This window comes from Pseudomonas gingeri (genome assembly GCF_013386115.1).
In the GTDB taxonomy this organism is placed as follows: domain Bacteria; phylum Pseudomonadota; class Gammaproteobacteria; order Pseudomonadales; family Pseudomonadaceae; genus Aquipseudomonas; species Aquipseudomonas gingeri.
This window is the reverse complement of sequence record NZ_JACAOR010000002.1, coordinates 559,726-675,068: the sequence shown is the minus strand read 5'-3', so window position 1 is coordinate 675,068 and position 115,343 is coordinate 559,726. Positions and strand designations below refer to the sequence as shown.

At 64.3% G+C, this 115,343-nt stretch carries 93 protein-coding genes and 1 tRNA gene (2 of these 94 only partly in view); 67 read left to right on the top strand and 27 right to left on the bottom strand.

The window, feature by feature from the left end:
• The 3 genes in view from HX881_RS07725 to HX881_RS07715 are tightly spaced (at most 14 nt apart) and all read right to left on the bottom strand, a layout consistent with a single transcriptional unit that may run on beyond the window.
• Nucleotides 1-1,319 carry the 5' portion of an amino acid adenylation domain-containing protein gene (locus HX881_RS07725; protein WP_177083805.1) on the bottom strand. 2,116 nt of this gene lie to the left of the window's left edge, so the window shows 1,319 of its 3,435 coding nt (coding positions 1-1,319); it begins with the start codon at nt 1,317-1,319; the stop codon falls past the left edge of the window.
• Nucleotides 1,320-1,333: 14 nt separating this feature from the next.
• Nucleotides 1,334-2,263 (bottom strand): diiron oxygenase, encoded by a 930-nt coding sequence (locus HX881_RS07720; RefSeq protein WP_177083803.1) that lies wholly within the window; start codon nt 2,261-2,263, stop codon nt 1,334-1,336.
• Nucleotides 2,260-3,036, bottom strand: a complete 777-nt coding sequence (locus HX881_RS07715; protein ID WP_177083801.1) for a DUF3050 domain-containing protein — start codon at nt 3,034-3,036, stop codon at nt 2,260-2,262. The genes HX881_RS07720 and HX881_RS07715 overlap by 4 nt, the downstream gene beginning before the upstream one ends.
• A 145-nt stretch (nt 3,037-3,181) precedes the next feature.
• On the opposite strand from HX881_RS07715, the gene HX881_RS07710 reads away from it, so the two are divergent.
• Nucleotides 3,182-3,394 (top strand): hypothetical protein, encoded by a 213-nt coding sequence (locus tag HX881_RS07710; protein WP_146049261.1) that lies wholly within the window; start codon nt 3,182-3,184, stop codon nt 3,392-3,394.
• A 408-nt stretch (nt 3,395-3,802) separates the two neighbouring features.
• Here HX881_RS07710 and HX881_RS07705 read toward each other — a convergent pair whose 3' ends face one another.
• Entirely contained in the window at nt 3,803-4,486 is a 684-nt protein-coding gene (locus tag HX881_RS07705; protein ID WP_042934767.1) for a GntR family transcriptional regulator, read from the bottom strand.
• A 469-nt stretch (nt 4,487-4,955) separates the two neighbouring features.
• Here HX881_RS07705 and HX881_RS07700 point away from each other — a divergent pair, with 469 nt between their 5' ends.
• Genes HX881_RS07700 through HX881_RS07685 form a run of 4 tightly spaced genes read left to right on the top strand, consistent with a single transcriptional unit; the run spans nt 4,956 to nt 8,661 of the window.
• Nucleotides 4,956-5,852 carry a TauD/TfdA dioxygenase family protein gene (locus tag HX881_RS07700; protein ID WP_177066437.1) on the top strand — a complete coding sequence of 299 codons (897 nt, stop codon included), beginning with the start codon at nt 4,956-4,958 and terminating at the stop codon, nt 5,850-5,852.
• A gap of 25 nt (nt 5,853-5,877) precedes the next feature.
• Entirely contained in the window at nt 5,878-6,915 is a 1,038-nt protein-coding gene (locus tag HX881_RS07695; protein WP_177083799.1) for an ABC transporter substrate-binding protein, read from the top strand.
• A 5-nt stretch (nt 6,916-6,920) separates the two neighbouring features.
• Nucleotides 6,921-7,775: an ABC transporter ATP-binding protein gene (locus HX881_RS07690; RefSeq protein WP_177083797.1), complete on the top strand. Its 855-nt coding sequence runs from the start codon at nt 6,921-6,923 to the stop codon at nt 7,773-7,775.
• 19 nt (nt 7,776-7,794) lie between these two features.
• Nucleotides 7,795-8,661, top strand: a complete 867-nt coding sequence (locus HX881_RS07685; RefSeq protein ID WP_177083795.1) for an ABC transporter permease — start codon at nt 7,795-7,797, stop codon at nt 8,659-8,661.
• Between the two features lie 112 nt (nt 8,662-8,773).
• On the opposite strand, the gene HX881_RS07680 is transcribed toward HX881_RS07685, so the two are convergent.
• Together HX881_RS07680 and HX881_RS07675 are read right to left on the bottom strand one after the other, a co-directional pair.
• A complete protein-coding gene (locus HX881_RS07680) occupies nt 8,774-9,487 on the bottom strand; it encodes a DUF3142 domain-containing protein (RefSeq protein ID WP_177083793.1) in 714 nt (237 codons plus the stop codon).
• A gap of 6 nt (nt 9,488-9,493) precedes the next feature.
• On the bottom strand, nt 9,494-11,671 hold the full coding sequence (locus HX881_RS07675; protein WP_177083791.1) for a PA5441 family protein: 2,178 nt from the start codon (nt 11,669-11,671) through the stop codon (nt 9,494-9,496).
• 213 nt (nt 11,672-11,884) lie between these two features.
• Here HX881_RS07675 and HX881_RS07670 point away from each other — a divergent pair, with 213 nt between their 5' ends.
• Genes HX881_RS07670 through HX881_RS07655 form a run of 4 tightly spaced genes read left to right on the top strand, consistent with a single transcriptional unit; the run spans nt 11,885 to nt 16,606 of the window.
• On the top strand, nt 11,885-12,667 hold the full coding sequence (locus HX881_RS07670) for an efflux RND transporter periplasmic adaptor subunit (RefSeq protein WP_017124787.1): 783 nt from the start codon (nt 11,885-11,887) through the stop codon (nt 12,665-12,667).
• Entirely contained in the window at nt 12,664-13,986 is a 1,323-nt protein-coding gene (locus HX881_RS07665) for an efflux RND transporter periplasmic adaptor subunit (protein ID WP_177083790.1), read from the top strand. The genes HX881_RS07670 and HX881_RS07665 overlap by 4 nt, the downstream gene beginning before the upstream one ends.
• Nucleotides 13,986-16,082 carry a site-2 protease family protein gene (locus HX881_RS07660; protein WP_177083788.1) on the top strand — a complete coding sequence of 699 codons (2,097 nt, stop codon included), beginning with the start codon at nt 13,986-13,988 and terminating at the stop codon, nt 16,080-16,082. The genes HX881_RS07665 and HX881_RS07660 overlap by 1 nt, the downstream gene beginning before the upstream one ends.
• A gap of 29 nt (nt 16,083-16,111) precedes the next feature.
• Complete coding sequence (locus HX881_RS07655) at nt 16,112-16,606, top strand: GNAT family N-acetyltransferase (protein WP_177083786.1); 495 nt, start codon at nt 16,112-16,114, stop codon at nt 16,604-16,606.
• Here the strand turns inward: HX881_RS07655 and HX881_RS07650 are convergent.
• Entirely contained in the window at nt 16,599-16,910 is a 312-nt protein-coding gene (locus HX881_RS07650) for a DUF6916 family protein (RefSeq protein WP_017124782.1), read from the bottom strand. The genes HX881_RS07655 and HX881_RS07650 overlap by 8 nt on opposite strands.
• 134 nt (nt 16,911-17,044) lie before the next feature.
• Nucleotides 17,045-17,635 carry a phage tail protein gene (locus tag HX881_RS07645; protein WP_177083784.1) on the bottom strand — a complete coding sequence of 197 codons (591 nt, stop codon included), beginning with the start codon at nt 17,633-17,635 and terminating at the stop codon, nt 17,045-17,047.
• 222 nt (nt 17,636-17,857) lie between these two features.
• Between HX881_RS07645 and HX881_RS07640 the strand changes: the two genes are divergently transcribed.
• From HX881_RS07640 to HX881_RS07610, 7 genes are all read left to right on the top strand, one after another.
• On the top strand, nt 17,858-19,444 hold the full coding sequence (locus tag HX881_RS07640; RefSeq protein WP_177083782.1) for a glycosyltransferase family 39 protein: 1,587 nt from the start codon (nt 17,858-17,860) through the stop codon (nt 19,442-19,444).
• A gap of 166 nt (nt 19,445-19,610) precedes the next feature.
• A complete protein-coding gene (locus HX881_RS07635; RefSeq protein WP_177083780.1) occupies nt 19,611-20,456 on the top strand; it encodes a sulfotransferase family protein in 846 nt (281 codons plus the stop codon).
• Between the two features lie 144 nt (nt 20,457-20,600).
• Nucleotides 20,601-26,552 carry an Ig-like domain-containing protein gene (locus HX881_RS07630; protein WP_425503464.1) on the top strand — a complete coding sequence of 1,984 codons (5,952 nt, stop codon included), beginning with the start codon at nt 20,601-20,603 and terminating at the stop codon, nt 26,550-26,552.
• Nucleotides 26,553-26,630: 78 nt separating this feature from the next.
• Nucleotides 26,631-28,145 carry a TolC family protein gene (locus tag HX881_RS07625; RefSeq protein WP_177083776.1) on the top strand — a complete coding sequence of 505 codons (1,515 nt, stop codon included), beginning with the start codon at nt 26,631-26,633 and terminating at the stop codon, nt 28,143-28,145.
• Nucleotides 28,129-28,728 (top strand): adenylyl-sulfate kinase, encoded by a 600-nt coding sequence (gene cysC / locus HX881_RS07620; protein WP_177083774.1) that lies wholly within the window; start codon nt 28,129-28,131, stop codon nt 28,726-28,728. The genes HX881_RS07625 and cysC overlap by 17 nt, the downstream gene beginning before the upstream one ends.
• Nucleotides 28,725-29,513 carry an aspartyl/asparaginyl beta-hydroxylase domain-containing protein gene (locus HX881_RS07615; protein WP_177083834.1) on the top strand — a complete coding sequence of 263 codons (789 nt, stop codon included), beginning with the start codon at nt 28,725-28,727 and terminating at the stop codon, nt 29,511-29,513. The genes cysC and HX881_RS07615 overlap by 4 nt, the downstream gene beginning before the upstream one ends.
• Nucleotides 29,501-30,433 (top strand): sulfotransferase family protein, encoded by a 933-nt coding sequence (locus HX881_RS07610; RefSeq protein WP_177083772.1) that lies wholly within the window; start codon nt 29,501-29,503, stop codon nt 30,431-30,433. Before HX881_RS07615 ends, HX881_RS07610 begins: the two co-directional genes overlap by 13 nt.
• 4 nt (nt 30,434-30,437) lie before the next feature.
• On the opposite strand, the gene HX881_RS07605 is transcribed toward HX881_RS07610, so the two are convergent.
• Together HX881_RS07605 and HX881_RS32735 are read right to left on the bottom strand one after the other, a co-directional pair.
• A complete protein-coding gene (locus tag HX881_RS07605) occupies nt 30,438-31,199 on the bottom strand; it encodes a slipin family protein (RefSeq protein ID WP_017124773.1) in 762 nt (253 codons plus the stop codon).
• A gap of 2 nt (nt 31,200-31,201) precedes the next feature.
• Nucleotides 31,202-31,687 (bottom strand): NfeD family protein, encoded by a 486-nt coding sequence (locus HX881_RS32735; protein ID WP_246356474.1) that lies wholly within the window; start codon nt 31,685-31,687, stop codon nt 31,202-31,204.
• Between the two features lie 216 nt (nt 31,688-31,903).
• On the opposite strand from HX881_RS32735, the gene HX881_RS07595 reads away from it, so the two are divergent.
• The 10 genes from HX881_RS07595 (at nt 31,904) to HX881_RS07550 (ending at nt 41,308) form a co-directional block, all read left to right on the top strand.
• Nucleotides 31,904-32,365, top strand: coding sequence for an aminoacyl-tRNA deacylase (locus HX881_RS07595; protein WP_177083768.1), 462 nt, complete (start codon nt 31,904-31,906; stop codon nt 32,363-32,365).
• 181 nt (nt 32,366-32,546) lie between these two features.
• On the top strand, nt 32,547-32,792 hold the full coding sequence (locus HX881_RS07590) for a DUF2789 domain-containing protein (RefSeq protein ID WP_017124770.1): 246 nt from the start codon (nt 32,547-32,549) through the stop codon (nt 32,790-32,792).
• A gap of 198 nt (nt 32,793-32,990) precedes the next feature.
• Nucleotides 32,991-33,404 (top strand): MarR family winged helix-turn-helix transcriptional regulator, encoded by a 414-nt coding sequence (locus HX881_RS07585; protein ID WP_042934778.1) that lies wholly within the window; start codon nt 32,991-32,993, stop codon nt 33,402-33,404.
• Nucleotides 33,401-35,485 (top strand): FUSC family protein, encoded by a 2,085-nt coding sequence (locus HX881_RS07580; RefSeq protein ID WP_042934752.1) that lies wholly within the window; start codon nt 33,401-33,403, stop codon nt 35,483-35,485. The genes HX881_RS07585 and HX881_RS07580 overlap by 4 nt, the downstream gene beginning before the upstream one ends.
• Entirely contained in the window at nt 35,482-35,691 is a 210-nt protein-coding gene (locus HX881_RS07575) for a DUF1656 domain-containing protein (RefSeq protein WP_017124767.1), read from the top strand. Before HX881_RS07580 ends, HX881_RS07575 begins: the two co-directional genes overlap by 4 nt.
• Entirely contained in the window at nt 35,688-36,587 is a 900-nt protein-coding gene (locus tag HX881_RS07570) for an efflux RND transporter periplasmic adaptor subunit (RefSeq protein WP_177083765.1), read from the top strand. Before HX881_RS07575 ends, HX881_RS07570 begins: the two co-directional genes overlap by 4 nt.
• The gene (locus HX881_RS07565; protein WP_017124765.1) at nt 36,584-38,020 is read left to right on the top strand and encodes an efflux transporter outer membrane subunit; all 1,437 of its coding nucleotides are present in this window, start codon (nt 36,584-36,586) and stop codon (nt 38,018-38,020) included. Before HX881_RS07570 ends, HX881_RS07565 begins: the two co-directional genes overlap by 4 nt.
• 68 nt (nt 38,021-38,088) lie before the next feature.
• On the top strand, nt 38,089-38,739 hold the full coding sequence (locus HX881_RS07560; protein ID WP_177083763.1) for a hypothetical protein: 651 nt from the start codon (nt 38,089-38,091) through the stop codon (nt 38,737-38,739).
• A gap of 165 nt (nt 38,740-38,904) precedes the next feature.
• Entirely contained in the window at nt 38,905-39,540 is a 636-nt protein-coding gene (locus tag HX881_RS07555) for a hypothetical protein (protein ID WP_042934750.1), read from the top strand.
• Between the two features lie 256 nt (nt 39,541-39,796).
• Nucleotides 39,797-41,308: a YdgA family protein gene (locus tag HX881_RS07550; RefSeq protein WP_177083761.1), complete on the top strand. Its 1,512-nt coding sequence runs from the start codon at nt 39,797-39,799 to the stop codon at nt 41,306-41,308.
• 106 nt (nt 41,309-41,414) lie between these two features.
• Here HX881_RS07550 and HX881_RS07545 read toward each other — a convergent pair whose 3' ends face one another.
• Nucleotides 41,415-42,134: a response regulator transcription factor gene (locus tag HX881_RS07545; protein ID WP_177083759.1), complete on the bottom strand. Its 720-nt coding sequence runs from the start codon at nt 42,132-42,134 to the stop codon at nt 41,415-41,417.
• Between the two features lie 196 nt (nt 42,135-42,330).
• Here HX881_RS07545 and HX881_RS07540 point away from each other — a divergent pair, with 196 nt between their 5' ends.
• The 8 genes from HX881_RS07540 (at nt 42,331) to HX881_RS07505 (ending at nt 58,152) form a co-directional block, all read left to right on the top strand.
• The gene (locus HX881_RS07540) at nt 42,331-42,600 is read left to right on the top strand and encodes a hypothetical protein (protein WP_177083757.1); all 270 of its coding nucleotides are present in this window, start codon (nt 42,331-42,333) and stop codon (nt 42,598-42,600) included.
• A gap of 306 nt (nt 42,601-42,906) precedes the next feature.
• Nucleotides 42,907-43,920, top strand: a complete 1,014-nt coding sequence (locus tag HX881_RS07535) for a FecR family protein (RefSeq protein ID WP_177083755.1) — start codon at nt 42,907-42,909, stop codon at nt 43,918-43,920.
• Between the two features lie 35 nt (nt 43,921-43,955).
• Entirely contained in the window at nt 43,956-46,271 is a 2,316-nt protein-coding gene (locus HX881_RS07530) for a CHASE2 domain-containing protein (protein ID WP_177083753.1), read from the top strand.
• Between the two features lie 169 nt (nt 46,272-46,440).
• Nucleotides 46,441-48,924 (top strand): poly-beta-1,6 N-acetyl-D-glucosamine export porin PgaA, encoded by a 2,484-nt coding sequence (gene pgaA, locus HX881_RS07525; RefSeq protein ID WP_177083751.1) that lies wholly within the window; start codon nt 46,441-46,443, stop codon nt 48,922-48,924.
• A gap of 12 nt (nt 48,925-48,936) precedes the next feature.
• Nucleotides 48,937-50,934 carry a poly-beta-1,6-N-acetyl-D-glucosamine N-deacetylase PgaB gene (gene pgaB / locus HX881_RS07520; protein WP_177083744.1) on the top strand — a complete coding sequence of 666 codons (1,998 nt, stop codon included), beginning with the start codon at nt 48,937-48,939 and terminating at the stop codon, nt 50,932-50,934.
• Nucleotides 50,935-50,937: 3 nt separating this feature from the next.
• A complete protein-coding gene (pgaC, locus tag HX881_RS07515) occupies nt 50,938-52,290 on the top strand; it encodes a poly-beta-1,6-N-acetyl-D-glucosamine synthase (RefSeq protein ID WP_177083743.1) in 1,353 nt (450 codons plus the stop codon).
• Entirely contained in the window at nt 52,287-52,799 is a 513-nt protein-coding gene (gene pgaD / locus HX881_RS07510; RefSeq protein ID WP_017124755.1) for a poly-beta-1,6-N-acetyl-D-glucosamine biosynthesis protein PgaD, read from the top strand. Before pgaC ends, pgaD begins: the two co-directional genes overlap by 4 nt.
• 106 nt (nt 52,800-52,905) lie before the next feature.
• Nucleotides 52,906-58,152 carry a dermonecrotic toxin domain-containing protein gene (locus HX881_RS07505; protein WP_177083742.1) on the top strand — a complete coding sequence of 1,749 codons (5,247 nt, stop codon included), beginning with the start codon at nt 52,906-52,908 and terminating at the stop codon, nt 58,150-58,152.
• Nucleotides 58,153-58,244: 92 nt separating this feature from the next.
• On the opposite strand, the gene HX881_RS07500 is transcribed toward HX881_RS07505, so the two are convergent.
• Nucleotides 58,245-58,321 (bottom strand) — tRNA-Arg (locus tag HX881_RS07500).
• Between the two features lie 253 nt (nt 58,322-58,574).
• Here HX881_RS07500 and HX881_RS07495 point away from each other — a divergent pair.
• From HX881_RS07495 to HX881_RS07480, 4 genes are all read left to right on the top strand, one after another.
• The gene (locus tag HX881_RS07495) at nt 58,575-58,889 is read left to right on the top strand and encodes a RebB family R body protein (RefSeq protein WP_017124753.1); all 315 of its coding nucleotides are present in this window, start codon (nt 58,575-58,577) and stop codon (nt 58,887-58,889) included.
• Between the two features lie 313 nt (nt 58,890-59,202).
• Nucleotides 59,203-60,645 carry an NADP-dependent succinate-semialdehyde dehydrogenase gene (gene gabD, locus HX881_RS07490; RefSeq protein WP_177083741.1) on the top strand — a complete coding sequence of 481 codons (1,443 nt, stop codon included), beginning with the start codon at nt 59,203-59,205 and terminating at the stop codon, nt 60,643-60,645.
• Nucleotides 60,646-60,828: 183 nt separating this feature from the next.
• Nucleotides 60,829-62,109 carry a 4-aminobutyrate--2-oxoglutarate transaminase gene (gene gabT, locus HX881_RS07485; protein ID WP_177083740.1) on the top strand — a complete coding sequence of 427 codons (1,281 nt, stop codon included), beginning with the start codon at nt 60,829-60,831 and terminating at the stop codon, nt 62,107-62,109.
• A gap of 132 nt (nt 62,110-62,241) precedes the next feature.
• On the top strand, nt 62,242-63,453 hold the full coding sequence (locus tag HX881_RS07480; protein ID WP_177083739.1) for a response regulator: 1,212 nt from the start codon (nt 62,242-62,244) through the stop codon (nt 63,451-63,453).
• A gap of 19 nt (nt 63,454-63,472) precedes the next feature.
• On the opposite strand, the gene HX881_RS07475 is transcribed toward HX881_RS07480, so the two are convergent.
• Together HX881_RS07475 and desA are read right to left on the bottom strand one after the other, a co-directional pair.
• Nucleotides 63,473-64,462 (bottom strand): GGDEF domain-containing protein, encoded by a 990-nt coding sequence (locus HX881_RS07475; RefSeq protein ID WP_017124749.1) that lies wholly within the window; start codon nt 64,460-64,462, stop codon nt 63,473-63,475.
• Between the two features lie 149 nt (nt 64,463-64,611).
• Nucleotides 64,612-65,796, bottom strand: coding sequence for a delta-9 fatty acid desaturase DesA (desA, locus tag HX881_RS07470; RefSeq protein WP_017124748.1), 1,185 nt, complete (start codon nt 65,794-65,796; stop codon nt 64,612-64,614).
• 167 nt (nt 65,797-65,963) lie between these two features.
• Between desA and dibA the strand changes: the two genes are divergently transcribed.
• From dibA to HX881_RS07440, 6 genes are all read left to right on the top strand, one after another.
• Nucleotides 65,964-67,883: a phosphodiesterase DibA gene (gene dibA / locus HX881_RS07465; RefSeq protein WP_017124747.1), complete on the top strand. Its 1,920-nt coding sequence runs from the start codon at nt 65,964-65,966 to the stop codon at nt 67,881-67,883.
• Between the two features lie 360 nt (nt 67,884-68,243).
• Nucleotides 68,244-68,426, top strand: coding sequence for a sulfur starvation response protein OscA (gene oscA / locus HX881_RS07460; RefSeq protein WP_007945260.1), 183 nt, complete (start codon nt 68,244-68,246; stop codon nt 68,424-68,426).
• Nucleotides 68,427-68,584: 158 nt separating this feature from the next.
• Entirely contained in the window at nt 68,585-69,595 is a 1,011-nt protein-coding gene (locus HX881_RS07455) for a sulfate ABC transporter substrate-binding protein (protein ID WP_017124746.1), read from the top strand.
• An 82-nt stretch (nt 69,596-69,677) separates the two neighbouring features.
• The gene (gene cysT, locus HX881_RS07450) at nt 69,678-70,496 is read left to right on the top strand and encodes a sulfate ABC transporter permease subunit CysT (protein ID WP_017124745.1); all 819 of its coding nucleotides are present in this window, start codon (nt 69,678-69,680) and stop codon (nt 70,494-70,496) included.
• 12 nt (nt 70,497-70,508) lie between these two features.
• On the top strand, nt 70,509-71,381 hold the full coding sequence (gene cysW, locus HX881_RS07445) for a sulfate ABC transporter permease subunit CysW (protein ID WP_177063531.1): 873 nt from the start codon (nt 70,509-70,511) through the stop codon (nt 71,379-71,381).
• Nucleotides 71,382-71,384: 3 nt separating this feature from the next.
• Entirely contained in the window at nt 71,385-72,374 is a 990-nt protein-coding gene (locus tag HX881_RS07440; RefSeq protein ID WP_017124743.1) for a sulfate/molybdate ABC transporter ATP-binding protein, read from the top strand.
• A gap of 170 nt (nt 72,375-72,544) precedes the next feature.
• Here the strand turns inward: HX881_RS07440 and HX881_RS07435 are convergent, their stop codons facing one another.
• Entirely contained in the window at nt 72,545-73,069 is a 525-nt protein-coding gene (locus HX881_RS07435) for an Mpo1 family 2-hydroxy fatty acid dioxygenase (protein ID WP_017124742.1), read from the bottom strand.
• Between the two features lie 86 nt (nt 73,070-73,155).
• Here HX881_RS07435 and HX881_RS07430 point away from each other — a divergent pair, with 86 nt between their 5' ends.
• Entirely contained in the window at nt 73,156-73,842 is a 687-nt protein-coding gene (locus tag HX881_RS07430; protein ID WP_017124741.1) for a Crp/Fnr family transcriptional regulator, read from the top strand.
• 43 nt (nt 73,843-73,885) lie between these two features.
• On the opposite strand, the gene HX881_RS07425 is transcribed toward HX881_RS07430, so the two are convergent.
• The gene (locus HX881_RS07425; protein ID WP_017124740.1) at nt 73,886-74,890 is read right to left on the bottom strand and encodes an AraC family transcriptional regulator; all 1,005 of its coding nucleotides are present in this window, start codon (nt 74,888-74,890) and stop codon (nt 73,886-73,888) included.
• A gap of 96 nt (nt 74,891-74,986) precedes the next feature.
• Here HX881_RS07425 and HX881_RS07420 point away from each other — a divergent pair, with 96 nt between their 5' ends.
• Nucleotides 74,987-76,060: a fatty acid desaturase gene (locus HX881_RS07420; RefSeq protein WP_177083737.1), complete on the top strand. Its 1,074-nt coding sequence runs from the start codon at nt 74,987-74,989 to the stop codon at nt 76,058-76,060.
• A 122-nt stretch (nt 76,061-76,182) separates the two neighbouring features.
• Here the strand turns inward: HX881_RS07420 and HX881_RS07415 are convergent, their stop codons facing one another.
• Genes HX881_RS07415 through HX881_RS07405 form a run of 3 tightly spaced genes read right to left on the bottom strand, consistent with a single transcriptional unit; the run spans nt 76,183 to nt 80,217 of the window.
• Nucleotides 76,183-77,793, bottom strand: coding sequence for an arylsulfatase (locus HX881_RS07415; protein WP_177083735.1), 1,611 nt, complete (start codon nt 77,791-77,793; stop codon nt 76,183-76,185).
• Nucleotides 77,794-77,806: 13 nt separating this feature from the next.
• Nucleotides 77,807-78,622 (bottom strand): ABC transporter ATP-binding protein, encoded by an 816-nt coding sequence (locus HX881_RS07410; RefSeq protein ID WP_177083733.1) that lies wholly within the window; start codon nt 78,620-78,622, stop codon nt 77,807-77,809.
• On the bottom strand, nt 78,619-80,217 hold the full coding sequence (locus HX881_RS07405; RefSeq protein ID WP_103032480.1) for an ABC transporter permease: 1,599 nt from the start codon (nt 80,215-80,217) through the stop codon (nt 78,619-78,621). The genes HX881_RS07410 and HX881_RS07405 overlap by 4 nt, the downstream gene beginning before the upstream one ends.
• A 323-nt stretch (nt 80,218-80,540) precedes the next feature.
• On the opposite strand from HX881_RS07405, the gene HX881_RS07400 reads away from it, so the two are divergent.
• The gene (locus HX881_RS07400) at nt 80,541-81,566 is read left to right on the top strand and encodes an ABC transporter substrate-binding protein (RefSeq protein ID WP_177083731.1); all 1,026 of its coding nucleotides are present in this window, start codon (nt 80,541-80,543) and stop codon (nt 81,564-81,566) included.
• Nucleotides 81,567-81,601: 35 nt separating this feature from the next.
• Here the strand turns inward: HX881_RS07400 and HX881_RS07395 are convergent, their stop codons facing one another.
• On the bottom strand, nt 81,602-82,522 hold the full coding sequence (locus HX881_RS07395) for a LysR family transcriptional regulator (RefSeq protein WP_177083729.1): 921 nt from the start codon (nt 82,520-82,522) through the stop codon (nt 81,602-81,604).
• Between the two features lie 183 nt (nt 82,523-82,705).
• On the opposite strand from HX881_RS07395, the gene HX881_RS07390 reads away from it, so the two are divergent.
• Complete coding sequence (locus HX881_RS07390) at nt 82,706-83,611, top strand: TauD/TfdA dioxygenase family protein (protein ID WP_042934737.1); 906 nt, start codon at nt 82,706-82,708, stop codon at nt 83,609-83,611.
• Nucleotides 83,612-83,671: 60 nt separating this feature from the next.
• Here the strand turns inward: HX881_RS07390 and HX881_RS07385 are convergent, their stop codons facing one another.
• Nucleotides 83,672-85,276 (bottom strand): alkaline phosphatase family protein, encoded by a 1,605-nt coding sequence (locus HX881_RS07385; protein WP_177083727.1) that lies wholly within the window; start codon nt 85,274-85,276, stop codon nt 83,672-83,674.
• Between the two features lie 210 nt (nt 85,277-85,486).
• Nucleotides 85,487-86,434, bottom strand: a complete 948-nt coding sequence (locus HX881_RS07380; RefSeq protein WP_017124732.1) for a LysR family transcriptional regulator — start codon at nt 86,432-86,434, stop codon at nt 85,487-85,489.
• Nucleotides 86,435-86,587: 153 nt separating this feature from the next.
• Between HX881_RS07380 and HX881_RS07375 the strand changes: the two genes are divergently transcribed.
• The 8 genes from HX881_RS07375 (at nt 86,588) to HX881_RS07340 (ending at nt 95,245) form a co-directional block, all read left to right on the top strand.
• Nucleotides 86,588-88,960, top strand: a complete 2,373-nt coding sequence (locus tag HX881_RS07375; protein ID WP_177083725.1) for a TonB-dependent receptor — start codon at nt 86,588-86,590, stop codon at nt 88,958-88,960.
• Between the two features lie 209 nt (nt 88,961-89,169).
• Nucleotides 89,170-89,493, top strand: a complete 324-nt coding sequence (locus tag HX881_RS07370) for a hypothetical protein (protein ID WP_177083723.1) — start codon at nt 89,170-89,172, stop codon at nt 89,491-89,493.
• A 487-nt stretch (nt 89,494-89,980) separates the two neighbouring features.
• Nucleotides 89,981-90,799, top strand: coding sequence for an energy transducer TonB (locus tag HX881_RS07365; RefSeq protein ID WP_177083721.1), 819 nt, complete (start codon nt 89,981-89,983; stop codon nt 90,797-90,799).
• 43 nt (nt 90,800-90,842) lie between these two features.
• On the top strand, nt 90,843-91,568 hold the full coding sequence (locus tag HX881_RS07360; RefSeq protein WP_177083719.1) for a MotA/TolQ/ExbB proton channel family protein: 726 nt from the start codon (nt 90,843-90,845) through the stop codon (nt 91,566-91,568).
• 1 nt (nt 91,569) lies between these two features.
• Nucleotides 91,570-91,971, top strand: coding sequence for an ExbD/TolR family protein (locus HX881_RS07355; RefSeq protein WP_017124728.1), 402 nt, complete (start codon nt 91,570-91,572; stop codon nt 91,969-91,971).
• A gap of 635 nt (nt 91,972-92,606) precedes the next feature.
• Nucleotides 92,607-93,188, top strand: coding sequence for an alpha/beta hydrolase (locus HX881_RS07350; RefSeq protein ID WP_177083717.1), 582 nt, complete (start codon nt 92,607-92,609; stop codon nt 93,186-93,188).
• A 56-nt stretch (nt 93,189-93,244) separates the two neighbouring features.
• Nucleotides 93,245-94,141 carry a sigma 54-interacting transcriptional regulator gene (locus HX881_RS07345; RefSeq protein ID WP_177083715.1) on the top strand — a complete coding sequence of 299 codons (897 nt, stop codon included), beginning with the start codon at nt 93,245-93,247 and terminating at the stop codon, nt 94,139-94,141.
• A 321-nt stretch (nt 94,142-94,462) separates the two neighbouring features.
• Nucleotides 94,463-95,245 (top strand): MetQ/NlpA family ABC transporter substrate-binding protein, encoded by a 783-nt coding sequence (locus HX881_RS07340; RefSeq protein WP_177083713.1) that lies wholly within the window; start codon nt 94,463-94,465, stop codon nt 95,243-95,245.
• Between the two features lie 466 nt (nt 95,246-95,711).
• On the opposite strand, the gene HX881_RS07335 is transcribed toward HX881_RS07340, so the two are convergent.
• The gene (locus HX881_RS07335) at nt 95,712-96,872 is read right to left on the bottom strand and encodes an AAA family ATPase (protein WP_177083711.1); all 1,161 of its coding nucleotides are present in this window, start codon (nt 96,870-96,872) and stop codon (nt 95,712-95,714) included.
• Nucleotides 96,873-97,023: 151 nt separating this feature from the next.
• Between HX881_RS07335 and HX881_RS07330 the strand changes: the two genes are divergently transcribed.
• Genes HX881_RS07330 through HX881_RS07320 form a run of 3 tightly spaced genes read left to right on the top strand, consistent with a single transcriptional unit; the run spans nt 97,024 to nt 102,253 of the window.
• A complete protein-coding gene (locus HX881_RS07330; protein WP_177083709.1) occupies nt 97,024-98,124 on the top strand; it encodes an efflux RND transporter periplasmic adaptor subunit in 1,101 nt (366 codons plus the stop codon).
• The gene (locus HX881_RS07325) at nt 98,121-99,203 is read left to right on the top strand and encodes an efflux RND transporter periplasmic adaptor subunit (RefSeq protein WP_177083707.1); all 1,083 of its coding nucleotides are present in this window, start codon (nt 98,121-98,123) and stop codon (nt 99,201-99,203) included. The genes HX881_RS07330 and HX881_RS07325 overlap by 4 nt, the downstream gene beginning before the upstream one ends.
• Nucleotides 99,200-102,253, top strand: a complete 3,054-nt coding sequence (locus tag HX881_RS07320) for an efflux RND transporter permease subunit (RefSeq protein ID WP_177083705.1) — start codon at nt 99,200-99,202, stop codon at nt 102,251-102,253. The genes HX881_RS07325 and HX881_RS07320 overlap by 4 nt, the downstream gene beginning before the upstream one ends.
• A gap of 145 nt (nt 102,254-102,398) precedes the next feature.
• Here the strand turns inward: HX881_RS07320 and mgrA are convergent, their stop codons facing one another.
• Together mgrA and HX881_RS07310 are read right to left on the bottom strand one after the other, a co-directional pair.
• Nucleotides 102,399-103,436: an L-glyceraldehyde 3-phosphate reductase gene (mgrA, locus tag HX881_RS07315; protein ID WP_103032814.1), complete on the bottom strand. Its 1,038-nt coding sequence runs from the start codon at nt 103,434-103,436 to the stop codon at nt 102,399-102,401.
• A 447-nt stretch (nt 103,437-103,883) separates the two neighbouring features.
• Complete coding sequence (locus HX881_RS07310) at nt 103,884-104,774, bottom strand: LysR family transcriptional regulator (protein ID WP_177083703.1); 891 nt, start codon at nt 104,772-104,774, stop codon at nt 103,884-103,886.
• Nucleotides 104,775-104,901: 127 nt separating this feature from the next.
• On the opposite strand from HX881_RS07310, the gene HX881_RS07305 reads away from it, so the two are divergent.
• The 3 genes from HX881_RS07305 (at nt 104,902) to HX881_RS07295 (ending at nt 107,031) form a co-directional block, all read left to right on the top strand.
• On the top strand, nt 104,902-105,642 hold the full coding sequence (locus HX881_RS07305) for an SDR family oxidoreductase (protein ID WP_177083701.1): 741 nt from the start codon (nt 104,902-104,904) through the stop codon (nt 105,640-105,642).
• A 106-nt stretch (nt 105,643-105,748) separates the two neighbouring features.
• On the top strand, nt 105,749-106,645 hold the full coding sequence (locus HX881_RS07300; RefSeq protein WP_177083699.1) for an SDR family oxidoreductase: 897 nt from the start codon (nt 105,749-105,751) through the stop codon (nt 106,643-106,645).
• 128 nt (nt 106,646-106,773) lie between these two features.
• Nucleotides 106,774-107,031, top strand: coding sequence for a hypothetical protein (locus HX881_RS07295; protein ID WP_017125364.1), 258 nt, complete (start codon nt 106,774-106,776; stop codon nt 107,029-107,031).
• A gap of 176 nt (nt 107,032-107,207) precedes the next feature.
• Here the strand turns inward: HX881_RS07295 and betT are convergent, their stop codons facing one another.
• Both betT and epsC read right to left on the bottom strand, forming a co-directional pair.
• Nucleotides 107,208-109,169: a choline transporter BetT gene (gene betT / locus HX881_RS07290; protein WP_177083832.1), complete on the bottom strand. Its 1,962-nt coding sequence runs from the start codon at nt 109,167-109,169 to the stop codon at nt 107,208-107,210.
• Between the two features lie 458 nt (nt 109,170-109,627).
• The gene (gene epsC / locus HX881_RS07285; protein WP_177083697.1) at nt 109,628-110,557 is read right to left on the bottom strand and encodes a serine O-acetyltransferase EpsC; all 930 of its coding nucleotides are present in this window, start codon (nt 110,555-110,557) and stop codon (nt 109,628-109,630) included.
• Nucleotides 110,558-110,747: 190 nt separating this feature from the next.
• Here epsC and HX881_RS07280 point away from each other — a divergent pair, with 190 nt between their 5' ends.
• From HX881_RS07280 to HX881_RS07260, 5 genes are all read left to right on the top strand, one after another.
• Nucleotides 110,748-111,743 carry a D-cysteine desulfhydrase gene (locus HX881_RS07280; protein WP_017125361.1) on the top strand — a complete coding sequence of 332 codons (996 nt, stop codon included), beginning with the start codon at nt 110,748-110,750 and terminating at the stop codon, nt 111,741-111,743.
• 307 nt (nt 111,744-112,050) lie between these two features.
• Nucleotides 112,051-112,845, top strand: a complete 795-nt coding sequence (gene tcyJ, locus HX881_RS07275; protein WP_177083695.1) for a cystine ABC transporter substrate-binding protein — start codon at nt 112,051-112,053, stop codon at nt 112,843-112,845.
• Nucleotides 112,845-113,510 (top strand): cystine ABC transporter permease, encoded by a 666-nt coding sequence (gene tcyL, locus HX881_RS07270; RefSeq protein ID WP_017125359.1) that lies wholly within the window; start codon nt 112,845-112,847, stop codon nt 113,508-113,510. Before tcyJ ends, tcyL begins: the two co-directional genes overlap by 1 nt.
• A 3-nt stretch (nt 113,511-113,513) precedes the next feature.
• Nucleotides 113,514-114,263 carry an L-cystine ABC transporter ATP-binding protein TcyN gene (tcyN, locus tag HX881_RS07265; protein ID WP_103032815.1) on the top strand — a complete coding sequence of 250 codons (750 nt, stop codon included), beginning with the start codon at nt 113,514-113,516 and terminating at the stop codon, nt 114,261-114,263.
• 489 nt (nt 114,264-114,752) lie between these two features.
• On the top strand, nt 114,753-115,343 hold the 5' portion of the coding sequence (locus HX881_RS07260) for a hypothetical protein (protein WP_177083693.1). 165 nt of this gene lie beyond the right edge of the window; the window shows 591 of its 756 coding nt (coding positions 1-591); it begins with the start codon at nt 114,753-114,755; its stop codon lies beyond the right edge, outside the window.

Genomic DNA, 115,343 nt, shown 5'->3' with positions numbered 1-115,343 from the left:
CTCAGCCCCAGCGGCGGATCGAGGGGCAGGATGCCGAGCAGCATGGGCGGCAGGAAGGCATGGCTGATGCGCTGTCGGCGGATCAGCGCAGCCAGTTGCAAGGGATCACGTCGCTGGTCGTCGCTGGCGACCACCAGTTCGGCGCCCTGGACCAGGCTGGGGAAGATATCGATCAGCGAGGCGTCGAAGCTCAGGGCCGAGAACTGCAGGACCCGGCTGTGTTCGCTGAGCTGCACCTGCTCGGCGTACCAGGCGGTGAAATGTGCCAGATTGGCCTGGCTGAGCAGCACCCCCTTGGGCTGGCCGCTGGTGCCCGAGGTGTAGAGCGCGATGCAGGGCGCGTCAGGGGGCGATGCCTGGCGCAACAGGGACGAGCCGTCCGGGGCCGCGTGGTCGATCTGCACCGCGCTGATATCCAGGGAGGGCAGGTGATCGTCGAGGGGATGGCGCCCCGCGTGCAGCAGCAGGACCGCCCCGGCGTCCTCCAGGATGGATTGCTGGCGCTGGACTGGATGAGCCGGGTCCAGCGGCAGATAGATCGCACCACAGCCGAGGATGGCCAGGAGCGCCGCGTACAGGGCCGCGGTCTTGTCCAGGCAGACACCGACCACCGGCGCCTCGTTGGGTGTATCCCGCCCGGCGAGCGCCGTCAGCAGGCACTCCTGGATGGCCAGGCCGTGGGCGTGCAACTGGCGATAATTTGCTGAGTCGCCATTGAAGGTCAGGGCCGGGCGCGCGGCGAACCGGCGCAGGCTGTCTTCGATACGGCGGAGCACCGGCACCGTCGCCAGGGCCAGCAGATCGGGGCGGGCGGTGTGGTTGAAGCGATGTTCGAAGGCCAGCGACTCCAACATCGACAGGGGATGTTGCGCGTCGCATGGCAAGGCCGCCACGGGCGGGATGTCGAGGAAGCAGTCGCTGTCGCGGGCAAAGCGGCTGACCAGCAGCGTGCACAACTCGAGCAAGGCCTCGCTCGCCGCCAGTCGCAGCGCCTGGCCGTTGCCGGAACCATCCTGGTCGACCGCTTGGCGCTCGATCAGGCGGCCGTCCTGCCAGCAGCGCAGGGCCAGTGCCGGCAGGCCGGCGCTGGTCAACGGGCCGTACTCCAGGCGCAAGCCCAGGCGGACGGCACCGTCGATATGGGCGGGCAGCGCCAGGCTGCCATCCTCGATCAGCAGGTCCGTTGCCGGCGGCAGGCCCGCGGCGACGGCCTGGGGGTTATCCAGACGCCGGACAGGATGACCCTGCTGCTCCAGCTCCTGCATCAGCTCATCGAGCACCTGGCTGCTTCCGACGAGCAGAATCTCGAGACGTCTCATGATGATCTCCTTGGCTAGAGCAGGTAGTCGCCCAGGGCGTCGCGGACGGCGGGCGAATCCAGCAGCGAGCTGTTGCGCAGGAACCGCACGATATTGAGGACCAGCGGATGGTGGCGGTTGATCGGATAGGCCAGGCCCAGGGCTTCGCGCCTGAGCGCCTGGCGGACCGGCTCGTCGACCGGCAGGTGCTCGATCACGGTGAAATCGAAGGTCTTCTGGAGGTCGTTGGTCAGGTAATGAACGATGAACACCGGCAGGATCCCGGCGATCAATTCGTGATCGGCCTCGCTTGCGTCCTGCCAGTAGAGCCGCACCAGGCGCGTCCAGAACACGGCGTGCCGGCCTTCGTCGAGCAGGTGGTCGGCCATCAGCCCCTTGACCGAGGCCTTGACCGTGTCGTCCTTGGCAAAGGCCGCGACATCGTTGGTCACGGTGTTTTCCGCGATCGCCACGCAGATCAGCTCGACAGCGCCCTGCAGGTGTTCCGGCGCCATGCCCAGGGCCGCCGGTATGGCGCGGCTCAACTCGATCTCGTCGGGCAGGGCAATCGGCTCGACGCCGGTCAGGGCGATGGTCTGCTGCAGGAAGTCCATGGCCGCCAGGGCGTGATAGTCCTCGTCCACCACCACGGTCATGGCGTCATAGCGACAGGCGAACGGAAAGCGGATCGCAAAGCGGTCCTTGGCGATGCGGCGGGCGGTGCGGTCGACGATCTCGGTCTCGAAAATCACCACATCGTTGATGAACTTGTACAGGCTCTGGATCAGTACGAAGTCGCGCTGCCCGGGGCACCCGGCAAGAAACGCCGCCGTGTTGACGAGCGGCTGGCGGCTGAGGGGATAGATCAGCCGATCATCGTTCTCCAGCAGGCGCCGCGGACGGGTACGGATGCTCGCGCGGCTTTCCCAGGCCTCGGCGCAGGAGCTGTAGTCGCCGGCGTTCATACGGCGACCCCGCGAGTTGCGGTGCGCAGTTTCTGTCGGACGTCGTCCCAGAGCGCGAGGCGGCTTTCCACGGCCAGCAGGGCGGCGGCACAGGCTTCGTGCTCGCGTTGCGGATCAGCATCCACCAGGCGCTCCAGCAGGCGCGCGGCAGCCGGGCCGTGGTCGCCGGCATCCACCTCGATATGCCGGTGCAGGTAGTAGTGCAGGGTCGGCACCTGGGTGCGGTCGATGCCCCACTGTTCGAGCAGCCGCTGGAACATCCCCGGGACCAGGCTTTCCCGGCCATGCAGGAAGACCGCGGCAACGCAATGCGGCGCCGCGTTCAAGGCGATATCGAGGGTCTGCCGGACAAAGCGGGCGGCGCCCGGGTCGACACCGGCCTGTTGCAGGGCATCGTCGACGGCGACACCCTCGCGCAGCCGCTGGATAAAACCTTCGATGACCCGCGTATCGGCACCGATCTCGCGCATGGCCTCCAGATACAGCTCGAAATGGCTGCAATGGCCTTCTCCGTGGCGCGTGTCCGACTCCTCGCCGAGCACGATCTCGTTGATCATTCGGGCTGCCCGTGGGTCCCTGGGGGGCAGCCAGGGCAGATCGACGCTGGTCAGTTCCTGTTGCAAGCGCTTGGTCAGCGACATGAAGTCCCATACCGCGAAGACATGCACTTCCATAAAGCGCCTGAGTAATGGCAGTGAATGTATTTCGCGGAAAACAGAATGTTCGCTCAGTTGGGTTTTTCGGTGTTCCAGATATTCTTTACAAGTATTCATTAGCCACCTTTTCGGTTGGTAAATGGAGTAACGGCAAACACCGCCTCGCGGTTGTTTGTCATGTTGTGTCGTGGCCGTCGATAAATGACGGACGAGCGAAGTCCTTGATCAGGAGTTCGCAAACTCAAGAGCTTGAACCAACGGCATGCCTGCCATTGTCATCGTGTCTGCTGGTTATGTCAGCGTGTTCTGTCTGGCTCTGCCGGGGCGGCGTCTCCACACTGTGGGCCATCGCCGGCGGGCGCATTCTCGCGGTTATTCAAAACTAGTACAGAAAACAAATGCCGATCAAGTTGTTTTTAAAATAATAAAAACTTCCTTTTTACCAGGGTTGAACAATGCCGATAAAACAATTTGAAGTTGTTTTATTTGGATGAGAGCGGCTCTTCCGCTCGATAATGAGCAGAATAAGGGTATTGAGTGAATGCCTCACTCGAGCACTCTTGAACGGGATGGCCGGTTGTTTGATAGACGAGGTCGAGGCACGGTTCTTCCGGCCCCAGGCCTGTGGCAAAGCTCTCCTTCAGATCTGTCTCTTGTCCGGGCCTCACGCGCGAGTTGCGCCGCGTTCCGCTCGTGCTGCCTGGATTGACCAGAGTGTGCCCAAATGCACGGCTCGACTATCGCCAGGGGATGTGAAGCGCGTCCGACGCTTCGAACAGGCTCGGTTATCCCGCCCTGAGCCAAGGCGGTACGGCTACGTTCAGCAGCGGGCTACGGGGGCGTTGTGCTCAAGACGCGGGCATGGCGTGTGTCGACGGGTTGTTCAAGACTTGCCCAGGTAGCGCTGGATGACCTCGATACCGCGTTGCAAGTGGTGGCGCAAGTGCTCCACGCACACATCGACCTGGCCGTCACGGGCGGCCTGGAGCAGCTCCCGGTGATCGTCCTGGGACAGTTTGCCCAGGCCCATGGCCGAGAGGTTGAAACGCAGGAAGCGTTCCTCCTCCACCAGGCCCTGGTCGATCAGGGCCAGCAGTTTGTGGTTGGGTGCCTTGCGGTAGAGGCTCATGTGGAACAGACGGTTGAGCCGGCCGACCTGGGTGTAGTCGGTCTCCGTTTCCAGCTGGTCGATATAGGCAGCGCTTTCGGCGAAGTCGTCCTCGGTGAGCAGGGGCACCGACAGGCGCAGGGCTTCCGATTCCAGCAGGATGCGCAGGTTGTAGTTTTCGGTCGAGGTATCGTCGATCAGCGGCGCGACCACGGCGCCCTTGTGCTGGACGACGTGCAGCAGCCCCTGCGACTCGAGTTGACGCAAGGCCTCGCGGACCGGCATGCGACTGACGCCGAACAGCGTTGCCAACTCCTGTTGGCGCACCGCCATGCCGCAAGGCAGTCGCCCATCCAGAATGGCGCCACGCAAGGATTCCTCGATTACCGCCCGCGCGAGGTGGGCGGGAATCGGACCGTTGACGAGGATGCTGCTCAAAGGGTTCGGTTTTTCTGCCACGCTGAAACTACCTGCTGCTCGAGAACAGAATTCAAATTGGATCCAATGGCACGCTAGGAGCTGCCCGGGTGCTTGTCAAACCGGCCCGTGCTCATGATCGAGATCGAGCCTGCTCAACTGCGGTGATCGCAAGGTGCCATTTTCTTCCAGGGCCCCCCGCTTAACCATCAATCGTTTCCTAAATGAACGTAGGGGGCGGTCATTTTTGTGAGTACGTATTACTTGTCATCGATGGGGTGGTTTTGCACACGGATCTGAAACGGCGGGGGCCGGTGATGCCGTTGTCCTCTTGTCCGTCCTATGCATATTCCGAAATAGTATTTAAATTATTTTTCTTATGACTATATGGTCGTCCTCCTGCGTACCCACCGACCAATCGGTGCGCCGCACGAACTGAACGAACACGGGACCACCGTGAGTTTCTGATCGAGGCGCGCACTGAAAGCGTGCTCTGCGTGGGAGTGAATGTATGTCTTCGGCTTCAGCGGTTTCCCCGGCGTCCGTGGTGGCGTCCCAATCCTTCGAGATTCGTCCCTTCGTCGGCGCGGTCGGTGCCGAAATCGTCGGCCTGGACTTGCGCCAGCCAGTCAATGAAGAGGATTTCGCCCGCATCCATCGCGCGCACCTGGACTATCACGTGGTGGTCTTTCGCGACCAGCGCATCAGTCCCGAGCAACAGATCGCCTTCAGTCGTCGTTTCGGCGTGTTGCAGATTCACGTTCTTAAACAATTTCTCCTGGCCGGCCACCCGGAAATCCTGATCGTCTCCAACATCATCGAGAACGGTCAGAATATCGGCCTGGGCGACGCCGGAAAGTTCTGGCACTCGGACCTTTCCTATAAGGAACTGCCGAGCCTGGGCTCGATGCTGCACGCCCAGGAGTTGCCGGCCGAAGGCGGCGACACCCTGTTCGCCGACCAGCACAAGGCCTGGGACACCCTGCCCGAGGCCCTGCGCCAGGCGGTTGAAGGCCGTTCGGCGGCGCACTCGTACACGGCCCGCTACAGCGAAAGCAAATTCGAAGGCAACTGGCGGCCGACCCTCACCCCGGAACAACTGGCCCAGGTCGCCGAAGTGGTGCACCCCATCGTCCGCACCCACCCGGAAACCGGGCGCAAGGCACTGTTCGTCAGCGAGGGTTTCACCACCCGGATCGTCGGCCTGCCGGAAGACGAAAGCCGCCAGTTGTTGAGCGAGCTGTACGCCCACAGCGTGCGCCCGGAAAACGTCTACCGCCATCAATGGCAGCCCCACGACCTGGTGTTCTGGGACAACCGTTCGCTGGTGCACCTGGCCGCCGGTTGCCCGAGCCACCTGCGGCGCAAGCTCTACCGCACCACCATCCAGGGCGATGCCCCGTTCTGACCTGATCGCTTCAAGGAGCATCCCCATGCCTGCACCCTTTGCGCTATTGCCGAAACTCGGCCGCCTCACCACGTCCATCGGCCTGGGCTTGAGCCTGTTGGCCGGCAGCCTGCTGGCACCGGCCACCGCCCAGGCGGAAGGCCAGATCCGCGTCGCCGAACAGTTCGGCATTGTCTACCTGCTGCTCAACGTGGTGCGCGACCAGCACCTGATCGAGAAATACGGCCAGGCCGAAGGCATCGATATCAAGGTCGACTGGACCCAGCTGTCCGGTGGCGCCGCGATCAATGACGCCCTGCTGTCCGGCTCGGTGGATATCGCCGGTGCCGGCGTCGGCCCGCTGCTGACCATCTGGGACCGCACCTACGGCAAGCAGAACGTCAAGGCCGTGGCTTCCCTGGGCAACTTCCCGTACTACCTGGTGAGCAACAATCCGAAGGTCAAGACCATTGCCGACTTCACCGACCAGGACCGCATCGCCTTGCCGGCGGTGGGGGTGTCCGTGCAGTCGCGCTTCCTGCAATACGCGGCGGCCAGGCAGTGGGGCGACAAGGAGTTCAATCGCCTGGACAAGTACACCGTCGCCGTCCCCCATCCGGATGCCACGGCCGCGTTGATCGCCGGCGGCACCGAGCTGACCGGGCACTTCTCCAATCCGCCGTTCCAGGAACAGGCGCTGGAAAACCCCAACGTCCACGTGGTGCTCAACAGCTACGACCTGCTCGGGCCGAACTCGCCGACCGTGCTGTTCGCCACCGAGAAATTCCGCAACGACAACCCGAAAACCTACAAGGCCTTCGTCGACGCCCTGGCCGAAGCGGCCGACTTCGCGCAGAAGGACAAAGGCGCGGCGGCGGACACCTATCTACGGGTGACCAAGGCCAAGATCGACCGCGCGGCCCTGCTGAAAATCATCGACAACCCGCAGTTCGAATTCAGCGTGACGCCGAAGAACACCTACCCGCTGGCTGAGTTCCTCTACCGTGTGGGCGCCATCAAGCACAAGCCGGAATCGTGGAAGGACTACTTCTTCGAGGACGCCAAGCTGCTGCAGGGGAGCTGATCGACATGAATGCCCCCTTGCAAGGCCACACGGCCAGCAACCCGACCGTCGCCGCTTCAGCGTTGCTGGCGGTCGACCAGGTCAGCCTGGAATACCGCACCCCGGCGCGAGTGGTGCGGGCGACGCACCAGGTCAGTTTCGAGGTCGACCGCGAGGACCGTTTTGTCCTGCTCGGGCCTTCCGGGTGTGGCAAGTCGACCCTGCTCAAGGCCGTGGCCGGGTTTATCCGTCCCTGCGAAGGCGAGATCCGCCTGCAGGGCCAGGTAGTCAATGAGCCGGGTCCGGACCGGATCGTGGTGTTCCAGGAATTCGACCAGTTGCCGCCCTGGAAAACCGTGAAGCAGAACGTCATGTTTCCGCTGCTGGCGTCCGGCACCCTCAAGCGCCGGGAAGCCGAAGAGCGGGCGTTGCATTACCTGGACAAGGTCGGCCTGGCCGCCTTTGCCGATGCCTACCCGCACACCTTGTCCGGTGGCATGAAAGCCCGGGTGGCGATTGCCCGGGCCCTGGCGATGCAGCCCAAGGTCCTGCTGATGGACGAACCCTTCGCCGCCCTCGATGCCCTGACCCGACGCAAGATGCAGGAAGAACTGCTGCAGCTCTGGGAGGAGGTGCGCTTCACGTTGCTGTTCGTCACCCACTCGATCGAAGAAGCGCTGGTGGTGGGCAACCGCATCCTCCTGCTGTCGCCCCATCCGGGGCGGGTGCGGGCGGAAATCCACAGCCATCAGTACGACTTGCACAGCCTCGGTGGCGCCGCGTTCCAGGCGTCGGCACGACGGATCCACCGGCTGCTGTTCGACGAAACCCCGCAGGCTGAAACCGAACTGGATTTCGCCGATATCCGCATCGCCTATTGAGCGGCTGGAGCAATGCCCGATGAGCCTTTCATCCCCTGTGCGTAAAGAATACGAAGTGACCCTGGAGCCGCTGCTCGCCGTCCCGCTGGAGCGCGAATTGCCGCTGGCGCAACGGCTGTGGCAGCAGGGCTGGTTGCGCAAGAGCCTGATCCTGATCCTGCTGGCGATTCTCTGGGAAGTCGTGGCGCGTTATCAGAACAACGACCTGCTGCTGCCGAGCTTCCTGCAGACGGCCAGTGCATTGTACGACGGCCTGCTCAGCGGCGAGCTGCTGGGCAAGGTCGGGATCTCCCTGGTGGTGCTGCTCAAGGGCTATGTGCTGGGGATTGTCCTGGCATTCGCCTTGACCACCCTGGCGGTGTCGACCCAGTTCGGCCGTGACCTGCTCAGCACCCTGACCTCGATGTTCAACCCGCTGCCGGCGATTGCCCTGCTGCCGCTGGCGTTGTTGTGGTTCGGGCTGGGGCAGAACAGCCTGATCTTCGTGCTGGTGCACTCGGTGCTGTGGGCATTGGCGCTGAACACCTATGCCGGCTTTCTCGGCGTCTCGGAAACCCTGCGCATGGCAGGCCGCAACTACGGCCTGAAGGGGTTGCGCTTCGTGCTGTTCATCCTTATTCCCGCGGCGCTGCCGTCGATTCTCGCCGGGCTGAAGATCGGCTGGGCATTCGCCTGGCGCACCCTGATCGCGGCGGAACTGGTGTTCGGCGCCACCAGCGGCAAGGGCGGACTGGGCTGGTACATCTTCCAGAACCGCAACGAGCTGTATACCGACAAGGTCTTCGCCGGCCTGGCCGTGGTGATCCTGATCGGCCTGCTGGTGGAGAACCTGGTGTTCGACACCCTGGAGCGGGTGACGGTGAAACGCTGGGGTATGCAGCGGTAAGCGGTGTTGTTCGGGCTGACGCTTTCGCGGCCAAGCCCGCTCCCACAGTGGTTGGCATGGTCTTGTGGGAGCGGGCTTGGCCGCTAAGGCGCAGGCCCAGGTGCCGCCTGCCTCAGCGATTCTGCAAAAACACCACATACCCGCGAAACCACTCGCTGCCCTTCAGGTAGCCCGGCTCCTGCCACTCGCCGCCCTGGATCAGGCCGATCTTGAACGGCAGCCCCAACCGGTTCATCCGGGGCAGGTAGGCGGCGTAGTCGGGAATGCTGTGGCGACCCTGATAGGTCTGCACCACCACTTCATCCACCACGCCCTTGAGCTGGGCGATGGCCGCCGGATCGGCGTTGCTGCTCCAGTCCATCAGCCCGGTGATGCTCAGGCGCAGCTCCGGCGGCAGGCGCTGGCGCAGGTCGCGCAGGAAGGCGGTGTATTCGTCGAGATAACGGGTGCGGGCGTCGAAGTCGATCTGGATGCCCACCACCGGATTGCCCGCCTGTTGCCAGCGTTTCACCTGGCCGAGCAACTGGCGATAGACCGGCTCCGGCCAGCGCAGGGTGTGGGCGCGGTAGACCACCCAGACTTCGCCCCGGGTCAGGCGCGGGATCGCGATGCCCTGGGCGATGAAGCTGACCCCGCGCTGTGGGGCGCGGCGTGACTGGCTGATCTGTCCCTGCAGGATATACAGGCTACGGGCCTGGGCCAGCACCGGCTGCGGGGCGACGCCGCTCCACAGCCAGAAGGCGTCATGGTCCCGCGCATCGACCGCCGCCAGCCCACTGCCGGCGCCCAGCCAGCCGGCCAGCAACAGCCAGCGCCAGCGGCTCATCGCGGCTTACCAGTAATACTGCGCCGACTTGCCCCACTGGGTGTCGGCGAAGCCGCTCTTCAATTGCTTGAACCAGGCCTTGCGTTGCGCCGGCTCGACTTCCTTCCCACCGCAACTGTTGTAGCCGGCCGGGGCGTAGCAGTTGATCGCCCGGAACAGCGCGTAGCCCTTGTCCGCATGGGACGCCTTGGGGTTGGCGATCACACTCTGGTAGCCGTCGAGGCGCGAGTACAGCGGGCCCTTGAACAGCGACGGAGTGCCGCCCAGCTCGTCCTTGTTGCGCTGGCTGTCCAGCGGCATGCCGTCGAGGCTGTTGCGCAGGATGAATTCACCCAGGCAGTTCAGCGCCACCGGGGCGTTCTGGTCGGCTTGCAGGGTCGCGACGGTTTCGCCGATGGCCGGGCACGCGTAGCCCGATTCGGCCTTGGCGCCCGTCCAGCGGAACAGCCGCAGCGACTGCCCGCCGCTGTAGGTGTAGCCGATGCTGGTGCCCAGGCGGCTGTCGGCCGGTTCGGCGGGCAGTTGCTTGAGGTCTTCGGCGAAGTCCGGGTAATGGCCCAGGCGCAGGTCCTTGTAGAGCAGCACGAACAGGGCCGTGTCACGCTCGGTGGCATCCGCGCCCTGGTTGACCTGCTGGCGCAGCAGCCCGGCATCGGCGATATGGCGCAGGAGGATGGCGCGGACCTGGGGCGTCTTGATCGGCGAATCGGCGGCGAAGACGTTGGCCACCCGCTGGCTGCGCTCGTAGTTGTTGGCCAGGGCCAGCTCGAGGGTTTCCCGTTGCAGCGGCTGCTTCACCTGCGCCAGCAGCTGCAACCACAGCGCCTCGGCGCCGTTCCAGTCCTGCCGGGCTTCCAGCGCCAGGCCACGCAGTGCCTGTTGGCTGAAGGCGACATAGTCGAGCTTCGCCGGGATCTCGGTGGGCAGGCTCTTGAGGGCCAGTTCCGGGTTCTTTTCCACATACAGGTGGAACGCCGCCAGCAGGTAGTCATGCAGCGCCGGTTGCGCGGCGAAAGTCGCTTTCTGCGCCTGCAAGGTCTCCAGGGTCAGCCGTGGCGAGCGGTTGTCGTCATTCGGCGGCCGCATGCCCAGCAAGTCGTTGACCGCCTGGAACAGCGGCTGGTTGACCTTGCCGGTACCGAACAGCAGCTTGTTGTCGATTTCCTGCACCAGGTCATCCGAGGAGACATTGCGCAACGCATCTTCGGGCTGGCTCAGTTGCCAGAGGTATTCGGCCGCCTGCTTGTCGGAATCGCCTGCCAGCCAGTAGACCCGGCGCAGCAGGCCGCGGGCGGAAACCGCATACGGGCCCTGCGGGTAGCTTTTCAGGTAGGCGTTGAAACCGTCTTCGGCCTGTTTCAACTGCGCCGGGTCGGCCTCGCCCTCGGTGGGCATGCCGTCGGCATCGAAGGTGTTCTGCTGGGCAATGTTCAGGGCGGTGCGCGCCTGCATGTACAGCGCGGTTTCCTTCAGCCACGGCTGGCTGCTCTGGCTCAAGGTGGCGAACCCGCCGGCCGCCTCGCTGAAACGCCCGCTGTAGAAGTCGCTGGCGGCGCGCAGGTAGGCGGCAAACGCCTGGGCCGGGGCGGAAGCGAGGGTGCCGGGCACCAGCGCCGCCTGCTGCGCCGGGTCCCAGGTGCAGGCCGCGAGCATCTGCACCCGCGAGTTGGCCAGGGCCTGGCGCTCGGCGGCGGACAGTTCGCCAGTGCCGACCAGGGCGTTGATAAAGGCGCTGGCGCTGTCGTCCGAGTTGCTGCGGCAGCGGCTGCCTTCGCCCGAGAGGAAGGCGTCGCCGGCAGGCGTCTCGCTTTCACGCTTGATCCCGAGCTTCTCCAGGGTTTCTTCCAGGCTGGCGGTGGTGGAGTCGTCCGGCTCGTCGGTGACATCCGGCGAGTTGGCCGGGTCCAGGCGCGTATTGGGGAACGGCACCGGGCCGTAGCCTTCGGCGAGGTCGTCCTCGCTCAGTTCGTTGGGCGTCAGCGCCACGCTGCCCTGGTCGGCCAGCAACAGGCGCAGGTTGACCCGGCTGTCGTTGCTCGGATTGAGGAAGGCCAGGTTGCTGCAACGGTCGAGGTCGTACTGGACCATCGACCAGCGCGGGTAGCAGAAATTATCGGAACTGGCCTGGGCCATGGAGGAGAAGGCGACGCCCAGCGCCAGGGATGACAGAAGACCGATACGCATGAATTGTCCTTAATCCTGTAACGTGCGGCGCCAAGGGCCGGAGGGGACGCCATCATACCGAACCCCGGCATCTGCACCTATGCTTGTTCAGGCTGGGGCGTCGCAGGCTGTGACCTGCCGCACATCGATGGTGTTGATCAGGATGATGGCAATTTGCTTGACGCTTGACCTGACTGTCGTAGACTCGCGATTGTCCGACAAGGAGTCACTGTTATGCAGCGTTTGTGGGGTTGGGTTTTCGGATTGTCCTGTGTGGCGTGCCTGACTCAGGCGCAAGCGGCCAGCGAGGGTGATCCGCTGTTGGACAATGCCGCGCCGGGAGCCCATGCGACCTCGGCCAGCGAGGCCCGTGGCGTGTTGCGCGCGCGGGACCAGGCGATGCTCGCCAGTGAATTGTCGGGGCGGATCATCGAGCTGCCCTTCAGCGAAGGCGAGACCTTCAACAAGGGCGATACCCTGGCACGCTTCGACTGCTCGGCCTACCAGGCCCAGCTCAATGCGGCCCAGGCCGCCGGTCGAGGCGCCAATGAAGAACTGGCCCACAACCGCCAGCTCGCTTCGCTCAACTCGGTGGGCCGCTTCGAGGTGGCCCGCGCCGAAGCCAAGGTCGCCGAAACCCAGGCCCAGGCCCAGGTCTACCAGGTCCAGGTCAAGCGTTGCAGCGTGATCGCGCCTTATGACGGGCAAATCGTGCAGCGCAAGGTCCAGCGCTACGAAAGTGTCTCGGCCGGTGCGCCGATGCTGGAGATCGTCGACAACCGTACCCTGGAAATCCACCTGCTGGTGCCCTCGCGCTGGATGGGCAAGCTCAAGCCCGGACAGACCTTCAGTTTTGTCCCCGATGAAACCGGCCAGCCGCTGACCGCGACCATCAAGCGCCTCGGTGCGCGTATCGATGAAGGCAGCCAGACCCTGTTGCTGGTGGCCAGCCTGCCCAAGGCCGACGGGTTGCTGGCGGGCATGAGCGGCACGGCGCATTTCGCGGAGCTCAAGTGAACGCGCCGGTCGCGGGGGCGGCGGAGCGGGTCTTTGCCCAGTTCCTCGATCTTGAACGCCTGACCCGCGCGTCCCGGACCACCGAGCAACTGGCCTACAGCCTGGTCAACGACGGCCAGGCGCTGTTCGGCTTCCGCCATGCCGCGTTGTTGATCGCCGGCAAAGTGCGGGCGGTGACCGGGGTCAGCTCGGTGGAACCAAATGCGCCGTTTGTCGCCTTTGTCGAACAGGCCGTGGCGCAGATTTTCAAGCTGGAACGGGCCAAGCCCGCGACCGTGGTCCCGATGGACGCCTTCAGTGCCTCGGTCCGCGAGGACTGGCAGAGCCTGTCCGCGACGCAGGTGTTCTGGTTGCCGTTGCTCGATCACAAAGGCGAGGTCTTCGGCGGCATCTGGTTCGCCCGCGATAATCCCTGGAACCCTTCCGAGCAGGTCCTGCTGGCCCAGTTGGGCGACACCTACAGCCATGCCTGGCTGGCGTTGCAGCCGCGTCGACCCTGGCGTTTGCGGTTGACGCGCAAGCGCCAGGTCCTGCTGGTGGCGCTGGCGTTGCTGAGCCTGCTGATTCCGGTGCGCCAATCGGTGCTGGCGCCGGCGGAAGTCGTGCCGCTGGCCGGCCGGGTGGTGGCGGCACCGCTGGACGGCGTGGTGGCCGAGTTCCTGGTCAAACCCAACCAGGCGGTGAAGACCGGCGACCTGCTGGTGCGTTTCGAAAGTACCACCCTCAAGGCCCAGGCCGATGTGGCCCAGCGCACCCTGGGGGTGGCCGAAGCTGAATTGAAGGCCAATGCCCAGCGTGCCTTCGCCGATGCCGAGTCGAGTTCGAAGATCGACTTGCTGGCCGCGCGGGTCGAGCAGAAGCGTGCCGAACGTGATTACGCCGCCGAACTGCTCAAGCGTAGCGAAGTGCGCGCCGAGCGCGATGGCATCGCGGTCTTCGCCGACGCCGAGCGCTGGACCGGCAAGCCGGTGCAGACCGGCGAGCGGCTCATGGAAATCGCCGACCCGAGCCAGGCCGAGCTGCGCATCGAACTGGCGGTGGGCGACGCCATTGCCCTGGAGCCGGACGCCGAGGTGGCACTGTTCCTCGACAGCGACCCGTTGCAGCGCCACTCGGCCAGACTGGAACGGGTGGCCTATGAGGCGCAATCGACGGCGGCCGGGCAACTGGCCTATCGGCTCGACGCCGGGTTTACCGACTCGCCGCCACCGCGCATTGGCCTGCGCGGCACCGCGAAAATCTTCGGCCAGCGCGCGCCGCTGGCCTTGTACCTGTTGCGCCGGCCGCTGGCCGGGCTGCGCCAGAGCGTCGGCCTGTAATGAACCTGCCCAGCCTGCGGGCGGACCTGCAACTGACGCCCGCGTCGACGGCGCTGGACGGCTCGCCACGCTGGACCCTGGCCGATCCGGTGCGCGGGCGCTACTTCAAGCTCGGTGCCCAGGCCATCCGCCTGCTGCGTCATTGGTCGCTGGGCGATCCGGCGCAAGTGTTGCAGGCCGCCAACCGTGAGCCGGGCCTGCCCCTGGGCGAGACCGAGGTGGAAGAGCTGCTGGCCTTTCTCCGGGCTCATGACCTGATTGCCGCGCTCGATCCCGAACAGCGCGCCAGTTATGCCTGGAAGGCCGCCTCCGCACGCCAGAGCCTGTGGCAGATGGCACTGCACCAATACCTGTTTTTTCGCATCCCGCTATGGCGTCCGGATGCCTTTCTCAATCGCGCCTGGCCCTGGCTGCAGCGTTTCGGCCCGAACCTGCTGCGCTACGGCCTGCCGCTGACCCTCGGGCTCGGCGTGTTCCTGGTATCGCGGGACTGGGAGCGCTTTCTCTCGACCTTCCCGCACCTGTTCAGCCTCGGCGGGGCCCTGGCCTTTGGCGTGGCGCTGTTCTTCGCCAAGCTCTGCCATGAATTCGGCCATGCCTTCATGGCCAAGCGTGCCGGTTGTCGGGTACAGAGCATGGGGGTGGCGTTCATGGTCCTGCTGCCGCTGTTCTACACCGATGTCAGCGATGCCTGGCGGGTCAACGACCGCAAGGCGCGGCTGCTGATCGGTGCCGGCGGGGTCATGGCCGAACTGGTGCTGGCCTGTATCGCCCTGCTGGCGTGGTCGCTGCTGCCTGACGGGCCGGCGCGCACGGCGGCGTTCATGCTTGCCAGCGCCACCTGGCTGACCACCCTGGCGGTCAACCTCAACCCGTTCATGCGCTTCGATGGTTATTTTCTGCTCAGCGACCTGTGGGAAGTCGACAACCTCCAGGGCCGGGCTTTTGCCCTGTGCCGCTGGCGCTTGCGCGAAACCCTGTTCGGCTACGACGAGCCGGCGCCCGAGCCCTGGTCACCGGCCATGCAGCGGCGTTTGCTGTGGTGGGGCTTCCTCTCCTGGCTGTGGCGCGCGGCGTTGTTTTTCGGTATCGCCCTGGCGGTCTATCACCTGTTCTTCAAACTGCTGGGTATCTTCCTGATGCTGGTGGAACTGGGCTGGTTCATCTTTCTGCCGATTTTCAAGGAAACCCGTGAATGGTGGTCGCGGCGCGAGCAGGCGCATACCCCGCGGGTGCTGCTCAGCGGCCTGGGGCTGCTGGCGCTGCTGTTGCTGGTGGCGGTGCCGTGGCGCAGCAGCGTGGAGGTGCCGGCGATGCTCGAGGCCGGCCGGGTCACCGCGTTGCATGCGCCGGTGGCGGCACGGGTCAAGCAGGTCAATGTGCACGATGGCCAGGTGGTCGAGCAGGGCGCGGTACTGGTGGAGCTGGAATCGCCGGACGTCGATTCGCGGCTGATCATCGTCCGTCGTGAAATCGACATCCTGCAATTGCAGATGCGTCGCCAGGCCGGGCGCAGCGAAACGGCAGCGGACGTCGGCGTGCTCGAACAGCGTCTGGCGGAGTCGGTGGCCGAGTACCGCGGTCTGCTGGCCCGGCGCGAGCGCCTGTTGCTGCGGGCGCCCCAGGCCGGCCAGGTGCGCGACCTGATGCGGCAACTGGTCGCCGGGCGCTGGGTCTCGATCAAGGAGCCGCTGTTGCGCATCGTCGAGGAAGGCACCCGCCTGCGTGGTTACCTGGCCGAAGAAGACCTGTGGCGCGTGGCACCGGGGGCCAGTGGGCGCTTTGTCGCCGACGATCCGATGCGCCCGGCCTGGCCGGTGGAACTGCTGGATGTCGACGCCAATGGCGTGGCGGCCATCGACCAGGAGGCACTGACCTCCGATCACCATGGCCCGATTGCCGTGCGGCGCGATGAAAATCGTCGTCCGGAGCCGGTGCAGGCGCAATACGGGGTGCGCCTGAAGTTGCTGGAGGAAGTGCCGACGCCGAGCCATCCGCTACGCGGCGTGGCCGTGCTGCAAGGGCGCAACGAGTCCTTGCTGGGCACGGCCTGGCGGCGCATGGCCGCGCTGGGTGTGCGGGAGAGTGGTTTCTAGTCATTACAACGGTTCAGGGAGTACAGCCGATGTTGAACAGTTCGTCCGCCGCAGGCTTGTCCATGCGGCCATCGCGGGCCACCGACGGGCCTTTTCTGCAAAGCCTCTACCAGTCGGCGCGACCCGAGTTGCAGTGGATCGATGCCGAGCCCGAGCTGATCGAGCAGGTGATCGCCCATCAGTTCCAGGTGCAGGAACAGGGGATCGGCGAGCACTTCCCCGATGCCATGCATTATGTGGTGGAAAAGCTCGACACCCCGATTGGCGTGCTCAGTGCCGATTTCGGTCCCAACGAAATCCGCGTGCTCTACCTGGCATTCATTCCGGGGGCCCGTGGCAAGGGTTTCGGGCGTACCGTGCTGCAAGGGGTGCAGAAGGCCGCCGAGCAGGTGCGCTGCCCGGTGGCGACGGTGGTCTGGGCCAGTAATCCCCAGGCGCGCCAGCATTACCTGGCGCTGGGGTTCCGGGTCGAGGAAAGTTCACCGGCCGCCGAGCGGCTGGTGTGGTATCCGGGCGTCAGTTGAAGACGATATTGAAGTAGCCCAGGGCCGGATCACGGCCCAGCGGCGGCTCGCGGGAGACGAACACCGCATCGAGACGCCCCACTTGTGGCAACTCCAGGGCGCACAGGCCGTCGACGAAGTCCGTCGGCCCGAGGCTGCGCAGCATCACGTTGAAAGGCACGCGCGAACTCTCCGGCAGTTGCGATTGCGGGCGCAGCCGGATCGACTCGACCTGCACCGGCAGCAGGCTGCCGTCGGGCAGGTGCAGGGGGCAGGGCTGGTCCACCAGTGGCTGGAAATGTTCGTTGGAAACCTGTTGCAGCATCGATGTTCTCCATAAGACACGGTCGGTGGGGACCCTTGTGGGAGCCGGCTTGCTGGCGATGAAGCCGACAAGTCTTGCATCGACCTTACGGACGCCATCGTTGGCAAACCCGCCCCCACAAGTTTTGTAGCCGATCAGTTACGTGACGGGAAGATTCCTTCCAGGGCGATGCTGAAGTTCACCACCAGGAACGGGTTCATCGTCCCCAGCGGCAGGTTGCCACCCGGTATGGTCAGGTTGCCGGCGATGGTGCTGGCGGCACCTTTCAGGGCGACTGGCGATGAACCTTGAGCGTCGGAAAAGATACCCGCCGAGGGTGGGCCCGACGGAGCGGATGCGCCGATGTAGGAGTTGGTGGCGGTCGGGGCGGTGACCGCGTTGCTCGGGGCACTCGCCAGGTTGATCGTGGTGTTGACGGTCAGGCTGGCGGTCGGAACCACCTGGGTGGGCAGGTTGCTGCTCAGGATCGACACATTTTCCGTGCCGCTGACTTCGCCCATGACCCGTGGCGTCAGGCCCGGCCCGTTACCCTGGCAGACCGGCAGCCGGCTTTGCAGGTTGGGCAGGCCGAAGGTCTGCTGGCCATTGCCGCCATAGGTCGTGCCCATCACCGCGAACAGTGCCTGGTATTGCGAGAGGGCCAGCAGTTGCCCGCTGCAGAGCGCCCAGCCCCTGGGGGCGAAGTTGAAGCCGAACATCTGGATGGTGCCGAGAAATACTTCCATGGATCCTTTTCCTTCAGCCGTGTTGGGAGAGGTGCGGTACCCGTTGTGCCCGGGCTTTTTGTGCACCGCCCCAAAGCGTAGACGCTGGCTTGGCACCTGCCGGTTTTTTTGCGGGGTAGAGGTCGCGATTGGAACAGTCGGGCAAGCCGATGACGTTCTAGCCTACAATCACCGGGTCATGCTTCCCGAGTGGGGGCAGTGGTTGATTTCCAGAGGGTGGTGATGGGCGTTCCGAGTAATGATGAAGCGACAACGCGACTTTACGGTCGGTCTGTCACGCACCCGCAACCTCTTGTACAGCTGCTTCGCGAACCCTGGCTGGTACCGCTCCTGGTGCTGGCCGTGGCGTTGCGCCTGCACCAACTGACGGCGGCGGCGATCTGGGGCGACGAAGGCTCCAGCCTGCTGCTGGCCCAGTACCCGCTGTCCGGCCTGTGGGTGCATGCGGCCCACGATGTCCATCCGCCGCTGTACTTTGCGCTGCTGCATGGCTGGATCGGCCTGTTCGGCGACTCCATCCTGTCGATCCGCCTGATGAGCGCGCTGCCCGGGGTGATCACGGTCTTCCTCGGCACCTGGCTGACCTGGCTGATCGCCGGTCGTCGGGCGACGCTCCTGGCCTGCCTGCTGCTGGCGCTGCTGCCCACGGCGGTGCGCTACAGCCAGGAAATACGCATGTATTCGCTGATGGGCGTATGGCTGCTGGGGGCGACGGTGGCGCTGGTGTACTGGGTCCGCGCACCCGAGCGCAAGCGCTACCTGGTGATCTATGCGCTGCTGATGGCGGCCGGGTTCTACACCCACTACTTTTCCGCGCTGTGCGTGCTGTCGCACTGGCTCTATCTGCTGGTGATCCGCCGTCAGCCCGGCAGTGCGCACCGCTATATCGCCCGCCGCGAGTGGTGGCTGGCCAACGTGGCGATCGTCGTGCTGTTCCTGCCGTGGCTGCCGGGCCTGATCGACCTGGTGCTGCACATGGATGACCTCAAGGTCGGCGGCGACGTCGGCTGGGAACCGGCGGTGACCTGGCGTTCGCTGCCCTCGATGATCTGGCAACTGATGGCCCAGGACGACGGTGAAACCATGCCGCTGTGGCTGTTCGTCAGCCTGCCGGCCTTCATGGCGGTGGTGCTGGGGTACATGGCCTGGAGCGATCGCAGCCGCTATCACTTCGACACGATGCTGGTGATCTACAGTGCGCTGCCGCTGGTGCTGGTCTTCGCGGTCTCGTTTGTCTCGCCGGTGTTCATCGAACGCTACCTGACCGTGCCGGCGCTGGCCCTGCCGATTATCCTGGCGCTGTTCATCGACCGGCTGGCGCGGCGTTTCAAGGTCCTGGCCGGGCTGTTGCTGGTGACGATCCTGGTGGTGGAGGGCGTGGGCCTGAAGAACAACTACACCGTGGACGCCGACGACCAGTTCAGCAATATGGTCGAGTACATGGACCAGCACCGGGCCGTGGGCGACCAGGTGGTCCTGGGCGACATGTTCTGGTACCTGACCTGGTGGTACTACGACAAGAGTGCGACGGCGCCCCGCCTCTATACCCGACCCACCGCCCAGGGTGTGTCGACCCGGCCCAACAGCTACGGCTTCGGCACCCTGGTCGATGAAAATGCCGGGGTCTATCTCGATCATCTGGAGGACCTGCCGGCGGGTAACGGCCGCGTCTGGCTGGTGATGAGCCGGGTGGCGCCGGACGAGTTCCCGACGATTCCGACCGGCTGGCGGAAAATCGACCAGCACGCGGGGGGCGACACCCAGGCGGTTTTATATGAGACCTGTCATCCCCCATGTAGCGGACACTAACCACCAGAGGCCTGATATAGAGCCATCAGACAGTGGAAAAGGCCCATGAACACCCGTGTTTATGGGCCTTTTCCGACTTAAAGTCCCTACGATTGATGTCAAAATACTACTAGTCCGCAACAATTCCTTACGCTACGCTTTGTCCTACAAATGGACTTACGTCACGGTGAATGGATTGCGCAGTTTTCACTTTATCTCCGGATTACCGCGCTCAGGGTCCACCCTGCTCTCCGCCATTCTCCTGCAGAACCCCCGTTTTCATGCCGGCATGACCAGTCCGGTCGGGTCGCTGTTCGCCAGCGTGCTGGGCCAATGCAGTGCCGGCAGCGAGTTCGGTTCGGTGATCGACACCGACATGCGCCGTCGCTTGCTCGCCGGGCTGTTCGATTCCTACTACGCCGACAAGAGCGACAAGTCGGTGATCTTCGACACCAATCGCCAGTGGTCCGCGCGCCTGCCCGCGCTGATGGACCTGTTCCCCCAGTCCAAGGTCATCGCCTGTGTGCGCAATGTCGCCTGGGTCATGGACAGCATCGAACGCCTGTATCGCGCCAATCCGTTCGAGAACACCAAGCTGTTCAACGATGACGGCGAACGCAACACCGTCTACAGCCGGGTCGAGACCCTGGCCCAGCGCAATCGCCTGGTGGGCTTCGCCTGGGCCGCGCTCAAGGAAGCCTATTACGGCGAACACGCCGACTCCCTGCTGGTGATCGACTACGACCTGCTGAGCCAGGCGCCGGACATGGTCATGCGGCTGGTCTACGACTTTATCGGCGAACCCTGGTTCGAGCACGATTTCGACAACCTGGCCTACGATGCCCCGGAGTTCGACCATTCACTGGGCATGGCCGGGCTGCACAAGGTCAAGCGCAAGGTCGCCTTGCAGTCGCGGCGCACCATCCTGCCGCCGGACCTGTTCGAACAGTACTCCAAGCTGTCCTTCTGGCTTGATGGAAGCGCCAGTACAGCCAATGTCATTCGCGTGAAAAACACGGCCGCGATCAATTGATCGCGGCTTTCATTTGAGTCCAAGAACGTTCGATCCCTGGTGAGCAGCATGTGGTGGAGCAAACAGAAGTCGCGGGCGGTAAAGCGGACAATCCAAGGCGCCAAGTCCCTGGGCACACCCATGATCATGTCGCTGGAGCCGCGCATGCTGTTCGACGGCGCGGTCGCGGCCACCGTGGCTACGGCGGCGGACAGTCATCCGACGGCGGACGCGGCCAAGGCGCCGACCGCTGACCAGGCGCCGGCCAGCAAGGACACCCACGCCCAGGCGGATGCCACCCCGACGCCCGCGCCTGCTGCCGTTCCCGGCCAGACCGTGGTGTTCGTCGACTCGCGCGTCAAGGACTTCGACAGCCTGCTCAAGGGCATCGCCCCCGGTACTCAGGTGGTGATGCTCGACGGCAGCAAGGACGGCCTGCAACAGATCGCCGATTACCTGGATACCCACCAGGGTGTGAGTTCCGTGCAACTGATCGCCCATGGCAATGCCGGCGACCTGTGGCTGGGCAACACCTACCTGTCGGCCGACAACGTCGCGGCCCGGGCCGATGTGCTGGCCGAAATCGGCAAGGACATGAATGCCGGCGGCGATATCCTGATCTATGCCTGCTACACGGCCGAAGGGCAGCGCGGCGTCAGTTTCGTCGACTCCCTGGCCGAACTCACCGGGCGCGATGTCGCGGCCTCGACCAATCGTACCGGGGTCGGCGGCGACTGGACCCTGGAGATTGCCACCGGCAGCATCGAAAGTGTCAATGTGCTGTCGCAGCAATCCATGTCCGCCTACCAGTGGGGCCTGGCGACCTGGACCGCGACCAACGGCAACGATTCGGGCGTCGGCTCCCTGCGCGCTGCGCTGGCGTCGTCGCAGAACGGCGATATCGTCACCTTCAACAGCGCCATGACCGTGGTGCTGAACAGTCAGCTGGTGGTCACCAAGAACATCACCCTCGACGGTGACCTGAACAATGACGGCGCCGCCGATGTGACCCTGGACGGGCAGTACAGGACCAGTGTGATCCAGGTCAACAGCGGCACCACCGTGACCTTCGACGGCCTTGTGATCACCCGCGGCCTGATCGCCGGAAACGGCGGCAATGGCGGCAGCGGCACCAGCGCGGCCAATTCGCTGGGGGCGGGGATCAGCAACTTCGGCGACCTGACGCTGAAGAATGTCAGCGTGACGGCGAACGCGGCCTCGGGCGGCGGTGGCGGTGGCGGTGTCACCGGTGGCGCGGTCGGTGGCGCCGGTGGTGGCGGCGGTGCATTGGGCAACGGCATCGGCGGGCATGGCGGCAGCACCGGCAGCGGCACTGGCAACTATGCCGGCAGCGCTGGCTCGGCCAACCAGGGCGGCACGGGAGGCGGTTATAACCTGGTGGTGATGGGCGGCAAGGGCGGCTCGGGCAGCGCCGGCGCCGGCTCGACCAACCCCTATGGCTACTCCAACGGCAGTGCCGGCGGCACAGCGGCCGTCGGCGGAATATCGATCGGTGGCGGTGGTGGCGGTGCCGGCTGGAACGCCATTGGCGGCAAGGGCGGTGGCGCGGCGGGCGGTATCTACAACGCCACTGGCGCCAAATTGACCATCGTCGGCAACTCGGCGATTACCGGTAACATCGGTGCCGGCGGCGGTGGTGGCGGTGGCGGTTCCCTGAACAGCGGCAGCACCGCCAATGGCGGCGACGGCGGCCTGGGCGTCGGTGCGATCTGGAACAAGGGTACGGTGCTGATCACCGCAGCCAACTTCGCGAGCCTGGGCGGCAGCGCCAACTCGGGCGCCAGCGGCAACGGCGGCCTGGCCAGTGCCGGCACGGCCGGTAACAAGCCGACGGCAGTCAATGGCCTGTTCAACGATGTCGGTGGTACGTCGGACAATGCCTATGTCCCGGCGCCAACCGCGACCATCGTGGTCGCGACCCCTGCCCAGCATATCGGCAGCACTTCGCAGGTAACCATTACCTTCAGCGAAGCGGTGAACGGTTTCACCCTGGCCGACCTGACGGTTGCCAACGGCAGCCTCAGCAATTTGCTCACCAGCGATAGTGGCAAGACCTGGACCGCGACCTTCACCCCTGACGCGAACGTTGCCAGCAGCTCCGGCCAGATCATCCTGGACAACACCGGTGTCACCAGCCAGTCGCTGGGTCTGGCCGGCGTCGGCACCACCGCGTCCAACAGCTACACCGTCGACACCGCGCGCCCGACTGCGACCATCCAGGTCGACAGTCCGGCATTGAACGTCGGTGGCTCGTCCCAGGTGCACATCACCTTCAGCGAGGCGGTGAGCGGTTTCAGCCTGTCGGACATGACGGCGTCCAACGGGACCCTGAGCAACCTGAGTACCAGCGACAATATCCACTGGACCGCAACCCTGACACCGGCTACCGGCAACAACAGCAGCGGCAACGTCATCACCCTGGACAACACGCTCTATACCGATACCGCAACCAACGCCGGCAGTGGCACGAGCACGTCCAACGCCTATGTGATCGATACCGTGCGGCCGACGGCAAGCATCGTTGTGTCCAACACCGCGCTGAACATCGGCGGTTCGTCCCAGGTGACCATCACTTTCAGCGAAACGGTCAACGACCTGAGTCTGGCCGACCTGACGGCGTCCAACGGCAGCCTGAGCAACCTGGTCCAGGTCGATGGCACCCACTGGACGGCAGTTCTCACACCGACCGCCGGGGTCAGCCACAGCGGTGATTTCATCACCCTGAACAACACCGCGATCAGCGATGGAGCGGGCAACGCCGGCAGCGGCAGCACCAACTCCAACACCTACGCCGTCGACACCCAGCGGCCCACCGCGAGCATCGTGTTCGGCAACACCAACCTGGGCATCGGCCAGACCTCGCCGGTAACCATCACCTTCAGCGAAGCGGTGACCGGGTTCACCCTGGCCGACCTGACGGTGAGCAACGGCGTCCTGAGCAACCTGACCACCAGCGACAACATTACCTGGACCGCGACCTTCACCCCGACCGCGGCTATCGTCAGCGCGAGCAACCACATCACCCTGGACAATACCGGGGTCCAGGATGCGGCGGGCAACGCCGGCAGCGGCACCAGCACCTCCAACAACGTCGCCATCGATGGCGTGCGCCCGACCGCCACCGTGGTGATCGCCAACGACTCGCTGAAGATCGGCGATACTTCGCTGGTGACCATTACCTTCTCGGAAGCCGTGGTCGGATTCAGCAACGCCGACTTGAGCATCGCCAACGGCACGCTGAGCGCGGTGAACAGCCTCGACGGTGGCATCACCTGGACCGCGACCTTCACCCCGAGCGCGAGCACGACCGATACCACCAACCTCATCACCCTGGACAATACCGCCTACAGCGACACCAGCGGCAATATCGGCACCGGCTCCACCGTTTCCAACAACTACAGCATCGACACCCAGCGGCCGACCGCGACCATCGTCGTCGCCGATCCGGTGCTCACCGCCGGGGAAACCTCGCTGGTGACCATCACCTTCAGCGAAGCGGTGACCGGTTTCACCCTGGCCGACCTGAGTACCAGCCATGGCAGCCTGAGCGGCTTGAGCAGCGCCGACGGCATTACCTGGACCGCGACCTTCACGCCAGGCACGAACACCAACAGCGCGACCAACGCCATCACCCTGGCCAATACCGGTATCGCCGACCTCGCCGGCAACGCGGGCACAGGCAGCACCAACTCGGCCAACTTCACCATCGACACCGTGCTGCCCACGGCGAGCATCGTGGTGGCTAGCCCGGCGTTGAATATCGGTGGCACGTCCCTGGTGACGATCACCTTCAACGAGGCGGTCACCGGCTTCAGCAATGCCGACCTGACCATTACCAACGGTACCCTGAGCGCGGTGAGCACCAACGATGGTGGCATCACCTGGACCGCCACCTTCACGCCGAGCACCAATCTCACCGACGCCACCAACCAGATCACCCTGGACAACAGCGGGGTCCAGGCAGTGGTTTCGGGCAATGTCGGCATCGGCTCCTCCGCGTCGAACAACTTTGCCATCGACACCCAGCGTCCGACCGCCACAGTCGTGGTGACGACCGACCACCTGGGCATCGGCGGTACGTCCGTGGTGACCATCACCTTCAGCGAGGCCGTGACCGGGCTCAGCCTGGCCGACCTGACCACCGACAACGGCACCCTGAGCAACCTGAGCACCAGCGACAACATCACCTATACCGCGACCCTTACGCCGGTGGCGGGCATCACTCAGAACAACAATCACATCGTCCTGGACAACACCGGCGTGGTCGACATCGCCGGCAACAGCGGTTCCGGAACCAGCGAATCCAACAGCTACGCCATCGACAGCCAGCGGCCGACCGCGACCATCGTGATGGCCGATCCGGTGCTCACGGCGGGCGAAACCTCGCAGGTGACCATCACCTTCAGCGAGGCGGTGACCGGTTTCGACAACAGCGACCTGACCGTGCCCAATGGCACGTTGAGCGCGCTGACCAGCAGCGATGGTGGCATCACCTGGACCGCGACCTTCACCCCGACCAGCAACATCAACGACACCACCAACCTCATCAGCCTGAACAACGCCGGCTACACGGACCTGGCGGGCAACGCTGGCACCGGCTCCACCTCCTCGGCCAACTTCACCATCGATACGGTACGGCCGACCGCGACCATCGTCGTGGCGGACAACGCCCTCAAGGTCGGCGAGACTTCATTGGTGACCATCACCTTCAGTGAAGCGGTCAGCGGTTTCGACGCCACCGACCTGAGCGTGGCCAGTGGCACCTTGAGCAACCTCACCAGCGGCGACGGCGGTATTACCTGGACGGCGACACTGACCCCGACCAGCAATATCACCGATACCAGCAACGTTATCGTCCTGAATAACAGCGGCGTGGCGAACGCCTCGGGCAACACCGGCCTGGGTACCACCAGTTCCAACAACTACAGCGTCGACACCCAGTCGCCGACCGCGACCATTTCGGTGGCCAACGACCACATCGGCATCGGTCAGACCACCACGGTGACCATCACCTTCAGCGAGGTGGTCAGCGGCTTCGATCTGTCGGACCTGAGCGTGGCCAACGGCACCCTGTCCAACCTGGCCAGCAGCGATGGCGGCAAGACCTGGACCGCGACCCTGACCCCGACCGTGGGCGTCACCGACGCGACCAACCTGATCGTGCTCGATACCAGCCTGGTCAGCGATGGTGCCGGCAACACGGGCGCGGGGATCGCCATCTCCAACAACTTCGGGGTCGACGCCGACCTGCCGACGGCCACCATCGTGGTCGCCAACCCGAACCTGACCGCCGGCCAGACCACCACCGTGACCTTCACCTTCAGCGAGAAAGTCACCGGTTTCGACCTGTCGGACCTGAGCGTGGCCAACGGTGTGCTGTCCAACCTGGCCTCCAGCGACGGCGGCAAGACCTGGACCGCGACCCTGACCCCGACGGCGAACATCACCGACCCGAGCAATTTCATCACCCTCGACACCAGCCTGGTCACCGACCTGGCGGGCAACGCCGGCACGGGTTACGCCAACTCCAACAACTACGGGATCACCACGGTGTCCCTGGGCGGCGACCCGCAGTTCCGGATCACCGATCCGGCACCGCCACCGGACCTGCCGAACGTACCGTTGCAACCGGTCGTCTTTGGTCCACCGAATGGCAACCTCGGCTCGCCCATCGGCTTCCCGCCGCTGTTCGAACAGCGCGATGTCGGCGGTGGCCTGCCACCGATCGGCAATATCTTCATCAGGAACGGTGCCCTGGCCCCGAGCTTCATCGCCCAGGTGTTCAGCACCGACAGCGGTGGCGACGGCAGTGGCAGCGGCTTCCTCGGCTTTGGCGGCGGCGATGGCGGGGTGTTTGGCAGCAGCACCCTGTCAGGGTTGTTCAACCGCGAGTCGAACAGCGACAGCGCGGGCTTCAAGGCCTTCGAGCGCCAGGGCAGCAAGAGCCTGGGCGATCCGTCCCAGGGCCTGCGCGGGATTTTCGGTGCGCCGACCCTCGGCCAGCAATTGCAGCAGCTCAAAGATTCCGAGCAGAAACAGCTGCATGAACTAGCCTGGGCTCTGGAACAGGTCGGCGTCAGCGAAATGCCGGCCTGAACAATTAACTGAGATCTGCGCCGACCGTTGTCGGCGCCTATAAAAATAGAGAGCGGTAGTCAGGGGCGGTGCCAGGGAATGAGAAGAAGTCAGAAGTTGTTCAGCGTCAGCTTGCTGGCGCTGGTAGTCAGCGGTTGTGCCGTCACCAGCCAGCCGATCGATCGCAGTGTCAGTGAACAACGCGCCAAAACCGATCTGCAGACCATGTACAAGGACCAGGAACCTCTCAGCGGCCCGCTGACCCTGCACGAAGCCATGGCCCGTGCGGTGAAATACAACCTCGAGGGGCGCCTGAAGATCATGGAAGAGGCCCTGGCCAAGCGCCAGCTGGACCTCGCCAGCTTCGACATGCTGCCGCGCATGGCGCTCTCGGCCGGTTATGTCGGGCGTAACAATGTCAGCGCCTCCAGTAGCCGGAGTGTGAGTACCGGCGATACGTCCTTGGTACCTTCGACCTCCCAGGACCGCGACCGTCGTGTCGCCGACCTGACCATGGTCTGGAACGTGCTCGACTTCGGCGTCAGCTATATCAGCGCCAAGCAGCAGGGTGACCAGCGCCTGATCGTCCAGGAACGTCGGCGCAAGGTGATCAACACCATCGTCCAGGACGTGCGCTCGGCCTATTGGCGGGCAGTGGCGGCCGAACGCCTGCTCAAGCAGATCGACAGCCTGATGGCGCGGGTCGAGGCGGCGCAGGGCAACAGCCAGAAGATGAGCGAACAGCGCATCGGCGACCCGATCCAGGCCCTGAGTTACCAGCGTTCGCTGATCGAGGCGACCCGCCAGTTGGAAGAACAGCGCAAGGCGCTGTCCCTGGCCAAGACCGAGCTGGCGACCCTGATCAACCTGCCCCTCGGCACCGACCTGACCCTGGCGACGCCGGACGACTACGCGATTCCGGAACTCAAGGTCGATATGGCCCAGCTGGAACACGAGGCCCTGGCCAGCCGTCCGGAACTGCGCGAGCAGGACTACCAGAGCCGTATCAGCTCCGCCGAAACCCGCAAGGCCATGCTGCGCCTGCTGCCGGGCCTGGAATTCTCGGCCGGCGGTCACTACGACAGCAACTCGTTCCTGGTCAATGACAAGTGGGCGGACTACGGCGTCAAGGTCACCTGGAACCTGTTCAACGTGATTTCCGCTCCGGCGGCCATCGATGTGGCCAAGGCCGGTGAGGAAGTGGCGACCGCGCGCCGCCAGGCGATGTCGATCGCCGTGCTGGCGCAACTCTATGTGGCCAACGCCAACTACCGCGAGGCGTTGCGCCAGTTCAAGACCAGCCAGCAACTGTCGAATATCGACGGGCAGATCGTCGGCCAGCTGCGCAACCGTTACCAGGCTGCCGGGCTGGGTGAACTGGACCTGATCCAGGGCGAACTCAACACCCTGCAAGCCGACCTGCGCCGCGACCTGGCCTATGCCGACCTGCGCAACGCCTACGGCCAGATCTTCGCCAGCGCCGGGCTGGATCCGTTGCCGGCGGAAGTCTCGTCGACCAAGGTGGCGTCGATTGCCGGGGCCATGGCGACGCGCGAATCGCAGTGGGCGGCCGGCAATATCAGCGTGCCTGTGACCCATGCCGAAGGACAGTAACCTGCTGGCGCCGCGGGCGAGTATCAGCCGCGGCCAGCGCGAGGCCCGCAACGGCCATCGCGGCACGGCGATCCTGCTGACCGGCTTGCCGGCGGCGGGCAAGTCGACCGTGGCCCAGGCACTGCAGGCCGCGCTGTTCGAGCGGGGACTGCAATGCCTGGTGCTGGACGGCGACGTCTTGCGTGGCGGTTTGAATCGCGACCTGGGGTTTGCCGAGCGTGATCGCCAGGAAAATATCCGTCGTGCCAGCGAGCTGGCCGGACTGCTGGTGGACAACGGCCAGATCGTGATCCTGGCGATGATCGCGCCCCAGGCCGATCTGCGTGAACTGTTCGCCCGGCGCCTGGGTGAGGATTATCGTGAAGTCTGGTGCAGCGCGTCATTGCAGGTCTGCGAAGGGCGCGATCCGAAAGGGCACTACGCCCGCGCCCGGCGCGGTGAGTTGGCGAGTTTCACCGGGATTTCCGCGCCTTATGACGTGCCGCACGCACCTGATCTGATCCTCGATACCGGGCTTCTTTCGGTGCCGGCCTGCGTCGAGCAACTGCTGGACCACCTGCAGTCATCCGGGGTGATTCCCTGAGCCTGCCGGCCTTTTCCCGTTTGCCTGTGGCGGTGGCTTTGCCGCTGCTGCTGCAGGCCCTTTCTCGTATCGCCGGACCGGCCTGGAAAGCCCACTTCAATGCCGATTACTACGACGGTGACTGGAGTGGCGTCGCGCTGATTTCGGCGGCGGATGCCTTGAGCGAGCTGGCGCCCGGGGCCGGTGCGCCGACCGAGCGCGAGCCCTGGTTGCTGGATGCGACCTGGGCGGCGGCCCTGGACCTACCCCTGGAGATACGTTCGGCGCGGTTGCTGCGCCTGGGGCCGGGCGGGCGGATTCACGAGCATCGCGACTACGACCTCGGTGCGCCGGACGCGGACCGACGACTGCACATTCCCCTGCTCAGCCCGCCGGATGTGGACTTCATGCTCGATGGGCAACGTATTCCGATGCAGGCCGGTGAGTGCTGGTTTCTCGATCTGTCGCGGCCCCACGGCGTCGATAACTGGGGCGAGGACGAGCGGATTCACCTGGTGCTCGATTGTCGTCCCAACCGCTGGCTGGAGCAGCAGATCGCCAATGGCCTGGCGACGACGCCGGCGCCGGGTATCGGCCGGGCCGCCGCGGATTTGGCGCGGTTTCGGACCTTGCTGGAGAACGATCCGGCGTTATGCCAGGCCTTGCAGGTTCTGGAGGACAGCGAAGCCTTTATCGCCCGTACCCTGCAATTGGCGGGCGAGCGCGGCCTGCGCTTCGGCCGTGAAGATATCCGTTCGGCGATGCGCCAGGGCCGCAGCCGCTGGAGCCAGCAATGGATGGCCTGAAGGACTGGCTGCCGATCCGCCTCTGGCAGCAGGCCGGCGAGTGGCGGGTGGACTGGTGCTGGTTCGGTGCGCGCCCGCTCGACCAGCCGTTTTTTCGCGAAGCGGTGGACGACGCGCTACGCCTGCCGTTCAACCAGGCATTCCGTCGTGAAACGTCCCTGGCGGCACTCAGCGAGTGGCGTGCCCCGGCAGTGGCCCCGACGGCCTTTATCTACCACGCCTCGCGTTGCGGTTCGACCTTGCTCGGCCAGATGCTGGCGCAACTCGACGAGGCTATCGTCATCTCCGAACCTCCGGCGCTGGATACCCTGCTGCGCGGGACATTCGCGCCGCGAGAGCGACAGGCAGCGCTGCGTGGCCTGCTGGCGGCCTATGGCCAATTGCGGCGTGGTGGTGAACGCAAACTGGTGATCAAGCTCGACGCCTGGAATATCGGTGAGCTGCCGTTGCTGCGCGAATGCTTTCCCGCCACGCCCTGGCTGTTCGTATACCGTGACCCGCTGGAAATCGCCGTATCCCATTGGCGTCGGGCGGGCATGCACATGGTCCCGGGGATGATCGGCGCCAGTTCGCTGGATACCGCGGGGCAGGACGACTCGCGGGAAGACTATATCGCCCGGCGGCTGGGGCGGATTTTCCGGCAGGGGCTGGAGCATTGCCGGGCGTCGGGTGGCGTGCCGGTGAATTACAGCGAATTGCCGGCGGCCATGGACGGGCATCTGGCGGATTTGTTTGCCCTGGATGCCGGGCAGCGACAGCGGGTTTTCGCGTCGGTCGGACAACACGCCAAACAGCCCGCCCAGGTGTTTGTGCCCGACAGCCAGGACAAGCACCGCGAGGCCTCCGCACAGCTCCGGGAGCGGGTGTCAGCCTGGGCCCAGGCGCCCTATGAGGCGCTGGAACGCCTGCGTTGCCCCTGACCTTTCAGGATTTCGACGACAGATCCGCCATGCCCTTGAGCAACTCGATCGGCAACGGGAAGACGATGGTCGAGGTCTTGTCCCCGGCAATCGCCCCCAGTGTCTGCATATAGCGCAGTTGCATGGCGCCCGGCTGGCGTCCGAGCATCTCGGCCGCCTGCATGAGTTTCTCCGAGGCCTGCAATTCACCTTCGGCGTGGATCACCTTGGCCCGCCGTTCACGCTCGGCCTCGGCCTGCCGGGCGATGGCGCGGATCATCGACTCGTTGAGGTCGACGTGCTTGATCTCGACATTCGCCACCTTGATCCCCCAGGCATCGGTCTGCGCATCGAGCACGTGCTGGATATCGGTGTTCAGGCGCTCGCGTTCGGCCAGCAGTTCATCCAGCTCATGCTTGCCCAGCACCGCACGCAAGGTCGTCTGTGCCAGCTGGCTGGTGGCGGCGAGAAAATCCTCGACCTGGATAATCGCCTTCTGCGGGTCGAGCACGCGGAAATACAGCACCGCGTTGACCTTGACCGAGACGTTGTCGCGGGTGATCACATCCTGGGGCGGTATATCCAGCACCACGGTGCGCAGGTCCACCCGGACCATCTGCTGCACCAGCGGGATCAGCAGGATCAGCCCCGGTCCCTTGACCTGCCAGAAGCGCCCGAGCTGGAATACCACCCCACGTTCGTATTCACGCAGGATGCGAAAGGTCGAGGCCGCCAGCATCAGCAGCAGGAGCACCAGCAGCGCCCCGGAACCCAGTTGCAGGACCATGATCAAACTCCTCGCCTTGGCGGGTCGTCAGCGGCTTGCACTTCCAACAGCAGGCCCTTGCGCGCGATCACCCGCACCCGTTGTCCGGGCTGCAGCGGTGTCGGGCTCAGTACCTGCCAGTTTTCCCCTTGCAGCTGGACCCAGCCGCCATAGACCCGGCCGTGATGGACATCGCCGGTTTGCAGCGCTGTGATGCAGGTGAGGCTGCCTTCCAGGCCGGCGTCGCCACTGACCACCTGGCGCTGGCGCGCCTTCACGGCCGCGGCGATCAGCGCCACCAGCAACAGGGCAGCGCTTATCGCCAGCAGAATGATCCAGGGCAGGGGAATCGCGTAGCCGGGCCATTGGCTGTCGATCAGGATCAGCAGCCCGACCACGAACGTGACAAGACCGCCGAAACCGATCAGGCCGAAGGTCGGCAGAAAGGTCTCGGCCAGCATGAATGCGATACCCAGGAGGATCAGCGCCACACTGGGGTGGATGGTCATGCTCACAGGTGTGCTCCGCGAGTTCGTCACCCCCTCTTGAAGTCTAGTCGAGGGGCGGCGGCCGCGTTTAGCGCCAAGTCGACTATCCAGGCCCGGCGATAGCGATAACGGTGCTTGAGCCGGACCGACGACTGGCGCCGTACTGCCTAGACTCATACCCATGGATTGCCGTAGACCCATCGCCCCGGGGCATTCTGCGGGGCTCGGAGGTGCATCATGCGTATGGCCAAGACCGTGCAGAGCAGCCTGGAAAAGGCGAGCTGCGAATTCGACATCATCCATCACCCGCATTCGTCCAGCAGCCTGGAGACCGCCCGCCTGGCGGGGATTCCGGCGGAACGCATGGCCAAGTCGGTGATCCTCGACGACCAGCATGGGCATTACCTGATGGCCGTCTTGCCCGCCAGCCGGCACCTGGACCTGAGCAAGGTGCGGGGCGCCTCGACCTGGCAGATCACCCGGGAAAGCACCCTGGCGTATCTGTTCCAGGACTGCGAGCGCGGCGCCGTGCCGGCCCTGGGCGAATCCTATGGTCTGCGCATGGTGGTCGACCCGCTGCTGACCCGCGAGAAGGACATCTACCTGGAAGCCGGCAACCACCACAACCTGGTGCATATGGAAATGGGCGAGTACCTGCGCATGGTGCCCCATGCCGAAGTGTGCGAGGTCTGCCACTGAACCTTTGGCCCGCCCGTGCCCTCCATTGCAGGACAACTGAGCATTCCCACGCCCTGCGTGGGAATGCTGCCCGTGACGCTCTGCGTCAGCCGAGCGGACGCGGAGCGTCCAGAGAGGCGTTACCACGCAGAGCGTGGGAACGATCACGGCACCGATATTTCACTGATCACCGGAGAAGCCAATGGAATCACCTACCCACAGCCTGCCGTCCCTGTTCAAGCAACTGGGCCTGCCCAACGATGCGAAGAGCATCGACCAGTTCGTCGCCGCCCACTCGCCGCTCAAGCCGGAGCTGCACCTGGCCGACGCGTTTTTCTGGAGCAAGAGCCAGGCGGATTTCCTGCGCAGCGAAGTGCTCGAGGATGCGGACTGGGCCGAAGTGGTGGACCAGCTGGATGTGTTGTTGCGCAAGGGGAGGCAGGGCTGAGATCAAGCCCCCCATGAGCTACGCTCAACCCAACGGTCACGGTTCCTCTGTGCCTGACCGAACCGACAAGAACAAATTGTTTCAAGACTTGACGAAATCCTGGTCGATACGCGATATTGATAGTTAGCAAACTAACATTGTGCGAATCCTCTTGTGTCCAAGCATCTCGAACAGCTCCAGCAGAGCATCAGTACCGGCATGGTGCTCGCGTCGCGCCATTGGCGGCGGGCCTGCCAGACCACGCTGGCCAACTATGGCATCTCCGAAGCCTGCGCCATGCCGTTGCTGATCATCGGGCGCATGGGGCCGGGAGTGCGCCAGGTCACGGTGGCCCAGGTCGCCGGGATGGAGAGCCCGTCGCTGGTGCGCCTGCTCGATCAGTTGTGCAATGCCGGCTATGTGCAGCGTACCGAGGACGCCAGTGATCGCCGCGCCAAGACCCTGGGCCTGACCGAGACCGGCCATGGCCTGTTCCACGACATCGAAACCCAGTTGGTGCGCTTGCGCCGCGAGGTGCTGGAAGGTATCGCTCCGGCCGACCTGGAAGCGGCACTGCGGGTGATCCGCGCCTTCGAGGCCGCCGGGCAGGCATCGGGAGTGGCCGATTCTTGAACGGTTTCTGGACAGGCATGCCGCCGGCCCGCGACTGGTTCTACGGCGTGCGCACCTTCGCGGCCTCGATGATCGCGCTGTATATCGCGCTGCTGATGGAACTGCCGCGTCCCTACTGGGCGATGGCGACCGTGTACATCGTGTCCAGTCCCTTTGTCGGCCCCACCAGTTCCAAGGCGCTGTATCGGGCGGTCGGCACCTTCCTCGGTGCTTCGGCGGCGGTGCTGTTCGTGCCGCTGTTCGTCCAGACACCCTTCCTGCTGGTGGTGGCGGTGGCGCTCTGGACCGGCATCCTGCTGTTTCTCTCGCTGCACTTGCGGACCGCCAACAGCTACGCGCTGATGCTGGCCGGCTACACCATGCCGATGATCGCCCTGCCGGTGGTGGACAATCCGCTGAACGTGTTCGATATCGCCGTGTCGCGGACCGAGGAAATCTTTCTCGGCATCGCCGTCGCCGCGGTGGTCGGCAGTATGTTCTGGCCCCGGCGCCTGGCGCCGGTGTTTATCGACGCGGCGGGCAAGTGGTTCGCCGATGCCTCGACCTACAGCCTGCGGTTCCTCTCGCGCAATGTGCAGGCCGATGAAGTCAGCGGCCTGCGTTCGGCGATGGTGGCGACCTTCAACAGTCTCGAACTGATGATCGGCCAGTTGCCCCACGAAGGTGCCCGGCCCCAGACCGTGCGCAACACCAAGGAGCTGCGTGGACGGATGATTCACCTGCTGCCGGTGGTCGACGCCCTGGACGACGCCTTGTATGCCATGGCGCGACGCACGCCGGAGCTGGTGGAGCGCTTCGAGCCGTTGCTCGTCGCCACCCGCGAATGGCTGGAAAGCACCGCCGGGGAAGCGCCGGTCGAGCGCTGGCAGGCCCTGCGCGAGCAGGTCGACAGCCTGCAGCCGAGCCCGGTCGAGCTGGATGAGCGCCGCCAGTTGCTGTTCTCCAACGCCCTCTATCGCCTGGGGGAATGGATCGACCTGTGGCAGGACCTGCGCAGCCTGCAATACGCCATCCAGTGCGAAAGCCAGGACAACTGGCGCGCGGTCTACCGCCATTGGCGCCTGAGCCGCCTGACCCCCTTTCTCGACCGTGGCCTGATGCTGTATTCAGCGGGCTCCACGGTCCTGGCGATCATTGTCGCTTCGGTGCTGTGGATCCTGCTCGGCTGGACCGACGGCGCCAGCGCGGTGATCCTCGCGGCGGTGGCCTGCAGCTTTTTCGCGGCGATGGACGACCCGGCGCCGCAGATCTACCGGTTCTTTTTCTGGACCGCGATGTCGGTGATCTTCGCCAGCCTCTACCTGTTCGTGGTACTGCCCAACCTGCATGATTTCCCGATGCTGGTGCTGGCGTTCGCCGTGCCGTTCATCTGCGTCGGCACCCTTACCGTACAGCCGCGCTTCTACCTGGGCACCTTGCTGACCATCGTCAACACCTCGTCCTTCATCAGCATTTCGGGCGCCTATGACGCCGACTTCCTCAATTTCACCAACGCCAACCTGGCCGGCCCCGTGGGCCTGTTGTTCGCCTTTATCTGGACCCTGGTGGCTCGGCCCTTCGGCGCCGAGCTGGCGGCCAAGCGCCTGACCCGTTTCAGCTGGCGCGACATCGTCAGCCTGACCGAGCCGGCGACCCTGGCCGAGCACCGGCACATGGGCGCGCAAATGCTCGACCGCCTGATGCAGCACCTGCCGCGCCTGGCCATGACCGGCCAGGATACCGGCGCGGCGCTGCGCGAGTTGCGGGTCGCGCTGAACCTGCTCGACCTGCTGGCCTATACCCCGCGCGTGCTGGGGGTGGCCAACGTGTTGCTCAAGCAGGTGGTGGAAGAGGTCGGCGCTTACTTCCGCGCCTGCCTCAAGGCCCGCGAGCGGCTGCCGGCCCCGGCACCTTTGCTGATGACCCTGGACCGCACGCGCCGGGCCCTCGGCTCCCAGGGCCTGGACGACGGCGAAACCCGCCTGCATCTGCTGCACGCCTTGAGCGGCCTGCGTCTGGCGCTGTTGCCCGGGGTCGAGTTCGTCGACCTGGGCGAGCAGCCGGAGAGCGTGCCGTATGGGATCAACGGAGTGCCTTTATGATCGGTGACGTGGATATCAGCGGGGTGTTCCTGCCCACGCTGCTGGTGCTGATGGGGATTACCTACGCGCTGTACCTGGTGGTGCACGGGCTGTTGACGCGCTTCCACTTCTATCGCCTGGTCTGGCACCGGGCATTGTTCAACGTCGGTCTCTACGCTTTGCTGCTGGGCGTTGTGGATTCGTTCAGTCGATACCTGATGACATGAAAAAACCTATCTTGACCATTGGCCGTGTGGTCCTGACCTTGCTGGTGGTGATCTTCGCCTGCCTCGTGGTCTGGCGCATGGTGATGTACTACATGTTCGCGCCCTGGACCCGGGACGGGCATATCCGTGCCGATATCGTGCAGATCGCCCCGGACGTGTCCGGGCTGATCCAGCAGGTGCAGGTGCGTGACAACCAGTTGGTCAGTCGCGGCCAGGTGCTGTTCAGCATCGACCAGGACCGCTTCAAGCTGGCGCTGCGCCAGGCCAGGGCCGCCGTGGCCGATCGCCAGGAAACCCTGGCCCAGGCCCAGCGCGAGAACAAGCGCAACCGTGGCCTGGGTAACCTGGTGGCCGGCGAGCAGCTGGAGGAAAGCCAGTCGAAGGTCGCCCGTGCCGAGTCGGCCCTGGCCGAGGCCCAGGTGACGGTGGACGCCGCGCAACTGAACCTCGACCGGTCGGTGATCCGCAGCCCGGTGGACGGTTATGTCAACGACCGTGCGCCGCGTGAGCAGGAATTCGTCACGGCGGGCCGGCCGGTGCTGTCGGTGGTGGACAGCGGCTCGTTCCATATCGACGGTTATTTCGAAGAGACCAAGCTCGACGGCATCCATGTCGGCCAGAGCGTGGATATCCGCGTGATCGGCGACAAGGCCCGCCTGCGTGGCCGGGTGGAAAGCATCGTCGCCGGGATCGAGGACCGTGACCGCACCAGCGGCTCGAACCTGCTGCCCAACGTCAACCCGGCCTTCAGCTGGGTGCGCCTGGCCCAGCGGATTCCGGTGCGGATCGCCTTTGTCGACGTGCCGGAAGATTTCCGCATGATCGCCGGGCGCACGGCGACCGTTTCGATCATTGATGACGCCGGGGACGCCGCGAAGAAAGAGGCCGCGAAATGAAACCGCTGGTGAAAGTCACCACGTTCGGCCTTGGCCTGTTGCTGTCGGCCTGTTCCATGGTCGGTCCGGATTACCAGCTGCCGGGCGACTCGGCCATGCAGCGCAAGGACCTGCAGGGCGAGTTCGCCGGCAGTGGCGACAATGTCGTCTCGGCGCCGGTCCCGACTGACTGGTGGCGGCTGTACCAGGACCCGCGCCTGGATGAACTGGTGCGCCAGGCACTGGCTTCCAACACCGACCTGCGGGTCGCGGCGGCAAGCCTCTCACGGGCCCGGGCCCAGGTGGACGAGGCCGAGGCGGCCGGTGGCTTCAGTGCCGGGGTGAAGGCTGGCGCGCAACGCTTGCAGGAGTCCGGCCAGGCGTTCCTGCTGCCGGAAAAGGTGCCGGTGGCGAATGTCGGGGATATTTCGCTTTCCGCGTCCTATCAGTTCGACCTGTGGGGCACCTTGCAGCGCGGTATCGAGGCGGCCAAGGCCAACGCCGACGCGACCCAGGCGGCGGCCGATGTCGCCCGTATCACCCTGGTGGCGGATGTGGTGCGCTCCTACACCCAGGTCTGCGCCGCCAACGAGGAACGCGAGATCGCCGAGCAGTCCCTCGACCTGCAATCCCAGAGCACCGAGCTGACCAAGCGCCTGCGCGACGCCGGGCGTGGCGATGAAACCCAGGTCACCCGTTCCCAGACCCAGTTCAAATCCCTACGTGCCGAGTTGCCGCGCTATACGGCGGCGCGCCAGGCCGGGTTGTACCGTCTGTCGATGTTGCTGGCCAAGCCGCTGGACCAACTGCCCGCCGGGGTGGCCGATTGCGCCGCGCTGCCGCATATCGCCCAGTTGCTGCCGGTAGGCGACGGTGCCGAGCTGCTCAAGCGCCGTCCGGATATCCGCCAGGCCGAGCGCCGGTTGGCGGCGGCGACGGCCGGTATCGGTGTCGCCACGGGCGAGCTGTACCCGAATATCAGCATCGGCGCGACGGTCGGTACGGTCGGCTTCCTCAAGGACCTGGGCGATCCGTCGACCAACCGCTGGGGCTTCGGCCCGGCGATCAGCTGGACCGTGCCGACCAACGGTGCGCGCGCGCGGATCCGTGAAGCCGAGGCCACCACCCAGGGTGTTCTGGCGCACTTCGACGGCGTGGTGCTCAACGCGATTCGCGAGACCCAGACCAGCCTGGCCCAGTACACCGCACAGCTCGACCGCCGCGATGCCCTGGCCGATGCCGAACAGTCGGCCAGCCTCGCGGCGGACCAGACGCACCGCTTCTTCAAGGCCGGTCGCGCCTCGTTCCTCGCCGACCTGCAAGCCACCCGCACCTACACCGACGTGCGTGCCCAACTGGCCTCGGCCAACACCCAGGTGGCGATGAGTCAGATCGATCTGTTCCTGGCGCTGGGCGGTGGTTGGGAAAGCACTTCCGGAGCTGCTGGCAAATAACGCTGGAGGGGGGCGCTCGCACCGTATAATCGGCGTTTGCCCAGCCTCTGCGAGTAAGTCACGACACCATGGATTCCAATACGCTCACAATCATCTGTACCGTCTTCGGCATCATCGCTTCCGGGGTTCTTGCCTGGGCTGTCTATGCCATCCAGAAACGTGATAGTGAAATGAAGGAGGCGATCTCGGCGTTGGACAGCCAGAGGATCGAACAGGGCCTGGAACTCCAGAAAATGATCTCCTTGCGCACCGCATTGCTGAGAGATCAGCAGGATATGCAGACCAGGATGCTCGACCTGCAGGAATGGTTGGCTCATCACATCAAGGAGCAGGTGGAGGACCTGCTGATGACCGAGCGCCACCCCGGTTTTTTTGTTTCCAGCAATGCGGTGAATCTGCCCCTGCCAGCCCCCTCCGTCTCATCGGACACTCCCCGCTTGGGCGAGCTGCGTTTCGATTCGCCGGCAATCGCCGCCGGCCAGACGCTCGGAATTCTGTTCCGGGTCGACGATGACGGGCTCAACTTCCCGGTTCCTCACGGTGTCACAGTCCGGTTGGGGAAGCAGGTGATTTCGGTTGAAAAAACGTCCGCCAAATACATGCACTGCCAGGTGCCGATCCCCGCCGATGGCGGCCATGACCATGAGCTGGAGTTTGTCATGACGGACATGGCGGACAATCGGCACACCCAGAGAATTGCCATTCCCGTATGTGCATGAGCCTACTCCTTGGCGGATCGCAGAACTTCGGACGAACGTGCTCGGGTCGTCCGTCGAAACCCTGAGTCCGTTGCTATGCTCTGAACTATCGGCTGGCCGTCGTTGGTTCGGGGCTTCGGGTGAATCCTCACGCGCGGTCGGCGTGGCTTGATGGGGATTCTAATAATGAAAAACCCTTATGCTCCCGGCTTCTGGTGTGCGGTGGTGGCCCTGGTGCTGCTCTCGGCGACGTATTTCTACGGCGTGATGCTCGCCCACCAGATCGACAAGGCGCTGGTGTTCCTCGACAGCGCCAGTGCCCTGATCGCAGTGATGTCCATCGTAGTGGTGGCCTGGGCCAGTTACCAGAGCCAGCAGGTGAAGAAGCGCCAGCTCTCCCAGAGCAAGACCCTGGTCCTGGTCTGGGACACCAAGGTCGCCCTGCGCCGCGTCGAAACCGTGTTCGACCGCTATTTCTGGGGCAGCTACTGGCAACCGGGCCGGACCTTCCAGGAAGTCATGGGCGAACTGACCGGCACGCCCCTGGAAAAAAGCCTCGAAACCCTCAAGAGCCAATGCCTGAAACTCGACCGCGAGGTGGCCCACGAAGAGCGCCACTGGCTGAGCAACGCCCGCGAGCTGGCGGACGTCGCCATCGCCATGGCCCGCGAGCGTTATCAGCTGGACGTCTGCGACCCGCGCAACGACTCGCCGGACGGCGTGGTGATCAACCGTGATTTCGAGGTGCTGGTGTACACCTGGACGGCGCGACTGAAGACCTTTGACCATCAGCTGGACGAGATGGAGCTGCAGTATTCGTGAGTTGCCGGGCCTGATCCGAACTTAAGGCCGACCCTGACGTCAATGCAATGCAACCCGGTGGTCTTGCCGGGTGCCCGCGCGCGTTCTTCCTGTGCATTTTGCTGCCTTCGTCACATGCCGATACCGGGGTGACAGGTGCGCCCGTCTTCGTGCAAATGCTACTCTTCGTCCTTTCGGGCGCCGTCGAGCCGAACCCGACCAAGGGTTCAGGGAAGACCAGCATTTTCAACACAACGGACATTGATCGGGTCAATTCATGAATAAATCAGCAGGCGTATTGTTGGGGTTTGTCGTGGTGGTGGGTGCCGTGAGCACCGCCGGCGCGTGGTACACCGGCAATCAACTGGAAGGGGTGTTGAACACTTCGATCCAGGAAGCCAACGCACAATTGAAGACGGCCCTGAGCAGTGGTGGCGGCAACGCGAGCATCGAGCTGGTGTCGCTGGACCGCCACCTGTTCACCAGCACCGCGCATTACCGGCTCAAGCTGCAGAACCTGCAGCTCGGTGAAGATAACAAGGACGTCGACCTGCTGTTCGTCGACCATATCGAGCACGGGCCATTGCCGTTGTCGCGCCTGAAGGCGTTGAAGCTGACGCCAGTGATGGTCAACAGCAACTACGAGCTGGAAAAGAACGACGTGACCGCCAAGTGGTTCGACGCCGCCAAGGGCGCCGCGCCGCTCAAGGGCGTGGTTGCGCTGGGCTACAACAACTCGATCGACGGCAACGTCGAGTTGATCCCGCTGGACTTCGCGCCGGACGACAAGAGCTCGGTGAAATTTTCCGGGCTGAACCTGAACCTCACCGGCAGCGACCGTGGGGCGAAGATCAAGCTCAACGGCTACATGGACAGCCTGAAGATTGCCGCCCAGTCCGCCGAGGACGGGCCGGTATCGGTCGAGCTGGGTGGCCTGACCCTGGTCAGCGACCTGGCCAAGAGCGACTTCGGCTTCTACCTGGGCGGCAACACCCTGGAACTGAGCAACGCCAAGGTGACCTACGGTCTGACCCCGGCAACAGTGACGGTCAAGGACTTCGAGCAGAAGGACTCCCTGGACGCGACCGGCAATATCCTCGCCGGACGCCTGGCCTACACCGTCGGCGATATCGGCTACAACGGCAAATCGGTGGGCAGCGCGCAGATGAGCCTGGCCGCGAAGAACCTCGATATCCCGGCGGTGCGCTCCCTGACCCAGATCTACCAGAGCGAGCTGCAGGCCATGCAGCAAGCGGCCGCGCAGGGTGAGGAAACCCCGGCGGTGCCGGAGCTGACCGCCGAGCAGCAACTCAAGGCCCAGGCCGACATCCGCCAGCTGCTGGCCGGCAAGCCGCAGATCGCCGTGGAAAACCTGTCGTTCAAGACCGCCAATGGCGAAAGCCGTTTCAGCCTGTTGCTGGACCTGACCAACCCGTCGTCCACCCAGTTGCCGCCGCTGGAACTGGGCAAGCAACTGATCGCGCAACTGGACGCCAAGCTGTCGCTGTCCAAGCCGATGATCGCCGATCTTGCCGGCGTGCAGGCGCAGGTCGAGGGCCAGACCGATCCGAAGGCCATCGCCCAGTACGCGTCGATGAGCAGCGAAATGGCCGGTACCATGGCGGTATCTACCGAGATGGCGACCATCGAGGGCACGGATATCGTCTCCAAGCTGCACTACACCGCCGGCCAGGTGGATTTCAACGGGCAGAAGATGCCGGTGGAAGACTTCATCGCGCTGATGATGTCCAAGGTCGGTGGCCTGAGCGGCGCCGAAGCCGCCGAGTAAGCACCCGCCATGTGCGAGCGGGCTTGTCGGGACGCCGCACCGCCGCGAAGCTTTTAGCGGCCTGAAGGGGCTTTTCGTGAGTAAGCCCGGCTGCGGGTAGCCGGGCTTACTTCGTTTCTGACGTGACGCTTTCCAGCCGATAGCCGTAACCGTATACGGTCTGCAATTGCCAGCCGCGCTCGGCGGTCAGCCCGAGCTTGTTGCGCAGGCGATAGATATGGGTGTCGAGGGGCCGCGAGGAAAGCACTTCCTCGTGGGGCCAGAAGCGCTCGTAGAGGTACTCGCGCGACAGCGGCCGGCCGAGGTTGGCGAACAGGCAACGAGCCAGGCGGTACTCGCGCTCCGTCAGGCCGATGGGCTGGCCGTCGCGGCTGACGAGCAGTTCCGCATCGTCGAAGCTCAGGTCATTGAAGGTCGCGGTTTCGCCGCCGGCGTTGCGCTGCACGCCATGCCGGCGCAGCACCGCGTTGATCCGCGCCTTGAGTTCATTGGCGCGAAACGGCTTGCTCACATAATCGTCGGCACCGCTGCCCAGGGCCAGGACGATATCGTTCTCGGCGTCGCGACTGGTGAGCATGATGGCCGGTGGCGGGGCTTCCATGTGCTCGCGGGTCCAGCGCAGGAGCGCCAGGCCACTGAGGTCCGGCAACTGCCAGTCGAGGATCAGCAGGTCGAAGGTTTCGCGACGCAACCGGCGCAGCAGGTCCTCGCCGCGCTCGAAGCTGTGCACGGTCCAGGGCGGTTCGCCCGCCTGGGACATCTGCCCCAGGGTCTGCTCGAGCCGACGCAGCTCGGCGGGTTCGTCGTCGAGTATGGCGACACGCATGGCCTCGTCCTTTCTCCTTGCCTGATGAGCTCGATTCTGACGGATCGGTGCCGGCAAAATCTGAACAATTCTGGCGAATCCCTCAAGCGTCGGCGCCGGCTGGTTAGGCTTGATATCAAATTGCCGGTGCCTGCTGTGCGGGGCTCAAGTCGCCTGATTGCAGGGTACCGGTTCGCTGGTACAAGGAGAAGGAACAATGGGCAGTCCCTTTCGCGTCATGCGCTGGCAACCCTGGACAGTCGTGTCGCTGATCACCGGGCTGGTTTTGTGCCTGGGGCTCGGTTTCACCGTCGGCATGTGCTACTCGATCCCGCGTACGACGGCTATCGTCTCCATGCGCCTGCCCATGCCCGTGGCCGGCGATCTGGTCATGCCCGCCGAATGGCCGGGCTCGCGTAGCCTGGAGCTGGCGCAGTGGATCAAGGAACAGGCGGTGCGGCAGGAGCAGCAGCGTTGGATATTCTGAAGCCGGCAATTCTGAACAATTCTTGCAGATTGTCCGCCAAGGACGGATTTGCCCATACAGTAGGTCCAGTAGCACAGGGGCACTTTGGAGCAAGTCCGACCCACGGAGGGGTAGCGATTCGGATCCACACGAATCGTTGTCGAGGGAAGGTTGGGATGCCTTCCCTTGGCCATTTTTTCCGTGGCACTCCTTTCATATCAAGACATACAGTGTGGTCCGGTGGCCGCGGGGCGCTGTGGCATGATTGAGAAACCTGGCTCAGTGCCGTAGTCCTTATCCCTGCTCCCTGTCCGAGCGACCGAGCCGATGACCGAGTTTGCCTCTTCTTCCCTTTCCCTGCTTCGCAGCCCGTTGTTTCGAAGCGGCCTGTTTCAACGCCTCGTTCCCTGGCTGATCGGTGTCGTTGTCGGCCTGCCTGGCCTTGGTGTATCGGCGGCGCCCGCGCTGTCCCGCGCGCCCTATCTCGATCGTGAACAGCAATGCCGTCCGCAACCGTTGCCGGCGGTCGTCCTGCACCTGGCCGGCGAGGCCTGGAAGCTCGATGCCAGGGGGCAGGAGAGCCGCCTGGAAGAGGGCATGCGCGTGGATGAGCAGGAGGCCGTGCGAACGGCGGCCGATGCCTTTGTCAGCCTCGGCCTGGGGGATGGCTCGCGGATCGTCCTGCCGTCCAACTCCCAGGTACGCCTGCAACTGGATGAAGTGCTGGCGGTGCCCCAGGTGATCCTGGAGCAGGGGCAGGTCGAGTCCTACGTGATCAAGCGCGCCAGTGATCACGACCGCTTCCGGATCCAGACCCCGGTGGGTGTGCTCGGTGTGCGCGGTACGCATTTCCGCACCCGTGGCGAAGACGGCCAGGTGCTGCTCGAAGTGCTGGACGGCCAGGTCGCGGTCAGGCGTATCCCCGCCCAGACGGAGCCGGGCAAGGCCGGGGCGAAGCGCCTGGCGGTGGCCGAGGCCGCGGTACCGGTGAATGCCCGGCAGGGCCTGAAGATCCGCGGCAGCGGCGAGCTGAAACCCACCGACCTGCTACCGGCGCCGCGCCTGCTGGGCCAGGACGGCCAGCGAGGTGACAAGCCGGTCTGGCAACTGTTTCTCCAGCCGCTGGAGGGGGCCCGGCGCTATCGTGCGCAGGTCGCTACCGATGTCGGCTTCCTCGATATCAAGCAGGAAGGTTTTTCCAGCACGCCGCAGATCCAGTTCAGCGACTTGCAGGCGGCGTTCTACCACGTGCGGCTGTCGGCATTCGACGAACAGGGACTTGAGGGCCAGACTGGGGTCTACGATATCTACTACTGGCCCAGGACGTTGCATGCCCAATAGCCGCGGTGTTTCACCTTCATGAGCGTTTCGCCTCCATGAGGTTCTGGTGGCGGCGCGAGGCACGCGAACCGACGCAGGCGCAACGGCTGTTCCGTGGTCTGCTGCGTGAATGGCTGCTGGTGGGATTGCTGTTGCTGCCGCTGACCGCCGTGCTGTCCCTGAGCCAGAATCTGGCGTTCAGTCATTTTCTCTATGATCGCCTGAGCCGGTTGAATCCGCTGCCGGTCGATCCGCGCATCCTGCTGGTCACCATCGATGACCGCAGTCTCGAGGCCCTCGGCCGTTGGCCCTGGCCCCGCGACGTGCATGCCCGATTGCTGGATCGCCTGGCCGCGGCGCAGCCCCGGGGCGTGCTGTTCGATGTGATCTTCAGTGAACCGGAACGTCCCGGCGATGGCGATGAACACCTGGCCGAGGCCCTGTGTCGCGCCGGTAACGTGGTCCTGCCGCTGTTGCGCGAAGGTGTGCCGCGGTTTGCCACGCCGTTGCGGGAAATCGAGCCGATCGAGCCGTTGCGGCGCTGTGCCCGGGCCGTCGGCCATATCAACGTCGAGGCGGATAACGACGGCGTGGTGCGCGGGCTTTTCCTGCGCGAGGGCCCGGCCGGGCAAACCCGTGAGCAACTGGCCTGGCTGGCGTACCAGATGGCGCTGCCGGCGGACGGGCAACCCGCGATGCCGGGTGCCGGGGACGGGGACCTTGCCGAAGCCCGGGACTGGCAACGCCGCAACGCCATCCTGCTGCCCTTTGTCGCCGGTGCCGGCGGCTTTCCCAGCGTGCCCTATATCAGCGTCCTGCGCGGTGAGGTGCCGCCGCAGTTGTTGCGTGACCGGCTGATCCTGGTCGGTGCCACCGCGCCGGGCCTGGGCGACCGTTATGTCACGCCGGTCTCCGAGCAGGCCGGGACCACTGCCGGGGTGGAGATCCAGGCCAACCTGCTCAACGGCCTGTTGCAGCAGCGCAGTATTGTCGCGTTGTCGCCGTTGCCGAGCCTGCTGCTGTCCGTCTCGACGGTGGCCCTGCTGCTGGGCGGCCTGTTGCTGCGCGCGCGGCATGCCCTGTGGCTGACGCTCGCTGGCATGATTGCGCTGCTGGCCGGCGCCTGGGGCCTGCTGCGCCTGGGCCTGTGGTGGTCGCCGGCGGCGAGTCTGAGCGGCTTTCTGCTGGCCTACCTGATCTGGAACTGGCGGCGCCTGAGCGCTGTGCTGGCCTACTTCGGCTGGGAGCTGGCCCGGTTGAACGACGAGCCCAGGGTGCTGCCCGAGCGTCGCCGGCCGATCGTCCCGGGCGGCGATGTCCTGCAAGGTCGCATCGCCGCCCTGGAACAGGCCCTCGGGCGCACTCGCGATACCCGGCGATTCATGGCCGATGGCCTGGAGTGCCTGCCTGTCGCCACGCTGATAACCGACACTCAAGGCCAGGTGCTGCTCGCCAATCGCAGTGCCCGCGAACTGCTGGGCGCGACGCTGGTGGGCGAGAACTGGCTCGAGGTGCTGGCACGCCTGGGCTTTCCCGACCTGCACGGGGGCGCACGCCCGGTATTGTCCGCACTGACCCGCCAGGAGTTTCGCGACAGCCGCCAGCGCACCCTGCGCCTGGACCTCGCACCGCTGCTGTCGGCGGAAGATGAAGTCGCCGTTGGCTGGCTGTTCAGCCTTGCGGACCTGAGCCAGGAGCGCGAAGCCGAGCAGCAGCGGGCGGCCTTGTTGCGCTTTCTGTCCCATGACCTGCGCGCGCCGCATTCGGCGATCCTGGCGCTGCTGGATGTGCAGCGCGAGCAGCACGAGGATGCGCCGCTGCATCGGCAGATCGAACAACAGGTCCGCCGGGCCCTGGGCCTGACCGAGGCGTTTGTGCACCTGGCCAAGGCCGAGTCGGAGGCCTACCGGTTCCAGCCGGTGCTGTTCGCCATGCTGGTACTGGATGCCTTCGACCAGGTGGCGCCATTGGCACAGCTCAAGGGCATCGTACTGCGTCATCAGCTCGACGAGGCCGATGAAAGCCTGGTCCGCGCCGATGCCGCGCTGCTGACCCGGGCGCTGTTCAACCTGCTGGAAAACGCCATCAAGTACAGCCCTTCCGGCACCTGCGTCAGCCTCGCCGTGACGGTGGCGGACAACCGGCTGGCCTGCCGCATCAGCGACCAGGGCCGAGGCATCGACGCTGTCGAGCTGCCGCGACTTTTCGACCCCTACACGCGTTTTGCCTCGGCCCACGACAGCGAAGGGCTGGGCCTGGGGCTGGCGATGGTGAAGGCCGTGATCGACCGGCATGGCGGCCTGATCCGCTGCCAGAGTGTCGTTGGCCAGGGCACGACGTTCATCCTCGAATTGGCGGTTCTGCGCGAGTGACCCGGCAATCATCCTCGTCGGTGCCCGGCGAAATCTGAATAATTATTGCATGTTGTTTTTTGGTCTAACCTTGCGTGAAAGACTCTTGATCAGATAGCCAATGCGCATCATCCAAGAACGGCTTTCTGGACGCGACGGGCTTTAGTTGCCACGTAAGGAAGTTGACGAGATGCCGCGTACCGCGATTGCTTTTGCTCGTGTTGATCTTCGCCTGCTCATTCAGATGGCCCTGTGCGGCCAACTGTTCTGGAGCGGCCTGGCCTGCGCCGACGCGTCCTACGACCAACTGATCCGCCAGGCCCGGAACGGTGACTATGCCCCCGCGCTGAGCCAACTGCGCCAGCTGCCTGCCGGGCAACAGACCACCGGCCAGGTCAGCGACCACTTGCAGATAGCGGGTTGGGCGGGCCTGGACAGCGAGGTGGTGACGGTCTACGAGTCCAGTGGCGCGCACCGTACGCTGCCGGTTCCGGCCCTGACGGCCACGGCAAGGGCGTATCGCAACCTCAAGCGCTGGGATGACGCCGAACGCCTGTATCGCCTGGCGCTGACCCGTGAACCGCAGAGCCTCGATGCGCAACTGGGCCTGGCCGTGACCCAGGCCGATGGCGGTGACCCACAAGAGGCCGTGCGCCGTGCCCGCGAGCTGGTGGCCCGGCAGCCCGATGATCCTTCGCGGCGCCTGGCATTGGGCTACGCGCTGACCCGGGCAGGCGACCGCTATGGCGCGTTGTTCGAGTACGACCAGGCGTTTCTCCGGGCATCGGACAACCCCGAGGTGGCTCGCGAATACCTCTTTGCCCTCGAACGTGCGCGCCTGCCCGAGCCGGCATTGCGCCTGGCCCGCAACCATCCGCAACTGATCGGGCCGCTGCCCGTGGCGCGCCTCGAAGGCGAGCTGGCGGCCGAGCGCGTGCGTCTGGCGGAGTTCGCCTCGCGCAGTGAACGCGAGCGTTTCGTCGTCGCCGACCGGGCGCTGGCCGACTATGAGCAACTGCTCGCCAATTGGGCCTCCAATCCCGATGCGCGCGATGACGTGGTGCGCTGGCGCATCGACCGCATGGGCGCGCTCAAGGCCCGGGCGCGCAGTGCCGAGGTGCTGGTCGAATACCAGAAACTGATCGATGAAGGCGTGACGATCCCGACCTATGCCCTGCGCTGGGTGGCGGCGTCCTACCTCGATGTGCGCCAGCCCGAGACGGCCACGCAACTGTATCGCCAGGTGCTGTCGGCGCCGGACGCGGACCCCGCCGACCGGGTCGATGACACCACGGCCCTGTTCTATGCCCTGCTCGAAAGCGACAAGCCGCAAGAAGCCCGTGAAGTGGCGCAGACGTTGGCAAAAAACGAGTCGCCCCGCGTCGAACTCAAGGGGTTGCCCATCGGCAACCCCAGCGATTCGTGGATGGATGCCCAGCAATTGAATGCCCAGGTCGGGCTCTACGACAACGCCGTGCCGGACAGCGAGCAAGGCCTGGAGGCATTGTTCGAGCAGGTGCCGGGTAATATCGGGCTGCGCGTGGCCATGGCGCAGATGTACCTGGCCCGTGACTGGCCGCGTCGCGCCGAATACCTGAACAAGGAAACCGAAGCCCTGGCCCCCAGGGACCGCGGACTGGAAGTGGCCCAGGGCTACACGGCGCTCGATCTGCAGGAGTGGCGCCAGCTCGATGCGCTGACCGACGACCTGGTCGAACGCTTTCCGGAAAACCGCCAGGTGCAGCGCCTGCAACGCCTGCGCGACGTCCATGACATGGCTGAGCTGCGGGTCGAGGCTTATACCGGCAAGAGCTTCGGCGGTGGCTCGGACAGCGAGCCCGGGGCGGTCACCGGTAGCCGTGACTACGGTCTCGAGACGGTGCTGTACAGCCCGCCGATCAATGAGGACTGGCGACTGTTCGCCGGTGCCGGGTATGCCTTCGGCAAGTTCACCGAAGGCGACGCCCAGCGCCGCTGGCAGCGGCTCGGGGTGGAGCGGCGGACCCGCGACATGACCCTGGAAGCCGAGGTGTCCAACCAGTCCTACGGCGAGGGCAACAAGATAGGTGCGCGCCTGGCCGCCGCCCTCGACATCGACGATCACTGGCAATACGGCGGCAGTCTCGAGCGCCTGTCCGCGGCCACGCCGTTGCGCGCGCTGAAGAACGGTATCAGCGCCAACTCGGCGAGCGCGTTCCTGCGCTGGCGGGCCAATGAAAGCCGCGAATGGAAGCTGGCGGTGACCCCGTCGCGTTTCAGCGACGGCAACCGCCGCATCGAAACCGTGCTCACCGGCCGCGAAGGTCTCTATAGCGCGCCCCATGTGCAAGTGGACCTGGGTCTGGAAGTCAGTACCAGCCACAACACCAAAAGTGACGACGTCCCCTATTTCAACCCCAAGTCCGACTTCAGTGTGTTGCCGACCGTGAACGTCAACCACATCCTTTACCACCGCTACGAAACCGTATGGAGCCAGCAGTTCCAGGTAGGTGCGGGGAGTTACAGCCAGCGCGATCACTCCACTGACGCCATGGCCCTGTTGGGCTACGGCCAGCGCGTGAGCTGGAACGATGTCCTTGACGCCGGTGCGCTGGTGAGTTGGCTCAGCCGACCGTACGACGGGGATCGGGAACGCGACCTTCGTCTGACCGTCGACCTTACTTATCGCTTCTAGAAGAGATGGATGATGCCTTTGATCATGCGTTGCCTGCTTCTCCTGGGAGCGTTGCTGCTCGGCGCCTGCGCCCAGACTCCCGCGACCTTCACCGCGCCGGCGCAGCGCCCGCTGCCGGCCAATGAGGCACCCTGGCCGAAGAACCATGTGCTGGGCATCGCTTATCACGATGTCGAGGACCGTGACCCGGATCAGGCGGTGGTGGCCGTGCGCACCGAGCGACTGCTCGAACAATTGGCGTGGTTGCGGGAAAACGGCTATCGGCCGGTCAGCGTCGACCAGATCCTCGCGGCGCGCGGCGGCGGACCGGAGCTGCCCGCCAAGGCGGTGCTGTTGAGCTTCGACGACGGCTACGCGAGTTTCTACACCCGCGTAATGCCGGTCCTGCGCAGCTACCGCTGGCCGGCGTTGCTGGCACCGGTTGGGACCTGGATCGACACGCCGGCGGGTCAGCCGGTGAACTTCGCCGGCGAGCTGCGTCCGCGTTCGCAGTTCCTGACCTGGGCCCAGATCAAGGAGATTTCCGCCTCGGGGCTGGTCGAGATCGCCGCCCATACGGACGCCAGCCACCTGGGCATCGTCGCCAACCCGCAAGGCAACCAGCAACCGGCGGCGGCCACGCGGCGCTACGATGCCAGCACCGGCCGGTATGAAAGCGAAGCCGACTTCCAGGCCCGCATGCGCGCTGACGTGGTGGCGATTTCGAACAAGATCCGTGCGGTCACCGGCTACGCCCCACGGGTCTGGGTCTGGCCCTACGGTGTCGCCGACGGTACGGCGCTGAAGGTGATCGACGGCCAGGGCTACAAGATGGCGCTGACCCTGGATGACGGGCTCGACAGCGTCGACAGGCTGATGAGCAGTCCGCGGTTCCTGGTGGCCTCGGATCCCGATGGCGAGCACTACGCCAGCAGCCTCGTCGCGGTGCAGACGCGCTCGCCCAAGCGCGTGGTGCATGTCGACCTGGATAACGTCTATGACGCGGATCCGGTCCGTCAGGAAATCAACCTCGACAAGCTGGTCCAGCGCATTTCCGACATCGGCGCCAATACCGTCTTTCTGCAAGCCTTCGCCGACCCCGAGGGCGATGGCCTGGCACGCGAGCTGTATTTTCCCAACCGGCACCTGCCGGTCCGCGCGGATATCTTCGACCGTGTCGCCTGGCAGCTGCGTACCCGCGCCCATGTCGAGGTGTTCGCCTGGATGCCGGTGCTCAGCTTCGCACTGGATTCCAGGCTGCCCCGGGTGACCCGCTGGGACCCGGCGACCGGCCACGTGGCCCCGGATCCCGAGCAGTACCGGCGCCTGTCGCCCTTCGACCCCGAGGTGCGCCGCCTGATCGGCGAGATCTACGAGGACCTGGCGCGGCTGACCTCGGTCGATGGCGTCCTCTATCACGACGACGCCGTGCTCTCCGATTTCGAGGACGCCAGCCCCCAGGCGCTGCGCGCCTATGCGGCCAACGGCCTGCCGGGTAGCGTCGAGGTTTTGCGTGGCGACCCGGCGACACTCCAGCGCTGGACCCGTTTCAAGAGCCGTTACCTGATCGATTTCACCCACGAACTGACCGCCAGGGTCCGTGCCATCCGCGGGCCGCAGGTGCAGACCGCGCGCAATCTGTTCGCCGAGCCGGTGATCGACCCGCAGAGCGAGACCTGGTTCGCCCAGAACCTCGATGACTTCCTCACCAGTTACGACTGGACCGCGCCGATGGCCATGCCGTTGATGGAAGGCCAGAGCGAGAGCCATTCGGGCGACTGGCTGGAAAAGCTGGTCGAGCGGATCGGGCAACGCCCGGGCGCCCTGGATCGCACCGTGTTCGAGTTGCAGGCCCGCGACTGGCGGCAGAAACCGGCGACGGACATCGACGGCGAGCAACTGGCGGACTGGATGGCACGGATCAAGCGCAAGGGCGCGACCAGTTTCGGTTACTACCCGGACAATTTCCTCGAAAACAGTCCGGACCTGAAAACCGTGCGCCCCGCACTTTCCAACAAGTGGAATCCTTAGATCATGATGGATCGCATCCTGGCACTGATCGTCCTGGCGCTCGTCCTGGGGTTTCCCCTGGGCGTGATTTTCCTGGTCACCGGGCAATTCCTGATGGACTTCGTGTTCTTCTACCCGTTGTTCATGTCGGGGTTGTGGATGGCCGGCGGCTTGTACTTCTGGCTGCACTGGGAGCGGCGCTGGCCCTGGGAAGCCGACACCCTGCCACCGCCGCTGCCCGGCGAGCCGCTGATCTCGATCCTGATCCCCTGCTTCAACGAAGGTGACAACGTCGGCGAGACCATCGAGGCGGCGCTGGCCCAGCACTACCCGAATATCGAAGTGATCGCCATCAATGACGGTTCCAGCGACAACACCGGGCAGTTGCTCGATGACCTGGCGCAGCAGGACCCGCGCCTGCGGGTGATCCACCTGGCGCAGAACCAGGGCAAGGCGGTGGCCTTGAGCATGGGCGCGGTGGCGGCCCGCAGCGAGTACCTGGTGTGCATCGACGGCGATGCCCTGCTGGCGCCGCACACGGCGGCCTACCTGGTGGCGCCGCTGCTGCATAACGCCCGCCTGGGGGCGGTCACCGGCAACCCGCGGATCCGTACCCGCTCGACCCTGATCGGCCGGGTCCAGGTCGGCGAGTTCTCCTCGATCATCGGTTTGATCAAGCGTACGCAGCGGGTCTTCGGGCGGATCTTCACCGTCTCCGGCGTGGTCTGTGCCTTCCGTCGCACGGCGCTGGACCGGGTGGGCTACTGGAGCCCGGACATGATCACCGAAGACATCGACATCAGCTGGAAGCTGCAACTGGATCACTGGAGCGTTTTCTACGAGCCCCGGGCGCTGTGCTGGATCCTCATGCCGGAGACCCTGCGCGGGCTGTGGAAGCAGCGGCTGCGCTGGGCCCAGGGCGGCGCGGAGGTGCTGTTCAAGAATATCCGCGGCATCTGGCAGTGGCGTCACCGTTACCTGTGGCCGCTGTTGTTCGAATACTGCCTGTCGACCGGCTGGGCGTTTACCTTCCTGCTGTCGATCATCTTCTATTGCATGGGCCTGTTTATCGAGATGCCGGCCCCGATCGCCGTGCATCGTATCCTGCCACCATCCTTTACCGGGCTGTTGCTGGCGATGGTCTGCCTGGGGCAGTTCGCGGTCAGCGTGCTGATTGACCGCCGCTATGAACGGGACCTGTGGAAAGTCATGTTCTGGGTGGTCTGGTACCCGCTGGTGTTCTGGTTCATCAGCTTCTTCACCACCCTGGTCAGCTTTCCCCGGGTGTTGTTCGGCCAGGGCGGCAGGCGAGCCCGCTGGGTCAGTCCGGACCGGGGGATCAAGCCTGTCGACGACGAGCAGAAGGTGCGCTCATGAAAATCCTCCGAACCCGCCAGCGGCCTTTCATGATGATCGTCGACGCGGTGCTGACCCTGCTGGCCTGGATCGGCCTGCTGTACCTGCTGATCCAGGGCTTGTGGCCGTTGCTCGACGGGCATGCCGGGCCGCGGATCGACATTTCGTTCTTCGAAGCACTGAACACCTTGCAGATCTATCTGTGGATCGGCCTGTTGAACGCGGCGGTGCTGATCGCCTGGGCGCGTTATCAGCAGCGCAAGAGCCGTGGTTATGCCCAGCGTCGCCTGGCTCCGCCGGTGGTGGGGGACGAGGGCTTGAGCCGCAGCTTCAAGCTGAGCGGCGAGAACTTCGCCCGGATGCGCCAGTCGGCGACGATGATCGTGCACAACGACGAACATGGTGGGGTCAGCGAAGTGATCACGCACCTGTACCGGGTCGAGCCGCAGGAGCAACCGCCGCCACTGGCGCCGCCGGCCCATCCGCGGGTGATCCGCCTGCCGTCGGACGATGATGGCAAGGCCGAGTGAAAACGTTCCAGGCCGCGATCACCGCTGGTGGTTAATTATCTAGTGCCTGGGCATGCCGGGCCGGGCTCTAGGCTTTCTCCTTTTTCCATGGAAAAGGGGAATGCCCATGAACACGGTCTTACAGGAACCGGCCAACGGCGTTGAAGCTCCTGCCCTGTCCGCCCCCGAGGCGGCGCTGGAGCACTTCGGCAAGCAACTCGCCGAGCGTCTCGCCCTGTCGAAACGCCCCAGCCTGCTGCTCAACCGGCTCCAGGCGGCGCTGGTGCGCGGACTCGACAGCCAATATCGACTCAAGCGGCTTTTCGAGCGGGCGCCACGGATCGGCGACGTGCTCCAGCGGCTCCTGAGCGAAGCCTTCGGGCATGATCCGCATCGGCTCCTGTTCATCCCGCCACTGCGTTGTGGCGACGGGCAGTTGGCGCGGACCCTGGCACAGGTCGCCATGTCGCTGTTGCGCAATCCGTTCCTGTCCCTGGGCTCGGGCCTTGGTGTGCGCCTGGGCCTGGTCGGCGAGCCGGACAATGCCCTGCAACTGGACCCCGGGCAGGTGCTGGCGCACCTGAAGTCCCTGGGGCTGTCTTCCCGTATCGATACGGCCCTGCGCAGCTACTGGGAGCAGCCGGCGTATGACAGCAACCTGTCGCGCCGGGAGCGCCTGATCGAACTGCACAAGCTGTTGTTCCACGACAAGGTCCTGTTGGCCTATGGCCTCGGCGGTTTGTCCGCTGGCGCGGTCAATATGCTGATGGGGCTGCTGGATGCCCCGACCCCCGAGGCACGGACGCTGGCCGGCGACCGCTGGGCGCGGCTCATGGTCTCGGAGCTGGTCTGGCCGGCGGAAGGCCAGGCGACGCTGGCCCTGAGCGGCAGCCTGCACCTGCACGGGACCGGCAGTGTCCGGCGGGGCAGGCAGGTGGTCTTCGTGCCCGGTGCGCCCGTGGAGTTCTTCGAGTTCGCCGATCCGGCTGAAATGCACCGCCGGCTTCCGGAAGTGCTCAATGCTCCGGGCAATTACCGACCCTGGCAGTTGCTGGCGTTGCAGGAGCGTCATCGCCTGTTTCCCCAGGGCGCGCGACCGGCCCTGCCTTACCATTTCCAGGACAGCGCGGCGCTCGCCGGCGATGCCTTCGCCCACAGCGCCCTGAGCCGGCTGGAGACCCAACTGGCCAACGAATGGGCCGCCGCCTTGCTGCTCAATAGCGCATACATGTTGCCCGAGGGCCTGGCCGATGCCGCGCGCCTGACGCCACTGCAGGCGGTGGAAGCCATGCAGGAATCGCGCACCGCCCTGACCGGCCTGCCGGCGGTGAGGACGGCGCTGGCGCAACGGCTGCTGCGCGACGAGCACCGCCGGATGCTCGAGATCACCTTCGGCAGCCTGGCCATGGACCTTCCCGTGCGCCTGCGCCAGAGCAAGCTGCGCCAGCAGGAGCGTGGACTCCTAAAGCTGCTGGATGAACCGGGCCCCGGGCGCGACAGTCCGGTCTATAACGAGTTGCTGGGGGATCACGAGCGCTGGCGACAACAGGCGGCCGACCTCCAGGCGCTGCTGCGGGACCGGCAGGACTGGTCGCGAGCCGGGTTCTGGCAGGCGGACGGGAAGGGCAACGATCTTGGCGAAAAATGGCTCAAGGGGCGCTGCCAGGCACTGTTGTACGAGGCACGGATTCAACACCGGCTCGGACTGCTGGATCAGAAGGAACTGGAGCGGATCCTCGATGTGCTGCCGCAAGCGCCACCCGGGCGGGTGGCCAGCGATACACGGATCGTCGGTATCGCCGTGGGGCCCGACGACTCGCCCTGGCTGCTGACGGGGGCCTGTGTCATCAGTACCCGCCAGGCCCTGGCGGATCGGCGCGTGAGCACCTCGGCGCTGCTGTTCGTGCCGGGACGCCAGGGCGGTCTGCAACGCTTCATCAGCCTGGACAGCCTGGCGCAACGGCTGGGCATCACCCTGCTCAGTCCGGAATGTGACAGCCTCTGGCCGCTGATTGCCCGGGACCAGCGTGGCGATGCGCGGCGCTGGGTGCGCAGCCTGCCGGCCGGCGAGCGGCTGGCCGTGCATTACCTGCCCATTGTCGCGGATGCCTTGCAGCACGGGCTCCAGCAACAGATCCAGGCTTACCTGCGGGTCTGCCGGGCGGTCGAGGGCGGCCTGCGTCCTTTTTCGCAAGTCGCCGATGCGCCCGGCTCCCTGCAATGGCTGGCCGATGAGCTGGCGCAAAACCTCGCGGTGCCCGGCCACGACGCCCGGGAACGGGCGCTAGACAACCTGGCCGCACTGCAACTCGGCGCGGTGCAGGCGCAGGGCCTGCCCGCCTGGTTGTCCGGGGCGTCCCGGTCGACGCGCCAGCAGTATGCGCGGCGGCTGGCGCGCTACCAGAACAGCGTGCAGGCCCTGGAGCTCAAGCTGGAACGGCAACTGCCGGACCTGGATGACTTCGCCCGGGGAAAACTCATCGAGCGGCTCAGGCAGGACGGCTGGTATCCGGGGCTGGATATCGACAAACCGCTGTTCGATCTTCCCGACAGCGTCGAGCGGGTGTGGGCCGGTCACCCCGAGCGCGTAGTGGGCGAGTCGGGCCCGAAGACCGTGGTCAGCGACACGCGACATACCTACAGCCTGCTGCGCCTGGCCCTGGAGAACCTCGATCCGCAATCCATGGGTAGCCGCCGGCGCCTGCAACACGGGCGGCTCCTGGACCCCGCCTGGCAGCAGCGCCTGACCCCCGATTACCTGATCGCGACGATTTCCGCCCTCGACCTTGGCGGCCAGTACGACAGCCTGATCCAGCGGGCTTTCTACGGCGTGGAGGATCCCCGGCGCGAACAGCCCCGGGCATTCGACCGCGCGCTGTTGTACCGCCTGGTCAGGCAACGCGCCGCGATGGAGTTGTTCAGTGCCCGGCAACAAGGGCTCGGCGACTGGGCGGCCGAGGCCTTCGAGGTGGCCCTGAACGCCGAGTTCGCCGTGGACTTGCGGACCGCGCGCCTGGACCTCGAATTGCATCGGGTTACCTTCGCCGGTCGGGCGTTTGCCCGGGCGCGGCATGTGGGCAACGCGGTGGCGATCCATGACAGGATTTCCGGGAAAACCCTGGTCTACCTGCCGGGGGCTCCCCATGAGCAGGTGCTGACCGAACACGCCGATCTGGCGGCGGCGCAACGGGCGCTGGTCAAGACCGAGCAGGCGTCGCAGCGGGTGGCGGATATCGTGCAGCGCCTGGCGGCGGGCTGGGACCGGGAGGTGGTCGAGGGTTATCCGGCGGAACAGGGGGCGTATTCGCCGCGACTGGCCTCCCTGCGGGGTGACGGAGCTGCGCTGGTCCTGCAATCCGCGGCAGCCACGCCGGTTGTCGCGGCCAGGTCCACCACGTTGCTCAAGGTCATCAGGAGCTGGTGGACGAGCGAGCCGGAATCCCCCATGCCGGATTCCGCCGCGCTGGAAAAGGAGGTACGGCGCGAGATCGCGGAAAATCCCGGGCACTGGTTGCGGCTGGTGAAAACCGAGCGTTGCGATCTGTCGCTGCTCCTGGCGCATGCCTTTGTCCTGCGGGCGCAGCAACGTGCCCGGTCGGTCTCGAACTCCAATCGGCAACTGGCGCAGTTGCGCGAGCTGCGTGAACGCGAAGAGCGCTCGGCCTACTGGCGCCGGGTGTTGTCGGTGGTGCCCGTGGTCAGTGTCGCGGTCAATGCCTACGAGACGGCCGTGGCCTTGCGCCGGTTTCATCGCAGCGGCGATCCACGCGATGCCCTGGAACTGTTCAAGGTCGCGCACATGACGTTGGTCGACGCTGCCCTGACGTTCTTTCCCGCCGGCCTGGCCACCCGGCCGGCGAGGGTCGGCCAGGGGCTCTGGCCGCGCGCGGCGCTGAAGAGCCTGTCCCAGCGCCAGGCCCTTTCCCACAAGGGCGCGATGGCCCTGAAAAAACTCGACCGTTCTGCCAGGCCCCGGCCGATTCTGCCGGGCTACGAAGCGAACATCGCCGGGGATGACGCCGTGGCCCTGCACGGCCCGACCAATGCCGGCAGCTACGTGAAGAACGGGGTGCAGTTCATCACCGATGGCAGCAAGCGCTACGAGGTCTACCAGGCCAAGGGCGAAAGCAGCCTGCGCCTGAAGAAAACCGCCACGCAGGACAATGAACTGATCCTGCACATCCACGAACCGGGTGAATACCTGTTGCGTGCCGATGTGCCCGAGCCGCAGCCGGGTCCCAGTCGCGCGATGTGGCAACCCTGGACACCGCCCGCGCCGTCGCAGCCTGCCGCCGCCCCGGTGCTGCAACTGGAGTGGATGACCCGTCGACCGGCCTTGTTACCTGCGGATTGGGCGATACGGGGATTGCTCCTGGAAAACGAACAGCTCGTGGAGCTGTCGGCGAGCCGGGGGATCTATACGAGACGGGGGGCCGACATGGGGCGCCTGCTGAAACTGGACGGGCGCTATTTCGAGCTGCTGCCCGACGGTTCGCAGGTTCATCCCGATATCGTCTTCCTGAAGCGCCCCGGTCCGTCGGCCGCTCTGGCCCGAATCGATTTCAGCCACTGGTGGAGCCATCTGGACGAGCAGCCGATACCGGCCACGTTTGACCCGCCCAGCCAAACCTGGACGGTGCGTGCCGCCCTGTTCGGCGAGCCGATGGAACAGTCCCTGGCGCAGCCGCTGCGGGGCATGACGCCGATCAGCCTGCAGAGGACGATCAACCGACTGATCGAGCGCAGCGATGTCGCCTACAGGTCGGTCACGGCGAGCCGCATGGTCGCGCTCAAGCGCACGCAGGAAGCCTGGAGCCTGCGGGGCGTGCACATGGACGTGCTGTTGCGCGAGCTCGATGCCCAGGCCCTGGGGCGGACCCACTTTTCCATCGGTCGCGCGACCGACTCGGTGGGGTTTTCCCGCCTGGACTTCGAACCGCTCCAGGCCGTCGATCCACGGTTGTTCGATGCCCGGGGGCCGGCGCGCATTGCCGAGCTGGCCTCGAACAGCGAGACCGCCGTCATCGGCATCCTGCGCCGTCATGGCTTTGTCGTGAACGAGATCCCGAAATCCCAGTCCTTCAATACGGTCAACCTGTACTGTACCCACCCCGGCTCCAACCACCTCTACTACGTCATGCTCAAATGGACCGACAAGCGCTCGGTGCCCCTGACCCGCTACCAGGCGGGGCCCCGGCAATTGTCGGATGACTGGTTCAACCGGCATTTCGAGTTCAGGCCCCTGGGCCAGCGCGCGGTGCTCAAGCCGGTCAAGGAAGCGATGAACGAGGGGCGCCTGGTGAAAATCATCGCGGGCTTGCAGCGCTCGACGGACACCGGGTTGATCACGGTGTTTTTTACTCGGGCGGTCTAGGGTGATGGTTGTGGCTCGTAGTGCCTGATCATGGACCAGACCCAAAAACAAAAATGCCCCGGATCAACGATTCGGGGCATTTTATTTGCAGATGGTGCACCAGGCGGGATTCGAACCCACGACCCCTGCCTTCGGAGGGCAGTACTCTATCCAGCTGAGCTACTGGTGCTTATGCGGGCGACATCATACCCATGTCGGCTCGGGGCGTCCATTCGGGTTTTGTCGGGAAATTCCCTTTGTGGGGTTTCACTTGCGTACCCCCCGGCCCGTCTCGCTCCGCGCAGTCCGTCCGGCAGGCATTGACGCTCCACGGATCCGGGATCACCCTCGGGTGACGCCGGTTGTGCGTGCCGATCCGGCGCCTGGTCTTCGCTTGTCCCCCGAACCCGGCACGTATTCGTACTGACAAAGGAAGTTAAGGTATGGCTACCGTCAATGAGCAAATCACCGATGCCGTGACCCAGAGCAACGTCAAGGTCGTCGGCGAAGCCCCCGCCGCGGCGCTGGGCAATCTCTATCAAACCGCGGCCCACTCCACCGGCATCGTGTTCGAAAACGCCGTCGAGGATCAGCAACAGCAGAACGCTGAAGCCCAGGCCGCCACCAACCAGGGGGTGATGCAGATCTACAGCGAGGATACCGCCTCCAGCGCGCAGGCCACCGAGAAGGTGGCGCAAGGCGGGGTGGCGGACAATCTCACCAGCCTGCTGACGGTGCTCAATTCGTTCAAGTCCTGAGCGACGCTTGCCACTTCGCGATGTCGAACGGCATCGCGAAGCCCCAAGGTCTACGTTGATCAGAAAAACCCCGCAAACGCGGCATTTTCGTTCTTTTTTTCGAACAGACTATTGTCCTTTACCCCCATTGATCCTAGGATTCGTTTGAGATTTCAAACGCTCTTGTCTGGGTGCTGAACCGCACATCCATCTCATGTGCGCTATTTATGTGCTTCGGCCCGGTGAATGAATTTCCTGACGGCAGCCACCAAGGCGCCTTTCTACAATCAATAATTCGCTCCGCGCATGCGCGGTGCTGTTAAGGAAAGCCTACATGCAGCTCAAAGACAGCCAGTTGTTCCGCCAGCAAGCCTTTATCGATGGGGCCTGGGTCGACGCGGACAATGGTCAGACGATCAAGGTCAACAACCCGGCCACGGGCGAAATCCTGGGCACCGTGCCGAAAATGGGCGCTGCCGAAACCCGTCGTGCTATCGAAGCCGCTGACAAGGCCCTGCCGGCCTGGCGTGCCCTGACCGCCAAGGAGCGTTCGAACAAACTGCGTCGCTGGTTCGAACTGATGATCGAGAACCAGGACGACCTGGCCCGCCTGATGACCCTCGAACAAGGCAAGCCATTGGCCGAAGCCAAGGGCGAAATCGTCTATGCCGCGTCGTTCATCGAGTGGTTCGCCGAAGAAGCCAAGCGTGTCTATGGCGATGTGATCCCGGGTCACCAGCCGGACAAGCGCCTGATCGTGATCAAGCAGCCGATCGGCGTGACCGCCGCCATCACCCCGTGGAACTTCCCGGCCGCGATGATCACCCGTAAAGCCGGCCCGGCCCTGGCCGCCGGTTGCACCATGGTGCTCAAGCCCGCTTCGCAGACCCCGTTCTCGGCCTTCGCCCTGGCGGAACTGGCCCAGCGCGCCGGCATTCCGAAAGGCGTGTTCAGCGTGGTGTCCGGCAGCGCCGGCGATATCGGCAGCGAGCTGACCAGCAACCCGATCGTGCGCAAGCTGTCCTTCACCGGTTCGACCGAGATCGGTCGCCAGCTGATGGCCGAGTGCGCCAAGGACATCAAGAAAGTCTCCCTGGAGCTGGGCGGCAACGCCCCGTTCATCGTGTTCGACGACGCTGACCTGGACAAGGCCGTCGAAGGCGCGATCATTTCCAAGTACCGCAACAACGGCCAGACCTGCGTCTGCGCCAACCGCCTGTACATCCAGGACGCGGTCTACGATGCGTTCGCCGAGAAGCTGAAAGTGGCCGTCGCCAAGCTCAAGATCGGCAACGGTCTGGAAGAAGGCACCACCACCGGTCCGCTGATCGACGAGAAAGCCGTGGCCAAGGTCCAGGAACATATCGCCGACGCCCTGAGCAAAGGCGCGACCCTGCTGGCCGGCGGCAAGTCCATCGAAGGCAACTTCTTCGAGCCGACCATCCTGGTCAATGTCTCCAAGGATGCCGCCGTGGCCAAGGAAGAAACCTTCGGTCCTCTGGCGCCGCTGTTCCGCTTCAAGGACGAAGCCGAAGTCATCGCGATGTCCAACGACACCGAGTTCGGCCTGGCTTCGTACTTCTATGCCCGTGACCTGGGCCGCGTGTTCCGTGTGGCCGAGGCCCTGGAATACGGCATGGTCGGCGTCAACACCGGGCTGATCTCCAACGAAGTCGCGCCGTTCGGCGGCATCAAGGCGTCGGGCCTGGGCCGTGAAGGCTCCAAGTACGGCATCGAAGACTACCTGGAAATCAAATACCTCTGCCTGGGCATCTGAGCCCGGTCGGGGATCGCTTCAAACACAAGGGGCACGAGAGCGCTGTCCCCTTGTGTGCTTCAAACGGAATTTTCTCTGTGGCCGGGAAAGCTGTGGCAGTCGATCATCGCATGCTGCCGTAGTTGCCTCCCCGCCATGCATTCCTTGAACCACGCCGCCCGATGAGCGGTGAATGAGGACACCATGAGCAAGACCAACGAATCCTTGATGCAACGCCGCCAGGCCGCTGTTCCACGCGGCGTCGGCCAGATCCACCCGATCTTCGCCGAGTCGGCGAAGAATGCCACCGTGACCGACGTCGAAGGTCGTGAGTTCATCGACTTCGCCGGCGGTATCGCCGTGCTGAACACCGGCCACGTGCATCCGAAAATCATCGCCGCCGTGACCGCACAGCTGAACAAGCTGACCCACACCTGCTTCCAGGTCCTGGCCTACGAACCCTACGTAGAACTGTGCGAGAAAGTGAACGCCAAGGTCCCGGGTGATTTCGCCAAGAAAACCCTGCTGGTCACCACCGGTTCCGAAGCGGTCGAGAACGCCGTGAAGATCGCCCGGGCCGCCACCGGCCGTGCCGGCGTGATCGCCTTCACCGGCGCCTACCACGGTCGCACCATGATGACCCTGGGCCTGACCGGCAAAGTCGTGCCTTATTCGGCCGGCATGGGCCTGATGCCAGGCGGCATCTTCCGCGCGCTGTACCCGAACGAGCTGCACGGCGTGAGCATCGACGACTCCATCGCCAGCATCGAGCGCATCTTCAAGAACGACGCCGAGCCCCGTGATATCGCCGCGATCATCATCGAGCCGGTACAGGGCGAAGGCGGTTTCTACGTCGCGCCAAAAGAATTCATGAAGCGCCTGCGCGCCCTGTGCGACCAGCACGGCATCCTGCTGATCGCCGACGAAGTGCAGACCGGTGCCGGTCGTACCGGGACCTTCTTCGCCATGGAACAGATGGGCGTCGCGGCCGACCTGACCACCTTCGCCAAGTCCATCGCCGGTGGTTTCCCTCTGGCCGGTGTCTGCGGCAAGGCCGAATACATGGACGCCATCGCTCCAGGCGGCCTGGGCGGCACCTACGCCGGTAGCCCGATCGCTTGTGCCGCGGCCCTGGCCGTGATGGAAGTGTTCGAGGAAGAGCATCTGCTGGATCGCTGCAAAGCGGTCGGCGAGCGCCTGGTAACCGGTCTGAAGGCGATTCAGGCCAAATACCCGGTGATCGGCGAAGTGCGTGCCCTGGGCGCGATGATCGCGGTCGAGCTGTTCGAAGGCGGCGACAGCCACAAGCCGAACGCGGCCGCTGTGGCCCAGGTCGTGGCCAAGGCCCGTGACAAGGGGCTGATCCTGCTGTCCTGCGGCACCTACGGCAACGTACTGCGCGTGCTGGTCCCGCTGACCTCGCCGGATGAGCAACTGGACAAAGGCCTGGCGATCATCGAAGAGTGCTTCGCCGAACTCGCCTGAGTTGTGACGCGATAGACAAAAAGACCCGCTTCGGCGGGTTTTTTTGTGTCAAGGGAAGGCAATGGTGGCGTTTAGCTGTATGCCTGGGCCAGCATTGACTAAGGTGCTAGGAATGCCCTCGGAGAGTGCTTGATGACTGCTGTGGATTTACCCGCTGTACCCCGTGTGTTGATTGCCGAGGCGGATCCTTGGTCACGGGACCTGCTCAAGCAGGTGTTGCTGAACGTGCGTTGCGACGCCCGCCTGACGCTGTGTGCCGACGGCCAGGAAGCCTTGCAGTTGCTCAACGACCAACCCTTCGACCTGGTGATCGCCGACTGGGAGCTGCCCGGTATCGACGGCTTGAGCCTGCTCTACGGTATGCGCCAGAAGAAACGCCGTCCGCTGTTGCCGTTCATCCTGCTGAGTTCGCGCAGCGACATCGCCAGCGTGCGTGAAGCCGTGGCGCTGCAACCGACGGCCTACCTGACCAAACCCCTGAACATGGAAAGCCTGACCCAGCGCCTGCAGGATCTGCTGCTGGATGGCGGGCAGAGTGTGTCCTGCGAGATTCCGGCCCTGGCGCCGGGCATGGACCTGAAAACCTTCCTCGAACGCCGTCGCGAAGAATCCGAGGGCGCACCGCTGATGGCCGATGTGCAGGTCGCGGTCAAACGCAGCCTCAATCCCAATGGCCTCGACCTGAAGGTACTGGAGCAGGAAATCCGTACCGACCCGCAGATCACCGCGGTGCTGATCGCCGCCGCCAACAGCGCGGCGCAGCATCATGGCAGCACGGTGCTGACCCTGGCCCAGGCCCTGCACCGCCTGGGCGCGGCGCAAAGCATGAACCTGATCCTCGGCCTGAGCCTCAAGCGCAGCGCCAGGCTCAGCGATGCCGCGCTGGCCGACTACGCCGAGCGCTACTGGGAGTTGTCGCTGCATACTGCCGAATACGGCCGGACCCTGGCGCGCCTGCTCGACCTCGACCAGGAGCGCTGTTACTGTGCGGGCCTGCTGCACCGCCTGGGCGACCTGGCGCTGCTGCGCTGCATGCAGGAATGGCAGCAGGCGGGTGGCGAGCTGGATGACGAACTGATCGGCGAGTCGCTCTACGCATTCGGTGCCGGCTACGGTTCCGCGTTGCGCACCCGCTGGCGTCTGCCGCTGGAGCTGCGGGAGCTGATTGCGGCGGTCTATCAGCTCGGTGGCGGGGTGTATTCCCGCGAGGCCCTGGTGATGAACCTGTCGGCCCAGCTGGCGCGCCTGACGCCCAACGAGGGCGTCGAGGAGCTGGCGAAGAGCCGCACGGCGCGACTACTGCGGATCGGCTTGCCGGAGTTGATGCGGCTGCGCAAGAACTGAGGGCCGAAACCCCGGCTCTTCACGCCAGCACGATCTGATTCTTGCCCTGGCGCTTGGCCTGGTACATCGCGCCGTCTGCGCGGGCGAACAGGCTGTCGAGCAGCTCGTCCTCGGGGGTCAGGCTGGTCAGGCCCTGGCTGACGGTAATGCCGAACTGTTCGCCGTCATGGCTGAACGCCAGGCGCTGGATCTCCCGTTGCAGGCGCTCGGCAATCTGTCGTGCCATGTCCGGCGCGCAGCCGGGCAGCAGCGCGGCGAATTCTTCGCCGCCGATACGGCCGAACAGATCGCCGCTGCGCAATGCCGAACGGCCTGTCTCGGCGATTTTCTGCAGGACCACGTCACCTTCCGGGTGCCCGTAGGTGTCATTGATCAGCTTGAAGTCATCGATATCCAGCAGCAGGAAGGCCAGCGGCGAGTCCTGCAGGCGGGCTTGCTCGAACTCGCGGTGGGCGCATTCGAAGAAATGCCGGCGGTTGCTGCTGCGGGTCAGCACGTCGGTGGTCGCCAGGCGCTGCAACTCGTCTTCCAAGGCTTTCTTTTCGGTGATGTCTTCGGCGATGCCGACCACGATCACCCGCTGCCCCGGCTCGGCATGGCGGCTGATGAAACATTTGTCGCTGAGCCAGCGGATCTCGCCGTCGGCGCTGATGATGCGGTACTCGCGATCTTCCACCGCGCCCTTTTCCAGCACTTCGGCCAGGCTGCGCTCGGCGTAGTCGAGGTCGTCGGGGTAGATGCTGTCGCGCCACTCGTTGTAGTCGGCCAGCAGCAGGCCGGCGGAACGGCCGAAGATGCGTTCGTAGGCCGGGCTGACATAGAGCATCTGCCGGGCTTCCCAGTCGAAAGCCCACAACACGGCGTTGACGCTCACCAGCAGCGAGCTGAACAGCTGTTCGCGTTCGCTCAGGCGCGCGACTTCACCTTGCGCGTGCATCAGGGCGAGCAGGGTTTCAGCGGCTTCGGGCCACTGTTGGAGGGAAGGCGGTCTCGGATTTTTATTGACCATCGGCACACATCTCACAGGGTGTGTCACGTTCGTATCAGGCGTGGCGACACCGACAACCCGCCGGGATGGCGAAGTGCATTTTGAGATAAGGGAATGGCCGCTAAGTTCCGAACGGCGCGCCTCGGGGCGAGGCGCGCCGATCAACGGTGTCAGGCGACGGATGGACGCAGCGAGTAGGTTTTCAGCTGGTTGGCGAACTCACGCAGCGACTGGATGCCGCTGGCCTCGGCTTCGTGGACCCAGTCCTTGATCGCCGCGAGCATATCGTGGCCATTCGAGCTGGTCTTGACCCAGATCTGTTGCAGGGCCAGGCGTTTCTCGTAAATTACCTTGAGCGCCTGGCTGTGTGCCAGCATGGTTTCGATGCGCACCTGGTGTTTGTCGCTGAGCAGGCTGGTTTCCCGCGACAGCAGGCGCTTGGCCCGGTGGAACTGGTGGCGGACCGAATGATCGACCTTGGCCAGCTCCTGTTTCACCAGCGGGGCGATCACCAGCTTGCGGTACTGGGCCATGATCTGGAAGCGGTTGTTGAGGATCGCCATGGCGGTGTCCATGTCCAGGTGACCCTTGCCTTCGACCCGGTGGGCGATGGGCGCGACGCGTTGCACCCTGGCCAGGCGCAGGAAGCTGAAGACCTTGATCCACGCCCAGCCCAGGTCGAATTCCCATTTCTTGACCGAGAGCTTGGCCGAGTTGGGGTAGGTATGGTGGTTGTTGTGCAGTTCTTCGCCGCCGATCAGGATGCCCCAGGGCACCAGGTTGGTGGCCGCGTCACGGCATTCGAAGTTGCGATAGCCGACCGCGTGGCCCAGGCCGTTGATCACGCCGGCGGCCCAGAACGGGATCCACATCATTTGGATCGCCCAGATGGTGATGCCGATGGCGCCGAACAGCAGCAGGTCGATCACCGCCATCAGGCTGATGCCGAGCATCTTGTAGCGCGAGTAGAGGTTGCGTTCGAGCCAGTCTTCCGGGCAGTTCTTGCCGTAGATGCGCAGGGTCTCGGCATTGCCGGCCTCGGCGCGGTACAGCTCGGCGCCGGTGCGCAGGACGGTGGACAGGCCAAGGATCACCGGGCTGTGGGGATCGTCGACGGTTTCACATTTTGCGTGATGTTTACGGTGGATGGCGGTCCACTCGCGGGTATTCTGGGCCGTGGTCAGCCACAGCCAGAAACGGAAGAAGTGCTTGAGGCCGGCATTCAGCTCCAGGGAGCGATGGGCCGAGTAGCGGTGCAGATAGACCGTGACGCCGACAATGGTCACGTGGGTCATCAACAGAGTGACCGCCACCAGTTGCCAGGCTGACAGGTCAAGGAAGCCGTTGTACCACATAGGCTGTATGGCCCTCGATAAAGTAAAGAACAGCCAGCGCATTATCACCGAGCCACCAGAGAAAACCAGTCGCTGTTTCAGATAAGAGTGGCCGGATGTTTCTTACTCTATAATTCCGGCCGATTTGTAGGGCAATTTGGCATTTCTAGAGGGAATTAGCATCGTTTATGGCAATTTCATACCGCAATGCTCTGAAGGCGGGCGTGTTGTACCTGCTGCTGTCGATCCTCTGGATCCAGCTCAGCCAACAGCTGTTGAGCAGTTTTTTCGATGAGCCCGAGCAATTGGCCCACTGGCAGATCATTCGCGGTTACCTGTGGGTCAGCGTCAGCGCGGTGCTGATTTTCCTGATCCATGCCCGTTACCAGCGTTTTGCCCATGCCGCCGCCGAGCGCGACTCCACGGCCGGCGACCGGGAACGCCTGCGCCAGGCCGCCGCGGTCTTCGACTGTACCCGCGAGGGCGTGCTGGTCACCGACAGGGACGGCCTGATCGTCCACGTCAACCGGGCGTTCGTCGCCATTACCGGTTACCAGGAAGCCGAGGTGCTGGGGGAGCGGCCGAACCTGTTCAAGTCCGGCCGGCATTCGGCGGACTTCTACCAGAAGGTCTACCAGGCGCTGGAAGGGAGTGGCGAGTGGAGCGGCGAGATCTGGAACCGGCGCAAGAGCGGCGAGATCTACCCGCAATGGCAGACGATCCGCGCGATCCGCGACGACCAGGGCCAGCTCAGCCACTATGTCGCGGTATTTTCCGATATCAGTGCGATCAAGGATTCCCAGTACGAATTGAGCCAGTTGGCGCACTACGACCCGCTGACCGGCCTGCCCAATCGCCTGCTGTTCTCCGACCGCGCCGCCCAGGCGCTGGCGTCGGCGCAGGTGCACAAGCGCGGCTGTGCCTTGCTGCTGATCGACCTCGACCATTTCAAGATCATCAATGACAGCCTGGGCCACAATATCGGCGACCAGTTGCTCAAGGCGGTGGGCGAGCGCCTGCAAGGCCTGTTCGGCGGCGGCATCACCCTGGCGCGGCTGGGCGGCGACGAATTCGCGGTACTGGCCGAGAACTGCCCGCAGGTGGTCCAGGCGGCGGCCCTGGCCCAGCGGGTGATCGAGGGCCTGAAGGAGCCGTTCCAGCTCGACGAGCACCAGCTGTTCATCAACGCCAGCATCGGCATCAGCCTGTTTCCCAGCGATGCGTTGAACGCCGAACAGTTGCTGCGCAATGCCGACTCGGCCCTGTTCAAGGCCAAGAGTGCCGGACGGGAAGGCTACGCCCTGTACACCGAGGAACTGACGGCCCACGCCCAGCACCGGGTGGAAATGGCCAGCGAGTTGCGTCGGGCCCTGGAACAGGACGAGCTGCGGGTCTATTACCAGCCGGTGCACGAGCTCGGCAGCAGCCGGCTGATCGGGGTCGAGGCCCTGGTGCGCTGGGAGCACCCGCAGCGCGGGCTGGTGTCGCCCGGTGAGTTCATTCCGATTGCCGAGCGCACCGGGCTGATCGCCGAGATCGATGCCTGGGTCATGGAGCAGGCCTGCCGGCAGATGTGCCAGTGGCTGCGCGAGGGGGTGGCGCTGTCGTTTATCGCGGTCAACGTTTCCAGCCGGCTGTTTGCCCGTCGCGAGCTGTACCAGCAGGTGGCGAAGGTGCTGGACGACACCGGCCTGGACCCGGCGCTGCTGGAGCTGGAAGTCACGGAAAGCGCGGTGATGGAGGACCCCGAGGTGGCGCTGGAGCAGTTGCATCGCCTGCGCGAGCTGGGGGTGAGCCTGGCGATCGACGATTTCGGCACCGGTTACTCTTCGTTGCTGCGGCTCAAGCGCCTGCCGGTGCAGAAACTCAAGATCGACCAGGGCTTTGTCGCCGGCTTGCCGTGGGACGAGGACGATGCGGCGATTGTCCGCGTGGTCATCGCCCTGGCGCAGAGCATGGGCATGCAGGTGCATGCCGAGGGCATCGAACAGCAGGAACAGGCGCGGTTCCTGCTCGACCAGGGTTGCGATCTCGGGCAGGGCTACTGGTTCGGTCGACCGATGCCGGCCAGGCAGCTGGATTGGCTGCGGGCGCCGGCAATCGCCTGACCGCTTGGGTGCTGCGTCGTCTGTCCGGACGTCATCGCCAGCAAGCCGGCTCCCACGGAGCAATGGTGTCTGCCACAAGTCCCGTGTGCGAGGCCACTTCCTGTAGGAGCCGGCAAGCCGGCTTCCACGGGGCAATGGTGTCTGCCACAGGTGCCGTGTGCGAGACCATTTCCGGTAGGAGCCGGCTTGCTGGCGATCCGACGCGCAGCGGCGGCCATTCCCGAATCCTCTGATAAAGTTTTGGTTATATTAAAATTCTTAAATAGTATTTTTAAGAATAACTTCGCCTGTCTAATATTGCCTCCACGCCATAAGCAGTCCCGCCACTGCCGGGGCAACCCTTATTTCAGGAGCACGACCATGAGCGCATCTCTGCGTAGCGTTGACGGCCAGGACGAAGCAACCATCCTGCGTGAGATCCAGAGCGCCTTGCGCGACCTGCGTTTTGGTGCGGTGGAAATCACCGTCCATAACGCTCAGGTGGTACAGATCGAACGCAAGGAAAAGTTCCGTCTGCAAAACCCCAGCAACAAACCCAGCTGAATCCCGCATCACCCTCTGAGTTCGTCAGAGGCCCGACTGGTCAACCGGAGGGCGTCATTCATGCCCCCCAGAAAAAACTGCAGCGTTCAAGCACGAATGCGGGCTTGAAGCGCCATAAGAAAAAGCCAACACACCAAAAAATTTTCGGGAGCTTCACCATGTCGTCGATTCGCCGTTACGCCCTGGCCGCGCTCGCCAGTGCCGTGTTTGCCGGTTCCGCTGTTGCCAAGGATTATGAACTGCTCAACGTGTCCTACGATCCGACCCGTGAGCTGTACCAGGACTACAACGCCGAGTTCACCAGCTTCTGGAAGCAGGCTCATCCCGGCGACAACGTGAAGATCCAGCAATCCCACGGTGGTTCCGGCAAGCAGGGCCGTGCCGTGATCGACGGCCTGCGTGCCGACGTGGTGACCCTGGCCCTGGCCGGCGACATCGACGAAATCGCCAAGCTCGGCAAGACCCTGCCCGAGGACTGGCAGAAGCGCCTGCCGGACGCCAGCACCCCCTACACCTCGACCATTGTGTTCCTGGTGCGCAAGGGTAATCCCAAGGGCATCAAGGACTGGAACGACCTGATCAAGAAAGACGTCTCGGTCATCACCCCGAATCCGAAAACCTCCGGCGGCGCCCGCTGGAACTTCCTCGCCGCCTGGGCCTACGGCCTGAAAGCCGGCGGCAGCGAAGCCAAGGCCCAGGAATACGTGAAAGAACTGTTCAAGCACGTGCCGATCCTCGACACCGGTGCTCGCGGCTCGACCATCACCTTCGTCAACAACGGTCAGGGCGACGTGTTGCTGGCCTGGGAAAACGAAGCATTCCTGGCCCTCAAGGAAGACGGCGGCGCCGACAAGTTCGATATCGTCGTGCCTTCCCTGTCGATCCTCGCCGAACCGCCGGTGGCCGTGGTCGACAAGAACGCCGAGAAGAAAGGCAATACCGAGATCGCCACCGAGTACCTCAAGCACCTGTACAGCCCGGCCGGCCAGGAAATCGCCGCGAAGAACTTCTACCGTCCACGTGACGAGAAGGTCGCCGCCAAGTACGAGAAGCAATTCCCGAAACTTGACCTGGTGACCATCGACAAGGACTTTGGCGGCTGGAAATCGGCGCAACCGAAATTCTTCAATGACGGTGGCGTGTTCGACCAGATCTACCAGGCCCAGTAACTGAAACGGTAACCTACAGTAAGCCAAGCTCGGAGCCCCGGATTTCATTCGGGGCTTTTGTGCGTCACAACCAAGGACTTTTATGTCACGTCGTATCTCCCCCGTCATACCCGGCTTCGGGCTGACGCTGGGCTACACCTTGGTGTACCTCAGCCTGATTGTGCTCATACCGCTGGCGGCGATGTTCGTGCACGCCGCCCAACTCACCTGGGAGCAGTTCTGGGCGATCATTTCGGCGCCCCGGGTGGTCGCGGCCCTGAAGCTGAGCTTCGGCACCGCGCTGTATGCGGCAATCATCAACGGCATTATCGGTACGTTGCTGGCCTGGGTGCTGGTGCGCTACACCTTCCCGGGACGCAAGATCATCGATGCGATGATCGACCTGCCGTTCGCCCTGCCCACCGCCGTCGCCGGCATCGCCCTGACCGCGCTGTACACGCCGACCGGCCTGGTCGGGCAGTTCGCCGCCGACCTGGGCTTCAAGATCGCCTACACCCCGCTGGGCATCACCCTGGCACTGACCTTCGTGACCCTGCCGTTCGTGGTTCGCACGGTGCAGCCGGTGCTCGCCGACATTCCCCGTGAAGTCGAGGAAGCCGCGGCCTGCCTGGGCGCCAAGCCCTTGCAGGTGTTCCGCCACATCCTCGTCCCGGCGCTGCTGCCCGCCTGGCTGACGGGCTTCGCCCTGGCCTTTGCCCGTGGCGTCGGCGAGTACGGCTCGGTGATCTTCATCGCCGGCAACATGCCGATGAAGACCGAGATCCTGCCGCTGCTGATCATGGTCAAGCTCGACCAGTACGACTACACCGGCGCGACCTCCATCGGCGTGATGATGCTGGTGGTTTCCTTTGTCCTGTTGCTGCTGATCAACTTGCTGCAGCGGCGTATCGAAACCCCATAAGGAGGCGCGAACATGTCCCAATCGTCCATAAGCGCCGCTTCCTCGGCCAACGCTGCCCGCCGCGGCAGTGCCGTCTCGCGACGGCTCCTGATCGGCCTCGGCTGGCTGATCTTCGCGCTGTTCCTGCTGTTGCCGCTGTTTATCGTGGTGTCCCAGGGCCTCAAGCTCGGCCTCGGCGCGTTCTTCACCGCGATCTTCGAGCCGGACGCCCTGTCGGCGCTGAAACTGACGGTGATCGCCGTGCTGATCTCGGTGCCGCTGAACCTGGTGTTCGGCGTCAGCGCGGCCTGGTGCGTGAGCAAGTACAGCTTTCGCGGAAAGAGCATGCTGGTCACGCTGATCGACCTGCCGTTCTCGGTCTCGCCGGTGATCGCCGGTCTCGTCTACGTGCTGATGTTCGGCGCCCAGGGCCTGTTCGGCCCGTGGCTGGCGGACCACGATATCCAGATCGTCTTCGCCTTGCCGGGCATCGTCCTGGCGACCATCTTCGTCACCGTGCCCTTCGTCGCCCGTGAACTGATCCCGCTGATGCAGGAGCAGGGCACCCAGGAAGAAGAGGCGGCGCGACTGCTGGGCGCCAACGGCTGGCAGATGTTCTGGCATGTCACCGTGCCGAACATCAAGTGGGGCCTGATCTACGGCGTGGTGCTCTGCACGGCGCGGGCGATGGGCGAGTTTGGCGCGGTGTCGGTGGTTTCCGGGCACATTCGCGGGGTGACCAACACCCTGCCGCTGCACGTCGAGATCCTCTACAACGAATACAACCACGTGGCCGCGTTCGCCGTGGCGAGCCTGTTGCTGATCCTGGCGCTCTTCATCCTGCTGCTCAAGCAGTGGAGCGAAAACCGAATCAACCGCCTGCGCGCCAGCGCCGCGGAGGAATAAGTCATGTCGATCGAAGTCCGTAATGTCAGCAAGAACTTCAACGCCTTCAAGGCACTGAACAGCATCAACCTGGACATCCAGAGCGGCGAGCTGGTGGCGTTGCTCGGCCCGTCCGGCTGCGGCAAGACCACCCTGCTGCGGATCATCGCCGGTCTGGAAACCCCGGATGACGGCAGCATCGTGTTCCACGGCGAAGACGTGTCCGGTCACGACGTGCGCGATCGCAACGTCGGTTTCGTGTTCCAGCACTACGCGCTGTTCCGCCATATGACCGTGTTCGACAACGTTGCCTTCGGCCTGCGCATGAAGCCGAAGAACCAGCGCCCGAGCGAAAGCCAGATCGCGACCAAGGTCCATGAACTGCTGAACATGGTGCAGCTGGACTGGCTGTCCGACCGTTATCCGGAACAGCTGTCCGGCGGCCAGCGCCAGCGTATTGCCCTGGCCCGGGCCCTGGCGGTGGAACCCAAGGTGCTGCTGCTGGACGAGCCGTTCGGGGCCCTGGATGCCAAGGTGCGCAAGGAGCTGCGGCGCTGGCTGGCGCGCCTGCATGAAGATATCAACCTGACCTCGGTGTTCGTGACCCACGACCAGGAAGAAGCGATGGAAGTCGCCGACCGCATCGTGGTGATGAACAAGGGCGTGATCGAGCAGATCGGCTCACCGGGCGAGGTCTACGAGAACCCGGCCAGCGATTTCGTCTACCACTTCCTCGGCGACTCCAACCGCCTGCACCTGGGGGAGGACAACCATGTGCTGTTCCGTCCCCACGAGGTGTCGTTGTCGCGTCACGAACTGGAAGACCACCATGCGGCCGAAGTGCGCGATATCCGTCCGTTGGGCGCGACCACCCGGGTGACGCTGAAGGTCGAAGGCCAGAGCGAACTGATCGAGGCTGAAGTGGTGAAGGACCACGACAGCTTGATCGGCCTGGCGCGGGGTGAGACGCTGTTCTTCAAACCCAAGGTCTGGCAGAAACTGGCCAATATCTGAAGCTGGCGGCGCTTGTGCTGGTCTGATTCGTCGGAATGCTGCCCAGACCAAGCCCGCTCCCACAGGTTCTCGTTCGTCCACAAGACTCAGGTACGACGCGGACAGTGTGGGAGCGGGCTTGCCCGCGAAGAGGCTGAAGAGGCCGAAGAAGCCTTTGCAGGCCCTCCCCCTCAAACGGCCGCCCGCTTCTCCCGCAACCGCACCACCCCCGCCCGCGCTTCGATCTCATGCTTGAGCGCCTTGCGCAGCCCCAGCAGGAACGCCAGTTCCGCCACCACGAACAGCGGTCCGACGATCAATCCGCTCAGGTCGTCGACAAACGCCGGCTTGCGCCCTTCGTAGTAATGCCCGACGAACTGGATCGCCCAGCCGAGCACGAACAGGCCGACGCCGCTGCTCAACCAGACCATCGTGCTTTGTGCGGCCAGTATCTGGCCTAGCCAAACGGATAGGCCGAGCAGCACCGTCATCAGCAGTCCGAGGGCCACTTCCAGGCGCAGGTAGAACCACGCCGAGACCACCGCCAAAAGTACCGCCGGGGTCAGCCAGAGCCCGGCCACCGGCCATCCTGGCCGTGACAGCAAGACGGCGACGGCGACCACGATCAGCGGAATCCCGATGAAGTGACTGGCGATATTGCGCGGATCACGGTGGTATGCCGCGTATTGACTGAGATGCTCGACGAGGTTTTTCATTGTTATTCCTCCTGTGGGGTGATGGGATCATGCCCCAACCGGAAAATTTGCACTGTCGGCTAGACGACAATCGTTTTGGAGATCTCATGGACGTATCTGCCTGGCGCTCGCGCCTGCTGACGGGCCACTGGTTCAGCAATCTGCCTGCACACTTGCAGGATAGCTTGCTGGCCGCGGCCAAGGGGCGGCGCCTGACGCCGGGTCAGCGCCTGTTCAAGCGCGGCGATCCGCCGTGCGGCCTGTATGCGGTTCTCGAAGGTTCGGTACGGGTTGGTGCCGTCAGCGAAAAAGGCAAGGAAGCGCTGCTCAGCCTGATCGAACTGCCGTACTGGTTCGGCGAGATTTCCCTGTTCGACGGCCTGCCCCGGACCCACGATGCCTATGCCGTTGGCCATACGATTCTTCTGCAAGTGCCGCAGAGTGTCCTGCTGGAACTGTTGGAAGAGCACCCGGAATACTGGCGGCAGTTCGCGTTGCTGATGAGCCAGAAGCTGCGCCTGACCTTTATCGGCCTGGAGCAGTTGAGCCTGATGCCGGCCCCGGCGCGCCTGGCGCATCGGCTGTTGCAGATCGCCGAAGGCTACGGCGAACTCAATCACTCGCGACAACTGATCCCGCTGGCCCAGGACCAGCTGGCGTCGATGCTGTCGCTATCACGCCAGACCACCAACCAGATTCTCCAGGGCCTGCAGGACGAGGGCATCGTCCACCTCAACTACGGGGAAATCGAGATTCTCGACCTGGAACGCCTGCGGGCGGCGGCCAGCAACTGACTGGCTCCTACAGTGTCCCGTGTGTTCGTTCTTTCAGGGGCCTTCAGCGCAGGCCGTCGCGGAACTGCCCCGGGGTGATGCCGGTCCAGCGCTTGAACGCCCGGCTGAAGCTGCTGGTGTCGGCAAAACCGAGCAGGTAGCTGACTTCGCTCAATGAGCACTGTGGGTCGCGCAGGTGCAGCAGCGCCAGGTTTTCCCGGCATTCGTTGAGCAGCGTGTCGTAGCGGCAACCCTCGTCGGCCAGGTGCCGTTGCAGGCTGCGCAGGCTCAGGTGCAGGGCCTGGGCGATGCGTTCGGCCGACGGTTCGCCTTCCGGCAACTGCGCCTCGATGGCCTGGCGTACCTTGCGCTCCCAGGTCAGCGGCTTGAGTTGTGCCAGGGTGCGATTGAGCACCGCTTCGTTGTGCTCGGCCAGTTCCGGGTTGGCGTCGTCCAGATGGCTGTCGAAGTCGGCGCAGGCGAACTCCAGGCGATCTTCCGCGGCGGCGAAGAACACCGGCGCGCGGAACACCGTGTGCCAGGGTTTCGGATCGGCCGGCTCGGGCCGCCGCAAGTACACCGCCAGCGGCGCGTATTCGCGGCCCAGGCGGTTGCGGCAGGTGCGCACGTAGATCGCGGCGAAGGCGTCGATGGCCTCTGGCGCCGGTGCCGGGCTGTCCTTGGGCACCTGCAGGCGAAAACGGTAGCGCTCGCCCTCGCGGCTCAGTTCCAGCTCAAGGGCATCGCTGACCACCTGGTGATAGCGCACGATCCGTTCGAACACCTCGCGCAGGCTGCCACTGGCGACCAGGGCATAACCGAGGGCGTGGAAGGTGGTCGGGCTGACGAAACGCGAGACCCGCAGGCCGATCGCCGGGTCGCCGCTGGCCGTCACCGCCAGCTGCCACAGGCGCGTGGTGGCCGACAACGGGTAGCGGGCGTTGGGATCGTCCATCAACTGCGGGTCGAGCCCGGCCTCGCGGCACAGGGCGGCGCTGTCGAGGCCGAGGGCGTCGAGCTGCTTGCGCAGGGCGCGGGTCCAGCTGGAAAGCGAAGTCGGTTCGGGCATGTTGGCGCATCCGGTCAACAGGTTGGCGTTCGCGGCTACTACGTTGGGCGACGGCGCGGCGCAGGATGCGAACATCAATAACCAGAGGATGGAATCATGGACGGTGTTTGCGCAAGTCCCGAGCGCCTGAATGCACAACAACGCAGCGCGCATATTCGTGAAGTGGTCATGGCCCGGGGCGTCGAACTGCGCCGGCGCTACCCGCTGCTGAACCACCAGGACGCCCTTGGCGCGGGCATCCTGGCCTTTGCCCTGGCCGGCATGGTCGGCTCGGCGGCGCTCTACATTGAGGGTTACCTGGCCTGGTGGGCATGTCTGTTGCTGAACGCGTTCCTGGCCTCACTGACCCACGAGCTGGAGCACGACCTGATCCACAGCATGTACTTCCGCAAGCAGCGGCTGCCCCACAACCTGATGCTGGCGCTGGTCTGGCTGGCGCGGCCGAGCACCATCAACCCGTGGGTCCGCCGGCACCTGCACCTCAACCACCACAAGGTGTCCGGCACCGAGGCCGACATGGAAGAGCGGGCGATCACCAATGGCGAACCCTGGGGCCTGGCGCGGCTGCTGATGGTGGGCGACAACATGATGTCGGCGCTGATCCGCATGTCCCGGGCGAAGACCTGGGCCCATCGGCGCAGCATTCTCAAGCGGGTGTTCCTGGTCTATGCACCACTGGCCTTGCTGCACTGGGGGGCCTGGTATGTATTCCTCGGCTTCCACGGCGCCAATGGCCTCGCCGGCCTGCTGGGCGCGTCGATCGACTGGTCGGCCGATACCCTGGCGGTGATGCGGGTGATCGATATCGCGGTGGTGGTGCTGATCGGGCCGAACGTATTGCGCACCTTCTGCCTGCATTTCATCAGCTCGAACATGCACTACTACGGTGACGTCGAGCCGGGCAACGTGATCCAGCAGACCCAGGTGCTCAATCCCTGGTGGCTGTGGCCGTTGCAGGCGTTCTGCTTCAATTTCGGCAGCACCCACGGGATTCATCATTTCGTGGTCAAGGAGCCCTTCTATATCCGCCAGATGACCGCGCCGGTGGCGCACAGGGTGATGGCCGAGATGGGCGTGCGCTTCAACGATTTCGGCACGTTCGGCCGGGCGAACCGGTTTGCCGCGCAGGAACGGCGGAGCCCGCAGGCGGCGCGTACGGCACAGGGGTAGGCGGAAATGCAGCCCGTGATGCTCTGCGCCACAAAAAGCGGACGCAGAGCGTCCAGTGAGGCGTTCCCACGCGGAGCGTGGGAACGATCATCGGGCGGGCTCCTGGAGGTTTCGCTCTTGTCTCAATCCGGCTGGAACGGCGAAGCACTGAGGATCACCCCGGTTTCCTCGACATAGCGCTGCCAATGCCCGACCAGGGCGTCAAGCTTGTCCGGCAGGGCCTGGGCCAGGTCATGAATTTCCCCGGGGTCGACGCTCAGGTCATACAGTTGCCAGGTCGCCGGCCCCACGGGGCCGGGGATATACACCGCCTTCCAGTGTCCCTGGCGAATCGCCCGCCGGCCGAACAGCTCCCAGCCGGTGACCGTGTGTTCGTCATGCACCTGCGCCGTCTCGCCCGAGAGGAAGCCCAGCCACGACTTGCCGCGCAACGGCGCCACGTCCTTGCCGCGCCAGCGCTTGCCCGGATGGCGCACGCCGGCCAGGTCGAGAATGGTCGGGGTGATATCCATCACCGTCGAAAAGCCATGGCTGATCTGCCCCGGCCGGGTCAGCGCCGGATAGTGCAGCAGCGCCGGCACGCGGATCCCGCCTTCGGTGGTGAAGGCCTTGAACAGCCGGGACGGCGCCGTCGCCGCCTGGGCCCAGGCCGGGCCGTACCAGACGTAGGAATTGGCCCGGCCGATATTCGCCAGGCTGTTGTCGTAGTGCTGGTTCAGGTAGCTCAGCAGTTCCGGGCCGAACTTGGGAAAGGCCTCCAGCAGCGCACCCTCGGCGCCGTTATCGGACATGAACAGGATAAAGGTGTTGTCCAGCAGGCCCTGGTTGCGCAGGTAATTCACCACCCGGCCGATATTCCAGTCCATCCGCTCGACCATCGCCGCATAGACCTCCATGGCCCGTGCGGACACCTGGCGCTGTTCCTCGCTCAGGGCCGCCCATTCGGTGTTCAGGCCCAGCAGCGGATGCGGCTCCACCTCCGTGTCGATCAGTCCCAGTTGCCTGAGCTTTTCCAGGCGTTCCAGGCGCAGCACCTCCGGCCCGGCGTCATAGCGGCCCTTGTACCGGGCGACCACTTCGGCCGGTGCCTGCAACGGCCAGTGCGGCGCGGAAAACGGCAGGTAGGCGAAGAACGGCCGGGTCTGGTCGCGCTCCTTGAGGTATTGCAGCAGCTTGTCGCCAAAGGCATCGGAGGAATAGAAGTCCTCTGGCAGTTGCTCGACGAAACGGTCGTCCTCGATGTACAGCGCCGGAGTCGACTTGAGCAGTCCCGGCGTGCGGTCGTCGTAGCTCGGCTCGAAGCCGTAATGGTTGGCGGCGCCGGGCAACAGCGAGAAAGAACGCTCGAAACCACGGGCATGGGGCGCCAGCTCGGCGGTCAGGCCCAGGTGCCATTTGCCGCTCATCAGGGTCTGGTAGCCGGCGTCGCGCAGCAGTTCGGGCAAGGCCACCACGCGGTCGTTGAGATAGCCCTCGTAGCCCGGCTTGCCGATCAGCTCCGGGGTCAGCGCCTCGGCCATGGTGCCGATCCCGGCGATATGGTGATCGGTGCCGGTCAGCAGCATCGAACGGGTCGGCGAACAGGTCGGCGCGGTGTGAAAATCGGTCAGACGCAGGCCGCCATGGGCCAGTGCGTCGAGGTTCGGCGTGGCGATCTCGCCGCCGAAGGCACCGATATCGGAGAAGCCGAGGTCGTCGGCCAGGATCACCAGGAAATTCGGGCGTTGCGCCATGTCGGGGTTCCTCTCAGCAGGCAATGAAGGTCAGGGGCAGGTCGCGTATCTGCTCGGGAGCCGGCGGCTGGTAGTGGCCGTCGCTGGTGAGCTCGTGGAGCAGTTCCTCGCGCAACTGGTGAAAGTCGAAGCTGCTGCGCTGGCGCGGATGGGGCAGGGCGACTTCGACCACCTGCTTGATCCGTCCAGGACGCGGTTCCATCACCACCACCCGGTCGGCCAGGAAAATCGCTTCCTCGACATCGTGGGTGACCAGCAGCGTGGTGATTTTCGCCCGGGCACGGATGGCCAGCAGCTCGTCCTGCATCTGCTGGCGGGTCAGGGCGTCGAGGGCACCGAAAGGTTCGTCCAGCAGCAGGATGCGCGGGCTGGCGACCAGGCCGCGGGCAATCGCCACGCGCTGGGCCATGCCGCCGGAGAGCTGGTGCGGATAGGCGCGGGTGAAATCGCCGAGCCCCACCAGCTGGATGAAATCGTCGATGCGGCGTTGGCGCTCGGCGCTGCCCAGCGGCTCGTTGACCAGGCCCAGGCCGATGTTTTCCGCGACCGTCAGCCAGGGAAACAGCCGGTGTTCCTGGAACACGATGCCGCGTTCGCTGCCGATGCCCGCGATTGCCTGGCCGTCGACGCGGATCTCGCCGCGAAAGGCCGTGTCCAGGCCGATCAGCAGGCGCAGCAAGGTGGATTTGCCGCAACCGCTGGAGCCGACGATGGCGACGAATTCGCCTTCGGCGATATCCAGGCTGAATTCATCGATGGCCTGCAGTTCGGCGCCGTCGACGTCGAAGGATTTGCCGACCTGGTTGAAGCTGACAATCGGTGCGTTCATGCGTGTCTCCAGCGGGTGGCGCGGCTTTCGAGGCGTTGGCCGAGCAGGTTGATCAGGGCGCCGGTGAGACCGACCAGGAGCATGCCGGCCATGATCACGTCCATGCGCAGCAGCTGTTGGGCACCGATCATCACCGCGCCGATACCGCCGTTGGACGGCATGAAGTATTCGGCGCCGAGGGTGCCGAGCCAGGCGTAGATCAGGCTCAGGCGCAGCCCGGCGAAAATCCCCGGGGCGGCACCGGGCAACACCAGCTTGCGCAGGCGCTGCCAGAGGTTCAGGCGCAGGACCCGGGCGGCTTCGGTCAGTTGCGGCGACAGGTTGGCGACGCTGCGCTGTGTGGCGATAAACAACGGGAAGAAGGCGGCCAGGGCGACGAACACCGCCTTGGCCAGTTCGCCCAGGCCGAACCAGGCGGTGAGCAGCGGCACCCAGGCGAAAATCGCGATCTGGCGCAGGGCCGACAGGCTCGGGCCGAGCAGGCGCTCGCCGGTTTTCGACAGGCCCAGCAGCAAGCCGAGGCCAAAGCCCAGGGACCCGCCGAGGAGCAGGCCGGCCAGGGTGCGTTTCAGGCTCAGGCCCAGGCTGGCGGGCAGGCTGTTGTCGAGTATCCCGCTCCAGAGGCTGTGCAGCACCGCCAAGGGGCTGACCAGGATGTTCGCGTCGATCCACTGCTGGTCGCTCGCACCTTGCCAGAGCACCAGCAGCATCAGCGGCAGTGCCCAGGGTTGCAGGCGTTGCCAGCCCTGATACCGCGGGCCACGGGGAATCTGGGCGGTGGCCGGGTGCGGCCAGTGCACCAGGCGCCGGTCGAGCAGGGCGATGCCCCGGTCCATCAGCACGCCGAGCACACCGATGACCAGGATGCAGACAAAGACGATATCCAGCATGAACAGTTGCCGGGCATAGACCATCAGGTAGCCGATACCCTCGCTGGAGGCCAGCAGTTCCACGGCTAGCAACGAGGTCCAGCCGGCGGCCAGCGCCAGGCGCAGGCCGGCCATGAACGCCGGCAGCGCGGCGGGCAGGATCAGCCGGCGGACCAGCAGGTACGGCGGCAGGCGCAGGACCGCCGCGGCCTCGCGCAGCCTCGGCTGGGCATCGCGTACACCGACCAGGGTATGCAGGGTCACCGGCACCACCACGGCCTTGATCAGCACCACCAGCTTGAGCATTTCGCCGATGCCGAAAAACACCATGAACAGCGGAATCCAGGCCAGGGTCGGGATCTGCGCGAGGGCGCTGAAGGTGGGGAACACCCAGCGCTCGGCGCGCCGGCTGAACCCCAGCAAGCCACCCAGCAGGGCGCCGATACCGACCCCGGCGAGCAGACCGCGCAGCAGGCGCTGCAGGCTGATCCACAGGTGGCTCCACAATTCGCCGCCGGCCAGGTCCAGGGCGCTTTGCCAGACCAGCGACGGCGGCGGCAGGATCTGCTCGCTCATCCACCGCTCACGGCTGGCGATCCACCACAGGGCCGCCAGCGTCAGGGGCAGCAGCCAGGGCAATGCCCGCGGGCCGAGGCTCGGCCATGACCGCCGGTGTCCGGCGGGCGGGAGTGTCAGCGGCAGACTGAGGAGAGAAACACGGGCCATGGCAGACCTCCGTTGTCGGTGTTCCGGGCGATGCACGGCGCTGATTTGAATAAGCTCGTTTGTATATGCTTATTGGCTCTATAAAAAATCTTATCGATTCTATTGGGAGATAAGAAAAAAGCCATTTAAGGCCCGTACAAGGCAAGCATCCAATGCATTCGAAGAATATTTTCGATGCACTGCATGCATGGCGCGGTGGGAGCGGTGTTTCAGTGCTTATATTCTTTAAAGTTACTAAAATGTGAATTATTAGTATTTTATTGTTGATCAGGGCTGTGCCTACCTTCAGCGCCTCGAAGCCTGTCGCAAAGGAGCACCACCCCATGAAAACCCTGTTCAAAGGCGGCGTCGTCCGCCTGTTCGCCACCACCGCCCTGGCTGGCGTGCTGGGCTACCTGCCGCTCTCGGCCGAGGCGGCCGAGCTCAAGGAAATCCGCATTGCCGTGCCCGACCTGAGCGCCGGCACCGAACACAGCGGCGGCGGTGTGGTGGATGTGCTGCGCAGCCGGCAGATCTACGAAAAGGCCTTTGCCGACCAGGGCATCAAGGTGCAGTGGAATTTCTTCAAGGGCGCCGGCCCGGTGATCAATGAAGCCTTCGCCAACGGTCAGGTGGACTTCGCCTACCTGGGCGACCTGGCGGCGATCATCGGCAAGTCGAACGGGCTGGATACGCGGTTGCTGAGTGCCTCGGCGCGAGGGGTCAAGCAGTACCTGGGCGTGGTGCCCGGCTCGGGGATCAAGACCCTGGAGGACCTCAAGGGCAAGCGCGTGGCGGTATTCCGTGGCACCGCCAGCCAGCTTTCCTTCGATGCCGCGCTGGCCAGCCAGGGCTTGAGCGAGAAGGACTTCAAGGTCATCAACCTGGATTTCAGCGCGGCGGTGGCGGCCTTGGCGGCGAAGCAGATCGATGCGTCGTGGGGCAGTTCGAACCTGACGGCATTGCAGGCCAAGGGCCTGGCTGAGTTGCCGGTGAACACCAAGGCGCTGGGCGGGGCCGGCAGCATCCAGAGCGTGCTGGTGGGTTCCGGGGCCTTTGTCGATGCCCACCCGGATGTGGTCGACAAGTTGCTCAAGGCCCAGCAGCAAGCCGTGGAATGGCTGACCGAGGATGGCAACAAGGATGCCTATGTCCAACTGGTCTCGGGACTGGCCAGTTATCCACCGGTGATTCTCCAGCAGGACCTGAAGGACGAGAAACTCAGCGAGATTTTCCCTTCGCAACTGGACCCGGTGTTCCTTGGCAAACTGCAGGATTCGGTGGATCTGGCGGTCCAGCAGAAGCTGATCCGCAAGCCGTTCAAGGTGACCGACTGGGTGGCACCGAACCTGGCGGCGGCAGGGTTGTGATCGGTCGCGCCTGAGGGCTTGCCCGCGAAGAGGTCCTAAACGGCGACGCGATCTTCCTGGCTGTCCACCGCCACCAGCGTCTCGATCATCGCCCGCGCCGCCGGCGACAGCCGGAAGCCGGTGCGGCTGACGATCCCGCAGCGGGCGTTCATGCTCTCGATGTTCTGCGGCAGGTTGCGCCAGTGCAGCAGCACCAGCGTGCCCTGGGCCACATCTTCGACGAACGCCTCATGGGTGCCGACGCCGATCGCATTGGACTGGCGGACGATCTTCACCAGCGCCGGGAAATGCTCGGTCTCGATATTCGGCGAAAAATCCGTGCGCCCGCTGAGGTTCGCCAGCAGCTTGCGGATGCCCGGCGGGATCAGCGTGGTCGCCAGCGGATAGTCGAACATATCGTTGGTCGACAGGCTTTCCTTGGCCAGCAACGGATGCCCGGGGCGGCAGAAGAATACGCCGCGCCTGGGCGTCAGTGCCTGGGTCTGGAAGTTCGGGTCGGCCTCGAAATGGCGGATGTCGGCGATAAAGAATTCGATCTCCTCGCGGCTCAGGCTGCGACTGAGCTTTTCCCAGTTATCCACCTGGAACCGGGTGCGCACTTTCGGGTGGGCGTTGATAAATCGCGCCACCGCTTCCGGCACCAGTTTCACCGCCGGCGCGGGGCCGCAACCGAAGCGCAGTTCGCCGGCGTCGAGCTTGGTCATCTGGGTCACTTCAGCACTCAGCAGCGCCGCGCCCTGGACCAGGGTCAGGGCATGTTGCAACACCACCTGGCCTTCGGGCGTCGGGCGCAGGTCCTTGTTGCCGCGGTCCACCAGCACACAGCCGAACTCCTGTTCCAGCCCCTGGATACTGCGGCTGAAGGCTGGCTGGGTGATGCCCATGGCGTCTGCCGCGCGGACAAAACTGCGGTGTTCGTTGAGGGCGATGAAATAGCGCAGTTGGCGAAGATCCATATGCTTTCCCGGCATCCGAAAAATAGCTCGAAGGCATTTGCGACGAGTGAGGCTTGAGGTTTTAAATGCAAGCTCTTATTCCGTCAACGAAGCATGTGAATATCTATTAGATCTAAATTGAATATAGATAGAGCGTTGTTTCGCTGCGGCTCAAACCGTAAGCAGTCCGACGAGGGTTCACCCATGAGCAATGCCGCACTTGCTGTAAAACCCGCTGTGCACACCCTGGAGATCCATCCGGTGGCCGGTCGTATCGGCGCCGAGATCCGCGGCGTAGAGCTTTCCGGCGCCCTGGAGGCGGACGTCATCGAGGCGATCCAGCAGGCACTGGTGCAGTACAAGGTGATTTTCTTCCGCGGCCAGACCCACCTCGATGACCAGAGTCAGGAGGCCTTTTCGCACTTGCTCGGCGAGCCGGTGGCGCATCCGACGGTGCCGGTGCGCGACGGCACGCGTTACCTGCTGGAGCTGGACGGCGCGCAGGGCCAGCGGGCCAACTCCTGGCACACCGACGTGACCTTCGTCGACGCCTATCCTAAGGCCTCGATCCTGCGTTCGGTGCTGGCGCCGACCTCCGGTGGCGACACCGTCTGGGCGAATACGGCGGCGGCCTACGAGGAGTTGCCGGCGGAACTGCGCGAGCTGGCGGACAAGCTCTGGGCGGTGCACAGCAACGAATACGACTACGCCGGCTCGCGGCCGAATGTCTCGGCGGAAAAGCTCGAGCGCTACCGCCAGGTCTTCACCTCGACGGTGTACGAGACCGAGCATCCGGTGGTGCGGGTGCATCCCATCAGCGGCGAGAGGAGCCTGTTGCTGGGGCACTTCGTCAAGCGCATCAAGGGCTATTCGCTGGCGGATTCGGCGCACCTGTTCAACCTGTTGCAGAGCCATGTGACCCGCCTGGAAAACACTGTGCGCTGGCGCTGGCAGAGCGGCGATGTGGCGATCTGGGATAACCGTTCGACCCAGCATTACGCGGTGGACGACTATGGCACCCAGGAACGGATCGTGCGGCGGGTGACGCTCAGGGGCGAAGTGCCGGTGGGTGTGCATGGGCAGCGCAGCCAGACGCTCAAGGGGGCTTGAGTATCGCGGTGACAGGACCGCCGCCTTCGCGGGCTTGCCCGCGAAGAGGCCCTGGAGGTTTTACCAGACGCCGATCTGCACCACCTTTTCCGCTTCCGGTTCGCCATACCGAAAGCGCTGGCCGCGCAGGTCGATCTCCTCGTGGCTGATGGTGGTCCGGCGCTTCAGGCCGCGCAGCCAGTCGAGCAGATAGCCCAGGTGCTCTTCACGCACCGTCGCGAATGCCGGATCGGCCCCCAGGTCGCGCAGTTCCTGGGGGTCTTCCTGGAGGTCGAACAACTGCGGTCGGAAGCCGTCATACGCCAGGTATTTCCAGCGCTCGCTGCGCACCATGGTCATCCGGCAACGATCGATCGCCTGCCCCAGGCGTTCCCGCGCCGGGGCCTGGAACGCGTAGTCGTATTCGGCGATGGCATAGCGGCGCCAGTGCGGTTGTCCGCCATGCAGCAACGGCACCAGCGAACGGCCTTCCAGCCGGTGTTCCGCCGTCGGTAGGCCCAGCGCGTCGAGAAAGGTCGGCAGCGCGTCGATCGTTTCCACCAGGCGTGCATCCACCGTGCCGCGCGTGCTGTCCGCCGCTGTCCGTGGGTCGCGCACGATCAGTGGCACGCCGACCGCCGGCTCCAGCAGGAACTCCTTTTCCCCGAGAAAATGATCGCCGAGAAAATCGCCGTGATCGCTGGTGAACACGATCAGCGTGTCATCCCAGCGGCCGCTGCTTTCGAGCACGTCGAACAGTCGCCCGAGCTGGTCATCCACCTGTCTGATCAGGCCCATGTAGGTCGGCACCACATTCAACCGCACTTCGTCCCGGGAGAAATTCAGGCTTTCCTCGTGCTGGCGGAAAGCGTTGTAGACCGGGTGATCACTGGCCTCGCCCGGCTCGGCACGCACCGCCGGCACCACCTGCTCGCGCCCGTACAGGGCGTGATAGGGCGCAGGGGCGAGGTAGGGCCAATGCGGCTTGATATACGACAGGTGCAGGCACCACGGCTGTTCGCCCTGCTGGTTGATGAAGTCGATGGCGCGGTCGGTGGTATACACCGTCTCCGAGTGCTGCTGCGGGATCCGTGCGGGCAGATGGGCGTGGCGCATTTTCCAGCCGCTGAGGATTTCGCCGTCGCTGCCTTCGGCGGCGTTGGCCCAGTCATGCCAGGGGTTGCTGCCGCCATAACCGAGGTCGCGCAGGTAGTGGGTGTAGGGGGCCGACTCGCGCTTGTCGGCGAACAGCGGGCTGTCAGGGTAGATGCCGTCGTGACGCATCCAGGCTTCGAAGCCGACTTCGTTCAGCGGCTCGGCCCGGGCGCTGTCGGGGTCGATGGCCAGCCGCTGCAGGGCGTCGAGATTGGGCGTGGCGTGGGTCTTGCCGACCAGGGCGGTGCGGATGCCGTGGGGGCGCAGGTAGTCGCCGATGGTCAGCTCTTCCAGGGGCAGCGGCACGGCGTTCCAGGCCACCTGGTGGCTGCTAACATAGCGTCCGGTATAGGCCGACATCCGCGACGGTCCGCAGATGGTGCCCTGGGTATAGGCGCGGCTGAAGCGCACGCCGGCGGCGGCCAGGCGGTCGATGTTCGGCGTCTGCAGATGGGGGTGGCCGTAGCAGGACAGGTAGTCGCGACGCAGTTGGTCGCACATGATGTAGAGCACGTTGCGCACGTGGGGCATGGGAGTTCACCGCAGAGGAAGACAGGTGAAGGATTTCGCGTTGCGGCGCGGCTTTCGGCAAGCGCATTTGGCGACTGTTTCCGATGCATGCCGTGCATGGGAGGCGGTTTGCGGTGGTCTTCCGGGCATCTTCGCGGGCAAGCCCGCTCCCACGAAGGGGGCGAGCCCCGCGGGCATTGTGGGTGCGGGCTTGCCCGCGAAGGGGTGGGTTCAGACAGCAACCTGCTCCAGGTTGCACACCTCATCCGCTTCCAGAGCATCTTCGCTCCTGATCTGCTCGATCATCGCTTCGGCCAGCGGCGATAAACGATACCCGGCCCGGCTGACGATGCCGTAGCGGGTGTACAGCTCCTCCAGGTCATCCGCCAGCCCGTCGATCTTCAGTCGCACGAGATCGCCCCGGGCGTATTCCCAGGCATCGCTGTTCTCCCCGCAGATGCCGATGGCATCCGAACGCAACACCACGCCCAGCAGGCTGAACGCGCTTTCGCACTCCACCTGCGGGGTGAAATCCGGGCGACCGCTGAGATCGACGATCACCTTGCGCAGGTTCGGTGGGCGAATCGTCGAGGCCAGCGGATAACTCAGCAACTGCTCGGCCGTGACACTCGCCTGCGCCGCCAGCGGATGCCCGGCCCGACAGCAGAAATGCCATCTGCGCGGGCGCAGGCGCTGGGTCAGGTAATCCGGGTTGGCCTCGAAGCTGCGGGTGTCGGCGACAAAGAATTCGAACTCCTCGTTCAGCAGGCGCTTGCTCAGGCTCTGCCAGTCATCCACCTGGAACTGTACCCGGGCTTTCGGGTAGCGCCCGATGAAATGGCCGATGGCGCGGGGGATCAGTCCCGAGGCCGGGGCCGGCCCGCAACCGAAACGCAACTCCCCGGCCTCCAGGCCGTTGAACTGGCTGATTTCATTGGCCAGTTGCTGGGCCCCGCTGACCAGTCGCCGGGCATGTTCGAGCAATACCTGGCCCTGTTTGGTCGGGGCCAGGTCCTTGCGTCCGCGATCCACCAACTGACAGCCGGCACTGTGTTCCAGGGCCTGGATGCTGCGGCTGAACGCCGACTGCGACAGGTTCACCGCGAGGGCGGCGGCGACAAAACTGCGCTGCTCGGCGAGGGCGATGAAGTGGCGGAGTTGGCGCAGATCGATATGCATTTTTCACATAAAAAATATCGGGGAAATGCATTGGCTATGCATTAGGTCAACTCCTTATAAAGGCAATCTCTTATGCAGTAAATCTTTGTAAAAACATAAATAAATAACTTTAAAGAATATGCGTCTTGTGTATTTTTTGACCAGGAGCCGCCCATGAGTTCGTTCAATCTTGCTGTGCATCACCCTTCGCGGCGGCTCAAGCGCTTGCCCCTGGCCCTGTTGCTGGCGGGGAGCGCCAGCTGGTCGCTGGGCCATGCCGCCGAAAGCGAACCCCCTGTGGAGACGGCACCCGTCGCCGCCAGCAGCAAACCCAAGGCCGACAGCGGCCGGCTGGAAACCGTGACCGTCACCGCCCGGCGCCGCGAGGAAAGCTCCCAGAGCGTGCCCACGCCCATCAGCGTGATCGGCGGCCAGGCCCTGGAAAGCCAGCGGGTCTATCGCATCCAGGATCTGCAGCAACTGGTACCCAGCGTCAACGTCGCCTACATGCATGCGCGCCAGTCCAGCGTGTCGATTCGCGGGCTGGGCAACAACCCGGCCAGCGACGGCCTCGAAGGCAGCGTCGGGCTGTATATCGACAACGTCTACCTGGGGCGTCCGGGCATGGCGGTTTTCGATCTGATGGACATCGAGCAACTGGAAGTCCTGCGCGGTCCCCAGGGCACGCTCTTCGGCAAGAACACCACCGCCGGGGTGATCAACATCAACACCCGGGCGCCGAGCTTCACCCCGGAGCGCAGTATCGAAAGCTCGGTCGGCGAGGACGGTTATTTCCAGACCAAGGGCACGATTTCGGGCCCGCTCAACGATCAGTTGGCCGGGCGCCTGTCGGCCTATCGCACCCGCAGCGACGGCGATATCAAGAACGAATACGACGGCCACGAGTTGAACGGCGGCTCCCGGGATGGCTTTCGCGCGCAACTGCTGTACAAGCCCAACGAGAACTTCAACCTGCGCTGGATCGGCGACTACAACGAAGAGGACTCCAGTGCCGGGACCCGCGTGTTGTACAGCACCGGCCCGACCATCAATGGCGTCAACCTCTACCAGTCCCGGGCCAATGCCGCCGGGGCAACCCTTGCCAACGGCCCCCATCGCGAGGTGAATCTCGATGGCCAGCAGCATGTCACGGTGTTCCAGGGTGGCAGCTCCCTGGAGGCCAACTGGACCCTGCCCAACGATTTCACCCTGACCTCCGTCAGTTCCTATCGCTGGTGGAACTTCACCCCGCGCAACGACGATGGCCTCAATGTGCCGGCGGCCTACAACGCCGGGGTCTCGGTGGAAGACAAGCAGTGGTCACAGGAGTTTCGCCTGGCCTCGCCCACGGGCGGTTTCTTCGACTATGTGCTGGGCGCGTACTACTTCGGCTCCAAGCTCGACAACAAGAGTTTCAGCTACTACGGGCCCCAGGCCGACATCTGGAACGGCACCCCCACCGGCGCGCTGAACAACGTCACCAGCATCGGCAACGGGCATATCGATACCGACAGTTTCGCGCTCTTCGCCCAGGGCACCTGGCACTTGACCGAACGCCTGGATTTCACCGCCGGCCTGCGCGGCAGCTACGAGGAAAAAAGCGCCTGGGTGACCCGCGATGCGCCGCTCGGTGGCGCTGCCGTGACCGGTGCCGCGGCCACGGCCCGCCGCGGTCGTGCCGGTATCTATGACTCCGGCAACCTCAGCCAGTACAGCACCAGTCCGTCCGGCCTGTTGAACCTGAGTTATCGCTTCACCGACGAGCTGCTGGGTTACGCCACCTTGTCCCACGGGGAAAAGTCCGGCGGTGTGAACCTCGCGGTGGGCTCGGCGCCGACGGCGGGCGCCGATTCGCTGCTGATCGGCACCGAGCGCGCCAACAACGCCGAGCTGGGTTTCAAGAGCACACTGTGGGACAAGCGCCTGCAACTCAACGCCAACCTGTTCTGGACCCAGGTCAACGGTTACCAGACCAATGCCTACGATGCCGACAACCGCGTGCAGTACCTGACCAATGCCGGCTCGGTGCGCTCACGCGGGGTGGAAGTCGAGAGCACGCTGATTCCCCTGCGCGGCCTGACGCTCAACCTCAACGGCTCCTATAACGATGTCCGCTACCTGTCCTACAAGGATGCGCCGTGCCCGCCGGAGGTCAGCCTGCAGCCGGGAGCACCGGCCTCCTGCGACCTCAGCGGACACCAGGTGGTCGGCGCGTCGAAATGGATCGGCAACGCCAATGGCGAGTACAAATGGAACCTGGGTAACGGCTGGGAAGAATATGTCACCGCCAGTTATGCCTTCCGCTCCAAGGCCGTCGGCACCGTCGAGGATTCGACCTACGGGCAGATTCCCAGTTATGCCGTGGTCAACCTGTCCACCGGCCTGCGTGGCGACTTCAACCAGGGCCAGTGGGACGTCTCGCTATGGCTGAAGAACGCTTTCGACAAGACCTACTACACCACCCTCTGGACCGGTGGTAACGGTGGTTATGAGGGCTTGCTTGGCACACCACGGACCCTGGGGGTCACCGGGCGCTATGACTTCTGATCCGCGCTGATGGGATAGCGGCTGTAATAAGACCGGTGCCGGATATAAGTTATTCACAACCTTCATGGTGCATATAGCCAATCAATTGATAAATACCGGGCGGGCCGGTTGGACAGAACTTGGAAGTCCTACCATTCTGCAAGTCGTGAGTTTCAGGAGAGACCCACTTTCAGCGGAAGAGTGTATTAACGACATAAGGAGAACGCATCATGTCGAGCATCAATGGAACTTATCTGAATAACAACGCCGACGCCAAGTTGGTAGTCACCGATGGCAACGATTCGAATGGTACCTTCAACGGGCAGATCACCCAGGCAGGGGTGAACTACAGCGTCACCGGTCACTACCATTTCGAGAAAAACACCGGCAATCCCACCACCATCGCCTTTATCGGTACCAACAGCGACAAGGGCTACGTGGCGTTTACCGCGTACGCCCCGGACCATATCTACGTGAAACTGCGCGCCAGCGGATCACGGACCGGCTTTGATGGCCAGGTGGTCGGCCTGGGCGGCGAATTCGTCAAACAGTAACAGCAAAGGCAATACCGACATACTGCCAGGCCAACGAAAGGACAAGTGCATTTCTGCGCTTGTCCGATTGAAGTTCTGGCGGTATGTATTGTTGTGCCCGTCAATAAATAAAAGTCTGTTTGCGCACTTTGTATTGCAACTATCCCGTCATTCATTTCTCTTTTCTTGTCCGTTATCCGTGCGCGCATGGCGGGGCGAAAGTTGCCGTGTGTTCGCCAACCCTGTGGACACGGAGGTTTTCCGGCCCTGAAAGCATGCCTTCAGGGAATATTTTCAATGCCTGAAAAGCATCGATTTTTCAGCGCTGGGCTGGAGCCCTTGAAACACGGGGCCTTACGCGGATCGTCAGAATCTAATATTCATTTTCGATCTATCTATAACTTCAAAGATTACTTTAAGTACTAAGCAAGGTCCGTGGATCATCGGCACCTCGACGTCGCCATGGGCGCCTCGACGATTTTTTGCTGAAGACCGCAGGAGTTATTCAATGGGCAATGTCCAGACCGCTGCCAGTGCACATGAGGTGCGCAGGCCTCAGGCACCGGGTGGCGAGTTGGTCGATCTCGGCCGGCCCCATCGCGCGCCGCTGGGGCAGTTGCGTCTGCAGAAAGTGCCCAAGGGCATCCTCAGCCGGCGCGAGGCGATCTTGCTCGGGGTGTTTGCGCTGGTGCTGCATGGCGCGGTGATCTACTGGCTGAGCCAGAAACAGACCCCGGTGCTGCCGGTGGTGCCGCCGGAAATCCCGCCGATGACCATCGAATTTTCCCAGCCGGCACCGCCCGTAGTCGAACCGCCGCCGCCCGTGCCGCCACCACCGCCGCCACCGGTAGTCGAGCCGCCACCGCCGGTGGTCGACGAACTGGCGGTGAAACCGCCACCGCCGCCCAAGCCCAAACCCGTACCGAAGCCCAAGCCGGTACCCAAGCCTGAGCCCAAGCCCGCGCCGAAGCCGGTCGAACAGCCGCCGGCACCGCCACAACCGGCGGCACCGGCCGCGCCACCGGCTCCGCCCAGCCCGGCTCCGGTGACCCCGGCTTCGGCCAGCGCCGCGTACCTGAAGAACCCGGCGCCGGAGTATCCGTCGCTGGCCCAGCGTCGCGGCTGGGAAGGCACGGTGCTGCTGCGGGTCCAGGTGCTGGCCAGCGGTAGACCGGGCGAGATCCAGATTCAGAAAAGCAGTGGTCGCGAGCAGCTCGACGAGGCCGCCCTGGCAGCGGTGAAGCGTTGGAGCTTTGTCCCGGCCAAACAGGGCGATGTCGCCCAGGTCGGCTGGGTCAGCGTACCCATCGACTTCAAGATCCACTGATCGGCAATCCACGCGCTGAACGCTTTTACAGAGGGAACACATCATGACGTTACTGGCATCTCCACTCCAATCCATCGAAAGCGCGGTGATCTGGCTGCTGGTGGTCTTTTCCGTCGCCACCTGGGGCCTGGCCCTGCTCAAGGCCGTGCAGTTCGGCCGCCTGAAAGGCCAGGATCGCAAGTTCCACAAGCAGTTCTGGGCGGCCTCCAGCCTCGATTCGGCGGCCGAGCTGAGCGAAACCCAGCCCGGTGCCGCCGCTCGCGTGGCCCAGGCCGGCTATGCCGCGATCCAGGTCGGCGAGGCGCCACATGCCGCCGACCTGAGCCAGGCGATCAATCACCAGGACCGTCTGGAGCGAGCCCTGCGCCAGCAGATCGTGCGTGAACGCCGCTCCCTGGAAACCGGTCTGGCAGTGCTCGCCAGTATCGGCAGTACCTCGCCGTTCATTGGCCTGTTCGGCACCGTCTGGGGGATCATGGAAGCCCTGAAAGGCATCAGCGCCGCCGGCTCCGCGAGCCTCGAAACCGTGGCCGGGCCGATCGGCGCCGCGCTGGTCGCGACCGGGGTGGGGATCGCCGTCGCCGTGCCCGCGGTGCTGGTCTACAACTACTTCCTGCGGCGCCTGAAACTCACCGCCGCCGACCTCGACGACTTCGCCCACGACTTCTACAGCCTGGCGCAGAAGAGCTCGTTCCGGGTCCTGATCCACCCGACGGCGAACAAGGGCGCCGGTCAGGGTTCCGCGCAGAAAGTGAAGGAGGCGTCCTGACATGGCCTTTTCCACCCAAGACAGCGATGAGGTGCTGAGCGAGATCAACGTCACGCCGCTGGTGGACGTGATGCTGGTGTTGCTGGTGGTGTTCATCGTCACCGCGCCGCTGCTGACCAACGCGATTCCGATCAACCTGCCCAAGACCGAGGCCGTGGCGCCGGTGGAGCAGAAGGACCCGCTGGTGGTGAGCATCGACGGGACCGGCAAGCTGTTTCTCAACAAGGACGAAATCAAGCCCGAGCTGCTGGAGTTCAATCTCCAGGCGGCCAAGGCCAAGGACCCGGACCTGCGGGTGCAGCTGCAGGCCGACAATGGCGTGAACTACGGCGAAGTGGCGAGGGCCATGGCCTCCATCGAGCGGGCCGGGATCACCAAGTTGTCGGTGATCACCGCCCGCTGAACGCAACAGATCCTCGAGTTTCTCGGGCCGTCTCCTTGGCAGGGTGCGGCCCTTTTTTTATTTCCACGCAATGGCAGGTTGACGCGGAACCTGTGGGAACCGGCTTGCCGGCGATGAGGCCAGTGAGTCTTGCATCGCCCGATCGGCCGTCATCGCCAGCAAGCCGGCTCCTACAAGGGTTGTGTCAGCAGGGACTGACTCGTCGGTTCTTATTTTTTTATTTCCACGCAATGGCAGGTTGACGTGGAACCTGTGGGAGCCGGCTTGCCGGCGATGAGGCCAGTGAGTCTTGCATCGCCTGATCGGCCGCCATCGCCAGCAAGCCGGCTCCTACAAGGGTTGTGTCAGCAGGGACTGAATCGTCGGTTCTTATTTTTTTATTTCCACGCAATGGCAGATTGACGCGGAACCTGTGGGAGCCGGCTTGCCGGCGATGAGGCCAGTGAGTCTTGCATCGCCTGATCGGCCGTCATCGCCAGCAAGCCGGCTCCTGCAAGGGGTTGTGTCAGCAGGGACTGACTCATCGGTTCTTATATTTCTTTGTGATCTTAATAAATAGCTTCTTATTCCTTAACGAATATAACTCTGCTCCCTATACTCGATCCGGAACGCAAACGCTGGAGGAGGTGTACCCCATGCGCAACGAGTCGATTCGTTATCTGATCGTGCCGGGCTGGCAAGGATCGCCAGAAGATCATTGGCAAACCCATTGGCAGAACAGCCTGCCCAACAGTGCGCGGGTGGAGCAGGCCGACTGGCTGACGCCCCGTCGTGAAGACTGGGTCGCGGCCCTGGCCGAAGCCATTGTCGCCGACAGCACGCCGGTGATCCTGATTGCCCACAGCCTGGGATGCATCACCGTCGCCCACTGGGCGCAAACCGCGCCGTTGCACCTGTTGCGGCAGGTCCACGGTGCCTTGCTGGTGGCCCCGGCCGATGTCGAACGGCCTGCCTGCGCCCCGGCGTTGCGCAATTTCGCGCCGATCCCGGGCGATCTGCTGCCGTTCCCGAGCCAGGTCGTCGCCTCCGACAACGATGCCGCCGTCAGCGCCCCGCGCGCCCTCGAACTGGCCCGTCGCTGGGGCGCCGAAGCCGGCATCATCAGTGGCGCCGGGCATATCAATGTGAAGTCTGGCCACCAGCGCTGGGAGCAGGGTTTTGCCTACCTGTACCGCCTGCAGACCCGCATGGAACAGCATTCCCTGCGCCGCGCCTGATTTTTTCCCTTGCTTGAACGTCCCCCGCCGCAAGGCGGTCGGGGCGGGAGTCCGCCATGAGCCTGCATGAAACCTTCGGCCAGCCTTTGCTGACCTTTCCCGATGCGGAAAAAAGCCCGCTGAGCATCCGCGCCAAGGCGCTGGTGTTCGTCGACCCACGTTCGCGCCAGTTGCGCGAAGAACTCGAACAACTGGCGCCCAAGGCGCTGCCGGTGCTGATCCGCGGCGAAACCGGCAGCGGCAAGGAACTGCTGGCCCGACATATCCACCGCGCCAGCGACCGTACCGGGCTGTTTGTCTCGGTCAACTGCGGCGCCATCAGCCCCACTTACGCTGACGCCGAGCTGTTCGGTTATGCGGCGGGGGCCCACAGCAGCTCGGTGAGCAGCCGGGCCGGCTGGTTCGGTTCGGCCAATGGCGGGACCCTGTACCTGGACGAGATCGGCGACCTGCCGCTGCCGATCCAGATCAAGCTGCTGGCGGCCCTGGAAAATCACGAGGTGACCCGTGTCGGCGCGCAGCAACCCAGCCCGGTGGACGTGCGCCTGGTGGCGGCGACCAGCATCGACCTGGCCCAGGCGGTGGCGGCGGGGAAATTCCACGAGCGCCTCTATCACTACCTCAGCGAAGGCCGGCTGGAGTTGCCGGCGTTGCGTGAGCGGGTCGGCGATATCCTGTCCCTGGCCGAGTATTTCCTCGGCATCTACAGCCAGCGCCTGAGCCTGCCGGTGCCGTTGATCAGCGACAGCGCCCAGCGCGCGCTGGAGCGTCACAGCTGGCCGGGCAATACCCGCGAGCTGGAAAACGTCATCCACTTTGCCTTGCTGGTGAGCAGCGGCGACGAGATCCTGCCGGAGCATCTGAACCTGCCCGAGCCGTTGGGGTTGATCGAACAATTCATCCTCGGCAGTTCTCCCGAGGAGCTGGCAGCGCTCAAGCGCCTGTTGGGCTGAGCGGATTCAGACGAGTGCCTTTTGCAGGAGCCGGCTTGCCGATGTGGCACCTGTGGGAGCGGGCTTGCCCGCGAAGGGGCCAGTGAAAGCGCCAGAAGCTTCGCGGGCAAGCCCGCTCCCACATGAGGCCTCGCCCACAAAAACAGCGCTTTTGCAGAGAAGTAGGACAGTGAACAAAATGGAATATGAAGATGAATAAAAGATATTGTTCTGGAATAAAAAATATCGGTATCTTCTGCTCCACGCCAGCGATATCACTTTGCTGGCACCTCTCTCAAGGCTGTCGTCGATGACGACCGTGATTCTCGATAAGGACACTGCATGAAAAAGGTTCTGTTGTTTACCGCATTGGCGGCTGCTCTGACTGCGGGTCTGGCCCAGGCCGGCGAGAAACTGGTGGTGGCGGCCACGCCGATTCCCCACGCCGAGATCCTCGAGCTGATCAAGCCAACCCTGAAAAAGGAAGGCGTGGACCTGGAGATCAAGGTCTTCACCGACTACGTACAACCGAACACCCAGGTCGCCGAGAAGCACCTGGACGCCAACTATTTCCAGACCAAGCCTTACCTGGATAACTTCAACAAGGGCAAGGGCACCAACCTGGTCACCGTGATCGGTGTCCATGTCGAACCTTTCGGCGGCTACTCGAAGAAGGTCAAGAGCCTGGACGAGCTGAAGAATGGCGCGACCATCGCGATTCCGAACGAAGGCAGCAACGCCGGTCGTGCCCTGTTGCTGCTGCAAAGCAAAGGCCTGATCGAACTCAAGGATCCGAAAAACGCCCTGTCGACGCCTAAAGACATTGCCAAGAACCCGCACAACTTCAAGTTCAAGGAACTGGAATCGGCCCTGCTGCCGCGGGTCCTGGACCAAGTCGACCTGGACCTGATCAACACCAACTATGCGCTGGAAGCCGGCCTGAACCCGGCCAAGGACGCCCTGCTGATCGAAGGTGCCGATTCGCCTTACGTGAACTTCCTGGTCGCCCGTCCTGACAACAAGGACAGCGACGCGATCCAGAAACTGGCCAAGGCCCTGACCAGCCCGGAAGTGAAGGCCTTCATCGATTCGAAGTACAAGGGCGCGGTACTGCCGGCGTTCTGATTCGCGAATAATCCCTTCAAGGTTTGAACGCCGACGAGCAACCAGCGTCGGCGTTTTTTATTGTGTGCCCTGCCCGGATCCCTTGTTCGATGCGGACCCTGTAGGAGCCGGCTTGCTGGCGATGACGTCGGCGGGAGCGATGCAAGGCTCAGGGACCTCGTCGCTGCGAGGCGTCGTCCCGACAAGCCGGCACCTACAAGAGCGGTTTGGCGGTGCGCCCGATTGATTGGCCTTTGACGGCCCGGCGCAAGGCCACCAGCAGTTTCACGATGTCCTGCGGATCGAGCTTTTCCGGCGCTTTTGACTGGTCCATATCATCTTCCCTGTTTTCGGTCGGCCGTTGGGCGAGCTGTTTTCGTCCGTGCTTGGAGCGTCCATCGGCACAAAAGATCCGTGTCGCGATGAAAAGCAAGGTAGCCCTCTGCCGGGCATCCGGCAAATCCGTCGGACGAGTTGGCGCACAGCGTCAATCCGGCCAGTTCCAGGCCGGTTCGTCGAGCATGCCCTGGCCGACGATCCCGGTCTGGCCAAGGGTTTTCTCCAGGACGATGGAGTTGCAGCCGGGGTCCTGCTGCAACGCCGCGATCAGGCGGCTGGCATGGGACACCACCCACACCTGGCAACGCTCGGACGCACGGATGATCAGGCGCGCCAGTGCCGGCAGCAGGTCCGGATGCAGGCTGGTTTCCGGTTCGTTGAGCACCATCAGGGTCGGCGGCCTGGGGGTGAGCAGCGCAGCCACCAGCAGCAGGTAGCGCAAGGTGCCGTCCGACAGCTCGGCGGCGGACAGCGGTCGCAGCAGCCCTTCCTGGTAGAACTCGATGGTGAAGCGCGCGCCCGGCAGCGCCTCGATCTGCAGCTGTGAGCCGGGAAAGGCATCGCTGATCGCCGCCTGCAGGGCCTGGGGATCGCCGATCTCGATAATGGTCCGCAGTGCCGCCGCGAGGTCGCGACCGTCGTGATGCAGTACCGGCGTGCGGGTGCCCAGTTGCGGCTGGCGCACAGGTGCCTCGGCGTCACTGCGAAAATGATCGTAGAAGCGCCAGCCGCGAATGCTCTCGCGCAACAACAGCACTTCCGGCGAGCTGCGCAGGTTGCCGACCTGGTCGAACAGGCTGTCGAAGGCCGGGGTGTGCTGCGCCAGCACTTCCCAGGCGCGACCTTCACGGGCCTTGACCATGGGGCCCGAACGGCCCACCAGCAGGCTGGCGGGACGATACAGCGGGCCGGCCCAGATGCATTCGCGCTTGATCTCCGGGTCCAGGGAAAACTGCGAGGAACTCGGTTCCGGCAAGCCGAGGGAAATGGCGTAGCTGAAGTCTTCCCCGGCGAACCCCAGGCGCAGGCGTTTCGCGCCCTGGCGGACCAGGCCTTGCACCGCCACCTCGCCATTGCGCATGCGCCGGCTGATGGCCTCCGGCCCGGCCCAGAAGGTCGAATCCAGCCCGCCTTCGCGGGCCAGCGCATTGACCACGCCACCCTGGGCCGTTTCCGCCAGCAGGCGCAAGGCCCGGTACAGGTTGGACTTGCCGCTGCCATTGGGACCGGTGATCAGGTTCAAGCGGTCGAGCGGCACCACCAGTTTGTTGATGGAGCGGTAGTTGGCCACCGCGAGGGTCTTGAGCATCCGCGACTGTTTCCTGGGGGAGGGCGCTTGCGCCGGTTCGCGCCAGTATAGAAAGGCGCCTCGGGAATAAGGAACCCTGCAGATAAGGAACCCTGTTCTACGCTAACAGTCGTAACGACACGGCGAGTAAGCATTACGCGAAGGAGTGTGTATGAAAGGGCATCTAGTTAGGTGGGAAATGGCCCTGGTACTGGTGGCGCTCCTCAGCGGCTGCGGTCATGAAAAACCCCCTGAGCCCGAGCGGCCGCGGGTCTTTGTCGAGCAGGTGCAGCGCAAGGACTTCGGTGCCGCCGTGACCCTGACCGGCGATATCCAGGCCCGGGTGCAGACCGACCTGTCATTTCGCGTCGGCGGCAAGATCATCCAGCGCAGTGTCGATGTCGGGGCGCGGATCTCCGCCCGCCAGGTGCTCGCCAAGCTCGATCCGAAGGATCTGCAGACCAATGTCGACACCGCCCAGGCCGAGGTCAACGCCGAGCAGGCGCGGGTGCAGCAGACCAGCGCGGCGTTTGTCCGGCAGCAGAAGCTGCTGCCCAAGGGCTATACCAGCCGTAGCGAATATGACGCGGCCCAGGCCGGCGTGCTCAGCGCCAGGAGCGCCCTGACGGCAGCCCAGGCGCAGCTCGCCAATGCCCGCGAGCAGTTGGGCTACACCTCGCTGATCGCCGAAGCCCCGGGGGTGATCACCGCTCGCCAGGCCGAGGTCGGGCAAGTGGTGCAGGCGACCATGCCGATCTTCAGCCTGGCCCGCGATGGCGAGCGCGATGCGGTGTTCAATGTCTACGAGTCGTTGCTGGTGGAGCCACCGGATGACCAGCCGATCACCGTGACCCTGCTCGACAACCCGGCGATCAAGGCCGTGGGCAAGGTGCGCGAAGTGACGCCGGCGGTCTCGGCCCAGAGCGGTACGGTACAGGTCAAGGTGGCCCTGGGCGAGCTGCCGGCGGGCATGGACCTGGGCTCGGTGGTCAGCGCCACCGCCACGGCGCCGGCCAGATCGAGTATCGAATTGCCCTGGTCGGCCCTGACCAAGGATGTCAGCGACCCGGCCGTGTGGCTGGTGGACGCCGACGGCAAGGTCAGCCTGCACCGGGTCAAGGTCGGGCGTTACCTGACCGGTCACGTGATGATCAGCGAAGGCCTGGAGGGCGGCGAGAAAGTCGTGGTCGCCGGCGGTCAACTGCTGCATCCGGGCATGCGGGTGGAGATCGCCACGCCGAGCCCGGCAACCGCCTCGGGAGCCCAGCCATGAAGCGCCTGTCGCTGGTCCTGCTGGGTGGCCTGCTGGTCGCCGGGTGCTCGAAGGAGGAACCACCACCGGAGCCGGTGCGGCCGGTGCTGTTTGTCGAGGTCACGCCGGAATCGGTCCAGCAACTCGGGCGTTTTGCCGGCAGCATCCAGGCGCGTTATGAAAGCACCCTGGGTTTCCGCGTTTCGGGGCGGATCGCCCGGCGTTATGTCGACGTCGGCAGTGAAGTGGCCCAGGGTGCCTTGCTGGCGAGCCTCGACCCCACCGATCAGCAGAACCAGTTGCGCGCGGCCCAGGGCGACCTGTCGCGGATCCAGGCGCAGTGGATCAACGCTCAGGCCAATGCCCGCCGCCAGCAGGAACTGTTCGACCGCGGCGTCGGCGCCCAGGCCCAGCTGGATGTGGCGCAGACCGACCTGAAGACCACCGGCGCGTCCCTCGAACAGGCCCGTGCCTCGCTCAGCCAGGCCAACGATCAGTTGGGCTACACCGAGCTGCATACCGATCACGCCGCGGTGGTGACCGACTGGAAAGTCGAGGCCGGCCAGGTGGTCAGTGCCGGCCAGGAAGTGGTCACCCTGGCGCGCCCGGATATCAAGGAAGCGGTGATCGACCTGCCGGCGGTATTGGCCGATCAGCTCAGCGAGGGCGTCGAGTTCCGTGTCGCCGGCCAGCTCGATCCGAGCGTCAACACCACCGCGCGGCTGCGGGAAATCGAGCCCCAGGCCGACAGCGCCACCCGCACCCGGCGGGCTCGCCTGACCCTGGCCGAGACGCCCGCGGCGTTCCGCCTGGGGACCTCCATCAGCGTCACCCTGAGTTCGGCCATCGAGCCGCGTACCCAGTTGCCGCTGTCGGCCCTGCGGGAAGAGCAGGGTAAGACGCAGATCTGGATCATCGACCCGCAGACCCACACCGTCTCGCCCCGTGATGTCCAGGTGCTGGCTCGCGAGGGCGAGACGATGCTGCTGGGGGCGGACGCCACCGGTGGGGTCAGGGCCGGCGAGAAAGTGGTGAGCGCCGGGGTGAACAGCCTGAAGCCCGGGCAGAAAGTCAAAATCGACGAGGAACACCCACAATGAAAGGGAGCTTCAACCTGTCCGAGTGGGCCCTCAAGCACCAGTCGTTCGTCTGGTACCTGATGTTCGTCGCGTTGTTGATGGGGGTGTTTTCCTATATCAACCTGGGGCGCGAGGAAGACCCGTCCTTCACCATCAAGACCATGATCATCCAGACCACCTGGCCGGGCGCCACGGTGGATGAAACCCTGGAGCAGGTCACCGACCGCATCGAGAAAAAACTCGAGGAACTGGACTCCCTCGACTATGTGAAAAGCTACACCCGTCCTGGCGAGTCGACGGTGTTCGTGTTCCTGCGCGACACCACCAGCGGCAAGGACATCCCGCAGATCTGGTACCAGGTGCGCAAGAAGATCGACGATATCCGTGGCGACTTCCCCCAGGGTATCCAGGGGCCGGGGTTCAACGACGAATTCGGCGATGTGTTCGGTTCGGTCTACGCCTTTACCAGCGACGGCCTGAGCATGCGCCAGCTGCGCGACTACGTGGAGCAGGTGCGCGCACAGATCCGCGATGTGCCGGGGCTGGGCAAGATCGAGATGATCGGCGAGCAGAACGAAGTGCTCTACCTGAACTTCTCCACCCGCAAGCTGGCGGCCCTGGGCATCGACCAGCGCCAGGTGGTGCAGAGCCTGCAGGCGCAGAATGCGGTGACCCCGGCCGGGGTGATCGAGGCCGGGCCCGAGCGGATCTCGGTGCGCGCTTCCGGGCAATACGCCTCGGAGAAGGACCTGGAAGCGGTCAATCTCAAGCTCAACGATCGTTTCTACCGGCTGGCGGATATCGCCGAGATCAGCCGTGGCTACGCCGACCCGCCGACCCCGTTGTTCCGCTACAACGGGCAGACGGCCATCGGCCTGGCGATTGCCATGAAGAAGGGCGGCAATATCCAGGACTTCGGCAAGAGCCTGCATGAGCGCATGGACAGCCTGACCGCCGAACTGCCGGTGGGCGTCGGCGTGCACAAGGTCTCCGACCAGGCCGAGGTGGTGGAAAAGGCCGTCGGCGGCTTCACCAGTGCGCTGTTCGAGGCGGTGATCATCGTGCTGGTGGTGAGTTTTGTCGCCCTCGGCCTGCGCGCCGGCCTGGTGGTGGCCTGCTCGATCCCGCTGGTGCTGGCGATGGTCTTCGTGTTCATGGAGTACAGCGGCATCACCATGCAGCGGATTTCCCTCGGGGCGCTGATCATCGCCCTCGGCCTGCTGGTGGACGATGCGATGATCACCGTGGAAATGATGGTCACGCGGCTGGAGAAGGGTGACAGCAAGGAGCAGGCGGCGACCTTCGCCTACACCTCCACGGCCTTCCCGATGCTCACCGGGACCCTGGTCACCGTGGCCGGCTTCGTGCCCATCGGCCTCAATGCCAGCTCGGCGGGGGAATACACCTTCACCCTGTTCGCGGTGATCGCGGTGGCGATGCTGGTGTCGTGGATCGTCGCGGTGCTGTTCGCGCCGGTGATCGGCGTGCATATCCTCACTGAAAAGGTGAAGGGCCATGATACGGAGGCGGGGCGCGTGGCCCGGGCCTTCAATGCCGGGCTACTGTGGTCGCTGCGCAACCGCTGGTGGGCCATCGGCCTCACGGTGCTGATCTTCGCCCTGTCGGTGTTCTGCATGCGCTTCGTGCAGAACCAGTTTTTCCCGTCCTCGGACCGCCCGGAAATCCTCGTCGACCTCAACCTGCCGCAGAACGCTTCGATCAACGAGACGCGCAAGGCGGTGGACAAGCTCGAGGCCAGTCTCAAGGACGATCCGGATATCCTGCGCTGGAGCACCTATATCGGCGAAGGCGCGATCCGGTTCTACCTGCCCCTCGACCAGCAATTGCAGAATCCCTACTACGCCCAGTTGATCATCGTCAGCAAGGGCCTGGAGCAACGGGCGGCGCTGATGGACCGCCTGAACAAGCGCCTGCGGGACGATTTCGTCGGCATCGGCAGCTTCGTCCAGACCCTGGAAATGGGCCCGCCGGTGGGCCGGCCATTGCAGTACCGGGTCAGCGGCAAGGACATCGACCAGGTGCGCAAGCACGCCATCGAACTGGCGACCATCCTCGACAGGAACCGCAATGTCGGCGAAACCATTTATGACTGGAACGAGCCGGGCAAGGTGCTGCGTATCGATATCGCCCAGGACAAGGCGCGTCAGTTCGGCCTGTCCTCCGAGGATGTGGCGAAGCTGATGAACAGCATTGTCAGCGGCTCGCCGGTGACCCAGGTCAAGGACGATATCTACCTGATCAACGTGGTCGGGCGCGCGGTGGACAGCGAGCGGGGCACCCCGGAAACCTTGCAGAACCTGCAGATCGTCACGCCCGGCGGCACCTCGATTCCGCTGCTGGCGTTCGCCACGGTGCGTTATGAACTGGAGCAGCCGCTGGTCTGGCGGCGCGATCGCCTGCCGACCATCACCCTCAAGGCCGGGGTCCGCGGCGGTATCCAACCGACGGACCTGGTCCGGCAGCTGCAGCCCGAGATCGACAAGTTCGCCGCCGGTTTGCCGGCGGGCTACAAGGTGGTCACCGGCGGTACGGTGGAAGAGAGCGGCAAGGCCCAGGGGCCGATCGCCAAGGTGGTGCCGCTGATGCTGTTCCTGATGGCGACCTTCCTGATGATCCAGTTGCACAGCGTGCAGAAGATGTTCCTGGTGGCCAGTGTCGCGCCGCTGGGGCTGATCGGTGTGGTCCTGGCGCTGGTGCCGACGGGGACGCCGATGGGCTTCGTGGCGATTCTCGGCATCCTCGCGCTGATCGGCATCATCATCCGCAACTCGGTGATCCTGGTGACCCAGATCGACGAATACGAGCGCAACGGTTATGAGCCCTGGGATGCGGTGGTGGAAGCGACGGAGCATCGGCGCCGGCCGATCCTGCTGACGGCCGCGGCGGCGAGCCTGGGGATGATCCCGATTGCCCGGGAAGTGTTCTGGGGGCCGATGGCCTACGCGATGATCGGCGGGATCGTGGTGGCGACGGTGCTGACGCTGATGTTCCTGCCGGCGCTGTATGTGGCCTGGTACCGGATTCGCGAGCCGAAGCGGGACGCCGCTTAGCAGGGTTTTTGGGGCTGGCCCCAATTTGATCGTTCCCACGCTCCGCGTGGGAACGCAGCCCGTGACGCTCTGCGTCACCAGAGCGGCCGCAGAGCGTCCAGAGAGGCATTCCCACGCTGGAGCGTGGGAACGAGGGTCGAACGGGTTATTCCGCCGTGGACGGCTTCTCCCACAGGTTGATCCCGCCTTCCTGGGCAAACCGGTCGATTTCCGCCAGTTCTTCCTGGGTGAAGCTCAGGTTCTTCAGCGCACCGACGTTCTCGATGATCTGCTCCGGCCGGCTGGCGCCGATCAGCGCCGAGGTCACCCGTGGATCACGCAGGGTCCAGGCCAGGGCCAGTTGCGCCAGGCTCTGGCCGCGACGCCGGGCGATCTCGTTCAAGGCGCGTACGTGGGCGATATTCGCTTCGGACAGGTGCGAGGCCTGCAACGAACCGCCGCCCGGACGATTGACCCGCGCATCCTTCGGCACGCCGTTGAGGTACTTGTCGGTCAGCAGACCCTGGGCCAGCGGCGTAAAGGCGATCACGCCGGTACCCAGCTCTTCGACGGTGTCCAGCAGGTCCTTTTCCACCCAGCGGTTGAGCAGGTTGTAGGCCGGCTGGTGGATCAGCAGCGGCACTTTCCATTCCTGCAGCAGGGCCGCGATCTCGCGGGTCTTCACCCCGGAATACGACGAGATACCGATGTACAGCGCCTTGCCTTGCTGCACGGCGGTGGCCAGGGCGCTGGCGGTTTCTTCCAGCGGGGTGTCCGGATCGAAGCGGTGCGAATAGAAGATATCCACATAGTCCAGGCCCAGGCGCTGCAGGCTCTGGTCGAGGCTGGCGAGCACGTATTTGCGCGAGCCGCCGCCCTGGCCATACGGGCCGGGCCACATGTCCCAGCCGGCCTTGCTGGAGATGATCAGTTCGTCGCGGTACTGCTTGAAGTCTTCGCGCAGCAGGCGCCCGAAGTTGATCTCGGCGCTGCCGTAGGGCGGGCCGTAGTTGTTCGCCAGGTCGAAATGATTGATGCCCAGGTCGAAGGCGGTGCGCAGCAGGGCGCGCTGGGTATCGATCGGCGTGCTGTCGCCGAAGTTGTGCCACAGGCCCAGGGACAGGGCCGGCAGCACCAGGCCACTGCGGCCGACGCGGCGGTAGGGAATGGAGTCGTAGCGGTTTTCGGCAGCTTGGTAAGTCATCGAATCCTCTCTCATTGGGGTGTGACATCTTCGCGGACAGGCCCGCTTCCCCCTGGCGTGGCATCGCTCTGACGGGGGCGAAGTCACCCAGCATACGCCCAAGAATGACCAAGCCAACCCCGTGTTCGAACCTTTGCTGAAACGTTTCACATTTCTCGGGGATTCGTCCCCGGGCTTTCGCGGCAGACCTGATGACATCCGGGGCGAATGATCAGCGACTCTCCTGCCCACCAGCGATTGACAATCGCCGGACCTCTTGTTCCTGATTTTTTATCAGTATGAGTTAGTACATATCTCCCTACTTTTCCCATAAACCGGATAACAGGTTTTCATTCAGTAAAATATGGATATTCATGAATCAATGAGTGAGTACACGTAATACGTAGTATGGTTTTGTACGGATCAAGGCTTTCCAATACGGCAGTTTTCCGAGGAAGGCGCGCTGGATCAGTGTGCTTTTGCGAAAACCTCGCTTATCCAGTCGACGAACACCCGTACCCTCGGCGACATATGCCGGTTCTGTGGATAAAGCACGGAAACCGGCATGGGCGGCGGCGGATGGTCCGGCAGGACTTCCTTGAGCAGCCCCTGGCCGATCTGCTCTGCCACCCGGTAATGCGGCACCTGGATCAGCCCCAGCCCGGCCACGGCCGAGGCGGCGTAGATCTCGGCGCCGAACACCGAGACCTTGCCCGCCAGCGGCACTTCGCGCAGCTCGCCGTTTTCGGTGAATTCGAACGGAAACAGCTTGCCGGTGGCCCGTGACACGTAGTTCACGCCCTGGTGCCGGCCGAGGTCGTCGAGGTTCTGCGGTTCGCCATGCTTGCGCAGGTACGCCGGACTGGCACAGGTCACCTGGCGCAGGTTGGCGACTCGCCGGCCGATCAGCGACGAGTCGCCGAGGTTGCCCGAGCGCAGTACGCAGTCGACGCCTTCGGCGATCAGGTCGATAAAGTGGCTGGCCTCGCTGATCGAGACTTCGATCTCCGGGTAGCGTTCGAGAAACGCCGGCAGGGCCGGGACCACGAAGTACTTTGCCAGGGTCCCCTGCAGGTCCACGCGCAAGCGCCCCTTGGGCTCCACCGTACGAAAGGCCAGCTCGGCTTCTTCCAGCTGCGCCAGCAACTGCACGCAGCGCTGGTAATAGGCTTCGCCATCGAGGGTCGGGCGCACGCGCCGCGTACTACGCTCCAGGAGCCGGGTACCGAGCCAGGCCTCGAACTGATTCAGGGTATGGGTCAGGGTGGCGCGAGGCAGGTTGAGGTCTTCGGCCGCCAGGGTGAAGCTGCTGCGTTCGTAGATCCGAACAAAAACCTTCATGGCCTTGACCTGGTCCATGGGGGTGCTCCGTTGTGATTGATTGTTGGCGATTATTGAACAGTCAAGGCAACTCTCGCGCATTTATCGCCCTGGGTAAACATGTGAAATTGGCTTCACACCCACTCAGCACCCCAGGAGATTCGACATGACTACCCAGACCCCGAAAGTTGCCATCGTTACCGGCGCCTCGCGTGGCATCGGCGCGGTAATCGCCCGCCAACTGGCCGCGGACGGTTTTGCCGTCGCCATCAACTACGCCAGCAGCGCCACCGAAGCCTCGGCACTGGTGGTCGAGCTGCGCCAGGCCGGTCACCAGGCCATAGCGATCAAGGCCGATGTCGCCAACTCCGCCGATGTCAGCCGCTTGTTCGACGAAACCGAACAGCACCTGGGCAAGGTCGATGTGCTGATCAACAACGCCGGTATCCTCAAGGTCCTGCCGCTGGCCCAGCACAGCGACGAACTGTTCGACCAGACGTTCGCCATCAACACCCGCGGTACCTTCAACACCCTGCGCGCGGCGGCCACCCGGATGAACGATGGCGGCCGTATCGTCAACTTCTCCAGCAGCACCGTGGCCCTGAACATGCCCGGCTACGCGGTGTACATCGCCAGCAAGGCGGCGGTGGAGTCCTTCACCCACGTGTTCTCCAAGGAACTGCGCGGCCGCCAGATCACCGTCAACGCCGTCGCCCCCGGCCCGGTAGCGACTGAACTGTTCCTGCATGGCAAGAGCGAAGAGCAGATCCAGACCTTCGCCAAGATGCCGCCGCTGGAGCGTCTCGGTCAGCCGGAAGACATCGCCAACGTGGTGTCCTTCCTGGTGAGCCCGGCCGCCGGCTGGGTCAATGGGCAAGTCCTGCGCGCCAATGGCGGCCTGGTCTGATCGACCTGCCGTTGCCTGAGTGATCGCCCGGTTCGCGGGCGGTCTGCTCGCCTGCGCATCCCGCTCCGGCGAGTCCCTTTATTCTCCGAGCTCGAGGTGAAACCCCATGAAATCCGTGATCCTGATTACCGGTGCCTCCAGCGGGTTTGGTGCCCTGACCGCCCGTGCCCTGGCCGATGCCGGCCATACCGTCTACGCCAGCATGCGTGAAACCCTGGGCCGTAACGCGCCGCAGGTGGCCGAGGTCCAGCGTTATGCCAGCGAGCATGCGGTGGACCTGCGCAGCGTCGAGCTGGACGTGGCGTCCGACGCTTCGGTCGAGGCCGGCGTGGCCCGGATCATCGCCGACTGCGGGCGGCTGGATGTGGTTATCCACAACGCCGGGCATATGTCCTTCGGCCCCACCGAAGCCTTCACTCCGGAGCAGTTCGCCCAGCTCTACGACATCAATGTGTTGAGCACCCAGCGGGTCAACCGCGCCGCCTTGCCGCAGTTGCGCAAGCAGGGCAGGGGCCTGGTGCTGTGGGTCTCCTCCAGTAGCGCCCGTGGCGGCACCCCGCCGTTCCTCGCTCCGTACTTCGCGGCCAAGGCGGCGATGGATTCCCTGGCGGTGTCCTATGCCAGCGAGCTGGTGCGCTGGGGCATCGAGACCTCGATCGTGGTTCCGGGGGCATTCACCAAGGGCACCAACCACTTCGTGCATTCCGGTTCGCCGGCTGACAAGGCGCGTGCCCTGGAATACACCGAGGGGCCATACGCCGGGGTGGCGGCCCAGGCGCTGGAAGGGCTGGCGGCGCTCGAGCCGGCGGATGCGGATGTCGTCGAGGTGGCCCGGGCGATTGTCGGGATTGTCGAGCTGCCCCACGGCAGCCGGCCGTTCCGATGCCATATCGATCCATCCGAGGACGGTGCCGAGGTGGTCAACGGCATGGCCGACCGGGTGCGCGCGGAGATGTTCCGGCGCATCGGCCTGGAAGATCTGCTGCGCGTCGGCAGCCGTTGAGGGGACGGGTTTCGATCTACAGTGATAGATAGGGAGGTCGGGGCGGTACTTCCTGATGTCGCACCACTCATGATCGTTCCCACGCGGAGCATGGGAACGATCGGATACAGCTTGCGGAGGATATCCCCATGCACACCGCCATCATCCTCACCGTCGGCCTGCTTCTGCTGGGTTGTACGCTGTTCTTCGGCCAGCGCCTGGGCATCAGCCGGCAGACCCTGGGCTTCGGTTTCCTCGGCATGTGGCTGCTGGCGACCATCGTCAATGGCGCCATAGGCGTGGTCATCGCTCACCAGCCGCTGATTTCCGAACTGTTGATCGCCCTGGCCGTCTTCGGCCTGCCGGCCATCGCCATGGCCTTGTTCATGCTGCTGGACAAGGCCTAGTGGCTTGTGTGGCCAGTCCGGTCAGCCAGCTTCGGCGCCTGCCTCGCAGTGACTCGCCATGGCGGGCCATGACTCGTCACAGCGCCCTGGCCGGGAACTTCCGGCAGCCGAATCCGAGCTGGTGAACCCGCCGCGCAGGCCACCAGGCTCGGTACGAAAACTCTCCGGCTGTCGCGTCAGCGCACCAGGTGCAGGAACTGCATGTGCCGTTCGTACTGGTCGAGGATGTCGTTGATGATCTGGTCCTTGCTGTAGCCCATCAGGTCATAGTCCTGGCTGCCTTCGCTCAGGTGCACTTCGGCGCGGTAGTAGCGGCGGTTGCGTAGTTCCTTGGGACCCATGCCGCCACGGGCGAAGGACGGTGTGAAGTAACCGCGCATCTGTACCTGGTAGACGAACGGATGCTGGTCGCCATGACCGATTTCCAGGCTGACGCTGTCGTTGGCCGGATCGGGCTGGGTGATCACGTTCAGGCCCTTCTCGACAAACACCGCGCTGACTTCCTCGATGGCCGGTCGCACGGTCTGGTCGAGGAATCGATAGACCTCGTCCCGCGACGGGAAATGCACCGCCTGGCTGAGGCGCTGGCGCCAGCCACCCTTGCCGCGTCGTGAGCCGGAGACCGGCGCCAGCGAATGCAGTTGGGCAATGCGTTTCTGCGACTCCAGGTGGAAAGCCTTGTGCAGTCCCCACATCATCAGCAGCAGGATCAGCGAGAACGGCAGCGAGGTCAGCACCACCGCCGATTTCAGCGCGTCGATACTGCCGGAGAACAGCAGCGCGCTGGTGACCAGCGCGGTCATCGCGCCCCAGAACACCCGCAGCCATTTCGGCCCGTCTTCGTCGGCGCTGCCGCCCCGTGCCGAGAGCGTCGAGAGCACCACGGTGCCGGAATCGGCTGAGGTGACGAAGAACACGAAGCTGATGAACACCGTGACGGCGATCACCGTCTTGCTCCAGGGGTAGGTTTCCAGCAGCAGGTACAGGGTCCGCGACGGATCGTCGATGGCCGACTGGCCGAGGGCGACCATGCCGTGGTTGAGCACCTGGTCGATGGCGCTGTTGCCGAAGATCGACATCCACGCCAGGGTGAAGCCGAGCGGGATCAGCAACACGCCGAAGACGAACTCGCGGATGGTCCGGCCGCGGGAAATCCGCGCGATGAACAGGCCCACGAACGGCGACCAGGCAATCCACCAGGCCCAGTAGAACACCGTCCAGCCGCCGAGCCAGTCGCTGGGTTTGTCGTAGGCGTAGAGGTCGAAACTCTTGGTCGGCAGGGCGCCGAGGTAGTCGCCGAGGTTCTGGATCAGGGTGTTGAGCAGGTGCTGGGTGGGCCCGGCGAACAGCACGAACAGCAGCAGCGCGCAGGCCAGCAGCATGTTGATGTCGGACATCACCCGCACGCCCTTGTCGACCCCGGCCACGGCCACCAGGATGGCCGCGCCCATCATCAGGGTGATCAGTCCGACCTGGATCCACTGGGTGTGGGGCACGTTGAACAGATAGTCCAGGCCAGAGTTGAGGTGCAGGACGCCGAAGCCCATGTCGGCACCCAGGCCGAACACCGTGGCGATGATGCCGAAGCCATCCACCGCGTAGCCGATGGGGCCGTTGATGCGCTTGCCGATCAGCGGATAGAGCGCCGAACGCAGGGCCAGCGGCAGGTTGTGCCGGTAGGCGAAGTAGGCCAGGGCCATGCCGACGAAGGCGAACACGCCCCAGCCGTGCAGGCCCCAGTGCAGGAACAGGATCTGCATGGCCTGGCGCGCGGCCGCCTGGCCACCGGCTTCGCCCTGGGGCGGCTGGAGCATGTGGGTCAGCGGTTCGGAGACGCAGAAGAAGAACAGGGTGATGCTGATCCCGGCGGCGAACAGCATGCCGGCCCAGGACAGGTAGCTGAACTCGGGTTCGTCGTGGTCGGCACCGAGCTTGATCTTGCCGTAGCCGGACAAGGCGGTGACCACCACGAAGACCAGGTACAGGGTCATCGCCAGCAGGTAATACCAGCCGACCGTATTGGCCGCCCAGTTCTGCGCGGCCAGCAGCCATTGGCCGGCGGCGTCGGGAAGGCTGATGACCACCAGGCCGAACAGCAGGATGAAGGTCGCGGCGAAGTAGAACACCGGCGGATTCATGCGGACCAGGCCGCTTGACGGGGTCGCGGAGGTACTCATGCGGCGGGCACCTCGAAGGGATGAAACATGGCTGGACATCTCGGACTCAGCAAAGGCAAGCCTCCTGTTGTGAGCGGGCAGCGAACTGCCGGTTTAACTTGAACGAACAGTCAAGTTAAACACGGATAGGGCTTTCGGGACTAATCGCAGGGCTGGGCGGTACTGTTCTTACATGAGCTTCAGGTAGGGGTATGACGGTTGTCATGGGTGAATCGTTCCGGCCTCTTCGCGGGCAAGCCCGCTCCCACAAGGCCTGCATCCTGTGCGGATACTGCGAGCGACGCCGAAGACTGTAGGAGCGAGCAAGCCCGCTCCTACAAGGCCTGCGCCTTGTGCGGATATTACGAGTGACGCCGAACACTGTGGGAGCGGGCTTGCCCGCGAAGAGGGACTGACAGGTAACCCAGATGTGACAGGCCTCAGCGCTGGATCTCGTTCTCGTGCTGCTGGAGGTTGGCCTGGGTCAGGTTGCAGCCCGCCGGCACGCTGCGGGTCAGCCAGACGTTGCCGCCGATGGTGGCGCCCTTGCCGATGGTGATCCGCCCGAGGATGGTGGCCCCGGCATAGATGACCACGTCGTCCTCGACGATCGGATGGCGTGGGTGACCCTTCTGCAACTGGCCGTCCTCGTCCGCCGGGAAGCGCTTGGCGCCCAGGGTTACCGCCTGGTAGATCCTGACCCGCTCGCCGATGATCGCGGTTTCACCGATCACCACGCCGGTGCCATGGTCGATAAAGAAACTGCGGCCGATCTGCGCACCGGGGTGGATGTCGATGCCGGTGGCCGAGTGGGCGATTTCCGCGCTGATCCGGGCCAGCAGCGGCAAGCCGGCGCGATACAGGTGGTGGGCCAGGCGATGGTGGATCACCGCGAGAATCCCCGGGTAGCACAGCAGCACTTCATCGACGCTGCGGGCCGCCGGGTCGCCGTGGTAGGCGGCGAGGACATCGGTGTCGAGCAGCCGGCGCAGCTCCGGCAGGGCCATGGCGAAGGCCTGGATCAACTGCACCGCCCTGGCATTGACCTCGGCGTCCGATTCGCCGCCGTGTCGCGCCACGTAGCGCAGTTCCAGGCGGGCCTGGGCCAGCAGGGCATTGAGGGCGGCATCGAGGGTATGGCCGACGTAGAAGTCCTCGCTTTCCTCGCGCAGGTCCACCGGCCCCAGGCGCATGGGGAACAGCGCGCCGCACAGCGCTTCGAGAATCTCGGCCATGGCCTGGCGCGATGGCAGTTCGCGCCCGCCCTGTTCGTCGCTGACCCGGCCGTTGCGACTGCGCCACTCATCCCGGGCGCTGCGCAACTGGCTGACGATGGTCTGTAGTTGCCAATGGCTGGAACGCTCGCTCACGATCAAATCTCCGACCTGGCGACCGGACAATCGGGTCGCCTGAATGGCTTTCACTTTACGGCACCGCCCTGAACGGGAATTAAGAACTAATAGTGCTTTGCTCAGAACTTTCCGACATAAGCGCAAGGCGGTTGCCTGGGGAAAAGTGCCTGCCTATAGTCGAGGCATTTCCTACCGTCAGTTCGGACCCATGATCAAACAACAGCTCGCCCGCTTTAACCGCCTGGAACTCCTGGCCCAGGCCACGCCCCTGGAAAAACTCGAACGCCTGTCGGCCTGGGTGGGACGCGATATCTACATCAAGCGCGATGACCTGACGCCCCTGGCCCTGGGTGGCAACAAGCTGCGCAAGCTCGAATACCTTGGCGCCGATGCGTTGGCGGCGGGGGCCGACACCCTGGTCACCGCCGGCGCGATCCAGTCCAATCACGTGCGCCAGACCGCCGCGCTGGCCGCGCGCCTGGGCCTGGGCTGCGTCGCCCTGGTGGAAAACCCCATCGGCACCGAGGACGGCAACTACCTGCGCAACGGCAACCGGCTGCTGCTGGACCTGTTCGATGCCAAGGTCGAGCTGGTGGACAACCTGGACAATGCCGACGAGCAGTTGCAAGCCCTGGCCGAGCGCCTGCGCAACAATGGCCGCAAACCCTATGTGGTACCGATCGGCGGCTCCAATCCCCTCGGCGCCCTGGGTTATGTGCGTGCCGGGCTGGAACTGGCGGCGCAGATCGAGGCGACGGGGCTGGAGTTCGCCGCCGTGGTGCTGGCTTCCGGCAGCGCCGGGACCCACAGCGGCCTGGGCCTGGCGTTGAGCGAGGTGCTGCCGGAACTGCCGGTGGTGGGCGTGACGGTATCGCGCACCGACGAGGCGCAACGGCCGAAAGTGCAGGGCCTGGCCGAACGTACCGCCGAACTGCTGGGCGTGGAATTGCCGGCCAGCTTCAGGGTCGAGCTCTGGGACGAGTATTTTGCCCCGCGCTACGGCGAGCCGAATGCCGGGACTCTGGCGGCGGTCAAGCTGCTGGCGAGCCAGGAAGGCATCCTGCTCGACCCGGTGTACACCGGCAAGGCGATGGCCGGCTTGCTCGACGGCATCGGCCTGCAGCGTTTCGACGAAGGGCCTATCATCTTCTTGCACACCGGTGGGGCACCGGCGTTGTTTGCCTACAATTCGGCATTCGACTGAGCGTTGCCAGGTCCCTGGTTGCAGGCTCCTGTGTGGGAGCGGGCTTGCCCGCGAAGGAAGCGGCGCGATGCGTCAGACGCACCGCGTCATCGTGCTTCGTGGGCGTGCCCACTCCCACAAGGTTTAAAGATAAATGGAATAATAAAATTCTTTTATATTATTTAAAATTATAAAAGAGTCGTTTTATAGTTTCGCCTCAGGCGAATTTGATACGAGACGCCAACCCTGCTTTGAGGCAGGATTGGCGCTTGTCATCAAAGTGTCAGGTTTGCCTTCCTTTCCCATAAGAAAACACACGGGGCTCTTCATGAATATTTCTGCATTTCGCAAGCGTCTGCTGGTTGGCAGCCTGGGTCTGGTGCTTGGCGCCGGTCTGCTGGGCCAGGCCGTTGCCGGTGAACAACTGAACACGATCAAGAAAGCCGGCGAGATCAAGATCGGCCTGGAAGGCACCTACCCGCCGTTCAGCTTTGTCGATGAAAGCGGCAAGCTCAGCGGTTTCGAGGTCGAGCTGTCCGAGGCGCTGGCCAAGGAACTGGGCGTCAAGGTCAAGCTGCAGGCCACGCCGTGGGACGGTATTCTCGCCGCCCTGGAATCCAAGCGCCTGGACGCGGTGGTCAACCAGGTCACCATCTCCGAAGAGCGCAAGAAGAAGTACAACTTCTCCACGCCCTACACCGTCTCCGGTATCCAGGCACTGGTCCTGAAAAAGAACGTCGACGCCATCAAGAAGGCCGACGACCTGGCCGGCAAGAAAGTCGGCGTGGGCCTGGGCACCAACTACGAACAATGGCTCAAGGACAACCAGCCTAAAGCCATCATCAAGACCTACAACGACGATCCGACCAAGTTCCAGGACCTGCGCATCGGCCGTATCGATGCCATCCTGATCGACCGCCTGGCGGCCCTGGAATACGCCAAGAAAGCCCCGGACACCGCCACTGCCGGCGACGCCTTCTCCCGTCAGGAAGCCGGTATCGCCCTGCGCAAGGACGAGCCTGAACTGCTCGACGCGGTGAACAAGGCCCTCGACAAGCTGCGCGCCGATGGCACCTTGAAGAAGCTGTCCGTGAAGTACTTCAACGCTGACGTCACTCAATAATGGAAGCAGGTTTCCAACTCGCGCTGGACTCCGCGCCCTTTCTGCTCAAGGGCGCGTACTACACGGTGATTCTCAGCCTTGGCGGGATGTTCTTCGGCCTGGTACTGGGCTTCGGACTGGCCCTGATGCGCCTGTCGCGCTTCAAGCTGCTCAGCTGGATCGCCCGGGTCTACGTGTCGTTCTTTCGCGGCACGCCGTTGCTGGTGCAGCTGTTCCTGATCTACTACGGCTTGCCGCAAGTGGGCATCGAGCTGGATCCGATCCCGGCGGCCATGATCGGCTTTTCGCTGAACATGGCCGCCTACGCCTGTGAAATTCTGCGTGCCGCCATCGCCTCCATCGAGCGTGGTCAGTGGGAAGCCGCCGCCAGTATCGGCATGACCCGTGCGCAAACCCTGCGCCGGGCCATCCTGCCGCAGGCGATGCGCACGGCCCTGCCGCCCTTGGGCAACAGCTTCATTTCGCTGGTCAAGGACACGGCGCTGGCGGCCACGATCCAGGTGCCGGAGCTGTTCCGCCAGGCCCAACTGGTGTCGGCGCGCACCTTTGAGATTTTCACCATGTATCTGTCCGCCGCCCTGATCTACTGGGTACTGGCAAGCATCCTGGCGCATTTTCAAAATCGTCTGGAAGACCGGGTCAACCGGCATGACCTGGAGTCTTGAAGCATGATCGTGGTTGAAAAACTGACCAAACAATTCAAGGGTCAGGTGGTGCTCAACGGTATCGACCTCGAGGTCAAGGAAGGCGAAGTCGTCGCCATCATCGGCCCCAGCGGTTCCGGCAAGACCACCCTCCTGCGTTGCCTGAACTTCCTCGAAGAACCTTCCAGCGGCCGGATCAAGGTCGGCGACATCGAGATCGATGGCAGCCGCCCGCTGAACCAGCAGCAGGGCCTGGTGCGCAAGCTGCGCCAGCAGGTGGGCTTCGTGTTCCAGAACTTCAACCTGTTTCCCCATCGCACGGCGCTGGAGAACGTCATCGAAGGCCCGCTGGTGGTCAAGAAGACCCCGCGTGACCAGGCCGAGGCCCTGGGCCGCAAGCTGTTGGCCAAGGTCGGCCTGGCGGGCAAGGAAGACGCCTATCCGCGCCGGCTGTCCGGTGGCCAGCAGCAACGGGTGGCCATTGCCCGGGCCCTGGCGATGGAGCCGCAGGTGATCCTGTTCGACGAACCGACTTCGGCCCTCGATCCGGAACTGGTGGGTGAAGTGCTGGCGACCATTCGGGGCCTGGCGGAAGAACGGCGCACCATGGTCATCGTGACCCACGAGATGAGTTTTGCCCGCGACGTAGCCAACCGCGTGATCTTCTTCGACAAGGGCGTGATCGTCGAACAAGGTGAAGCCAAGGCGCTGTTCGCCCATCCAAAAGAAGAACGTACCCGCCAGTTTCTCAGTAAGTTTCTGGGCAATACGTAGGAATGTTCTTTAGTTGATATAACGTACTCAGGGAATGAGTACGGTATTCAAGGCGTGACCGTTTAAACAGGCCTTGGGTCATCTTATTATATTACCTGCCCGATCTTCGGAAAAATCCATCCTGAAACTATAAGCCGGTCTTGTCGGGACAACGAATCGTTATTGTCCGTGGCACGTGGTTTCCAACCCGTCCAGCAGGGCCCCGTGGATAAAGGCGGGCGAAGTAGGACGCGTCCGATTAGCAGCGCGATAATAATCATTATCGATTAACGCCTTGACACTCGCGCTGCAAAACTTTTAGCTGCCTTTAACAACTTGCGCGGTGTTTTGCGGAGTGCACTCAAGTTTCTCTGAGGACTTCCGGTATTCTCGCGGCATGATCTTTCGGCTGTAAGGACACGGCGAAAGCGCCAGTGGCGGTATGTATCCGGAAGGATCCGGCCGCCTCTTGCAAGTTGCACTTTCGGCAACTATCAAAAGGACGATTTCATGAGCTATCCCCTGGAGCATTCCCGACTCGCGCCGCCCGCGGTTCCCCAGGCCAGCCGGCGCGGCATCGGTCGCGTGGCCGCCGAGCAGTTGTCGATCACGATCCCGGTCTATCCCGGTATGGACGAAGGGGATCTGGTCGAGTTGTTCTGGGACGGTTGCTACGTGACGTCCAGGCAGGTCCTCGCCGGTGAGGTCGGCCAGCCGATCAGCCTGCGGGTCCCGGAAAGCTTCATCCTCGAAGGGCTGGCGCGGATTCATTACCGCGTGATGCACATCGGCTGCATGGCCCTGGCCTCGCCGGTACTCAAGTTGCCGGTCAAGCTGACCTGTCCCGGCGGCCTGCCGATCGGCGAGGAGAACCAGGGCCTGGCGCCGCTGATCGTCCCCGGGCCCATCGGTCGTTATGGGGTCAATCCGCGGCAGATGAAGCGCGGCGTGCCGTTGACCCTGGCGCCCTATCTGAACATGGCGGTCGAGGACGAAATCACCCTGCTCTGGGGCGATGTGCGGCTCGACCTGCCGAAGCTGGCTCCGGCGGATATCGGCAAGCCGGTCCCGGTGTTCGTCCCCCCCGGGGTGATCCAGGAA

What these genes read in the sequence shown, in the direction of transcription:
- HX881_RS07630 (WP_425503464.1), top strand. Translation starts at nt 20,601, where the DNA reads ATGCTGTTCGACGGCGCGGTCGCGGCCACCGTGGCTACGGCGGCGGAC.
- gabD (WP_177083741.1), top strand. Translation starts at nt 59,203, where the DNA reads ATGCAGCTCAAAGACAGCCAGTTGTTCCGCCAGCAAGCCTTTATCGAT.
- HX881_RS07565 (WP_017124765.1), top strand. Translation starts at nt 36,584, where the DNA reads ATGAAACCGCTGGTGAAAGTCACCACGTTCGGCCTTGGCCTGTTGCTG.
- desA (WP_017124748.1), bottom strand. Translation starts at nt 65,796, where the DNA reads ATGTGGTACAACGGCTTCCTTGACCTGTCAGCCTGGCAACTGGTGGCG.
- HX881_RS07375 (WP_177083725.1), top strand. Translation starts at nt 86,588, where the DNA reads ATGAGTTCGTTCAATCTTGCTGTGCATCACCCTTCGCGGCGGCTCAAG.
- HX881_RS07425 (WP_017124740.1), bottom strand. Translation starts at nt 74,890, where the DNA reads ATGCCCGAACCGACTTCGCTTTCCAGCTGGACCCGCGCCCTGCGCAAG.
- HX881_RS07660 (WP_177083788.1), top strand. Translation starts at nt 13,986, where the DNA reads ATGAACCTGCCCAGCCTGCGGGCGGACCTGCAACTGACGCCCGCGTCG.
- HX881_RS07530 (WP_177083753.1), top strand. Translation starts at nt 43,956, where the DNA reads ATGAGGTTCTGGTGGCGGCGCGAGGCACGCGAACCGACGCAGGCGCAA.
- HX881_RS07325 (WP_177083707.1), top strand. Translation starts at nt 98,121, where the DNA reads ATGAAGCGCCTGTCGCTGGTCCTGCTGGGTGGCCTGCTGGTCGCCGGG.
- HX881_RS07555 (WP_042934750.1), top strand. Translation starts at nt 38,905, where the DNA reads ATGAAAAACCCTTATGCTCCCGGCTTCTGGTGTGCGGTGGTGGCCCTG.
- HX881_RS07670 (WP_017124787.1), top strand. Translation starts at nt 11,885, where the DNA reads ATGCAGCGTTTGTGGGGTTGGGTTTTCGGATTGTCCTGTGTGGCGTGC.
- HX881_RS07455 (WP_017124746.1), top strand. Translation starts at nt 68,585, where the DNA reads ATGTCGTCGATTCGCCGTTACGCCCTGGCCGCGCTCGCCAGTGCCGTG.
- tcyJ (WP_177083695.1), top strand. Translation starts at nt 112,051, where the DNA reads ATGAATATTTCTGCATTTCGCAAGCGTCTGCTGGTTGGCAGCCTGGGT.
- HX881_RS07655 (WP_177083786.1), top strand. Translation starts at nt 16,112, where the DNA reads ATGTTGAACAGTTCGTCCGCCGCAGGCTTGTCCATGCGGCCATCGCGG.
- HX881_RS07405 (WP_103032480.1), bottom strand. Translation starts at nt 80,217, where the DNA reads ATGGCCCGTGTTTCTCTCCTCAGTCTGCCGCTGACACTCCCGCCCGCC.
- HX881_RS07545 (WP_177083759.1), bottom strand. Translation starts at nt 42,134, where the DNA reads ATGCGTGTCGCCATACTCGACGACGAACCCGCCGAGCTGCGTCGGCTC.
- HX881_RS07340 (WP_177083713.1), top strand. Translation starts at nt 94,463, where the DNA reads ATGAAAAAGGTTCTGTTGTTTACCGCATTGGCGGCTGCTCTGACTGCG.
- pgaD (WP_017124755.1), top strand. Translation starts at nt 52,287, where the DNA reads ATGAAAATCCTCCGAACCCGCCAGCGGCCTTTCATGATGATCGTCGAC.
- HX881_RS07640 (WP_177083782.1), top strand. Translation starts at nt 17,858, where the DNA reads ATGGGCGTTCCGAGTAATGATGAAGCGACAACGCGACTTTACGGTCGG.
- oscA (WP_007945260.1), top strand. Translation starts at nt 68,244, where the DNA reads ATGAGCGCATCTCTGCGTAGCGTTGACGGCCAGGACGAAGCAACCATC.
- HX881_RS07300 (WP_177083699.1), top strand. Translation starts at nt 105,749, where the DNA reads ATGAAATCCGTGATCCTGATTACCGGTGCCTCCAGCGGGTTTGGTGCC.
- HX881_RS07595 (WP_177083768.1), top strand. Translation starts at nt 31,904, where the DNA reads ATGCGTATGGCCAAGACCGTGCAGAGCAGCCTGGAAAAGGCGAGCTGC.
- dibA (WP_017124747.1), top strand. Translation starts at nt 65,964, where the DNA reads ATGGCAATTTCATACCGCAATGCTCTGAAGGCGGGCGTGTTGTACCTG.
- HX881_RS07690 (WP_177083797.1), top strand. Translation starts at nt 6,921, where the DNA reads ATGAATGCCCCCTTGCAAGGCCACACGGCCAGCAACCCGACCGTCGCC.
- HX881_RS07335 (WP_177083711.1), bottom strand. Translation starts at nt 96,872, where the DNA reads ATGCTCAAGACCCTCGCGGTGGCCAACTACCGCTCCATCAACAAACTG.
- HX881_RS07675 (WP_177083791.1), bottom strand. Translation starts at nt 11,671, where the DNA reads ATGCGTATCGGTCTTCTGTCATCCCTGGCGCTGGGCGTCGCCTTCTCC.
- HX881_RS07535 (WP_177083755.1), top strand. Translation starts at nt 42,907, where the DNA reads ATGACCGAGTTTGCCTCTTCTTCCCTTTCCCTGCTTCGCAGCCCGTTG.
- HX881_RS07650 (WP_017124782.1), bottom strand. Translation starts at nt 16,910, where the DNA reads ATGCTGCAACAGGTTTCCAACGAACATTTCCAGCCACTGGTGGACCAG.
- HX881_RS07585 (WP_042934778.1), top strand. Translation starts at nt 32,991, where the DNA reads ATGGTGCTCGCGTCGCGCCATTGGCGGCGGGCCTGCCAGACCACGCTG.
- HX881_RS07350 (WP_177083717.1), top strand. Translation starts at nt 92,607, where the DNA reads ATGCGCAACGAGTCGATTCGTTATCTGATCGTGCCGGGCTGGCAAGGA.
- pgaB (WP_177083744.1), top strand. Translation starts at nt 48,937, where the DNA reads ATGCCTTTGATCATGCGTTGCCTGCTTCTCCTGGGAGCGTTGCTGCTC.
- HX881_RS07320 (WP_177083705.1), top strand. Translation starts at nt 99,200, where the DNA reads ATGAAAGGGAGCTTCAACCTGTCCGAGTGGGCCCTCAAGCACCAGTCG.
- HX881_RS07345 (WP_177083715.1), top strand. Translation starts at nt 93,245, where the DNA reads ATGAGCCTGCATGAAACCTTCGGCCAGCCTTTGCTGACCTTTCCCGAT.
- HX881_RS07310 (WP_177083703.1), bottom strand. Translation starts at nt 104,774, where the DNA reads ATGGACCAGGTCAAGGCCATGAAGGTTTTTGTTCGGATCTACGAACGC.
- HX881_RS07295 (WP_017125364.1), top strand. Translation starts at nt 106,774, where the DNA reads ATGCACACCGCCATCATCCTCACCGTCGGCCTGCTTCTGCTGGGTTGT.
- HX881_RS07390 (WP_042934737.1), top strand. Translation starts at nt 82,706, where the DNA reads ATGAGCAATGCCGCACTTGCTGTAAAACCCGCTGTGCACACCCTGGAG.
- HX881_RS07685 (WP_177083795.1), top strand. Translation starts at nt 7,795, where the DNA reads ATGAGCCTTTCATCCCCTGTGCGTAAAGAATACGAAGTGACCCTGGAG.
- HX881_RS07610 (WP_177083772.1), top strand. Translation starts at nt 29,501, where the DNA reads ATGGATGGCCTGAAGGACTGGCTGCCGATCCGCCTCTGGCAGCAGGCC.
- HX881_RS07380 (WP_017124732.1), bottom strand. Translation starts at nt 86,434, where the DNA reads ATGCATATCGATCTGCGCCAACTCCGCCACTTCATCGCCCTCGCCGAG.
- HX881_RS07710 (WP_146049261.1), top strand. Translation starts at nt 3,182, where the DNA reads ATGCCTGCCATTGTCATCGTGTCTGCTGGTTATGTCAGCGTGTTCTGT.
- HX881_RS07440 (WP_017124743.1), top strand. Translation starts at nt 71,385, where the DNA reads ATGTCGATCGAAGTCCGTAATGTCAGCAAGAACTTCAACGCCTTCAAG.
- HX881_RS07695 (WP_177083799.1), top strand. Translation starts at nt 5,878, where the DNA reads ATGCCTGCACCCTTTGCGCTATTGCCGAAACTCGGCCGCCTCACCACG.
- mgrA (WP_103032814.1), bottom strand. Translation starts at nt 103,436, where the DNA reads ATGACTTACCAAGCTGCCGAAAACCGCTACGACTCCATTCCCTACCGC.
- gabT (WP_177083740.1), top strand. Translation starts at nt 60,829, where the DNA reads ATGAGCAAGACCAACGAATCCTTGATGCAACGCCGCCAGGCCGCTGTT.
- cysT (WP_017124745.1), top strand. Translation starts at nt 69,678, where the DNA reads ATGTCACGTCGTATCTCCCCCGTCATACCCGGCTTCGGGCTGACGCTG.
- HX881_RS07475 (WP_017124749.1), bottom strand. Translation starts at nt 64,462, where the DNA reads ATGGTCAATAAAAATCCGAGACCGCCTTCCCTCCAACAGTGGCCCGAA.
- HX881_RS07645 (WP_177083784.1), bottom strand. Translation starts at nt 17,635, where the DNA reads ATGGAAGTATTTCTCGGCACCATCCAGATGTTCGGCTTCAACTTCGCC.
- HX881_RS07385 (WP_177083727.1), bottom strand. Translation starts at nt 85,276, where the DNA reads ATGCCCCACGTGCGCAACGTGCTCTACATCATGTGCGACCAACTGCGT.
- HX881_RS07305 (WP_177083701.1), top strand. Translation starts at nt 104,902, where the DNA reads ATGACTACCCAGACCCCGAAAGTTGCCATCGTTACCGGCGCCTCGCGT.
- HX881_RS07395 (WP_177083729.1), bottom strand. Translation starts at nt 82,522, where the DNA reads ATGGATCTTCGCCAACTGCGCTATTTCATCGCCCTCAACGAACACCGC.
- HX881_RS07410 (WP_177083733.1), bottom strand. Translation starts at nt 78,622, where the DNA reads ATGAACGCACCGATTGTCAGCTTCAACCAGGTCGGCAAATCCTTCGAC.
- HX881_RS07715 (WP_177083801.1), bottom strand. Translation starts at nt 3,036, where the DNA reads ATGAATACTTGTAAAGAATATCTGGAACACCGAAAAACCCAACTGAGC.
- HX881_RS07560 (WP_177083763.1), top strand. Translation starts at nt 38,089, where the DNA reads ATGGATTCCAATACGCTCACAATCATCTGTACCGTCTTCGGCATCATC.
- betT (WP_177083832.1), bottom strand. Translation starts at nt 109,169, where the DNA reads ATGAATCCGCCGGTGTTCTACTTCGCCGCGACCTTCATCCTGCTGTTC.
- HX881_RS07720 (WP_177083803.1), bottom strand. Translation starts at nt 2,263, where the DNA reads ATGAACGCCGGCGACTACAGCTCCTGCGCCGAGGCCTGGGAAAGCCGC.
- HX881_RS07550 (WP_177083761.1), top strand. Translation starts at nt 39,797, where the DNA reads ATGAATAAATCAGCAGGCGTATTGTTGGGGTTTGTCGTGGTGGTGGGT.
- pgaC (WP_177083743.1), top strand. Translation starts at nt 50,938, where the DNA reads ATGATGGATCGCATCCTGGCACTGATCGTCCTGGCGCTCGTCCTGGGG.
- tcyL (WP_017125359.1), top strand. Translation starts at nt 112,845, where the DNA reads ATGGAAGCAGGTTTCCAACTCGCGCTGGACTCCGCGCCCTTTCTGCTC.
- cysC (WP_177083774.1), top strand. Translation starts at nt 28,129, where the DNA reads ATGCCGAAGGACAGTAACCTGCTGGCGCCGCGGGCGAGTATCAGCCGC.
- HX881_RS07495 (WP_017124753.1), top strand. Translation starts at nt 58,575, where the DNA reads ATGGCTACCGTCAATGAGCAAATCACCGATGCCGTGACCCAGAGCAAC.
- HX881_RS07330 (WP_177083709.1), top strand. Translation starts at nt 97,024, where the DNA reads ATGAAAGGGCATCTAGTTAGGTGGGAAATGGCCCTGGTACTGGTGGCG.
- HX881_RS07540 (WP_177083757.1), top strand. Translation starts at nt 42,331, where the DNA reads ATGGGCAGTCCCTTTCGCGTCATGCGCTGGCAACCCTGGACAGTCGTG.
- cysW (WP_177063531.1), top strand. Translation starts at nt 70,509, where the DNA reads ATGTCCCAATCGTCCATAAGCGCCGCTTCCTCGGCCAACGCTGCCCGC.
- HX881_RS07415 (WP_177083735.1), bottom strand. Translation starts at nt 77,793, where the DNA reads ATGGCGCAACGCCCGAATTTCCTGGTGATCCTGGCCGACGACCTCGGC.
- HX881_RS07435 (WP_017124742.1), bottom strand. Translation starts at nt 73,069, where the DNA reads ATGAAAAACCTCGTCGAGCATCTCAGTCAATACGCGGCATACCACCGT.
- HX881_RS07680 (WP_177083793.1), bottom strand. Translation starts at nt 9,487, where the DNA reads ATGAGCCGCTGGCGCTGGCTGTTGCTGGCCGGCTGGCTGGGCGCCGGC.
- HX881_RS07505 (WP_177083742.1), top strand. Translation starts at nt 52,906, where the DNA reads ATGAACACGGTCTTACAGGAACCGGCCAACGGCGTTGAAGCTCCTGCC.
- HX881_RS32735 (WP_246356474.1), bottom strand. Translation starts at nt 31,687, where the DNA reads ATGACCATCCACCCCAGTGTGGCGCTGATCCTCCTGGGTATCGCATTC.
- HX881_RS07430 (WP_017124741.1), top strand. Translation starts at nt 73,156, where the DNA reads ATGGACGTATCTGCCTGGCGCTCGCGCCTGCTGACGGGCCACTGGTTC.
- tcyN (WP_103032815.1), top strand. Translation starts at nt 113,514, where the DNA reads ATGATCGTGGTTGAAAAACTGACCAAACAATTCAAGGGTCAGGTGGTG.
- HX881_RS07625 (WP_177083776.1), top strand. Translation starts at nt 26,631, where the DNA reads ATGAGAAGAAGTCAGAAGTTGTTCAGCGTCAGCTTGCTGGCGCTGGTA.
- HX881_RS07605 (WP_017124773.1), bottom strand. Translation starts at nt 31,199, where the DNA reads ATGGTCCTGCAACTGGGTTCCGGGGCGCTGCTGGTGCTCCTGCTGCTG.
- HX881_RS07590 (WP_017124770.1), top strand. Translation starts at nt 32,547, where the DNA reads ATGGAATCACCTACCCACAGCCTGCCGTCCCTGTTCAAGCAACTGGGC.
- HX881_RS07280 (WP_017125361.1), top strand. Translation starts at nt 110,748, where the DNA reads ATGATCAAACAACAGCTCGCCCGCTTTAACCGCCTGGAACTCCTGGCC.
- HX881_RS07700 (WP_177066437.1), top strand. Translation starts at nt 4,956, where the DNA reads ATGTCTTCGGCTTCAGCGGTTTCCCCGGCGTCCGTGGTGGCGTCCCAA.
- HX881_RS07370 (WP_177083723.1), top strand. Translation starts at nt 89,170, where the DNA reads ATGTCGAGCATCAATGGAACTTATCTGAATAACAACGCCGACGCCAAG.
- HX881_RS07400 (WP_177083731.1), top strand. Translation starts at nt 80,541, where the DNA reads ATGAAAACCCTGTTCAAAGGCGGCGTCGTCCGCCTGTTCGCCACCACC.
- HX881_RS07365 (WP_177083721.1), top strand. Translation starts at nt 89,981, where the DNA reads ATGGGCAATGTCCAGACCGCTGCCAGTGCACATGAGGTGCGCAGGCCT.
- pgaA (WP_177083751.1), top strand. Translation starts at nt 46,441, where the DNA reads ATGCCGCGTACCGCGATTGCTTTTGCTCGTGTTGATCTTCGCCTGCTC.
- HX881_RS07355 (WP_017124728.1), top strand. Translation starts at nt 91,570, where the DNA reads ATGGCCTTTTCCACCCAAGACAGCGATGAGGTGCTGAGCGAGATCAAC.
- HX881_RS07570 (WP_177083765.1), top strand. Translation starts at nt 35,688, where the DNA reads ATGAAAAAACCTATCTTGACCATTGGCCGTGTGGTCCTGACCTTGCTG.
- HX881_RS07480 (WP_177083739.1), top strand. Translation starts at nt 62,242, where the DNA reads ATGACTGCTGTGGATTTACCCGCTGTACCCCGTGTGTTGATTGCCGAG.
- HX881_RS07420 (WP_177083737.1), top strand. Translation starts at nt 74,987, where the DNA reads ATGGACGGTGTTTGCGCAAGTCCCGAGCGCCTGAATGCACAACAACGC.
- HX881_RS07360 (WP_177083719.1), top strand. Translation starts at nt 90,843, where the DNA reads ATGACGTTACTGGCATCTCCACTCCAATCCATCGAAAGCGCGGTGATC.
- HX881_RS07575 (WP_017124767.1), top strand. Translation starts at nt 35,482, where the DNA reads ATGATCGGTGACGTGGATATCAGCGGGGTGTTCCTGCCCACGCTGCTG.